This window comes from Stenotrophomonas sp. As-7, from assembly GCF_030291015.1.
GTDB lineage: Bacteria > Pseudomonadota > Gammaproteobacteria > Xanthomonadales > Xanthomonadaceae > Stenotrophomonas > Stenotrophomonas lactitubi.
Map to the genome: position 1 here is coordinate 1 of NZ_CP127405.1, position 115,343 is coordinate 115,343.

Genomic DNA, 115,343 nt, shown 5'->3' on the forward strand with positions numbered 1-115,343 from the left:
ATGGATGCCTGGTCACGTAGTCTCGAGCGACTCGAGGCGGAGTTCCCGCCCGAGGATGTTCACACCTGGTTGAAGCCGCTGCAGGCCGATCTGCGCGCTGACAGCCTGGTGCTGTATGCACCGAATGCCTTCATTGTCGATCAGGTGCGCGAACTGTACCTGCCGCGGATCCGCGAGCTGGTCACCCACTTTGCCGGTTTCGGCGACGTTTTTCTTGAAATCGGCTCGCGCCCGCGGCCCGTGGACGCGCAGATCGCGCCGGTTTCCAGCCATTCGGCGCAGGCGCCGGTGCAGCCGCAGGTCCCGTTCGCCGGCAACCTGGACAACCACTACACCTTCGCCAACTTCGTCGAAGGCCGCAGCAACCAGCTGGGCCTGGCCGCGGCATTCCAGGCGGCGCAGAAGCCGGGCGACCGCGCGCACAACCCGCTGCTGCTGTACGGGGGCACCGGCCTGGGCAAGACCCACCTGATGTTCGCCGCCGGCAACGCGATGCGTCAGGCCAATCCGGGGGCCAAGGTGCTGTACCTGCGTTCGGAACAGTTCTTCAGCGCGATGATCCGGGCCTTGCAGGAAAAGACCATGGATCAGTTCAAGCGCCAGTTCCAGCAGGTCGACGCGCTGCTGATCGATGACATCCAGTTCTTTGCGGGCAAGGACCGTACCCAGGAAGAGTTCTTCCACACCTTCAACGCGTTGTTCGATGGCAAGCAGCAGATCATCCTGACCTGCGACCGCTATCCGCGCGAAGTCGAAGGCCTGGAAGCGCGCCTGAAGTCGCGTCTTGCCTGGGGCCTGTCGGTGGCGATCGAGCCGCCGGACTTCGAGACCCGCGCTGCGATCGTGCTGGCCAAAGCCCGCGAGCGTGGTGCCGAGATTCCCGATGACGTTGCGTTCCTGATCGCCAAGAAGATGCGCTCCAATGTGCGCGACCTCGAGGGCGCGCTGAATACCCTGACCGCCCGCGCCAATTTCACTGGCCGCGCGATCACCACCGAATTCGCCCAGGAAACCCTGCGCGATCTGCTGCGCGCCCAGCAGCAGGCGATCAGCATTCCCAACATCCAGAAAACCGTTGCCGACTACTACGGGCTGCAGATCAAGGATCTGCTGTCCAAGCGTCGGACCCGGTCGCTGGCCCGTCCGCGTCAGGTTGCCATGGCGCTGACCAAGGAACTGACCGAACACAGCCTGCCCGAAATCGGCGACGCCTTTGCCGGTCGCGATCACACCACGGTGCTGCATGCCTGCCGGCAGATCCGCACCCTGATGGAAGCCGACGGCAAGCTCCGCGAGGACTGGGACAAGCTGATCCGGAAGCTGAGCGAATGATGCACGTACGCCGATGAGGCGTCACCGCATAAAACGGTGCAGAATCCGGTAGCAAGCGCGGGACAGGGTGTGGATAAAAATGCCGTTGGATTTCGCGGAGAATTTATCCACAGCTTTCCCCACCCCTTGGGGGCTGGTAATGCAGAGGGTTTCGAAGCGTGAAACCCCTTTGTTTACAAAGACTTAGCTGTGTTTTCCAGCGATTCTGGCTCTACCAGCACCACCAAGCTTTTGATTTATTCCACATTTTTTTAAAGCATAGGGGCACGGAACCACATGCGTTTCACACTGCAGCGCGAAGCCTTTCTCAAGCCGTTGGCACAGGTCGTCAACGTGGTCGAACGCCGCCAGACCCTTCCGGTTCTGGCCAATTTCCTGGTGCAGGTGCAGAACGGCCAGCTGTCGCTGACCGGTACCGACCTGGAAGTGGAGATGGTGTCGCGGATCGCGGTTGAAGATGCCCAGGACGGCGAAACCACCATTCCGGCCCGCAAGCTGTTCGAGATCATCCGTGCACTGCCCGATGGCAGCCGGATCACCGTCTCGCAGACCGGTGACAAGATCACCGTGCAGGCAGGTCGCAGCCGCTTCACCCTGGCCACCCTGCCCTCCAACGACTTCCCGTCGGTGGACGAAGTGGAAGCCACCGAGCGCGTTGCCATCGGCGAAGCCACCCTGAAGGAGCTGATCGAGCGCACTGCGTTCGCGATGGCCCAGCAGGATGTGCGCTATTACCTCAACGGCCTGCTGTTCGACCTGCGCGGCGATGCCCTGCGCACCGTCGCTACCGATGGTCATCGCCTGGCCCTGTGCGAAACCGATCTGGCCAAGCCCAGCGGTTCCAAGCGCCAGATCATCGTGCCGCGCAAGGGTGTGACCGAACTGCAGCGCCTGCTGGAAAGCGGCGATCGCGAGATCGAGCTGGAAGTCGGCCGCAGCCACGTTCGCGTCAAGCGCGACGATGTCACCTTCACCTCCAAGCTGATCGATGGTCGCTTCCCGGATTACGAGGCAGTGATTCCGATCGGTGCCGACCGCGAAGTGAAGGTTGATCGCGAAGCACTGCGCGCCTCGCTGCAGCGTGCCGCGATCCTGTCCAACGAGAAGTACCGCGGCATCCGCGTCGAAGTCTCGCCGGGCAACCTGAAGATCAGCGCGCACAACCCGGAGCAGGAAGAGGCCCAGGAAGAAATCGAAGCGGACACCACGGTCAGCGATCTGGCCATCGGCTTCAACGTGAACTACCTGCTGGATGCCCTCTCCGCCCTGCGCGACGAAGAAGTGATCATCCAGCTTCGCGACTCCAACTCCTCGGCGCTGGTGCGTGAATCGAGCAGTGAGAAGTCGCGTCACGTGGTGATGCCGCTGCGTCTCTGACGGCTGCGCCGTTCCACGTGGAACACATGGACGCCCGGGAATTCCCGGGCGTTTTTTTTGTTCCACGTGGAGCATCGTTGCCGCAGCTTCCCGGCATCTTCGGGCTTGCGATTGATGAGACGTTCCTGGCTTCCGCGCTCTTGCGTGGGATTCGCGCTGTGGTGGACCCAGCCGAGGAGTTCCAGCCCTTCAGGGATGCTGAGACCGCTTGGATGCGCGATCAGGGAGCGGGCTTGGATCAAGCGACCTACCCTGAGTGCTGACCTCTCTGTCCACAGGCCTCGTTCGCGGAAAGTCGGGGCCTCCCTAGCTTCTAAATCTGGGTATAAATCAAAAGCTTGGTGGTGATGGTAGGGCCAGATTTCATGTAAAAGTAGGCTATGTTTTTGAATTAAAAGAACTTTATAGGGCTGAAACCCCCTGTATATAGGCCATCAAGCCTGGGGGGGAACCTGTGGATAGTTTTGACGCGAGGGAAAAGTGGCTTTTTTATCCACAGTTCGCCCACACCTTGTGTATAAGTCATACAGTCCCGCTGTGGATGCCGTGGAACGGGTGCTTCGAATTTCTTGAAATCTGTGGAACCTGGCAGGGCTGCTGTCAGCAGATTTCAAAGAATTTTCGGAGTACTGACGGTCATTGCGGCGCACCGTCAGGCCTGTGGGCGTACAACGGCCGCCGGATTGTTGAAATCTGGGCTCCCCGAGCCTGGGCGGGCTGCTGGATTTGAACGATTTCGGCCGCTGTCCTATCGTCTTTCGCTGGCAGTCACACTCCCGATCACGTGAAACGTGTGTTCTCCGGCACCGCCAGGGCTCACTGATCGCGGGCCGCGTACAGCCCTGACGGCTGGCTTGACCAATGCAGTAAGCTGGGTGATTCCCCGTCCCTCTACCGCCACGTGCGGATGGTCTGTCGCATCCCATGCAGATTCGTCGTCTTGCCCTCCATCAGTTGCGTCGATTCGATGCGGTGGAGCTATCGCCCCAGCCAGGGGTGAATCTGCTGACCGGTGACAACGGCGCTGGCAAGACCAGCGTCCTTGAAGCGTTGCATCTGATGGCCTATGGGCGGAGTTTCCGCGGGCGGGTACGCGACGGCCTGGTGCGTCAGGGCCATGAGGCGTTGGAAGTCTTCGTGGAATGGGACGAACAACGCGGTGACCTGCCCGCGCAGCGCCGAAAGGCGGGCCTGCGCCATAGTGGGCAGGAGTGGAAGGGGCGCCTGGATGGCGAAGACGTCGCTCAGCTCGGAAACCTGTGTGCCGCTCTGGCGGTGGTCACCTTTGAACCAGGCAGCCATGCCTTGGTGAGTGGTGGTGGTGAACCGCGCCGGCGTTTCCTCGATTGGGGCCTGTTCCACGTGGAACCAGACTTTCTTTCCCTGTGGCGGCGCTATTCGCGGGCTCTGAAGCAGCGCAACGCCCTGCTCAAGCAGGGCGGGCCGTCGCGGATGCTCGATACCTGGGATCACGAGCTGGCCGAGGCGGGAGAGCCGCTGACCAGTCGTCGGCAGCACTATCTGGAGCGGTTGCAGTCCCGGACGATCGCATTGGCCGAGGCATTGGCTCCTCAGCTGGGAATTGTGGGCCTGAATCTAAGCCCGGGCTGGCGCCGAAGCGAGGTTCCACTGGCCGATGCACTGCTGCTGGCGCGCGAACGCGATCGTCAGGCGGGTTACACCTCGCTGGGCCCGCACCGCGCAGACTGGAGCGTGGCGTTTCACACCATTCCAGGCAGCGATGCGCTCTCGCGCGGCCAGGCCAAGCTCACCGCCCTCGCCTGTCTGCTGGCTCAGGCAGAGGATTACGCCGAGCAGCGCGGCGAGTGGCCCGTCATCGCGCTGGACGATCTGGCTTCGGAGCTGGATCGCACCCACCAGAGCCGGGTACTGCACCGCTTGTTGGCGGCGCCGGCGCAGATCTTCATCACCGCAACAGAAACGCCTGCGGCACTGGAGACCCTGAGCGACGTCACCCGGTTCCACGTGGAACATGCACAGATCGTGGCTGTGCCATAGTGGGCACGGCAAGGCCGCTCAGCCCCGGCTGGTATAATTCAGGCTGCTATCCCTTCATTCTCGGCACATCGCTCAAAGCGGTGTCCGACCTGCGGAGCCTACGGCAAGCGCAATGACCGACGAACAGAACACCCCGGCAAACAACGGCAACTACGACGCCAACAGCATTACGGCCCTGGAAGGCCTGGAGGCTGTCCGCAAGCGCCCAGGCATGTACATCGGCGACGTCCATGACGGCACCGGCCTGCATCACATGGTGTTCGAGGTCGTCGACAACTCAATCGACGAAGCCCTCGCCGGCCATGCCGATCACGTCTCGGTGACGATCCATGCCGATGGCTCGGTAGGCGTGTCCGACAACGGTCGCGGCATTCCGACGGGCAAGCACGAGCAGATGAGCAAAAAGCTCGACCGCGACGTGTCTGCTGCCGAAGTCGTGATGACGGTCCTGCACGCAGGCGGCAAGTTCGACGACAACAGCTACAAGGTTTCCGGCGGCCTGCACGGCGTGGGTGTCAGCGTGGTCAACGCGCTGTCGCAGAAGCTGGTCCTGGATATCTACCAGGGCGGTTTCCACTACCAGCAGGAATACGCCGACGGCGCAGCACTGCATCCGCTCAAGCAGGTCGGTCCCAGCACCAAGCGCGGTACAACCCTGCGCTTCTGGCCGTCGGTAAAGGCTTTCCACGACAATGTGGAATTCCACTACGACATCCTGGCCCGTCGCCTGCGCGAACTGTCCTTCCTCAATTCCGGCGTCAAGATCGTGCTGGTGGACGAGCGTGGTGATGGCCGCCGCGACGACTTCCATTACGAGGGCGGCATCCGCAGCTTCGTGGAGCATCTGGCGCAGTTGAAGACGCCGTTGCACCCGAACGTGATCTCGGTGACCGGCGAATCCAATGGCATCACCGTGGAAGTGGCGCTGCAGTGGACCGACTCCTACCAGGAGACGATGTACTGCTTCACCAACAACATTCCGCAGAAGGACGGCGGTACCCACCTGGCCGGCTTCCGTGGCGCATTGACCCGCGTGCTCAACAACTACATCGAGCAGAACGGCATCGCCAAGCAGGCCAAGATCAACCTGACCGGCGATGACATGCGCGAAGGCATGATCGCGGTGCTGTCGGTCAAGGTGCCGGACCCGAGCTTCTCCAGCCAGACCAAGGAAAAGCTGGTCAGCTCGGATGTGCGCCCGGCCGTGGAAAGTGCTTTCGGCCAGCGCCTGGAAGAGTTCCTGCAGGAAAACCCGAACGAAGCCAAGGCCATCGCCGGCAAGATCGTCGACGCTGCCCGTGCCCGCGAAGCGGCGCGCAAGGCGCGTGACCTGACCCGCCGCAAGGGTGCGCTGGATATCGCCGGCCTGCCGGGCAAGCTGGCCGACTGCCAGGAAAAGGATCCGGCGCTGTCCGAACTGTTCATCGTCGAGGGTGACTCGGCAGGTGGTTCGGCCAAGCAGGGCCGCAACCGCAAGAACCAGGCCGTGCTGCCGCTGCGCGGCAAGATCCTCAACGTGGAACGTGCACGCTTCGACCGCATGCTGGCGTCCGACCAGGTGGGTACGCTGATCACCGCGCTGGGCACCGGTATCGGTCGCGACGAGTACAACCCGGACAAGCTGCGGTACCACAAGATCATCATCATGACCGACGCCGACGTCGACGGCGCGCACATCCGCACCCTGCTGCTGACGTTCTTCTACCGTCAGATGCCGGAGCTGATCGAGCGCGGTTATGTCTATATCGGCCTGCCGCCGCTGTACAAGATCAAGCAGGGCAAGCAGGAGCTGTACCTGAAGGACGATCCGGCACTGGACAGCTATCTGGCCAGCAGCGCGGTGGAAAATGCCGGGCTGGTGCCGGCCAGCGGCGAGCCGCCGATCGATGGCGTGGCGCTGGAAAAGCTGTTGCTCGCCTACGCTGCCGCGCAGGACACGATCAACCGCAATACCCACCGTTACGATCGCAACCTGCTCGAAGCGCTGGTCGACTTCATGCCGCTGGAGCTGGAAAACCTGCGCAATGCAGGTCCTGGCGAAGGCCTGGACGCGCTGGCCAAGCACCTCAACCAGGGCAACCTCGGCAGCGCCCGTTTCACCCTGGAACTGCAGGAACCCAACGAGCAGCGTCCGGCTGCCGTACTGGTGACCCGCAGCCACATGGGCGAACAGCACATCCAGGTGCTGCCGCTGTCCGCGCTGGAAAGCGGCGAACTGCGCGGCATCCACCAGGCAGCGCAGCTGCTGCACGGTCTGGTCCGCGAAGGCGCGGTCATCACCCGTGGCGCCAAGTCGATCGAGATCGACTCGTTCGCGCAGGCCCGCAACTGGCTGCTGGACGAAGCCAAGCGCGGCCGTCAGATCCAGCGATTCAAGGGTCTGGGTGAAATGAATCCGGAACAGCTGTGGGATACCACCGTGAATCCCGATACCCGTCGCCTGCTGCAGGTGCGTATCGAAGATGCGGTGGCCGCAGACCAGATCTTCAGTACCCTGATGGGTGATGTGGTCGAACCGCGTCGTGACTTCATCGAAGACAACGCGTTGAAGGTCGCCAACCTGGATATCTGACACAATCGGATCGTGGCCGGCGCGCGGGGAGGTGCGCCGGCTTTTGTCCCTTGATCGCAGGTAATCGATGTCCGCTTCCGCCCCGGTTTCCGCTCCGCCGCCGGTCCCGCCGGCAACCACTGCCGCCCGCGCCTCCTCGCCGTTGGCGGGTTTCTTCATCGACCTGGGCATCGCCGCCGTCACCCTGTTCGGGTTGAGCCTGGTGAGTGGTCTGGTCTGGGGGCTCTACCGCGGCATCGTGGTGGGTTATGCCAGCGCCAAATCCGGCGGCGGCATGCCTGATACGGCAGCGGTCGCCCAGCAGCTCGGCCAACCCGGTGCGCTCGGGCAGATCCTGATGGCACTGGTCGCTACCGGCGGCGCAGCGCTGCTGGTGTATTTCTGGCGCCGACCGGCCAACGCTGCCGAACGCCAGCGTTCGCGGGACGCACTCCGTCGCCCTTCCACCTGGGGCTGGACCCTGCTGGTTGCCAGCGCGATCGTGATCGGCAGCAACGGTATCGCCTTCGTGGCCAAGCAGATGGGCATCGAGCCGGTGCCGACAAACCTCGAACTGATGCAGAACGCGGTTGCCCGTTTTCCGCTGTTCCTGACGTTGTTTGCCGTGGTGCTTGCACCCGCCTACGAAGAACTGCTGTTCCGCCGTGTCCTGTTCGGGCGTCTGTGGCAGGCCGGACGGCCGTGGCTGGGGATGATCTTGAGCAGCCTGGCGTTCGCGCTCATCCATGAAATTCCCGGTACCAGCGCCAATGGCCCGGCCGAGATCGCACAGCTGTGGCTGGTCTATGGCGGCATGGGCGCTGCGTTCTGCTGGCTGTACCGCCGCACCGGCACCTTGTGGGCCGCGATCACCGCACATGCACTGAACAATGCCGTGGCGCTTGCGGCCCTGGTGTTTTTCGGGGCAACGTAAGGCGCTGTCCGCTTGACGAAAGATTAAGCAGACCCATTACACACTGGGCTTCTGAACACGGGGGTGGGTCCATGAAACAACTGCTGCTGGCCATCGTCATCGCCACTCTGGTCAGCGCCTGCGCGACCACCACGTCACCCACCGGCCGTCGGCAGATGGTGGGCGGTGTGTCGCAGGCTCAGCTGGACCAGCTGGGTGCGCAGGCGTTCGCCGAAACCAAGCAGAAAGAGAAGATCAGCAGCGACGGCCGCCAGAACGGCTACGTGCAATGCGTGGTCAATGCGCTCGTCGCACAGCTGCCGACTCAGTACCGTGGCGTACGGTGGGAGACGGCGGTGTTCGTCGACAAGGAACCCAACGCCTTCGCCCTGCCCGGCGGCAAGGTCGGGGTCAACACCGGCATCTTCAGCGTCGCCAAGAACCAGGATCAGCTGGCCGCAGTGATCGGCCATGAGATCGGCCACGTGATCGCCCGCCACCATGAAGAGCGCATCACCCGGCAGATGGGCGCGCAGACCGGATTGGCGGTGCTCGGGGCACTCGCGGGCGCGTATGGCGGCGAAGGCGCGGCCAGCACGGTCAACCAGCTCGGCGGGATGGGGGCGCAGACCGCGTTCCTGTTGCCCGGCTCACGCACCCAGGAGAGCGAGGCCGATGTGATCGGTCAGCGGTTGATGGCCGAGGCCGGATTCAACCCTGCCCAGGCGGTCGATCTGTGGCAGAACATGATGGCCGCCAGTGGCGGTCGCAGCCCGCAATGGTTGTCCACCCATCCCGATCCAGCCAATCGGATCAGGGAGTTGCAGCGTGATGTGCCGGCGCTCGGCCCCGTCTACCAGCAGGCCCAGGCGGCCGGACGCCGGCCAAAGTGTGGCTGAGTGCGCAGATTCATGCTGTATTGCAGCACATAAAACGATTTCTCACGCCATCTGTTTCTGATACGTTTGGCGGCTCAGATTTTTCTGACAGTCCGACTTTGCCGCTACCGGCGGTTCGATCGAGGTGAACGATGATTTTCCGTAACCACAAAGCTGTGCTTTCCGTCCTCATCGCCACTGCCCTGACCGGCGCCGTGGTCACCGATGCGTTCGCGCAGTCCTCGCGTTCGTCCGAGCGTGGCAACCGTGGCGGCAAGCAGGCCAAGGCCGAAGTGCTGTTCCCGAACGCGACCCGCCAGGAACCGGCAGCGAAGTCGTCGGCCAAGCTGGGCAGCAAGCTGCAGAAGATGATTGACAGCTACAACAAGGAAAAGTTCCCGGAGACCCGCACGCTGGCCGACGAGATCCTGGCCAACGAAGGCGCCAACGAGTACGACAAGTCGCTGGCCGCGCAGCTCGCCTCCCAGGCGGCCTACCAGACCGACGACACCGCAGCCGCCATCGCCTACCTGAAGCAGGTGCTGCAGTTCAACGGCCTGGACAACAACGGCCACTTCCAGTCGATGCTGATGCTCGGCCAGCTGCAGATCCAGGAAGACAAGACCGCTGAAGGCCTGGCGACCCTGGACAAGTACTTCGCCGAGAGCAAGTCGACCAAGCCGGAAGAGCTGATCATCAAGGGCCAGGCGCTGTACCAGCTGGAGCGCTACCAGGAAGCGATCCCGGTGCTGAAGCAGGCCATCGCCGGCGCTGCCGAGCCGAAGGACAACTGGAACCAGCTGCTGATGGCCGCGCTGGCCGAAGCCGGCCAGACCGGTGAGGCCGTGCAGGCTGCCGAAGCACTGGCCGCCAAGAACCCGAATGACAAGAAAGCGCAGCTGAACCTGGCCAACATGTACATGCAGGCCGACCAGATGCCGAAGGCCGCCGCGGTGATGGACAAGCTGCGCAGCAGCGGTCAGCTCACCGAAGAGCGCGAGTACAAGCAGCTGTACTCGATCTATGCCAACACCGAGAACAAGGAAAAGGACGTCATCGCGGTCATCAACGAAGGGTTGCAGAAGGGCATCCTGAAGCCGGATTACCAGGTCTACCTGGCACTGGCCCAGTCCTACTACTACTCCGACCAGGTGCCGCAGGCGATCGACGCGTGGCAGAAGGCCGCCCCGCTCTCCAAGGACGGTGAGACCTACCTGAATCTGGCACGCGTTTTGCACAGTGAAGGTCGTGTCCCGGAGGCCAAGCAGGCCGCCCAGCAGGCGCTGGCGAAGGGCGTGAAGAACCAGGCGGATGCCAAGAAAATCATCAACCTGAAGTAAGTAGGAATAACGCCTGAACGCCTGCCCAGTTGATGCGCAAGCGCTCAGGATTGGTATAAGCTTGGAGGTTCCTGCGGTGTCATGCACCGCTGATCAGGGATCCCGCCCCCGGGATTCCGGCCCCACTATTGAGCTCTTGGCGCATGACGGAACAACTAGTCGTTCACCGGTACGAACAACCCGATGACAAGGGGCTGAGCTGGCCTCGCATCGTCGGTATCGCGTTTGTAATCGCCCTGCATCTGGCCGCCTTCATGATGCTCCTGATTCCTGCCGTGGCTCCCAAGGCCGTGGCGGAGAAGGAGCGCAACGTCATGGTGACCATCGTCGACGCGCCGCCGCCGCCGCCACCGCCGCCGCCGCCGCCGCCGCCGCAGGACACCCCGCCGCCGCCGGTGAAGAATCTGTCGCCGCCGAAGCCGTCGCCCGTCCCGCCGCCGCCGCAGGCGCCGGTCGTCGACGTGCCGGAACCGCGCGCGAACGATATCGTCACCCCGCCGTCGCCGCCGTCGCCGCCGGCACCGCCGACCTCGATCGAGGCCAGCGTGGACATCTCGTCGAAGGCCATGAATCCGCCGCGCTATCCGCCGGCCGCCTTCCGCGCTGGTATCCAGGGCGAAGTGATCCTGATCATTGATGTCGATGCCCAGGGCAACGTCACCAATGTCACGGTGGAAAAGTCCAGCCGTAACCGCGATCTGGACCGTGCTGCGATGGAAGCTGCCCGCAAGTGGCGTTTCAACGCCGCCGAAGCTGGCGGTAAGAAGGCTGCTGGCCGCGTCCGCGTCCCGGTCAACTTTGCGCTGAACTGATGCGCCCGGGTGGCCGCCTGGCCACCCTCGCCTCCAGTTCGATTGTTTAGCTTAGCTACACCCTTTATCACCACACACAACAAAGGTAAGCGTCATGCTGCAGGAAATTTTCATCGCCGCTGCTGCCGGGGGCAATCCGTCCAACGCCCTGTCGCAGATGGGCTTCGAGCATCTGATCCACGAAATGACCACCAAGCCGGGTGATTTCGCGGTTTCCTGGGTCGTGCTGCTGACCCTGGTCGTCATGTCCGCCATGTCCTGGTACTGGACCGTCATCAACATCTTCCGTGCTACCCGCCTGAAGAGCGCCGCTGATCGCGTCGTCAGCCTGTTCTGGGATACCCCGAACGCGCAGGACGCCATCCGTGCAATGGAAGAGCAGCCGGCTTCGGAGCCGTTCTCGAAGATCGCTCTGGACGCTGCCCAGGCTGCTGCGCACCACCAGCGTGCTGAAGGCGGCGCCGTCGGCGGCGTGGGTGAGAACCTGAGCCGTTCGGAGTTCGTCGACCGCGCTCTGCGCCAGGCCGTGACCCGCGAAAGCAACAAGCTGCAGTCGGGCATGACCCTGCTGGCCACCGTCGGTGCAACCGCTCCGTTCGTCGGTCTGCTGGGTACCGTGTGGGGCATCTACGGCGCGCTGATCAAGATCGGTGCCACCGGCTCCGCTTCGATCGACGCCGTTGCCGGCCCGGTGGGTGAAGCACTGATCATGACCGCCATCGGTCTGTTCGTCGCGATCCCGGCCGTGTTCGCCTTCAACTTCTTCAGCAAGATCAACAGCGCGACCATCAGCAAGTTCGATACCTTCGCGCACGACCTGCACGACTTCTTCGCCACCGGTTCGCGCGTCCGCTAATTGCGACGCGCTGTACCCGCGAGAACGTAGTCACCAAGATCTAGACGGAGCCCGTTATGGCTTTCAGTAGTGGTAACAGCGGCGGCCCCATGGCCGACATCAACGTTACGCCCCTCGTGGACGTGATGCTGGTGCTGCTGATCATCTTCATCATCACGGCGCCGCTGATGTCCCACAAGGTCAAGGTGGATCTGCCGGAGGCCAACCTGGTCCAGAAGCCGGACGACACCAACGACCGCAAGGGTCCCATCACCCTGGCAGTCAAGGAAGACGGTTCGATCTACTGGAACGACGAAGAGATCAACAAGCAGACCCTCGAGTCGCGCTTGGCGACCGCCGCCCAGCAGACCCCGCAGCCGCCGTTGAACCTGCGTGGTGACCGCACCACCAAGATGCGTGTCATCAACGAGATGACCAAGATCGCGCAGGAACAGGGCATGCTGGACGTCGGCTTCGTGGCGACCAAAGAGAAGGGGCAATAAGCCATGGCATTCAGTAGTGGTGGTGGCAAAGGCCCCATGGCAGACATCAACGTCACGCCCCTCGTGGACGTGATGCTGGTGCTGCTGATCATCTTCATCGTCACCGCGCCGATCATGACGTACCCGATCGCCGTGGACCTGCCGCAGCGCGTGCTCAACCCACCGCCGCAGCTGGTCGAACCGCCGCCGCCGATCGAGTTGAAGATCGACGCCAGCAACCAGGTCTCGTGGAACAACAGCCCGATCAACGCAAGCGAACTGCAGCAGCGGATGGAGCAGGAGGTCCAGCGTGACCCGACCAACCAGCCGGAACTGCGGATCGATGCCAGCCCGGATTCGGAGTACGACGTGATGGCCAAGGTTCTGGCCGCCGCGAAGAATGCTCAGATGAAGAAGATCGGCTTCGTGCAGCAGTAAATCGCTACACCGCAATACATCAGTCATGACGCGACTGCAGACGCCCCTGGAAACAGGGGCGTCTTTTTTTGAATGACATGCCTGCGCTTGGTAGGTGTCGATCTTGGTCGACACGTGGATCCACGCCATGCGTGGATGCGTCTTGCCGGGAACGCGTCTGGGAACAAATGCCGCTGACCGGTGCGTGTCCCCGCTATGATCGGCGGATGCTCGCCCTCTTCGATTCCGTGCGCCATTGGCTTGATGGCATCGCCCACCTGGGAACGATCCTGGCGGTGGCCTATCTGCTGTACCTGCTCGCCCTGACCGGCTGGATCATGCTGCAGAAGCGCGAGCCGGTGGCCACGCTGAGCTGGATCCTGTCGCTGGCGCTGCTGCCCTACCTCGGCCTCTTCATCTACTACCTGCTGGGACCGCAGAAGGTGAAGCGGCAACGGCTGCGACGCGGTCGTGCGCGCTCGGGCATGGAGCACTACAGCGATGTCTGCCCACCCGATGCCGACTGCACCGAGCTGGCCAAGATCGCGCAGGCGACGACTGGGCTGGCGCCAAGCACCGCCACCGAAGTGACCTGGTTGGTCGACGGCGCGGCCACCTATGCTGCGCTGTTGGAAGCGGTGGCGCAGGCCCGTGACCATGTGCATCTGGAGTACTACATCTTCAATCCCGACCACGCCGGCACCGCGTTGCGGGATGCCTTGCTGGAACGGGCCCGTGCCGGTGTGCAGGTACGGCTGCTACTGGACGCGGTAGGCTCCTCCGCCGTGCGCCAGCGCTTCGTGCAGCCGCTGCTGGATGCCGGCGCGGAAGTGGTCTGGTTCCATCCGCGGCAGCTGCTGAAGCCGTTCAAACGCCCCTGGTTGAACCTGCGCACGCACCGCAAGCTGGTGATCGTCGATGGCCGGCTGGCGTTCACCGGCGGCATCAATATCACCGACGACGAAGACGAAAGTCGCAACCCGAATGCCTATCGCGATCTGCACATGCGCCTGCGCGGGCACGTGGTGCGCAGCCTGCAGTTGGTGTTTGCCGAGGACTGGTTGTACGCCAGTGGCCAGGATCACTCGCGGTTCGACATCGCCCGGCTGTGGCCGAGCGATATGGCCCTGCGCGGCGACGGCGCGATCGACGCGCAGGTGCTGGTCTCCGGCCCGGATTCGGGATGGGAGACGATCCACAGACTGCATGTGGCCGCCATCCAGGAAGCACGTGAGCGGGTCTGGCTGGTGACGCCTTACTTCGTACCTGGCGAGGCGGCGCGGATGGCGCTGACGTCGGCGGCACTCGGCGGCCTGGACGTGCGCCTGCTGGTACCGAAGATGAGCGACTCCTGGTTCGTCACCCAGGCCGCCCGCTCGTACTTCGACGAACTGCTGCATGCGGGAGTGAAGATCTACGAGTACGGTCCGCGCATGCTGCATACCAAGGCCTTCATCGCCGACGATGATGTCTGCATCGTCGGCAGCGCCAACTTCGATCACCGCAGCTTCCGCCTGAATTTCGAGCTGTCGATGATGATCAGCGATCGTGGCCGGGTGGCGGAACTGTCCCTGTTGCTGCAGTCCGAGTTCGAGCGCGCCACCCGCGTACACGACCAGGCAGGGCGCTCGCTGTGGCTGCATCGGTTGCCCGAGGCCTTCGCGCGATTGGCCTCGCCGCTGCTGTGAGGCAGCGCTACACTGCGGCGGTGGCCCGGGGAGACTGACAATGTACTGGCTGTACCTGCTGCTGGCGCTGGGCTGCTTCGCCTTTGCCCTGAAAACACCGAACATGGGGCTGATGTCACTGGCCCTGCTGGGCGCCCTTGCCTTCCTGCTGGCGTGGGTGCGCGGCCGTTACGTCGCACGCTTTGGCGACCTTCAGCGTGATCCGGCGACACTGGTGGACAGCGATGAACTGCGGCGTCTGCGCGAACAGGCCAAGGTTCCCCCGGCTGACGGCAGCGACCCTCCCTCTTACTCCCCGTAGTCCCGTTCCATGACCCAGCTCAGCGTCAACGTCAACAAGATCGCCGTCCTGCGCAACTCGCGTGGCGGTGCCGAACCGGACGTGGTGCGTGCCGCCCAGGCCTGCCTGGATGCGGGCGCGCATGGCATCACCGTGCACCCGCGGCCGGACCGCCGCCACATCACCGCCGAGGACGTGCTGGCACTGTCGGCGCTGACCCGTGCGCGGGGCGTCGAGTTCAACATCGAAGGCAACCCGTTCGCGCCGCCGCGTGAGGGCTACCCCGGGCTGCTGCCGCTGTGCGCGCAGACGCGCCCGGCACAGGCCACGCTGGTTCCCGATGGCGATGGCCAGATCACCTCCGACCATGGTTTCGACTTCGAGCGCGACGCGCAGCGACTGCGCCCGCTGGTCGCCGAGTTGAAGGCAATGGGCTGCCGGGTGAGCCTGTTCGTGGATGCCGGCAACCCGCTATTGGAACAGGCGGCCGAGGTCGGTGCCGATCGCGTCGAGCTGTACACCGGCCCGTATGCCGAGGCCCATGCTGCCGGCGACGCCCGGGCCATGCTGGAACTGTTCGCCACCGCCGCTCGCCGTGCACAGGCCGTCGGCCTGGGTGTGAATGCCGGACACGACCTGTCGCAGGACAACCTGCGTGACTTCCTGGCCGATGTGCCGGAGGTGCTGGAGGTCTCGATCGGCCACGCGCTGATCGGCGAGGCGCTATACGACGGCCTCGATGCCACAGTGAAGGGCTACCTGGCACTGCTGTAGCAGTGCATGGGACTTCCCCTGCAGATTGAAGCCGGAGGACGTGCGGCAGGTCGCCGTATTCCGGCTTGGCGTGCGTCCCTGTAGCCGATCTTCCCATCGCAGCTGTTGAGACACCCGTGGCCCATGCTGGCCTGCCGCGGCGATGGCGCGCGCCCGGTCGCAAGCCACGCAACCCTGTGGACAAGTCTGGGGTCAACGTGCGGTCCCATGCGCCTCCGCGCCTACAGCTACGTGAATCCTGGCTGCTTGCGCTGCCTGTGGTTAGCAATAATACTAATACCCCGTAACGGCCGGAGGGCAACATGCAGCATCCCCCTCGCAACGCCCAGGCCGCCATCAAGGGCCGGGGTTCCACGTCCCATCTTGCGGGGCGTTTTGAAAGCACCGTCAGCGAGGCGGTGGACGATGGCTGGGCAGTGGACGAAAGCGAGGAGTTCCGCGCCCCGCGCCTGCGCACCGAAGTACGCGCGGAGACCGCTCGCAGCATCATCAGCCGCAACAACTCGCCGGACGTTGGCTTCAGCCAGTCGGTGAATCCGTATCGAGGCTGCGAGCACGGCTGCTCGTACTGCTTCGCGCGCCCCTCGCATGCCTATCTGAACCTGTCGCCCGGGCTCGACTTCGAGACCAAGCTGTTTGCCAAGACCAACGCGCCGCAGCTGCTGCGCAAGGAACTGTCGAAGCCGGGCTACGTGCCGCAACCGATCGCGCTGGGCATCAACACCGACGCGTACCAGCCGATCGAACGCAAGTTCAAGCTGACCCGTCAGCTGATCGAGGTGATGCTCGAAACCAAACACCCGTTCTCGCTGATCACCAAGAACGCGCTGGTCGAGCGCGACATCGATCTGCTCGCACCACTGGCGGCGGAGAACCTGGTCAGCGTGCATTTCTCGGTGACATCGCTGGATCCGCATCTGTCGGCGAAACTGGAGCCGCGTGCCTCGGCACCACATGCGCGCCTGCGTGCGATGAAGCGCCTGCATGAAGCGGGCATTCCCGTCGGTGTGATGGTGGCGCCGGTGATTCCCTGGATCAACGACAGCGAACTGGAAGCCGTTCTGGAGGCTGCGCATGATGCCGGCGCCAGTACTGCAGGCTACGTGCTGCTGCGCTTGCCGCTGGAAGTGGCGCCGTTGTTCCGCGATTGGCTGGATACCCACCATCCGGATCGTGCCGCGCATGTGATGAGCACGATCCAGCAGCTGCGTGGCGGCAAGGATTACGACAGCCAGTTCGGCACGCGCATGCGTGGCCAGGGCGTCTATGCGGAGCTGTTGAGCAACCGCTTCAAGCTGGCGCGCAAGCGCCTCGGGTTCAATGCGCAGAACAGCCACTGGCCGAAGCTGGATTGCAGCCGGTTCGAGAAGCCGTTGCCGCCGCGCAAGGATTCGCCGCAGGGAAGTCTGTTCTAGAACGCTGGACCGCTGCCTGACTTACCGGCAACAATCTGCGCTTGGCCGGATGGCCTGCAAACCATGGAAGGGTGCAGATGGATTACCTACGATCGGCGAGGGTGCGGTTCCGTCTGTTTGGCGATGAATCGATTCGTGCATGAAGCGCCTACATGCCTTCAGCCGTGGTGCGTTTCTGTTTGCCTGCGGCGCCGATGCAGAGGCTGCCCGTGCGTTTGTGGTTGAAGACGCTGCCATGCATGACCTCGCCTGCCTGACGGTCGAGCCGCGCCAGCGACTCTTTGCCTGTCACCAGATCGTTACCGGCAACAACCGTGTGATCGGGGTTCGACGATTCCGGTCTTCGTGGTGGACCGACCGTTCCACCTTCAGCAAGCTCACGGTCCAGCTCCCTGCTGATGCAAAGGCAGGAGACCGATTCGCCGCCGCAGGTGATCGCGTACGGATGTTCCATAGCAGTGGATCCAGTGCATTCGCCGGAAAGACCGGCTGCTACGGAGTTCCGGTCGCAGGGCAGATCACCGTGATTTCCACCGGAGATTCCGGCATCGAGATCCAGATTGACGCATCGTTCCGCTCCACAAGCCCACTGGAATGGCGCGATGAATGTGATGCACCGACCCAGCTATCAGAGCGCCTGAAAGCCTCGCCCCTGCAGATGCAGGACCTTGATGCATGGACGGGAGCACATGATCCCGACGCATCCCCTTTTGATCAGGCACATCCTGCCAGTCGCTCGCGTGACTGAATTCGAATCAGCGGTGTCTACATGATGAAACGCCTGTGCTGCCTTCCGGCCAGCGCTCTCCTTCTCTCCCTTGTGACCCTGCAGGTGCAGGCTCGCGCCATTCACGAATGCATCGCCGTTCCGCAGGCATCGATTGCCACTGATATGCCAGCCGGTCTGGACGAGTTCGAGCAACATCTGTGGACGGCAAATACAGGTCAGGTGGTGAGCAAGGGCACGGGCACGCTCCTTCTGCTGCGCCTCTTCTCGGAGTCGCCGGGCGTGATCGATTCCCAGCAGTTCACCAAGATCACCGGCAGCCTGAAGGGATACACACCTTCGTCCGAAGGGATGCCGGAGGTAGTGGATGCGCACTTGACCAGTGGCGGCGCAGGCTTCGCACACAAGGGAGACTACTGGCTGTCCCATTCTGCGGATGTTGAACTACACCAGCCGCACAAGGGCGATGGTCGGATCGAAGTCAAAGTGACGGCTGTCGGATGGAACAGCTATCGAAAAGAAGACCGTTCCTTCTATCTCCAGTTCACCTGCCAACTCAAGGAAATCCCCGTCGAGAAGCTCAGTGCCTGGCAAGGCGGCGACGGTAATCTCTGGCGATCCTTTGGTCCCACCCGATAGCCGGGTGGAACAGACCGTGTGCAACCACTTCTGCAACGACTGGCAATGCTGAAAATAGAAATTGATTCCCTCAGGTTCTACTCACGACTGGATGAGGATGCGTTCTCCTCCAGTTTGAGTGAAACATCAGGCGTGGTGTCCGTTGAAGGGTTTCTCAGAAAGATCAACGTCTCTGTTGATCCGTCGGCTGTGGATGAGGACCGTATGAGAGAGCCCATTTCCCTGTTCCAACGCTATGGAATTGACATGCGCCAGCTGCGGGAACTGGAGATGACAGAATTCAGGACATGGATGAGGAACAGATCTGCCTATTGGTTCAAGTCGATGTATCCGGATCAATGAGGGCATGAAATGAAGATCATCTACTGGCTTGGCATCGCGTTCTTGTGGATGCTCCCATTGAACGTCCTGCTGCTGACCGTCGGCAAGCTGATATCTGGCGAAGCGCTTGGAGAAGAAGAGCTTGTTGGCCTGGGTATCGCAGTGCTCGGTGCAGTAGCGGGCGGGATTCTCTATCATCGCCGTCCTCGGTAGCGTCGAGCTTGCTCGACTTCGCTGCAGGAAGCTTTTGTAGGTGGCATGGAAGGCCCGAAACTGCGCATGCGCGCGAAACATCCGTATTCTGTGGTAGTGCTGCAGTGGCAAGAGCGCAGAGAGGAACCTCCGGTAGTGCGTGCAAGAAGATCATGATGCCGCAGATGGCGGGATAGAGAGCGTAGGCGGCCAGTCGTCGAGCACTGGTCCATGCATTGCACACGGGGGAATGATGAAGATTGCACTTTGGGCACCTGTAGTCATATTTGCCCTGTTGTCATTGAGAGCAATGGTTTTTGTCGTCTATCAACGGGTAAGTGGGTCCCCCTTCGGGGAAGAGGAAATCATTGTCGCTGGGATCGGATTGGTCTGCGGCTGGATCGCCTGGGTAATGCGCAAGACCTTGATCAGACCATGGAGAAAGCAGTGACCCTGGTTCTGAGCCCGTGGTTTGGGGGCGAGCCCTGTCGGCACCGACCGGAACGAGGACGTCAGTTTCGGTCACACCGACCATCTTAGTTCGCCTGACCATGCGACCAACCTCGACAGCCCCGCGGGCTGGAAGGCCCACTGCAAGATGCGCGAGCTCAGCTATGAATTGAATGCCATCCGGAGGCCGCTGGGTCAGCTGGGCGCATGGGAAGGCGTGCCAGCATCTGGGGATTCTCTTATCAGCGAGGGCAGCCCGGGTAGTGGTCTGCCTTAGGAGATAGCACCACTGCTCGCACCACAGCACAGGATCTCGGGGGCCAGCTCCATGATCCGGACAAGGTGCTGGGAACCTCGAGTGACCAGTTTGCATCACCCTCCCCCAAACAACTTCTGCGCACTCTGGAACAGGATCCAGCTGGTGGCGATGAACTTGTCGCCGCCCTGCGGGCGGTTGCCGCGATGGGTATGGGTGAACGCAGTCGGTGCGATCAGCAGGCTGCCGGTACGCGGCGCGATCTTCCGGCCCTGGAACAGGAACTCGGTTTCACCTTCTTCGAAGTCGTCGTTGAGGTACAGCGTCCACAGCAGGTGGCGGTGCAGCGTGTCGGCCTGCGCATCCTTCGGGTACAGCTCGCAGTGCCAGTACGGGTAGCCACCCTCGCCCGCTGTGTACCACTGCAGGTTGATCGCGCCCGGGCGCAGGCAGGTGCGCGCCAGATCCGCGAGCTGCTCCGGTGCCATGTCGGGAAAATCCTCGGCCGACAGACGTCGCGGCTGGCCGTTGCTGTCCTGGATCTGCAACATCAGCGGCGCGATCAATGCCTGTGGATAACGGCGTAGATAAGTCTGCAGACCGGCAAAAACCGCCTGCTGCAGCTGCTGGTCCACATCCTGCCAGCCCTCCAGGCCGCTGATCCGCAGATCCTTGCTGTGCTTGAGTTCCGGGAACACGCCGCTGCCCACTGCACCGGGTTTAAGGCCCTGACTTGCACGCATGCGGGCGACGATCGCAGCGCACACGTCGCTGGGGACGGCGTTGTGGATGACCTCGATGAAATCGACAGGGCCCGGCTCGTGCATGCGTGCATTCCTTCGACGGCAAGGGCTTGATGGTGCCGTTTGCAGCCGCTGCTGTCACCCTGCGGTCATGTCATCAATCTGCCATGACCGCTGTAGGGATGGCCGCTGTCAGACGCTCTTCGCGTCATGCTCCTGGTGATAACGCACGGCCTCGGCGACCTCTTCGCGCGAACCGAGGAACACCGGCACGCGCTGGTGCAGCTGGTCGGGTTGCAGGTCGGTGATGCGCTCGCGACCGGTCCAGGCGGCACCGCCCGCCTGCTCCACCAGCAGGCCCATCGGGTTGGCTTCGTACATCAGGCGCAGCTTGCCGGCCTTGCCCGGTTCCTTCTTGTCCCACGGGTAGATGAAGATGCCGCCGCGGGTCAGGATGCGATGCACGTCGGCGACCATGCTGGCGATCCAGCGCATGTTGAAGTTCTTGCCGCGCGGGCCGTCCTTGCCGGCCAGCAGATCTTCCACATAGGCCTGCATCGGCGCTTCCCAATGGCGCTGGTTGGACATGTTGATGGCGAACTCCTGGGTGGCCGCCGGGATCTGCATGTTCTCGGTGGTCAGCAGGAACTCGCCGGTTTCGCGGTCGAGGGTGAAGGCGTGGGTACCGTGGCCGACGGTCAGCACCAGCTGCGTGCTGGGACCGTAGATGCAGTAGCCGGCGGCGATCTGCTTGCTGCCCGGCTGCAGGAAGGCGTCATCGCCAGGCAGTTCGACGTTGGTCGGGCAACGCAGCACCGAGAAGATGGTGCCGACGGAGACGTTGACGTCGATGTTGGAGCTGCCATCGAGGGGATCGAACAGCAGCAGGAAATCGCCGCGCGGGTAGATGTCCGGCACCGGCTGGCTGTGGTCCATTTCCTCCGATGCGCAGGCAGCGAGGTGACCGCCCCAGGCGTTGGCTTCCAGCAGGATCTCGTTGCTGATGACATCCAGCTTCTTCTGCGCTTCGCCCTGCACGTTGCCGGTGCCGGCTTCGCCGAGCACGCCACCGAGGGCGCCCTTGCTGACGGCGATGGAGATGCTGGTGCAGGCGCGGGCGACGACCGCGATCAGCTGGCGCAGGTCGGCGTTGATGCGGCCGGCGTGCTGCTGCTGGATCAGGAAGCGGGTCAACGAGGTACGGGACATGGGCGGGCAGGTCTCGGCAACGGGGAAACGCCTATTGTCGCTGGTCTGCCTTGCGCGTGGGTGAGCGGGGAAGGCGTAATCGTTTCCAGAGGCGTTGCGCTGCAGAAGCGGGGCGCTCTGCTTCTGTAGAGCCGAGCCCGCGCTCGGCTGCTCTTCGTCCGTCACGCCGCGCAAGCCGAGCGCAGGCTCGGCTCTACAGCAACCCTTGGCAAAACCAGGACCCAAAAACAAAGGCGCCTTGCGGCGCCTTTGTCTTCAAACCACTGGAGTGGTGCTTCAGCCCTTGGCGACGGTGGCCACGGCCTTGGCGACGTATTCCAGGTTGTTCTGGTTCAGCGCGGCCACGCAGATGCGGCCGGTGCCGACGGCGTAGATGCCGAACTCGTCGCGCAGGCGCTCGACCTGTTCGCGGCTCAGGCCGGAGTACGAGAACATGCCGGCCTGCTCGTTGATGAAGCCGAACTGCGGGGCACCGGCGGCGGCCAGCTTCTCGACCAGGCCCTGGCGCAGGGCGTGGATGCGCTCGCGCATCTCGGTCAGTTCCTGCTCCCACATCGCGCGCAGTTCCGGGTTGGTCAGCACGCCGGCAACCAGTGCAGCACCGTGCGTGGACGGGCTGGAGTAGATCGTGCGGATCACGCGCTTGACCTGCGACTGCACGGCCTTGGCGTCAGCGGCGGTCGGCGCCACCATCGACAGCGCACCCACGCGCTCGCCATACAGCGAGAACGACTTGGAGTACGAGTTGGCGACGATGAAGCTGTCGATGCCGGCCTCGGCGATGATGCGCACCGCGGCGCCGTCCTGCTCGATGCCCTTGTCGAAGCCCTGGTAGGCCATGTCGATGAAGGGGAACAGCTGGCGGTCCTTCAGCAGCTGCGCGACCTGCTTCCACTGGCTGACGGTGAGGTCGGCGCCGGTGGGGTTGTGGCAGCAGGCATGCAGCAGCACCACGGTGCCCGCTTCCAGCTTGCCCAGGTCGGCCAGCAGGCCGTCGAAGTTCACGCCATGGGTGGCCGGGTCGAAGTAGGTGTAATCGACCACCTCGAAACCAGCGGCGCTGAACACGGCGCGGTGGTTTTCCCAGCTCGGGTTGCTCAGCGCGATGGTGGCGTGCGGCAGCAGCTTTTTCAGCACGTCGGCGCCGACGCGCAGCGCACCGCTGCCACCGACGGTCTGTGCGGTGGTGACGCGGCCGGCGGCCAGCAGCGGCGAATCCTTGCCGAACACCAGCTCACGGGTAGCCTGGGTGTACGCCGGCAGGCCATCGATCGGCAGGTAGCCGCGCGGTTTGGCTTCGTTGGCGAGCTGCTGCTCGATCTGCTTGACGGCGCGCAGCAGCGGAATGCGGCCGCTCTCGTCGTAGTAGATGCCCACACCCAGGTTGACCTTGGTCGGGCGGCTGTCGGCGTTGTACGCCTCGGTCAGGCCCAGGATCGGGTCGCCTGGGACCAGTTCCACGTTTGCAAAGAAGGACACGGCGGTACTCGTTCGGTAGACGGAAAGGGGGAGGAATTGCGCCACGCGGCTTGCGGCTTTTCGGCCGGAAACAGCCCATCGTAACAAAGCCTGCCGGGGCTGGCCGCCGCCATCGTCATCCGCCTGCCCGTACCATGGCGTGCGTTGCCGCCCGATCCATCAACCTGAATCATGAATTCCGCCGCACGACGTCATTGCCTGCCGCTGTCCGCCCTGCTGCTGTCGCCTTTTTCGGTGGCGGCCGCGCCCTCGCCCACCTCACTGCCGGCGGTGCAGGTGCAGGCCGCGCGGGTGCCGGGCGTGGATCCCTTCGCCCTGCCCGCCAGCCTGGATACGGTGTGGATCGATGCCGACCGTAGCGGCCCCAACACGCAGCTGTCCGAGGCGCTGGGCGGGGTGCCGGGCCTGCTGGCCCGCGACCGGCAGAACTTCGCGCAGGACACCCAGCTGTCGATCCGTGGCTTCGGCGCCCGTTCGACCTTTGGCGTGCGCGGGGTGCGGGTGCTGATTGATGGGGTGCCGGCGACCATGCCCGACGGCCAGGGCCAGCTGTCGCACGCCAGCCTGCTCGGTGCCGAGCGCATCGAGGTGCTGCGTGGACCGTTCTCGGCGCTGTACGGCAACTCGTCCGGGGGCGTGCTGCAGGTGTGGAGCGCGCAGGGCCAGGCCGGTGACCCGTGGCGGCTGCGGGTGAATGCCGGTGCCGACAACACGCTCAGCGTCGGCGCGCAGCTGCGTGGGGCAGGCAAGGGCATCGATTACAACGTGGCCGCCAACCATTTCAGTACCGATGGCTGGCGTGACCATAGCCGTGCGCGCCGCGAATCGTTGAACGCGCGGCTGGGCACCGAGCTCGCTGGCGGCCGCCTGGAACTGCTGCTCAACGCGCTGCACGCGCCGAACGCGCAGGACCCGCTGGGGCTGACCCGCGCGCAGGTGACGGCCGACCCGCGCCAGGCCACGGCGGTGGCCCACCAGTACAACACCCGCAAATCGGTGCGCCAGCAGCAGGCCGGCCTGCGTTGGACACGGGAAGCCGGTGCGCAGCGCTGGCAGCTGATGGGCTATGCCGGGCAGCGCGCGGTGAGCCAGTACCTGCCGATTCCGCCCAGCGCACAGCGCAACAGCGAGCTACACGCCGGTGGCGTGATCGACCTGGATGGCGGTTACGGCGGGCTGGACGCGCGCTGGGGCTGGAACGGCGATCTGTGGGGGCGCCCGCTGGATCTGGTGGTGGGCGTGAATGCCGATCGCCAACGCCAGCACCGCACTGGCTACGAGAACTTCATCGGCAGCACCGTGGGCGTACGCGGGCGCCTGCGCCGCGACCAGATCGACATCGTGCAGAACGTGGACCAGTTCGCGCAGGCGTGGTGGCAATGGAGCCCGCGCTGGTCGCTGTTGGCCGGAGTGCGCCACAGCACGGTGCGCTTCGAATCGGATGATCGCTACATCGTCGGGCGCAACCCGGACGACAGCGGCCGCCGCCGCTACCAGGCCACCACGCCGGTGGCGGGTGTCAGCTTCGAGGCAAGCCCGCAGTGGCGCCTGCACGCGGCCGTGGGCCGTGGATTTGAAACCCCGACGTTCAACGAACTGGGTTACCGCGCCGACGGCCAGGCCGGGCTGGCGCTGGATCTGGCGGCCGCCCGCAGCCGCAGCCTGGAAGTGGGCAGCAAGTGGCATGCGCAGGATGGAAGGCAGCTCGATGTGAGCGTGTTCCGCGCAGATACCGACGATGAGCTGGCCGTTGCCAGCAATACCAACGGTCGCAGCACGTACCGCAACATCAGCCGCACCCGCCGCCAAGGTGTGGAGCTGCAGTACCGGCAACCGATGGCCGAGCAGCTGGAGCTGCAGCTGGCCTGGACCTGGCTGCAGGCGCAGGTGCGCTCGCCCTACCTTGCCTGCGCGGCTAGCAACTGCGCAGTGCCCGATACCGTCGTTGCCGCCGGCAGCCGCCTGCCCGGCGTGCCCCGGCAGCAGGCGTATGCGCGCCTGCAGTGGTCGCCGGGGGACTGGCAGTGGGCGCTGGAAGCTGCCGCCAGCAGCGACGTGGTGGTGAACGACATCGCCACCGAGCGCGCGCCGGGATACGCACTGCTGAACCTGGAGGCCGGGCGCAGCTGGACGCTGCAGTCCGGTGACCTGCGCGCATTCGCGCGTATCGACAACGTGCTGGACCAGCGCTACATCGGCTCGGTGATCGTCAACGACGGCAACGGCCGGTTCTTTGAGCCCGGTCCGGACCGCCGTGCCAGCGTCGGCCTGCAGTGGTCATGGCGCTGAAGCAGTAGTGCCGGCCGCTGGCCGGCATCGCTCCGTGCAGGGGACAAGGTTGCCGGCCAGCGGCCGGCACTACCCGTCAATCGGGGGCCTTGGCTGGCACGAACGGTGAGGTCGGGTCGCTGGCCGGGAAGGTCTCTTCCAGCGCCTCGTCCTGGTTGTCGCTGGCGTGCTGCTTGCGCTCGCGCCGCTTCAGCGGGCTTTCCTGGCCACCGCGGTTGCGATCGCCACAGTCCTTGCGGTCCTGTGCGGCCTGCTCAGGCCGGCGCACGACCGGCAATGCACCCTCGTCGGGTGTCGACATGCCGGCGCCACGGTCCTCGGCGTCGGCCAGATCGTGTTTGCCGCGCTGCTCGCCCGGCTCGGGGGTGTGGTTCTCACGCAGGGGGTCACGGGTGGTGGTCATGGGGCATTCCTCCGGTAGGCCTCCACTACAGCGCGGACGAGGTAAAGCCACTGCGAACCCCGCGTCATGAACATCTTTGTCACGACTGGATAACGGCGGCGCGCGTATTCCTGCCCACCCGCCCTGCTGCAGGAGCCGGCCATGCCCCGTCTTGAACGCCCCGCCCCGTCCGTGTTCAACGCCTTGCTGGATCCGCTGGGCCAGCGCAGCGCGCAGCGCCGGACGCGCCGCATGGAGGATCCCCAAGCGGTGGCGCAGGATTACCTGCAGTACATGCTGAGCGACTACGAGGAACGCCGCGGACAGGGGCATCGCAACTGGCGCGATCTGTGCCCGGTGTATGCCTTCGCGCTGACCACCCATGCCGCCGACTGGCCGCGTGGAGGTGAGGCCGATACCAGTGGCGAACTGGCCGAGCACTGGGACCAGATGCGTGGACAGTCGCGCCTGAACTGGGCACAGGCGCAGCCGGTGGTGGAAGATGCCTGGCGCGCGCTGGACCACATCCCTGCCGCTGCGGTGAGGCCACTGCTGCAGTAGTGCCGGCCGCTGGCCGGCGGCTCGTTGAATCCTGAGGATGCCGGCCAGCGGCCGGCACTACCCGCACGGCGTGCACGTTGCCGACACGGTTGCTTCACGGTAGCCGGCCGAAGCTGGCTACCCCTGCTGAAACCCAGGTACGCATCATGGCCCGCCCGATCTGGACCGGTACGCTTTCCTTCGGCCTGCTCAACGTACCGGTCTCGCTGATGTCCGGTGAGCGCAAGGTCGACCTGCACTTCCGCATGCTCGATTCGCGCGACCGCAAACCGATCCGCTTTGAACGGGTCAACGCCGATACCGGCGAGGAAGTGCCGTGGAAGGACATCGTCAAAGCCTTCGAGTACGACAAGGGCAGCTACGTCGTGCTGGAGGAAGACGATATCCGTTCGGCGGCACCGGAAAGCCATGAAACGGTAGAGGTGGAAACCTTTGTCGACGCCAGCCAGATCGATCCGCGCTACTACGAGAAGCCCTATCTGCTGGTGCCGGGGAAAAAGGCCGAGAAAGGTTACGTGCTGCTGCGGGAAACGCTGCGCAGCACTGGCAAGGTCGGTATCGCACGGGTGGTGGTGCGCACGCGCGAGTACCTGTGCGCGGTGATGCCCAATGACGACGCACTGGTGCTGATGATCCTGCGTTATCCACAGGAACTGGTCGAGCCTGACGACTACACGCTGCCCAGTGGAAAGCTCGCCGATTACCGCATCACCAGCAAGGAAACGGCGATGGCCGAGCAGCTGATCGAGTCGATGGCCGGCGACTGGGATCCGTCGCAGTACCACGATGAATTCCGCGAACGCCTGCAGCAGGTGCTGAACAAGCGCATCAAGTCCAAGGGTGGCACCACCAAGGTGGAGGACGAGCCGGCACCGCGCGAGGACGCGAGCACCAACGTGGTGGACTTCATGGCATTGCTGCAGAAGAGCCTGGATGCCAACAAGCGCACGCCGGCAAAGAAGGCAGCAGCGCGCAAGGCACCGGCCAGGAAGACAGCGGCGAAGAAGGCACCGGCAAAAAAGGCCCCTGCGAAGAAGGCTGCAAAGAAGACCGCCGCGCGACGCAAGGCAGGTTGAGCCATGTCGTTGCATCAGTACCGGCGCAAGCGTCGGCTGGGCGGAGGCAGCGGGCAGACCCCCGAGCCGGATGAAGCGCCTGCACGGGGCAACCCGAAGCGACGGCCGATCTTCGTGGTTCAACTGCACCACGCCAGCAGCCGACACTACGATTTCCGCCTGGAAATGGATGGCGTGCTGAAGAGCTGGGCTGTGCCGAAGGGGCCGTCGCTGCGGGTGGGTGAGAAGCGTCTGGCGGTGGAGGTGGAAGACCACCCGCTGTCCTATGCCGGCTTCGAAGGCGATATTCCGGAAGGACACTACGGCGCCGGCCACGTCGATGTATTCGACCACGGCAGCTGGGCCTGCGAAGGCGATCCGCTGCAAGCGCTGGCGGCCGGCAAGATCGACTTCGTGTTGCATGGACAGCGCCTGGCCGGTAGCTGGAAGCTGGTGCGCACGGCGATGAAGGGCCGCCAGGTGCAGTGGCTGCTGATCAAGCGCGACGACGAGCAGGCACGGGATGCCGAAGCGGATGATCTGCTGCACGCACCGCCCCGGAAGCCTGCGAAGACCAACCGGGCCTCTACGAAGAAGGCGGCGCCAGCGCCGCGTACCGCACATCCACGCAAGGCCGATGCACGCTGGCATGCGCGCGCGCTGAAGCTGGATGGGGCGCGTGACAAGAGCTATCCGCGCCAGTTCAAACCACAGCTCACCGATCATCGCGACACCGCGCCCGATGGTGAGCGTTGGCTGCACGAGATCAAGTGGGATGGCTACCGGCTGCTGGCCGATCTGCACGAGGGCGAGGTAAAACTGCGCTCGCGCAATGGCCTGGACTGGACCGCGGATTTTCCCGAAGTGGTGCAGGCCGTACAGGCGCTGCCGGTACGCGATGCACGCCTGGATGGGGAACTGGTGGTGCTGGACGACAACGGCCGCAGCGATTTCGCCGCGCTGCAGCGGGTGATCGACGGCAGCTCGAAACAACCGCTGCGCTACATCGTGTTCGATCTGCCGGGCGTGGCCGGGGTCGACATCAGCCGCGCGCCGCTGCTGGAACGCAAGGCACTGCTGAAAGCGCTGATTGGCGATACGCCTGGCACGCTGGCTTTCAGCGAGCATGTCATCGACCACGGCCCGGCGGTGTTCGAGGCCAGCGGCAAGGCGGGCTTCGAAGGCATCGTCAGCAAGCAGGTCGACGCGCCCTACGTGAATACCCGTGCACGCAGCTGGGTGAAGGTGAAGCATGAGGACACCGATGAATTCCTGATCATCGGCCACACCGCGCCAAAGGGCTCGCGGGTGGGATTCGGTTCGCTGCTGCTGGCCACGCCGGACAAGGGCGGCCTGCGCTATGTCGGCCGGGTCGGTACCGGCTTCGACGACGAGAGCCTGCGCGCGCTGTCGGCGGCGCTGGCGCCGCTGGCGGTGAAGGCAGCGGTGCTGGAACTGCCGTCGCACGTGCCCTTCCGTGCGGCCAGCGTGCGCTGGGTGAAGCCGGTGACGGTGGCCGAGGTCGCGTTCCGTGGCTGGGGCAAGGAAGGATTGCTGCGCCAGGCCAGTTTCAAGCGACTGCGCAGTGACAAGCAGAAGGAGGACCTGGCGATGAGTGAAGCACCGGCCGATGACGGCGACGACGTTGCCATCACCCATCCCGAGCGCGTGGTGTTTGCGAAGAAGAAGCTCAGCAAGGGCGACGTCGCCGACTACTACCGGCAGATGGCACGCTGGATCCTGCCGGAAATCAGTGGACGACCGCTGTCACTGCTGCGCTGTCCCGATGGCGTAGGCAAGGCCTGCTTCTTCCAGAAGCACCACGGTCAGGGCCTGGGCGACGCCGTGCATGCAGTGCCGCTGCAGCAGAAGAGCGGGCGCGAGGACTACGTCTATATCGATGACGAACGCGGGCTGCTGCAATTGGTGCAGATGAACACCCTGGAGCTGCATCCCTGGGGGGCGACGGTGGCCGATCCCGAGCATCCCGACCGGCTGGTGTTCGATCTTGATCCGGGTGAGGGCGTGAGCTGGGCCGACGTGAAGCGCGGCGCGCGTGATGTGCGCGATCGTTTGCAGGAGACCGGCCTGCGGAGCTTCGTGCGGTTGTCCGGTGGCAAGGGCGTGCATGTGGTGGTGCCGCTGCTGCCCAAGGCGGACTGGGAGGACGCGAAAGCGTTCTGCGAGGCGTTCGCGCAGGCGATGGCCGAACAGGCGCCGGACCGCTACGTGGCGACGATGAGCAAGGCCAAGCGCAGCGGCGTGATCTTCATCGACTGGCTGCGCAATACACGCGGTGCGACAAGCGTGTGTTCGTGGTCGCTGCGTGCGCGCGAGAGCGCGGGCGTGGCGGTGCCGCTGCGCTGGGAAGAACTGGCGCGGGTCGGCGCTGCCGACGCGTTTCCGATGGATAAGGCGTTGGCACGGGCGAAGCGATTGAAAGCGGATCCGTGGCAGGGCATCGACGCGCTGAAGCAGACGCTGCCGACGTCGAAGCGGTAGTGCCGGCCGCTGGCCGGCAACTGCAGGATCATCGAGGTGGCCGGCCAGCGGCCGGCACTACCGGTATCCGCTCAGCGCGGATCGCGCGACGCGCGACGACCGAACCGCCAGCCGACCAGCAACTGCACCGGCAGCGAAACCAGCAGGCCGATGACGAACCACTGTGGGAAATCGCCCCCCATCATCCACAGGCCATAGCCCGCGCCGAGTACCAGCAACGACCAGATCGAGGTGCCATGCGCACGTGGCCAGCACGGTGCGTAGTAGGTGGCAAAGGCGATGGCGGCGATGCCGCCGAGCACGGTGAACGCCAGGTCCCAGCCGAGCTGCGCCTCGCTTCCCGGTGTCATGCCCAGCAGCGATGGCAGCCAGCCCGCAGCACTGCTGACCAGGGTCAGCGCGAGCAGCGCGCCGATCAGGGCGAGCAACGAGAGAAAGATGGTCTTGAGCGTGGCGGGCATGCGCGCATTGTACGGCCGCCAGGCTGCCCGGCGCTGCCGGTGGATCGGCATGGCCGCCGTGCCCGTGGGAGAGGGAAACGGGCACGGCGGCCATGCACAGGGGGTCAGGCAGCGAAGTCGATCACCACGCGGCCTTCGATGGTGCCGGCGTGCATGCGCGCGAACACCTCGTTGACGTTCTCCAGACGGTCGGTGCTGACCGTCGCCGCAACCTTGCCTTCGGCGGCGAACTGCAGCGATTCCTGCAGGTCCAGGCGGGTGCCGACGATCGAGCCGCGCACGGTGACGCCGTTGAGCACCATGCCGAAGATGTCCAGCGGGAAGTTGCCCGGTGGCAGGCCGTTGAGCGAGACCGTGCCGCCGCGACGGACCATCCCCAGCGCCTGTTCGAACGCCTTGGGCGACACCGCGGTGACCAGTGCACCATGCGCGCCGCCGATCTCCTTTTTCAGGAACGCGGCCGGATCGGTGGTGCGCGCGTTGACGGTGACCTGCGCGCCAAGGCGCTTGGCCAGCGCCAGCTTGGCGTCGTCCACGTCCACCGCAGCGACGTTCAGGCCCATCGCGCGGGCATACTGCACGGCCATGTGGCCGAGGCCGCCGATACCGGAAATGGCCACCCAATCACCGGGCTTGGTGTCGGTGACCTTCAGGCCCTTGTACACGGTGACGCCCGCGCACAGCACCGGCGCGATCTCGACAAAGCCCACTTCCTTCGGAAGCAGGCCGACATAGTTGGCATCGGCCAGTGCGTACTCGGCGAAGCCGCCGTTGACCGAGTAGCCGGTATTGCGCTGCGTTTCGCACAGCGTTTCCCAGCCCCCCAGGCAGTGTTCGCAATGGCCACACGCCGAGTACAACCAGGGGATGCCGACCCTGTCACCTTCCTTGATGTGCCCTACCCCGCCTCCCACGGCCACGACGTGCCCCACGCCCTCGTGACCGGGGATGAACGGCGGGTTCGGTCTCACCGGCCAGTCGCCCTCGGCGGCGTGCAGGTCGGTGTGGCAGACGCCACAGGCCTCGATCTTGACCAGCACCTCGCCCGCCCCCGGGCGCGGTACCACGACTTCTTCGATGACCAGCGGCTTGCCGAACTCACGGACGACGGCGGCCTTCATGGTTCTGTTCATGCGTGCTTCTCCGTAGTGCGCTTGCAGACAGGATGGCGCCGGCCCCATGCCCGCGCCTTGATCCCGATCAATCCTCAGAATCAGAAGAAGCCGAGCTTCTTCGGTGCGTAGCTGACCAGCAGGTTCTTGGTCTGCTGGTAGTGGTCGAGCATCATCCGGTGGTTCTCGCGGCCGATGCCGGACTGCTTGTAGCCGCCGAACGCGGCGTGTGCCGGGTAGGCGTGATAGCAGTTGGTCCATACCCGTCCGGCCTGGATCGCGCGGCCTACCCGGTACAGGCGCGCGGCATCGCGGCTCCAGACGCCGGCACCCAGCCCGTACAGCGTGTCGTTGGCAATCTGCAATGCTTCTTCCTCGGTCTTGAACGTGGTCACCGACACCACCGGCCCGAAGATCTCCTCCTGGAACACGCGCATGCCGTTGTGGCCCTTGAACACGGTCGGCTGCACATAGAAGCCGCCGGCCAGATCACCGCCGAGCGCGGCTCTGTCACCGCCGATCAGCACTTCGGCGCCTTCCTCGCGGCCGATGGCGATGTAGGAAAGGATCTTCTCGAGCTGTTCGCCCGATGCCTGCGCACCCACCATGGTGTTCGGGTCCAGCGGATTGCCCTGCCGGATCGCCGCCACGCGTTCGAGCACGCGTTGCATGAAGCGTTCGTAGATCGATTCCTGTACCAGCGCGCGCGACGGGCAGGTGCAGACCTCGCCTTGGTTGAAGGCGAACATGACGAAACCTTCCACCGCCTTGTCGAGGAAATCATCGTCCTCGGCCATCACGTCGGCGAAGAACAGGTTCGGCGATTTGCCACCCAGTTCCAGCGTCACCGGAATCAGGTTCTGGCTGGCGTACTGCATGATCAGGCGGCCGGTGGAGGTCTCGCCGGTGAAGGCGATCTTGGCGATGCGCGGGCTGCTGGCCAGCGGCTTGCCCGCCTCCAGGCCGAAGCCGTTGACCACGTTGAGCACACCGGGCGGCAGCAGGTCGCCGATCACTTCCATCAGCACCAGGATCGACGCCGGCGTCTGCTCCGCGGGCTTGAGCACCACGCAGTTGCCCGCGGCCAGTGCTGGCGCCAGCTTCCAGGCGGCCATCAGCAGCGGGAAGTTCCACGGAATGATCTGCCCGACCACGCCCAGCGGTTCGTGGAAATGGTAGGCCACGGTGTCGTCGTCGATCTGCGACAGGCTGCCTTCCTGCGCGCGCAGGCAACCGGCGAAGTAGCGGAAGTGGTCGGCCATCAGCGGCACGTCGGCGTTGAGCGTCTCGCGGATCGGCTTGCCGTTGTCCCAGGTCTCGGCGTGGGCCAGCAGTTCCAGGTTCTGTTCGATGCGATCGGCGATGCGGTTGAGCAGCAGTGCACGGTGGGCGGCCGATGTGCGGCCCCAGGCGTCCTTGGCGGCGTGCGCGGCATCGAGTGCGGCGTCGATGTCCTCGGCGTTGGAGCGGGCCACTTCAGTGAACACCTGGCCGTTCACCGGCGAGAGGTTGTCGAAGTACCGGCCGCTGAGCGGGGCGATCCATTCGCCACCGATGTAGTTGCCATAGCGCGGCTTGAACAGGGAGCGCGGATCGGTGGCATGCGGGCGGGTGGACGGTACGGCGTTCATGGCGGCTCCTGTGGTGGGCGTGGTGCATCCACAGGCGCAAGGACGATGCCAACCCTGGCCTGCTGCGCTGCATCACGCCTTCATCGCCCGGCCATCGGTCATCGTGTCGCGCAGGCTGCCGCAGTGCAGCAGGCGTGGCCGTTGCAGGCCGGCGCGGGGTGTGCTGTTAATCGGGACAGGTCCCGCAACAACTGTCGCAATGTGCGACACAGGAGGCTGTCGGTGTCCCCGCTTGCTCCCGATCCCCGCCTGGGCAGTGCCCGGCGCAGTTTCTTCGAGCGCGGCGCTGCTCCCGTCGGCGCGGTGCCCGAGGCGATCCTGCATTCCTGGCAACGCTGCCAGCGGCATGGCCTGCTGGTGGATGCGCAGCCGGCCGCCGAACCACTGACCGACCACCGCCTGCGCGAACTGCGCCAGCGCCGCGAGCGCCTGTGGCGACAGGCGCGCCCGGAGCTGGATGGACTGGCGGCGGAAATGACCCACAGCGGCAGCATCGTGCTGCTGACCGATGAAGACGGCTGGATCCTCGATGCCGAAGGCAGCACCGGTTTCCTCGACAAGGCCGGTCGTGTCGCGCTGATGCCGGGCATGCGCTGGGACGAAGGCACGGTCGGCACCAACGCGATCGGCACCGCGCTGGTCGACGGACGCGCGCTGCAGGTGCGTGGCGGCGAGCACTACTTCGCCCCGCACGGCATCCTCACCTGTTCGGCGGTGCCGATCCTCGATCCCTACGGGCAGTGCCTGGGTGTGCTCGATGTTTCGGGCGACGCGCGGCTGCCACACGTGCACGCGCTGGCGCTGGTGCGGCAGGCAGTGGCACAGATCGAGCACCGCGGTTTCGCCGACGGCCTGGCCGACTGCGAGCTGCTGCGCCTGCATCATCAACCCGCGCTGCTCGGCAGTGCGCGCGAGGGTGTGCTCGGCTTCCGCGGCGGTCGCCTGGTCGCAGCCAATCGTGCCGGGCTGGCGCTGTTCGGGCTCGATCGGCAGGACATCGGCCGCACGCCCTATGAGGCGCTGTTTGAACAACCGCTGTCGCGGCTGGCCGATGACGGCGTGCTGCTTGATCGCCAGGGACGTCGTCTGTATGGCGTGCGCGAAGCACGCGCGTCGCGACGCAGTGTGGCCACGCCGGTGGCGACCGCGCAGGCGCCGGCCCAGGCGCAGGGTCCACTGTTCGATGCCGTGCAGCAACAGCAACTGGCCACCGCCGGGCGTGTGCTGCAGGCCGGGTTGCCGGTGCTGCTGCAGGGCGAGACCGGCACCGGCAAGGAAGTCTTCGCGCGTGAACTGCATACGCGCAGCGCGCGTGCCGGTAAGCCCTTCGTCGCGGTGAACTGCGCGGCGTTGCCGGAAGGCCTGATCGAAGCAGAACTGTTCGGCTACGAGGACGGTGCCTTCACCGGTGCGCGCCGCCAGGGCAGCCCGGGCCTGCTGCGGCAGGCCGAGGGCGGTACGTTGTTCCTCGATGAGATCGGCGACATGCCGCTGGCGCTGCAACCGCGTCTGCTGCGCGTGCTGCAGGAACGCGAGCTGTCACCGCTGGGCGGTGGCAAGCCGGTGAAACTGGATTTCGCGCTGGTCTGCGCCAGTCACTGCGAACTGCCGCAGGCGGTGGACGCAGGCCGCTTCCGTGCGGATCTGTATTACCGCATCGCCGACCACGTGGTGACCCTGGCAGCGCTGCGGCAACATCCCGATCGCGGTGCCGTGGTGGATGCGCTGTGGCAGCAGCTGGGACACGGCCATGTGTTGTCTGCGCAGACGCGGGCGGCACTGGTGGCCCATGCCTGGCCCGGCAACCTGCGCCAGCTGAGCGCCTGCCTGCGCACGCTGGCCGCCCTGGCTGAGCCGGGTCAAGCGGTGGATCCGCAGCTGCTGCCGGCGGACGTACGTGCTGGCACGACGGCCGCGCCAGCACTGCCTGCCAGCGGTGCGCTGGAGGAGATCGCCGAGGCGGCCATGCGCCAGGCGCTGGCTGATTGCCAGGGCAACGTCAGCGCGGCGGCCAAGCGGCTGGGGATCAATCGCAGCACCCTGTACCGGCGGCTGGGTGCGCCACGTGGTTGAGGGAATCCGGTAGCGCCGGGTCTGTGCCCGGCTCCACCAGCGGCCGAACGGTCAGCTGGCCAGCACCGCGGCCTCGCGCGCCAGGCGCTCGACACTGTCCCAGTCGCGGGTCTGCATCAGCGCGGCGGTGGTCAGCCAGGAGCCGCCCACGCACAGCACGTTGGGCAGGTGCAGGAACTGGCTGGCGGTCTGCGCGCTGATGCCGCCGGTCGGGCAGAAGCGCACATCAGCGAACGGGCCGTGCCACGCCGACAGCATCGCGGCCCCCCCGGCCTGCACGGCGGGGAAGAACTTGAAGGTATCCAGGCCATGCTCCAGGCCGACGATCAGCTCCGAACCGGTGGCCACACCCGGCAGGTAGGGCAGATCGGCATCGCGCGCGGCGGCGTACAGCCGTGGCGTCGCCCCGGGTGATACCGCGAAGCGGCCGCCGGCTTCCTTCACGGCCTGCATCTGCGCGGCATCGAGCACGGTGCCAGCACCGATCACCGCATCCGGCACCGCTTCGACCATGGCCTTGATGGCCTCCAGCGCACGCGGCGTGCGCAGGGTCACCTCGATCACCGGCAGGCCACCACGGAACAGCGCATGCGCGACCTGCACCGCATCGTCGATGTCATCGGGGGTGAACACCGGAATCACCGGTGCCAGTTTCAGTACCGCACGAACGCGTGGATCAGCGCCGGACATCGAATCGCTCCTCGCCCATCAGGGCCAACACATCAGCTTCGCTGACGGGATTGAAATCGCCGGGAATGGAGTGCTTCAGGCCCCCGGCGGCCAGGCCGAAGCGCACGGTGGCGTCGGCATCGAAGGCGGACAGGATGCCATGCAGGATGCCTGCCGCGAAGGCATCACCGCCGCCGATGCGGTCGACGATGCCCTGCAGCTGGCGCACCGGCGCCTGTGCACGGGTGCCATCGCGGCCCAGCAGCAGCGCGCCCAGCGCATGGTGGTCCACGCTCAGCGTCTGTCGCTGGGTGCAGGCCAGCCACTGCAGCTGCGGGAATGCGTCGAATGCCGCTGCTGCCGCCGCTTCCACCCGCGCGACCACGTCGGCCTGTTCGAAACGCTGGCCGAGGATGACTTCAATATCGCGGTAGTCGGCCAAGACGAGGTCGGCCTGCGCGAACAGTTCGTGCAGGATCGCCTGCGCATCGCCGCCCCAACGTTGCCACAGCTTCGGCCGGAAGTTGCCATCGAAGGACACACGCACGCCCAGCGCACGGGCGGCGCGCGCTGCAGCCAGCGTGGCCTGGGCCACGTCCGGGCCCAGCGCCGGGCTGACCCCGGACAGGTGGAGCCACTGCGCGCCCTGCAGCAGCGCCGGCCAGTCGTAGTCGGCGGCAGTGCTGTTGGCGAATGCGGAATCGGCACGGTCGTAGACTACTTCACTGGCCCGCTGCACCGCGCCGGTGGTCAGGAAATACAGGCCCATGCGGCCCTCGGCATCTTCGCGCACGCCGCGCGTATCGACGCCATGCCGGCGCAGTTCGGCCAGCGCATGCGCGCCGAGCGCGTTGCCGGCGACGGTGCTGACCATGGCCACGTCATGTCCAAAGCGGGACAGCGAGACAGCCACGTTCGCCTCGGCGCCGCCGACGTGCACCTGCAGCTGCGGCGACTGCAGCAGCAGCTCGCGACCGGGCGCACCCAGGCGCAGCAGCAATTCCCCGAAACACACGATACGACCCATTTCTGCTCCTTCACGCGTGCCGCCAGCATGTGACACTGGGCGGCGTGGTTGTGGACCACGCGTGGGGCGTGGAATTGGCTAGCGGTGTCATTTCAATCCCGCCCGGCCTTGCCCTAAGCCTACCAAACTGTTGGAAGCATTGTCCTGCAAGCGTCTTGGAGACATTTCAGATCTGTTGCGGTGCAAGATGCCGGATCGGGAACGTGCTGTTAACGTCCGGCCTGACCAGCGGTGTCATCACGCTGAAACAGCCGCGATACCAGACCTTTGGGAGAGGGGAAAGGCATGCATTCTCGGAACCATGAAAAAAAGACACCGGTTACCTTGCTCGCGTTGGCCGTAGCACTGGCCCTGGCAGGCAACGCCGGCGCGCAGCAGCAGAGCGCCAACCCGAACGCCACCGACCTGGATACGGTCACCGTCACCGGCTACCGCGCCAGCGTGGAAAAGGCGCTGGACATCAAGCGCGGCGAAGCCGGCGTGGTCGATGCCATCGTTGCCGAGGACATCGGCAAGTTCCCCGACCTGAACCTGGCCGAGTCGCTGCAGCGCATCCCCGGCGTGGTCATCACCCGTGAGGCCGGCGAAGGCCGCAACATCTCGGTGCGTGGCCTCGGCCCGGAATTCACCCGTGTGCGCATCAACGGCATGGAAGCGCTGACCACCGTCGGCGCTGGTGACCAGAGCGGCGGCACCAACCGCGGCCGTGGCTTCGACTTCAACGTGTTCGCCTCGGACCTGTTCTCGCAGCTGCTGGTGCGCAAGACCGCCTCGGCCGATGTAGAGGAAGGCTCGCTGGGCGCCACCGTCGATCTGCGCACCGCGCGTCCGTTCGACTACGACGGCTTCACCTTCGCCGCCAGTGGCCAGGCCAGCTACAACGCGATGGCCGAGAAGGCCGACCCGCGCATCGCCGCGCTGGTCTCCAACACTTTCGCCGATGGCACCTTCGGCGCCTTGTTGTCGGTTGCCTATTCCGAGCGCCAGGCGCTGGAGGAAGGTTCCAACACCGGTCGCTGGGCCAACGGCCCGAGCAACGGCAACTTCGCCGCGTCCTCTCCGTTCGCCGCCGCGCGTGGCGCCAACGTGTTCCATCCGCGCTTCCCGCGCTACGTGCAGATGGAACACGAACAGAAGCGGCTGGGCGTGACCGGTTCGCTGCAGTGGAAGCCGAACGACGCCACCGAGATCTCGCTGGATGCGCTGTACTCGAAGATCGATGCGACGCGCGACGAGCACTACATCGAAGCGATTTCCTTCAGCCGCGGCGCCAATGCGAGCGCACGCCTGTCGGGCAAGCCGACCACCATCGTCAAGAATGGCGAGATCCGCGACAACGCGCTGCTCTACGGCGAATTCGACAACGTCGATATCCGCACGGAGAACCGCCACGACGAGTGGAGCACCGAGTTCAAGCAGATCGCGCTGAACGGCCAGCACCGCTTCGGCGATGACTTCACCCTGTCCGGCAAGCTCGGCATCTCGCGCTCCAAGCACGAGAACCCGGTGCAGACCACCGTCATCATGGACAAGTACGACGTCAAGGGTTACAGCTACGACTACCGTGGCAACAGCCGTGCGCCGGTGCTCAACTACGGCATCGACCCGACCAATCCCAACGGCTGGGAACTGGCCGAGATCCGCCTGCGTCCGCAGTACGTGGACAACGACTTCGACACCGGCCAGATCGATTTCAACTGGAATATCAGCCCGGGCTTCCGCCTGAAGGGCGGCGTGCTGGCCAAGGACTACACGTTCAAGACCGTCGAACTGCGCCGCGCCAGCGAACTGGCCGTGCCCAACTTCGCCGGCGGCAGCAAGATCGTGCCGGCGGACCTGACCGAGCAGGCCGGACTGAAGGGCATCAGCGGCAGTCCGTCGAACTGGGTCGTGCCGGACCTGGATGCGATCGCCGAACAGCTGGACATCTACAGCAACAGCGGCACCTTCGCCGTCGCCCCGCGCGCCAACAACGTGCGCAGCGTTGAAGAGAAGGACCGTGGCGCCTACCTGATGGGCGAGTTCTCCACCGAACTGGGCTCTTTGCCGTTGTCGGGCAATTTCGGCGTGCGCTACGTGCGTACCAAGCAGTCGTCCACCGGGCAGTCGACGCTGGCCAACGGCACTGTCGAAACCACGGTCAGCCGCACCTACGACGACACCCTGCCCTCGTTCAACCTGGTGGCTGAAGTCACTCCGGACTTCCTGATCCGGCTGGGTGCGGCCAAGGTGATGAGCCGTCCGGGGCTGGGCAGCCTGACGCCGGGCGCGACGGTCGCGGTGGCCGGTGGTGCACGCACCATCTCCAGTGGCAACCCGGTACTGGATCCGATCCGTGCGACCAATGTCGACCTCGGCTTCGAGTGGTACTTCGCCGAAGGCGCGATGGCCGGCATCGGCCTGTTCTACAAGGACATCGAGAGCTTCGTGCAGACCACCCGCGAAGTGCGCCCGTACAGCGACAGCGGCCTGCCGGCTTCGCTGCTGGTCGGCACCGGCGCCTCGGCCACCGATGACTTCACCTACAGCAAGCCGGTCAACACCCCGGGCGGCGAACTGCACGGCGTGGAAGCCAACTACACCCAGCCCTTTACCTTCCTGCCGGGCAAGTGGACGAACCTGGGCGTGCAGTTGAACTACACCTGGGTGGAATCGAAGATCCAGTACATCAACGCGGCCGGGCAGCCGGTGATGAAGACCGACCTGACCGGCCTGTCGAAGTCATCGTGGAACGCCACGCTGTTCTATGAAGGCGAGAAGTTCGCCGGGCGCATCTCGGCCACCAACCGCGATGACTACCTGACCCAGGCACCGGGCCAGGAGACCGGCTTCAACCTCGATGGCTACCACGGCATGACCGGTACCACGGTGTTCGATGCGTCCATCCGCTACAAGATCAGCGACAAGCTGGAACTGAGCCTGGAAGGCATCAACCTGACCAACGAAGCGTCCGACGAGTGGGTGTACTCGCCGCTGACCGGTCGCCTGCCGCTGCAGTACACCGAGACCGGCCGCCAGTACCTGCTGGGGCTGCGCTACAAGTTCTGAGCAACGCCGACGGCGTGCCACCCGGCACGCCGTCGTTCGCCACGACCGCTGCTGCGCCGCAAGGTGCCGTCGCGGCGTGGCCTTGCTACGGTCCGGCGGCCCTTGCCGGCCGTCGCCCGTTGAAAGGAAACGCCTGATGCCGCACCGCTCGACCCTGTCCCGCTGCCTGTTGCTGGCGGTGGCCCTGGCTGCCGGCCCCGCGATGGCCGCTACCGATGCACCCACGCTGCTGTTCCACGTCCATGCCGGCAAGGGTCTTGAGGCCGTGGTGGCGCAGGGTGAGGCGGTGCCGAACTTCCGCGACAAGGTCGACATCGTCGACGACGGAGCACGCGGCAAGGCGATCCAGTGGCAGGACGACGGCGTACTGGCCTGGGATGCGCCCGGCAACATCCTCGCCCAGCGCGGCACCCTCGCCTTCGACTGGCGCGCGCGCTACGCAGTGGGTGAAGCACCGTTCGTGATCTTCCGCGTCGGCTATGCCGACCACAGCAGCTGGGACATGGCCTGGCTGCGCATCGACTGGAACGGGCACGGCTTCGATGCGTTCGTCACCGATGCCAACCTCGCCCGCACGCGCGTGTCGTTCCGCATGGACACGCCGCCACGCGCGGACCAATGGCTGCACCTGGCCTTCGCCTGGGATGAAGACCAGGGCGTGCGCCTGTTCGTCGATGGTCGCGAAGTGGCGCGTGTGCAGGCCAGCGGTGACTACGATGCAGCGCTGGACCAGCTCGGCCTGGCCGGACGGGTGATGGCGCCCTACCAGGTGCAGAGCCGCTACAACTTCCTGCGCGGCAGTGATTTCCAGCACATCCGCGTGTACGACCGCATGCTTGATGCTGCGGCCGTCAGTGCGCTCGCGCGTGGCAAGGCCGTCACCAGCGCCGTTGCCGGCGCCAGCGATGATCGCGCCTGGCGCCATCGCTTCGGCTGGGACGGCGCACCGCCACCGGCATTGAGCGCCGCCGGCACGCGCATCCGCAAGATCGAGTTTGCCGATGCCCGTGATCTGAAGGCATGGATGTGGAAGGCCACCGACGGCATCGCCGAGACCACGTGGCCCGGCGTCTACAACCGCTCGCGCCTGCCCGGCCGCAACGACTACTTCCAGTTGCCGGACTGGAACACCTATGTGGAAAGCGGCCAGCACCTGGACCTCACCGTTCCGGTCGGCGAGACCGTCAACCGCGTGGAGATCCGTGGTGCGGCGTTCGGCACGCTGGCCCATGGCCGCGATGCGGCGCACGCCACGCAGGTGCTGGCAACGCGTCCCCAAGGCGTGGTGCGCAGCGTCGACGACATTCCGGCACAGACCGGGGGCGTGCTGCGTTTCAGCAACGTTGAACAGGAAACGCCGATCCAGGAAATCTGGGCGTATGACGTGAGCGAAGGCGCCGAGCCCGATGGCACGGTCAAGCAGACCTATGTCATCGACAGCCAGGCGCTGCCCGACTACACCAACCTGGACACGCTGCGCCGTTACATCGACGGCCGCTATCCGCTGGCCGAACGCAGCACGGTGATGGCGCTGCCGAAGGGCGCAGGCTCGCGGCGCCGCAGCGCCGACACGCTGCCGGCCCAGCCGAAGCCGATCGTGCACGTGCTGATTCCCTCCGGCGTGGGTGATGCGCCGGCCAACCAGCCGTTGATCCGCAGCTGGGCCTACAGCTGGGAAAACATGCATGACGGCCTGGACGGCGTGGCTATCGACATCCCCGCACTGGACCTGCCGGCCACGCACGATGGGCTGATCCCGCTGAACATCCGCATCAAGGATCCGATCTGGCCGGCGCGCGACATGATCGATGTTTCGGTCTCGGTACAACCCGGGCAGAAGCGCACGCTGTGGCTGGACCTGCGCGACCGCATCCTGACGCCCGACAGCCTGTGGTTGAGCATCGCCTCGGCTGCGCCCGGCTTCGACGCGACGTCTCTCGACGGTGCGCAGGTGCGGCTGGTGTTCAAGCCACGCGCCGAGGCGATCAAGGAGCACCTGGCCGACCGCTTCAACCAGGTGCGCGACAACTGGGGCTTCCTGGTGGAGGAACACACCACCTCCAAGCGCCAGCGCCTTTACGCGCGCGTATACGCGGACCTGAGCGATCTGCTGCGGGTCGACCCGGACCACGAGCTGGGCCGGTTGTATTGGAACTACATCAGCTACAACAGCCAGGGGCGACCGCCGTACACCGCGCCGGAGGTGCCCAAGGGGGTACCGGCGTGGGCGTTCCACCAGGTGCAGGACCTGGCCCAGGTGCGGCAGTTCGTCGACTGGTGGATCGATCAGCGGCAGGTGGCCTACGGCGATTTCGGTGGTGGCATCTCCGACGATTCCGACCTGACCCAGCAATGGCCGGGGCTGGCCCTGATGGGCGTGCAGCCGGACCGCCTGAATGCCTCGCTGACCGCATTGTCAGACGCGGTGTACCGCAATGGCATGTTCAGCAATGGCCTCAGCACCATCGAGACCGATGAGCTGCATGCCTACGAGGAAGGCATCAACACCAACAGCGCGATGCTCTACCTCAACTGGGGCGATCCGCTGACCCTGGAACGATTGATGGAAACGGTGAAGGCGTTCGACGAGCGCATCATCCTGCGCAACCCGCAGGGCCATCTGCTGTTCTCCAGCAACTGGTTCGGTGGCAACAAGGTCTATCGCGAACCGAACTGGCAATGGCAGAAGCCATACTCGTTCCCGGTGCTGCATCCGGCGTTCCTGCTGGGCCAGTACAACGCCGACCCGACCGGGCGCCGGCTGGTGATCGGCCTGGCGGACGGCTATCTGGCCCATGCCGGCAGCGACGACAAGGGCCGCTTCACCCTGCCCAACGAAATCAACTGGGCGACCGGTGAGACCCGTGGCGGCGAACTCAACAACGGTTCCGGCAGCGGCGACACCATGCACACGTTCTGGGCGGCATGGCGCTGGACCGGCGATGCGAAGTACCTGCAGGCCCTCGACTATCGCGTGCAACGCGGCGGGCCCGGCGCGCTGGCCAACCTCGGCGAGAACTACGTGGAAGCGCTGGGCCGGCAGCAGGACTGGTACCCGCTGCTGACCGCCGAGGCCGATGCCGGGAAGACCGGCATCGCCAGCCTGATGGCCTGGCAGGCCAGCGGCGACCGCAAGTACATCGATGCACTGCATGCCGATGGCCTGCAGGCCAAGGCGCAACGCGCGTACATGAACACCGAAGGCCATTGGTGGTCCGACCGGGTGGAAGCGCCGAGCGAGTTCCTGCAGCGTGCGCGGCTGGGCGGCATCGCCCTGAAGCGCAACCAGAGCTGGCCCGGGCATACCGTCAGCTGGCGCTTCGATCGTGAGGGCGCTGCCGAGCAGGTAGCGCTGCTGGTGCATGCGCCCTCGCGCGAGCGCTTCGCGGTCACCAGCCATAACCTCGGTTCGCGCGTGATCGCCGCTGACATGACCGGTTGGAACGTGGCAAGCGGTACCTGGCGCGTGCGCAGTGGCGTGGATGGCGACGGCGATGGCCGCATCGACGGTACGCCGCGCGAGCGCGTGGTGCAGCTGGAAACGAGTGCTTCGGTACCGATGCAGTTCCAACCTGGCCGCACCGAGGTATTCGAGTTCGAGCGCGTGTCTGCGGGGACGCCGGTGGATACGCGTCCGGATCTGGGCGTGGGCCGTGGTGATGTGCGGATGGACGGGCGCCAGGTACACGTGACGGTACATGGCCTTGGGCATGTGGCCAGCGGCGTGGGTTTGGCGGTGCTGGAAGATGCGCGGGGCCGCGAGATCGCACGTACCGAAGTACCGGCGATGGCCGCACCGACCGACCTGCTGCCGAAGACCGCAGTGGTGTCGTTGCCGTTGCCGGCGGGTGATCGCAGTGGCCTGCGCGTGCGCGTTGCGCTGGCCGACGGCGGTGAGGAAGTGACGCGGCTCAACAATCTGGTGGATGTGCCGCGATGAATTCCGCGTTCCGCCGGGCATGGCCCGGCGCTACCGATGAATCGGTTGCCCACAAGCCCTGGTAGCGCCGGGCCATGCCCGGCGGAACGCTATCAGGACGCCTCGGTCTCCATCACCTTCACCCGGCGCTGGTACCAGCCGTCATCCAGCGGATCGAACACCGCGCTGCGCTCCATCACGCCCTGGTAGACGTGGACGGATACGGCTATGTCCTCGTCGCTGGCGTTGCGCAGCGTGTGGTACTCGTACGGTGGAATCAGGCTGCCGGCGCTGCCACGGTGCCCGTACAGCGTGTCCTGCGCGGCGAAGCGGTGACGTTCGCCACGCTGTTCCAGCAACGCATACGGGGTCACGATCAGCTCGCCCTGCCAGACGCCCTCCACGCACCACATCGCATCGTGGTCGTGCAGTGGCGTGCCCTGCCCCGGGCCCCAACACATCGCAATGACGCTGTAGCCCAGCGTAGGACTGCGGTGCAGTTCACGGCGCGCGTAATGGCCATCCACCGGACGGCGTACACAGGGCGGCAGTTCGATCAGCGGATCGATGATGGCCTCGCGCAGCACCCGCTGCAGCGCATCGGTGATCGCCTTCGGATCGACCAGGCAGACAGCGCCGTCGATCCCTGCAATCAAGCGTTCGCGGCCGGCGAACGGCGGTGGCGTGAACATCGCTTCCATGAACCGACTCTAGCCGAGGCGGGTTAACAGAATGTTTGCATCGCGGTGTCATCACTGCGTGCCGCGCTGCACGAAGGGCACTTTTGCATAGAGCGCACGCTCTCCCGCACGTGGATCGTCAACCACGCGGCTGTGCCGATCGAACAGCATCGTCTGCCGTTGTGGCAGTGAATACGGGGCCCATTGCGACAGTCCTGCGTGATTCGGATCACCAGAACGTGCAAACGCAATCAGGGCATCGCTCATCGTCGCCGCCAGTGCAATGGCGGCGTCACCACCGCCGGTGCGGGCACCGGGCAGGCCGGCGTTGTCGAACACCAGCGGGATATCGAGCGTGTGGAACGCGCGCAGACGTCCCTCTTCCACCGGTGACGGCCAATCGAGCTGGTAGGCCCAGGTCGGTGCGGCACCCGATGTCTGCCGGGCGCGCGCCTCCAGTTCTTCCACTGCACCACGCCAGGAACGACCGGCCGTAGTGGCGGCGAAGAACACCTCTGACGGCGTGTAGTGCGGGTACAGGCGTCGATATTCTGCGATCACCACAGAAGGTAAAAGATCGACGAACTGCTGCTTCTCCAGCTGCGCCGGCAGACTCTCCCAGGTCAGCGTGAAGTTGGCCGGGTCGTTGCCTAGAAACGCGCGCGTCTCATCGCGGGTGTTGCCGATCACCATCGGAATCGACGCGGACTGCGCCGGTGCCTGTGGCCAGAACGGATGCACCGGCAGCACCACCTCATCCAGCACCGGGCCGAAATACAGCGCGCTGCTTTCCACCCGCGAGGGATCGCGTGTGCGCGTAGCGTCCAACAGGTCGGCTGCTGGCAAGCGCAGTAGTGCCTGCAGGTCACGCGCGCCCACGGCGTCCATCGCAATCGAAGCGCGTTGCGCCGCCGCACGCGGGCCGGCCGCGGTGACCTGCTGCCCGCTCATCGTCCACGCGCGCTGGAACAGCCCCTTCGCTGCGGGCATCGCCATCAGCGTGGCGATCTTGGCGCCGCCACCGGATTGCCCGAACACGGTGATGTTGCCGGCATCTCCACCGAACACCGCGGCGTGCTCCCGCACCCACTGCAGCGCCTGCACCAGGTCGAGCTGGCCGACGTTGCCGGAGGCCGCATAACGCGGGTCGCCCAGCGCGCCCAGGTACAGGTAGCCGAAGGTGTTCAGGCGATGATTGACGGTGACCACCACCACGTCGCCGCGTCGGCACAGCGCACTGCCGTCGTACAGCGGGTCGCTGCCGGAACCGTTGTTGAAGCCGCCGCCATGCAGGTACACCAGGATCGGCCGCTTGCCGCCGTCGCCGAGCGCTGGCGTCCATACGTTGAGGAACAGGCAATCTTCGCTGCCCGGACCATCCGCTCCGGTCTGGGGCGCAGAGGCGGCGTATTCCAGGGCGTCGGCGATGCCACGCCAGCCCGTCTCGCGGCGCGGCGGCTGGAAACGGTAGGCCGCAGTGTCGGCGCCATATCGCAGGCCACGGAACATGTGCACGCCGTGCTCGCGCTGGCCACGCACGCGGCCGCCACGGACGCGCGCAACGATCTGCGTGTCATCGCGTGGTCCAGGCATCGCGGATACTGGAAGTGCTGCGAGGGTAGCGGTGGCCAGCGCCCAGCGTGCACTGTCGCGCAGGAAACGACGGCGCTGCAGGTCGGTCGTCCCTGCGCTCAAGGTGCGGCCTCCGTCGCCTGCAGCCAGCGTTGTGCCAGCAGCGGCCACACGGCCAGCGTTGAATCAGGCGGCATGCGCATGCCGAAGCCATGGCCGCCGTGGGCGAACAGATGCAGTTCGTGCTCGACGCCCGCCTTGGCCAGCGCCTGCGCCATCACCTCGCTGTTGTGCACGCTGACCACGCGGTCGTCGTTGGCATGGATCAGCAGCGTCGGCGGCATGTCCGCGCGTACGTGCTGCTGCATCGAGTACTGCGCGGCCAGCGCCGCATCGGCCTGCTCGCCCAGCAGACGTCCGCGTGAACCGCTGTGAGCATGCGGACCCATGTCGATCACCGGATACACTAGCACCGCGCGGGCGGGACGCGCGCTGAGGCGGTCGATGGCATCGCGCGGTGGGTAGACCGGCGCATCGAAGCCGGTGGCCAGCCGTGCGGCGACGTGGCCACCGGCGGAGAAGCCCATCACCGACACGCTGTCGGCATCCAGCCTGCGCCGCGCGGCCTGGTCGCGCACCACGCGCAGTGCGCGCTGCGCATCGGCCAGCGCCGCCTGGCGGTCGCGGCCGGCCTGCGGCAGGCGGTAGCGCAGCACGAACAGGGTATAGCCGGCACGCTCCACCCACTCCGGCACCAGCGCGCTGTCCTCCTTGTCGATCACCACGCGCTGGTAGCCGCCACCGGGAATCACCAGCAGCGCGCGGCCGTTGCCGTGGGCCGGCGTGTGCACCAGCAGGTAGGGCGCATCGACCTGGTCGATGAAGCGATCAGGGTGGGCCGGATCATCGCTGCGCTCGACCACGCGCGCCGGCCGCGCAGTGCCCATTTCACCGGGCACCTGCCCGGTCGGCCACAGGGGTATCTGTTCACCAGCCAGCTCCTTGCCCAGCCGCTCGCCCGCGCGCAGCGGCGCATCGACGGCGGACGCAGTGATGGCCAACAGCAGGCCGGTCAGCAACAACAGCACACGGGAAAAACGCATGGTGGGCAGGGCTCCAACGGGGAGGCAACAGAGTGGCTGAGGTCACCGACAAGCGCTCGTGATGCGCTGCGGCTTGCACGATGACACCGGTTTACCATATACACCTCCTGCAGACGCTGTCGATGGGCAGTGCAACAACGCCAGAGGGAGACCGTTCTTGAGCAACGAACACGGCATACATGGGCAGACGCCGCCGCCGGACGATGCGGCCGCGATCGCCCACGCCTTCACCACCGCGCGCCGCGCCGGCCAGGCCCTGCCCGGCTTCCCGGGCCTTGTCCCGCCTGACCTGGTGGCTGCCTACCAGGTGCAGGATCTGGCCATCGCCAGCTGGGATGACCACGTGGTCGGCTGGAAGGTCGGCTACATCGCCGCCGAGCGCCGCGATGCATCCGGCGACGACCGTCTGCTGGGCCCGGTTTTCTCGCGTCAGCTGAAAAATGCTACCGGTGGAACAGTGGACATCCCGGTGTTCGTCGGCGGCTTCGGCGCGGTCGAGGCGGAGTACGTGCTGGAGCTGTTGGAGGACGCTCCAGCCGCGCAGCTGCACTGGTCACCCGAGCAGGCTGAAGCGCTGCCGGCGCGCCTGTACATCGGCGTGGAAGTGGCCAGCAGCCCGCTGGCGACGATCAACGAGCTCGGCCCGCGCGTGGTGGTGTCCGACTTCGGCAACAACAACGGTCTGGTGCTGGGGCCGGAGATCGCCGACTGGACTGCCCGCGACGAGACCGACCTGCGCGCCGAAACCCTGATCGAAGGCGAGGTGGTCGGCACCGGCGGAGCGACCCGCCTGCCCGGTGGCCTGCGCGCGGCGTACGCGTTCGCGCTGTCCCGTTCGGCACTGCGCGGCCGGCCGTTGCGGCGCGGCGACCTGATCGCCACCGGCAACGCCACCGGCATCCATGACATCACCGCAGGACAGACGGCGCTGGTGCGGTTTGCCGGCATCGGCGAGATTGCCTGCAGGGCCGTGCCGGCCGGGTAACCGCCGCACGATCCGGTGAACACGCGCGGGAGGGCGCAGATGATCACACGACGACACTTCCTGGCCGGTGGCGCTGCTGCGCTGGCCACCCCGATGCTCGCGGCCTGTGGCCGCGGGCCCGCCGATGCCATCGACGGTGGCCAGCTGCTGACCGCCACTGATGTGCATGTGGCCGACTACCCCACCGTGACCGCGGTGAAGTGGATCGGCGAAACGCTGCAGCGTGAAAGCAACGGTCGCCTGCGCCTGCGGCAATACCATTCCGGCCAGCTCGGTCGCGAATCGGAAGCGATCGACATGGCCCGTTTCGGTGCCATCGACATCACCCGCGTGTATGCCGGTGCGCTGAACAACGCATTTCCGCTGACCCAGGCACTGTGCCTGCCGTATGTGTTCGAGTCGGTGGCGCACCAGCGCGCCGCACTCGATGGCGGCATCGCCGAGGCGGTGCTGCGGGGTTTCGAGAGCCGCGACCTGGTCGGCCTGGCGATCTATGATTCCGGCGCGCGCTGCTTCTACAACACCAAGCATCCCATCGTGCAGCCCAGCGATCTGCACGGGCTGAAACTGCGCGTGGCGTCCTCGGACATCTTCATCCAGCTGATGCGCCTGCTCGGCGCCAACCCGACGCCGATGTCGCTGGGCGATACGTTCTCCGGCATGGAGACGCACATGATCGACGGTGCCGAGAACAACATGCGCAGCTTCCATTCCAGCCGCCATTTCGAGGCGGCGCATTACTGGTCGCAGAGCGATCACTCGTATGCGCCGGACGTGCTGCTGATGTCGCGCGCCAGCTTCGAGCGCCTGCAGCCGGCCGATCGCCAGCTGCTGCTGGAGACCGCACGCGCCTCGGTGAAGGTGATGCGCGAGCAATGGGATGCGTCCGAAGATGCCGCGCGTCGCGCGGTGCTGGCCTCTGGCGTGAAAGCCAACGAGGTGGACCTTCCCGCGTTCCGCGCCGCCGCCCAGCCGCTGCTGCAGCAGTACCTGCAGCAACCCGAGCTGGCCGCGCTGGTCGCCCGCATCCGCGCTGCCGCTTGAGGACACTGCCATGACCGAGACGACGATTGCCGCCGCCGGCCCCGGCCAGCGCCTGCTGGACCGCATCGCCGACATCGCCATCTACATCGCCGTGGCTGCGCTGCTGGGCCTGGTGGTGGTGCAGGGCTGGCAGGTGTTTGCCCGCTATGTGATCAACGATTCGCCCAGCTGGACCGAGCCGGTGACGCTGCTGCTGCTGGCCACGGCGATGAGCCTGGGCGCGGCCTGCGGCGTGCATACCAACCGCCACTTCGGCTTCTTCCTGCTGCACGCCTACATGGGGGCCGGCCTGCGCCGGGCGGTGGATGTGTTCACCCAGCTGGTGGTGGCCGTGCTGGGTGGCTTCATCGCGTTCTGGTCGGCCGACCTGCTGCTCGATGGCATGGACATCAAGACCGCCGGCGCCAACCTGCCGCAGAGCATCAACTACCTGCCGCTGGCAGCGGGCGGTGCGCTGATGCTGCTGTTCGCACTGAACCGTGCGTGGAAGGCGCTGCAGGCCACGCCAGCCGACGCCGACGCTGAAGGAGATCGTTGATCCATGGGCATCACCATCCTGTTCGCTGTTTTCGCCGCACTGCTGCTGCTGGGCGTGCCGGTGGCCTACGCGCTGGCCGCCGCCGCGCTGGCTACCCTGCTCTACCTGGACATCCCCAGCATCGTGCTGGTCCAGCAGATCTCCGCCGGCACCGGTTCGGCCTCGCTGATCGCCATTCCACTGTTCATCTTCGCTGGCGAGATCATGATGCGCGGCGGCATCTCCGAACGCCTGATCGCCCTGGCGTCATCGCTGGTGGGGCGCATGCGTGGCGGCCTGGGCCAGGTGTCGATCCTGTCCTCGCTGTTTTTCGGCGGCGTGTCCGGCTCGGCCATCGCCGATGTTTCGGCCGTGGGTGGCACGATGATTCCGCAGATGGTCAAGCGCGGCTACGACCGCGACTTCGCGGTGAACGTCAGCATCACCGCCGCGCTGGTGGCGCTGCTGGTGCCGCCATCGCACAACCTGATCCTGTTCTCGGCCGCTGCCGGTGGTGGCCTGTCGATCGCCGATCTGTTCGCCGCAGGCATCGTGCCGGCGCTGCTGATGACGCTGGCATTGATGATCACCGGCTATGTGGTCGCGCGTCGCCGTGGCTATGGCGTGGAAGTGTTCCCGGGCTGGCGCGCGGTGCTGCTGCGCATCGTCTCCGCCCTGCCCGGCCTGGGCCTGGTGGCGCTGATCTTTGTGGGTATCCGCGCCGGTATCTTCACCGCGGTGGAGAGCGCGGCCATCGCCGTTGTCTACGCCCTGCTGGTCACCACCGTGCTGTACCGGCAACTGCGCTGGCGCGAGTTCTTCGACACCGTCATCCATGCCGCGCGCAGCACCGGCGTGATCCTGTTCGTGATCGCCACTGCGGCGGTGTTCGGCTGGCTGCTGGCCTACCTGCAGGTGCCGGCGGCGGCGGTGGACTTCCTGCAGTCGTTCGCGCACAGCCAGTTCATGGTGCTGCTGATGATCGTGGTGATGCTGTTGCTGCTGGGTACCTTCATGGACCTGGCACCGATGATCCTGATCTGCACGCCGATCTTCCTGCCGGTGGCCAAGGCCTATGGGATCGATCCGATCCACTTCGGCCTGGTGCTGGTGCTGACCGGCGGCCTCGGCCTGGTCACCCCGCCGGTAGGCTCGGTGCTGTTCATCGGCACCGCCATCGGCAAGATCAGCGTCGGCCAGAGCATGCGCACCATCTGGCCGTTCTGGTTCGCCGCGCTGGGCGTGCTGCTGATCGTCACCTTCTTCCCGTCGCTGTCGCTGTGGCTGCCCGCCGCGCTGCGCGCCTGATGAGCGGAGGCGCTCCCATGACACACACCCTGCACCGCGCTGCTGCAACTGCCGTGCTCGGCCTGCTGCTGGCTGCGCTGCCTGCACTGGCTGCCGATCCCGCGCCCGCGCAGTGGAAGCGCGGCATCGAGCAGCAGCGCCAGGCTGACCTTGGCAACGGCACCTTCCTCAACCCGGTGCTGCCTGGTGACAGGCCCGATCCGTCGGTGCTGAAGGACGGCGAGGACTACTACCTCACCCTGTCTTCGTTCGACGCCTACCCCGGCCTGCCGATCTGGCACTCGCGCGACCTGGTCAACTGGCAGCCGCTCGGCCATGCGATCACGCAGAACGTGGGCGCGATCTGGGCGCCGGACATCGTCAAGCACCACGGACGCTACTTCATCTACTTCCCGGCGCGCACCGGTGAGCGCCGCAGCAACTTCGTGGTCTGGGCCGATGACATCACCGGCCCCTGGAGCGCACCGATCGACATCGGCCTGGGCGGCTACATCGACCCCGGCCATGCGGTGGGTGAAGACGGCAAGCGTTACCTGTTCCTCAGCGGTGGCGACTATGTGCAGCTGGCCGATGACGGCCTGAGCGTGGTGGGTACGCCGAAGCACGTGTACGACGGCTGGCGCTACCCGGAAAGCTGGGACGTGGAGGCGTACGCGCAGGAAGGGCCGAAGATCCACTTCCGCGATGGCTGGTACTACATGACCACTGCGGTGGGCGGCACTGCCGGCCCACCGACCGGGCACATGGTGATCACCGCGCGCTCGCGCTCGATCCACGGCCCCTGGGTGAACGCGCCGAACAACCCGATCATGCGCACGCAGTCGGCCGCTGAACCGTGGTGGTCGCGCGGGCACGCCACGGTGATCGAAGGCACCGACGGCCGCTGGTGGATGATGTACCACGGCTACGAGAACGGCTTCTGGACGCTGGGCCGGCAGGCCCTGCTGGAGCCGATCGAGTGGACCGCCGATGGCTGGTTCGTGGCCAAGGGCGGGGACCTCGGGCAGCCGCTGCGCAAGCCATCGGGCAGCGCGCTGACGCCGCACGGGATGGCCCTGTCCGATGATTTCAACGGCCGCACGCTCGGCCCGCAGTGGGCGTTCTTCAACCCGGCGGTGGATGAATACCGGCGCCTGCGCTTCAGCGGCGACGGCCTGGTGCTGCAGGGCAAGGGCAGCACGCCGCGCGATGCCTCGCCACTGACCACCATCGCCGGCGACCCGGCGTACCAGTTCGAGGTGCAGATGGAGATCGCCCCCGGCGCGGTCGGCGGTGCCCTGCTGTTCTACAGCGACCGCCTGTACGTGGGCGTGGGAAGCAATGGCGAGCAGTTCGTCATGCACCGCTACGGCGAGGAGCGCCCCACCCGGCTGGCGGCCAGTGCCAAGGGCGGCCGGCTCTGGCTGCGGGTGACCAACAACCGCCACATCGTCACCATCCACTCCAGCGCCGATGGCCAGCGCTGGCAGAAGTATCCGGTTCAGATGGAAGTGTCCGGTTACCATCACAATGTGGCCGGCAAGTTCCTGGCACTGAAACCGGCGCTGTATGCGGCCGGCAACGGTGCGGTAACCTTCCGCAGCTTCCGCTATCGCGCGCTGGACTGAGCGCGCGCTGGAATCCCCAGGCTTATCGGGTTCACTACATGTCAGTGCGCAACAAGAACGATGCCGCTACGCCGGCATTGGCAAAGGGCAAGGCAGCCACGATCAATGACATCGCGCGACTGTCGGGTGTATCCAAGAAAACGGTTTCAAGGATCATCAACAACTCGCCGCTGGTGCGCAAGGACACGCGCGACAAGGTGGAAGCGTTGATGCGCGAGGTCGGTTACACCCCCGACCCGCTGGCCCGTGGCCTGGCCTTCCGCCGCTCGTTCCTGATCGGCATGGTCTACGACAATCCCACCGCGCAGTACATCGTGGACATGCAGTACGGCGCGCTGGATGCGCTGCGTGGCTCCAGCTTCGAACTGGTGGTGCACCCCTGCGACAGTCGCAGCCCGGGTTACATCGACGGCGTGCGCCGCTTCGCCCAGCAGCAGAAGCTGCATGGGGTGATCCTGGTGCCGCGTGCGTCCGAAGACCAGGCGCTGGCGGACATGCTGGACGAGATCGGCTGCCGCTTCACCCGCGTGGCGGCGCTGCCGCTGGATGAAACCTCGCAGATGGTGGTCACCCACGACCGCGATGGTGCCGCCGAAGCGGCCGATTACCTGCTTTCGCTTGGCCACCGCGATATCGCCCTGGTAACCGGCCCGAGTGCCTACCGCTCGGCGCACGAACGCACCGCCGGCTTCATCGAGGCGCTGTCGCAGCGTGGCATCGAGCTGCCGAAGGATCGCATCATCGAGGCCGGCTACACCTTCGAATCCGGTGTGGCCGCCGCCGAGAAACTGCTGCTGGGCAAGCGTCGGCCGACCGCCATCTTCACCGGCAACGATGAAATGGCCGCCGGCATCTACAAGGTTGCACTGCGCGCGGGCATCAACATTCCGCGCCAGCTGTCCATCGTCGGCTACGACGACAGCCCGCTGGCCTCGCGCCTGTGGCCGTCGCTGACCTCGGTGCGCCGGCATACCCGCGATACCGGCCGCACCGCAGCGGCGATGCTGATCCAGCCCGAAGGCCAGCCTGCGCTGCAGATCGCCAGCGTACGTCCGCACCTGATCGTGCGCGATTCCTGCCAACCGCCGGAGGACTGATTCCGAAGGAATCAGTCCTGTAGGTCGCCAGCTTGCTTGCGACACCTTTCAAGAGGTCCCACCCCGCCGAAGCCGCCTGACCGGTATCGTGCGGCGCAAAATGACACCGGTTTCCTGTCTGGCTAGAATCGACCGTGAACCGTGCCGGGGCCGAACCATCGGCCCGCCCCCTGCTCTGGAGAAGCCATGTACTGCAAGACCCATTACGCCACCCATCCCGATGCCATCAAGGGCGCCAGCAACGATCAGCTGCGCGAGCTGTACCTGCTCGATGGCCTGTTCAACGCCGATGCGGTGACCCTGAAGTACACCCACTACGAGCGCTTCGTGCTGGGCGGCGCCGCGCCGGTCAACGGCCCGCTGGCCCTGCCCGCGCAGACCGAACCGGCCTCCGCCGCCGGCCATCCGTTCCTGGAGCGCCGAGAGCTGGGCATCATCAACGTCGGCAGCGGCACCGGTACGGTCACCGTCGATGGCACCGTGTACACGCTGGGGCCGAAGGATGGCCTGTACGTGGCGATGGGCAGCAAGGACGTCGTCTTCGCTTCGCAGGATGCCGCCAACCCGGCGCAGTTCTACCTGGCCTCGACCCCGGCCCATGCGCGCTTTGAAACCAAGCAGCTGTCGATCAAGGACGCGGTTGCACTCGATCGCGGCGCGCTGGAAACCAGCAACGAGCGCACCATCTACCAGTACATCGTGCCGGCCACCTGCCAGTCCTCGCAGCTGCTGCTGGGCCTGACCGTGCTCAAGCCGGGCAGCGTGTGGAACACCATGCCGCCGCACCTGCACGACCGCCGCAGCGAGGTCTACTTCTACTTCGACCTGGGCGACAGCGACCGCGTCTACCACTTCATGGGCGAGCCGGACGCACAGCGCCACATCGTCATCCAGAACAACGAAGCGGTGGTGTCGCCGCCGTGGTCGATCCACATGGGTGCCGGTACCAGCAACTACGCCTTCATCTGGGCGATGGGTGGCGAGAACCTGGATTACACCGACATGCACGTGCTGGACATCTGCCAGCTCAAGTAAGCACTGACAGGCCACCGCGCACGCTGTGCGGTGGTCGCTTGCCTGCATCACGCACGCCTCTACCAAGGAACGCATACGCAATGACCAATCCCTTCAGCCTGGAAGGAAAAGTCGCTCTGGTAACCGGTGGCAATACCGGCCTGGGCCAGGGTATCGCGGTGGCACTGGCTGCCGCCGGCGCCGATGTCGCGGTGGCCGGCATCGCCCCGCCCACTGAAACCATCGAGAAGATCACCGCGCTGGGCCGCCGCTGCCTGGCCATCGAAGCCAACCTGATCAGCATCGAGCCGGTCGAGCGCGTGGTGCGCGAAACCATCGAGGGCCTCGGCAGGCTGGACATCCTGGTCAACAACGCCGGCCTGATCCGTCGTGCCGATGCGGTGGACTTCAGCGAGCAGGACTGGGACGACGTGATGAACGTCAACATCAAGTCCGCCTTCTTCATCTCGCAGGCCGCCGGCCGCAATTTCATCGCCCAGGGCAGCGGCAAGATCATCAACATCGCCTCGATGCTGTCGTTCCAGGGCGGCGTCCGCGTGCCGTCGTACACCGCCAGCAAGAGCGGCATCGCCGGCATCACCCGCTTGCTGGCCAACGAGTGGGCTGGCAAGGGCGTGAACATCAACGCGATCGCGCCGGGCTACATGGCTACTGACAACACCGCCGCGCTGCGCGCCGATGCAGACCGCAACAAGGCGATTCTGGAGCGCATTCCGGCCGGTCGCTGGGGCAACCCGGAAGATCTGGCCGGTGCGGCGGTGTTCCTGGCCTCGTCGGCGTCGGACTACGTCAACGGCGCAGTGCTGCCGGTCGATGGTGGCTGGTTGGCGCGCTGACGCGCACGGATCTGTAGAGCCGAGCCCATGCTCGGCTGTCGCGCTCTGATCAAAAAACAGCCGAGCGTGGCTCGGCTCTACAGGGGGCTGGCGATGCGAAGGCTGTTGTTGCTGCTGTTGCTGTCGTGCAGCGCCGTGCATGCGGCACCGGTGCGGCTGTTCATTGCCGGTGATTCCACCGCTGCCGAATACGGCCCCGATCGCGCGCCGCAGGCCGGCTGGGGACAGATGCTGCAGAGCTATCTGGACCCGGCGCGTTTCGAAGTGCACAACCACGCCAAGGGCGGGCGCAGCACGCGCAGCTTCATCGACGAAGGGCGCCTGGATGCGATTGCCGCCGAACTACGTCGTGGCGATGTGTTGCTGATCCAGTTCGGCCACAACGACGCGAAGTTCGAAGATCCCACGCGCTACACCGATCCGGACAGCGACTATCCACAGCTGCTGATGCGTTACGTGCAGCTAGCGCGTGACAAGGGCGCCACACCGGTGCTGGTCACGCCGGTGGCGCGGCTGCTGTACGACTTCGGTTCGCTGCTGGATACGCATGCGCGTTACACGCTGGCCATGCAGCAGCTGGCCGCACGCGAACACGTCGCGCTGATCGACCTCAACGAACGCAGCATGCGCTGGATCCGCGCACTGGGCGAGCACGGCGCGCGTCCGTACTTCCTGTTCGTGCCCGAGCAGAACAAGGCCGATGGCACGCACTTCAGCGCGGCCGGTGCCACTGCGGTGGCGTGCCTGGTGCTGCGCGAAGCGGTGCTGGTGTTGCCGACGCTGCAGCCGGCACTGGTGCGTGATATCGACTGCGATGTGACGGGTGCAGGGCAGGGTGACGATCCTGCGCGACCCTCGCAGGTGGTGCACGAGGACACGCTGGCGCGTGCGCAACCGGGCCCGCACGGCGGCGCCGGGCCGACCACGGCGTATCCGTTCTTCGCCGATGCGCAGGGCCTGCCATTCGTGCTGCGCAAGCGTGTGCTGCACAAGGGCGCGGGCATCGGCCTGCATCCGCAGCACAAGGATGAGATCTATTACATCGTGAGCGGGCAGGGCAGCTATGTGCTGGATGGGAAGCAGCATGATGTGCGTGCGGGTCATGCGCTGCTGACGCGCAAGGGCAGCGCGCATGCGCTGCAACAGGTGGGCGAAGAGGATCTGGTGGTGCTGCTGGCGTACCCGCGGTAGCTGAAAAGCAGCCGAGCGTGGGCTCGGCTCTACACGGGTCTGCGCTTATCTGTAGAGCCGAGCCCATGCTCGGCTTGGCTCTACAACGGTTCCGCGCCGAAATGCTTCAGGCCCAATCGCGCAAGGTCTTCCGGGCGGGCGTAGTAGGCGTCCTCGAACGCCTCCAGCGCCTGCTGCTCGTCTTCGCTCATCGCGCCGTACAGGTCGGTCAGTTCCTTGATCGCCGGGTCGTCTTCCAGACGATCCAGCAGCCCGCGCATGCCCGCCAGGATCGTGTGCGTCTGTGTTGCGCCCATCGCCTGCAATGCGCGCAGCGCCAGCTGGCAGGTGGGGTCGCCCCAGTTGCACAGGAACTGCATGAAGCCGCCGTTGTTTATGTCTGCTTCCATGCGCCACAGCGCGACCAGCTGCTGGTCTTCGTCAGACAGCGCATCGAGCGACCAGGCATGCGATTGCAGGCGGGCGAGGGCGGCTTCATAGCGGTCATCCCACACCTGGTTCGGAACATCGACCACGCCGCGCTCCTGCGCCGGCAGCAGCGCCGGCCAGTTCACGCCCAGTCCGTCGGCGGTGGTGACCCACTGCGCACGTTGTTCGGCATTGGCTTCGAACAGGGCTGGCGCCCAGCGCAGCGGCTGCCGGGTGTGGCGGCCATCGGCCAGGGTCAACAGGACGAAGTCGTCGTTGAAGGCAACGTCGGTAACCCGCAGGTCGGTAAACACATCGGTCATGGCCTGCAGGATACCGGAGGCCTGAACCAGGCCCCTTAAACTTCAAAAGCTGCAGACGCTTTTGAAGTTCAGCCGGACCTCTGCTGCCTACTCACACATCCCCACCATCAGCCCAGCCTTCGCCCGTACCGGCCTGGAACACGCGGTCGTCGTCCTGCACATCGCCGGCCGGCAGGTGCGCCTGGTCGGCCAGCGCGGCGTAGATCGGGGTGAAGTCCGGCGACGTCGCCTGCATCAGCTGTTCGAAGCTGTCGATGACGAAGTAGGTCTTCTGGAAGGTGTCGATGCGGTAGCGCGTGCGCATGATGCGCTGCAGGTCGAAACCGATGCGGTTCGGTGCCGCCGACTCCAGTGAGTACAGCGATTCGCCCTTCGACGAGACGATGCCGGCACCGTAGATACGCATGCCTTCGGGCGTGTCGATCAGGCCGAACTCCACCGTGTACCAGTACAGGCGGGTCAGGTTCTGCAGCGCCTCGGGGCCGATCGCGTGCGCTTTGACGCCACCACGGCCGTACGCCTCCATGTAGTTGGCGAACACCGGGTTCATCAGCAGCGGCACGTGGCCGAACAGGTCGTGGAACAGATCCGGTTCGGCGATGTAGTCGATCTGGTCGGGGCGACGGATCCACCAGGTGACCGGGAAACGGCGGTTGGCCAGGTGATCGAAGAAATCCAGCTCCGGCAGCAGGCCTTCCACGCCCACCAGTGTCCAACCGGTGGCCGCACCGAGCACTTCGTTGAGCTGGTCGAAGCGCGGGATCATGTGCGCGCTCATGCCCATCTCGTCCTGCGCATCCAGGAATTCCTGGCAGGCGCGGCCGACCAGCAGCTCGCGCTGGCGCTGGTACAGCGTGCTCCAGGTGGCGTGGTCGTCGGCGGTATAGGTGTCCCACGGCTGCTCGACGAGCGCGGTGGTGTACACCGGCACGTAGCCCTTGTCGGTCTGCTGGTGTTCGACGCGGCGGGGCTGGGCGAGGTCCATGGAAGACTCCTTGACGGGATACCGTTGATGCTAGGGCAGGGGGCGCGCAACAGGGTTGCAAAAGTTGCGCGGATCAGCCGCTTTGGCGCAATATCATTGCGTACTCACCATGTTGCGGGGCAACAATGGCCGGAGAAGTCCAGTTCGATCGCACGGATATACGTCTGCTGGCCGAAATCCAGCGTGATGGTCGCGCCACCAACGCCGAGCTGGCGACACGGGTGAACCTGTCGCCGTCGGCCTGCCTGCGTCGCTTGCAGCGGCTGGAAAGCGAAGGGGTGATCGTCGGCTATGGCGCGCGCTTGGAGCCGCGCCGGCTCGGCCTGGGGCTGCAGGCCTTCGTGCGCGTGCAGCTGGAAAAGCATGACCAGGCCGCGATCGGGCACTTCGTCGACAGCGTGCAGGCCTGGGATGAAGTGGTGGCCTGCCACGCCCTGACCGGCGACATGGACTACCTGCTGCATGTCTATGTGCGCGATCTGGAGCACTTCTCGCGTTTCCTGCTGGACAGGCTGCTCAACGCCGGTGGCGTGGCCGACGCCAATTCCAGCTTCGTGCTGCGCACGGTGAAGGGTTTCCAGGCATTGCCGTTGTCGCAGCTTGAATGAGCGGGGCGCCGTGATGTTTGACGGCGCGCGTGCACTGGCCGAGCATCGTGCCCCGCGGCGGCCGTCAACATGCAGGCAGCGCAGTGATTCCCTCTGGCTCCGGTATGTCTGATACCCCATCCTCGACGTCTTCCCTGGTGTTCCTTCCGCTGCGCGAGCAGAGCCTGCTGCGGCACCTGACCGACGGTACGCCGCCGGACACCCCGCTGGAGCAGGCCGGCCTGCTGGTGGCCATGCTGTGTCGCCGGCAGAAGCAACCGGCCGCCCAGCTGCAGCGCGTGCTGCACGATGCCTGTGCGTTGTTCGCTGCGGATGATGGCCATGCTGCGCAGGCACAGCTCGCGGCCAGCGCTGGACAGGATGCGCGTGCGCTGGAGGCCTGGCTGGGCGTGCTGGCCGCGCAGGACGTGCTGCTGGCACCGGACGAGGTGATGGGGGCGGTGCTGGCCGTGTCGCCGCACGCATATCCCGGCGCGGACTTCCAGGCGGCCTGCAGGATCACCCTGGAAGAGCACACGATCCATTTCCCGGCGACATCGCTCGCCGAAGGCGATGACGAAGACGCCGGCGATGACGAACAGACGACGCACGCGACCCAGCACAACGGCCTGTTCACCTCCGAACAGGCACGCGTGCTGCGTGCGATCGCGGCCAATCCCGATGAGCTGATCGACCTGCAGGCCTACGCCGGCACCGGCAAGGGCCATCTGGTGCTGGCGCTGCTGCAGGCGCGCCCGGGCCGTTACACCTACGTGGCGCCTACGCGTGGCCAGGTCGAGGCATTCCGCGCGCGGCTGCCGGCTGACGCCGGCACGCGCCTGCTGACCCAGATCGAGTTCGCCAACGCGATCGCCCGCCACGCTGCCGCCAACGGCCTGACCGGCGGCTTCGTACCGACCTACCGGCAGAGCACGCTGACCCTGCGCGAAGCGGCTGCCCGCCTCGGCTTGCCAGCCATCGGCACGCGCCGGCCGGACCAGGTGCTGATGATCGCCTTGGACGCCATCAACCGCTGGTGCGCATCGTCAGCGCCGAACCTGCAGGCCTGGCATTTCCAGCGCTCGCTGGCCGCAGCGCAGCTGGAAGCCACGCCGTTCATTGCGGCCACGGAGTTCGTCTGGCGCTGCATGTTCGATGCGGTCGTTCAGAAGGGCGGCTGCCTGCGGCTGGATGCCGGGCATATCGGCAAATGGCTGGCGCTGCGTGGCGTGCCGCTGCCGGTGTCGCTGGGCATGGTGCTGGTCGATGAGGCGCACGATCTCAGCCCGGCATGGAAACAGCTGCTGGCCACCCACGCGCCCGGCGTGGTCAGCCTGGGCGATCCGCATCAACGGCTGAGCGGACGCGTACAGCGCTGGTCATCGGCGAAAACGCTGGAGATGCACCAGTCGGTGCGCCAGGGGCGCCAGGTCGATGCGCTGGTCAACCAGTCGCTGGCGCTGGACGATCTCGGCGAGCCGGCACCGTTCATGGGGGCCAGCGACCGCGCCACCGGCCTGCGCCGCTATGACGACTGGTCGGTGGTACCCAGCACCGGCGCCCGCGTGTACGGCAGCCTGTGGCGGATGCTGCTGGAAGCCAACGCGCTGGTCGCCCGCGGCGCGCGCGTGCATCTGCATCCGGCGTCGCGGCAGGCGCTGTTGAAAGAGGTGGATGGCCCGATCGACGCATGGCGCAGCGCCGCCGGTGGCGGCCCCGGACAACGCTGGGAAAGCTTCGTGCAGGTCTGCGCCAAGCGTGGACAGGCGGACATTCCCGCGCTGTTTGCCGGTGGCTTCGATGCTGCGGCGTTGCAGCGTCTGCTCGGGCAGCTGGTCGATGCGGGCGAGGCCAGCATCGTGCTGTGCCTGGCGCAGCATGCCAAGAACCTGCAGTTCGCCACGGTGTCCATGGCGCCGTGCTGCTTCGACAGCGGCCATGATGCGCGCGCGCTGCACAGCCCGGTGCGCGCAGCCTACGTGGCGATCACCCGTGCCCAGCAGCAGCTGTGGCTGCCGGGGGACGCGATGGAGCAGTTGCAGCTGAGCGCACAGCGGCATGACCGGGCGGTCGATGAGCGGCGCCGGCAGCGACGCCTGGCCAGTGGCTACCCACCGCCGCGGCGCTGACCGCGACGGTCGTTCAATCCGCGTGCTTCAGCACTTTTCCTTGCGGCCCATCAGCTTGCCCAGGCGCGAAGGCTCGTCGCACTTCGGTGCAGCCACCGGTGCCGGTGCCAATGCGGCGGCGCGGGCCTTCTGCAGCTGCTGGATCTTGGCGCGGATCTGCGGCATCGCCGCCATCGCGGCCTTCTCGCCTTCCAGGATGGCGGTGCCACGCTGGCTGAAATCGGCGGCGCCGATGTCCAGCACCTTCGGCCGGATCACGATGTCCGCGCGTGCCAGTTCCTGCTCGCCCAGGCGCTGGCCCATGATCGAGATCGACTGGTTGACGATGCCGAGCATGCCGGTCGGCGCCTTGCCGCTGGCCTTGCTGGAGATGTCCACGGCGATCACGAACTCGGCGCCGAGCTGGCGCGCGGCATCCACCGGCACCGGGCTGACCACGCCGCCGTCGATGTAATTGCGGCCACCGATCTTCACCGGCTCGAACACGCCCGGGATGCTGCTGGAAGCGCGCACCGCCTGACCGACGTTGCCGCGCACGAAGATCGAGCGCTCGCCGGTTTCCAGCTGGGTGGCGACGGCAGCGAACGGCTTCTTCAGGCGCTCGGCCGGGCGGTTGGCCACCTGTTCGTTGACGTAGTCCTGCAGCTTCTGGCCCTGCACCAGGCCACCGGAGAACAGGCGTACGTCGCGGATGCTGGCTTCATCCAGCGCCACCGCCTTGCTCTGCATCTGGAAGGCATCCATGCCGCTGGCATACAGGGCGCCGACCACGCTGCCGGCACTGGTGCCGGACACCACCACCGGTTCGAAGCCGTTGGCCTCGAGCATCTTGATCACGCCGATATGCGCAAAGCCCTTGGCCGCGCCGCCGCCGAGTGCGATGCCGATCTTCACCGGCTTGGCCTGCGGCACCAGGGTGGGCTGCGCGGGCGGGGTGGGGCGGACCTCTTCACCACCGCAGCCGGCCAGCAGGCCGAGCAGGGCGACGGACAGCAGCACACGGGGGCGGAACAGGCTCATCGGCAGTGCGCTCGCGGCGCCGGATTCAGGAAAGGGCGCCAGCATACCGAAGGCGTGGCGGAGCGGGCAGGGTGGGGCGACTCCCCATTCATGAAATGCGGGCGGTAGATGCCGACCTTGGCCGGCGCTTGCACAATCCAGTGCCGACCAAGGTCGGCACCTACCGATATCCCGCGGTCAGAACCGGCGCGCCGTCCAGCCTCCGTCCCGCTCAGCCCAGCAGCGAACTCTCGCCACGGCTCTTGCCGCCGCCCTGCGGCGCGGCCATCCACATGCGGCCGGCCAGGCGCGAGAACGGCAGCGACTGCAGCCAGACCTTGCCCGGCCCGGTCAGGGTGGCCAGGAAAACGCCCTCGCCACCGAACAGCACGCTTCGGATGCCTTTGACCCGGCGCACGTCCATGTCCACCGTCGGGTGATAGGCGACGATGCAGCCGGTATCGACATCCAGGCGTTCGCCGGCGGCCAGCTCACGCTCGACCACGCAGCCGCCGGCATGGATGAACACCCAGCCGTCGCCTTCCAGCTTCTGCATGATGAAGCCCTCGCCACCGAACAGGCCGGTCATGATCTTGCGCTGGAACTGCACGCCGATCTGCACGCCGCGCGCGCCGGCCAGGAAGCTGTCCTTCTGGCAGATCAGGCGCCCGCCGTGCTGGTCCAGCTTCATCGCCAGCACGGTACCGGGATAGGGCGCCGCGAAGGCGACCTTGCCGCGGCCCTGGCCGGTCTGCGTGTAGACGGTGGCAAACAGGCTCTCACCGGTCAGCACGCGCTTGCCGGCGGCCATCACCTTGTCCATGAAACCGCTGCCCTGGCCACCGCGTGCACCGCCGCCGAAGACGGTATCCATCTGCACCGAAGCGTCCTTGAACATCAACGCGCCGGCCTCGGCCACCGCACCCTCGCCGGGGTCCAGTTCGATTTCCACGAACTGCATTTCATGGCCGACGATGCGGAAGTCGATGCGGTCGGCACGGCTGCCGGTGGACGCAGTTGCGGTTGCGGCCATGGCTGCGGGCATCGGCGGCGGAACTGCCGTGGCGGTGCTGGCCTGCTGCAGGGCGACGATTTCGGACACCGGTGTCCACCCTGTCATGCCCTGGCACCAGGCCAACGCGCGTGGATTGGCCTGTGCGAAGCGGCGCGCGGCCTCCTCGTCGAACGGACCGACACGGTCGGCCTGGCCGGGAGCATGGAAGTACCACTGGGTCATCGCAGCAGGTCCGTTGCGGGGGAAAACCCCGAGTCTAGCGGCAGCTTCCGGCGGCGCGGGAGGCGGCCATGAACGATCGGCATTTGCGGGGGAGGTGCTGTATTGCAACAATTATCTGGTAGCGCCGTTTTACCACCCCTCCAAACACAGCCTACCGCCATGTCTCCGACCCGTACTTCCCGTGGCCGCTCTCCGGTCGCGCGCCCGCTCGTTGTCGCTCTTTCCGCCCTGCTGCCGCTGGTAGCAGCCGCCCAGGAAACCCCCGCCGCCAAGGATCCGGTCGCCCTCGATGCGCTGCAGGTGACTGCACAGCGTCGCGTCGAGAACGCCAAGGACGTACCGGTTGCGATCAGTGCGATCCAGGGCGAAAAGCTCGACGTGCTCGGTTCGGCGGGCGATGACATCCGCTTCCTTGCTGCGCGCGTGCCGAGCCTCAACATCGAGTCTTCCTACGGCCGTGCCTTCCCGCGCTTCTACATCCGCGGCCTGGGCAACACCGATTTCGACCTCAATGCATCGCAGCCGGTCTCGCTGGTGTACGACGATGTGGTGCAGGAAAGCCCGCTGCTGAAGGGCTTCCCGCTGTTCGACCTGGCCGGTGTGGAAGTGCTGCGCGGTCCGCAGGGCACGCTGTTCGGGCGCAACACCCCGGCCGGCGTGGTCAAGTTCGATTCGGCGCGTCCGTCGCAGGATGCCGATGGCTACGTGCGCGTGGGCTATGGCACCTACAACAGCTGGAACGTGCAGGGTGCCTACGGCGGTCCGTTGACCGACCGCTGGTCCGCACGCGTGTCGGCCATCTACCAGCGTCGCGACGACTGGGTCGACAACACCCGCGCCGGTGCGCCCAACAGTGGTTTCGAGGGCTATGACGAAGCCGCCGGCCGCGTGCAGTTCCTGTACGAAGGCGATGACTTCGAAGCACTGTTCAACCTGCACAAGCGCAAGCTCAACGGCACCGCCCGCCTGTTCCGCGCCAACATCATCGAGAAGGGCGGCAATTCGCTGGTCGAGAACTTCGACCGCGACAAGGTCGCCAATGACGGCGTCAACTTCTCCGACCTGGAAACCTGGGGCGGCAGCGCGCGCCTGCAGTGGAACCTCGGTTCGGTGACCCTGCATTCGATCACCGGCTATGAGACCGCCGAATCGCTCAACCGCGGCGACATCGATGGTGGCTACGGCGCTGCGTTCCTGGGTGCAGGCAATTCCGGCCCGGGCCTGATCCCGTTCCCGTCCGAGTCGGCCGACGGCCTGCCGCACCACCGCCAGTGGACCCAGGAATTCCGCGTGGAATCCAACGAATGGGGTCGCTTCGACTGGCAGGCCGGCGTCTTCTACTTCGATGAAGACGTCACCATCAACAACTTCAACTACGACTCGCTGACGCCGGGCAACCCGCAGACCGGCCACGTCGTGCAGCAGCAGCGCAACAAGGCGTGGGCGGTGTTCGCCTCGGGCGACTTCGATGTCACCGACCGCTTCAAGCTGCGTGCCGGCGTGCGCTACACGCAGGACAAGAAGGACTTCAGCGCCAGCGTGCTGCAGCAGACGCCGGGCGGCACGCCGGTCAGCGGCCCGTACCTGGCCAACACCGACGTCAACGACGTCAGCTGGGATGTCAGCGGCGTGTACAAGCTGACCGACAACGTCAATGCCTATGCCCGCGTGGCCAAGGGCTTCCGCGCGCCGTCGATCCAGGGCCGCCTGGCATTCGCGCCGGGCCTGTCGCAGGCCGATTCGGAGAAAGTGATCTCCTACGAAGCCGGCATCAAGGCCGATCTGTTCGAGCGTCGCGCACGCCTGGGCTTCAGCGTGTTCCGCTATGACGTGGACGGCCAGCAGTTGATCGCCGTCGGCGGCGGCAACAACACCGCCACCCTGCTCAACGCCGACAAGACCATCGGCCAGGGCGTGGAGCTGGACCTGGAGGCCTACCTGGCCGACAACGTCCTGCTGACCTTCGGCAGCAGCTACAACGACACCGAGATCAAGGACAAGAACCTGGCGGTGGCGATCTGCGGCGGCGGCTGCACCATCACCGATCCGACCACCATCATCAATGGCGGCACCTACGCGCTGGTCAACGGCAATCCGCTGCCGCAGGCGCCGAAGTGGATCCACAACGCGACCCTGCGCGTGGGCTTCCCGCTCAGCGATGGCAGCGAGCTGTATGCCTACACCGACTGGGCCTACCGCAGCGCGGTCAACTTCTTCATCTACGAGTCGCCGGAGTTCCGAGGCCGCAGCTCGCTGGAGGGGGGCCTGCGCCTGGGCTACAACTGGGATTACGGCCAGTACGACGTGGCCGTGTTCGGCCGCAACCTGACCAACCAGACCCGCGTGGTCGGCGCGATCGACTTCAACAACCTGACCGGCTTCCTCAACGAGCCGCGTACCTGGGGCGTGGAGTTCACCGCGAAGTTCTGATGCGGTTGCTGCGGTAATGCAATGAAGAAGGGCCGGCGCAAAGCCGGCCCTTCTGTTTTCTGCTTCCTGTAGAGCCGAGCCTGTGCTCGGCTGCTCTGAGCCGAGCATGGCTCGGCTCTACAGAGGCATGGCTTACAGCGCGCTCTGCGGGCGCACCTTCAGCACCGCGTTCTCGGTGGCGCAGTCGCGACTGGAGTGCAGGCCGGCCTTGCGTGCGGCAGCGATTTCCCTGCGTGCCGCCAGCAGATCCTTGTTGAACGCGGCATTGTCATGCAGGCGGGCGACGGCGGCCGCAGCCATGAAGCGGCCTTCGAGGATGTCGCTCTGCCAGTGCACGTTGCACACCAGGCGGCTCTCGCCGTAGTTGCGGCCGCGGGCCTGGATGGCATCGGCGCGGTCCGGTGCGATCTCCGACAGGATCAATGCCCATGCCCAGCCGATCGAGGTGTGGCCGGACGGGTAGGAGCCGTTGCTGCGCAGACCCTCTTCATCCTTCGGCGAGCAGGTCGGCTCGCCGTTGACCATGAACGGACGCGGGCGCTTGTACGTGTTCTTGGCAGCCTTGGTAGCCGCACTGGCATCGATCCGGCTGCGCTCCAGCAGGCGGTACAGGGCAGGGGTCTTCACTGCATCGACGTCGATGTCGGCGGCACAGGAAAAGTGGTTGGCGCCTTCCGGGAAGCCCAGTTCGGCATCGACACCGGCCTGGGCGAAGCGCGGGCTGCCGCGCAGCGCACGTGCCTCGCGGCTGACCTGTTCATCCAGCGCGAAGGCGGCCGAGCCGGCGGCCGGTGGTGCCGGTACCAGATCGATGCTGGCCGGCACTGCGCTCTTGTCCAGGTAGCCCACGGCCTTGGTGGTGATGTTGGCTTCGACGGCGGTCGGCTTGCTGGCGGTGGCGGCACAGCCGGCCAGCGACAGCGCGATGGCCAGGCCCAGTAGTGGACGGGCAGGGGGAAGGATCGACGACATGGGCAGACTCGGGAAGGAAACTCGCCGGCCATGATCGCAGCCTCGATTGCCGGCCGCAGCGCCCATCGGTCATACGGCCAGACCCGGCATGGTCAGTCGCTGGGCGATGAAAACCGTCATCAAATGCCGGCAATCTCCTGAATCCGGGCGCAGCGCACGGACTTTCACGCGACGCCGCCATGAGCATCAGGTCACAGCCGGGCCGGGGGGATCCGCTGAAAGGGAGAGAAGCGATGCGCAGCACCGCAACAGGAAGTACCGTCCTGGCCTTGGCACTGGGGCTGGCGGCCGCCCCGGCGCAGGCCGCCGACGTCTACGGCGTGGCCTTCGTGCATGGCACCGGCGCGCAGACCAATGCCACGCAGGACTACTGGCAGCCGGCGATCATCGACACCGTCCGCCAGGGCCTGCCGAACAGCAGCAACTACGTGGTCATCAACTGCGACTTCACCCAGTACATGTGGAAGCCGGAAGCGGCCGGTTGCCTGGCCAACCAGCTCACCGGCTTCATCGACAGCCGTGGCATCACCCAGCTGGTGGTGATCACCCACTCCAACGGCGGCAACGTGATGCGCTGGATCCTGTCCAACCCCACCTACGACAGCCGCTACCCGAAGATCATCAACCGGGTGCGCAAGGTCACTGCGCTGGCGCCCTCGTCGGCAGGTACGCCGCTGGCCGACGCCGTGCTCAACGGCAATACCTTCGAAACCTCGCTGGGTTGGCTGCTGGGCTACAAGAGCGATGCCGTGCGCATGCAGCAGGTGGGACACATGGCCACCTACAACGCGCAGAACCTGTACGGCACCGCCGGCCGCCCGGCCCTGCCCAAGCCATTCCGCGCCGTGGTCGGCAGCGATGTCGAATCGGCGGTGTGGGACAGCAACAGCTACTGCGGTGGCTATGCCGCCAACGTCGGCCTGGAGTTCACCCAGAACTGGCTGTCGTCGTGCTCGGACGGTTTCCTGGAATGCAGCAGCCAGAAGGCAGCCGGCACCCTGTGGTTCACCGACAAGGCGCGCACCCAGGGCGCCGAGCCGCTCAGCCACAACCAGAGCCGCCGCGAGTGCTTCGGCCTCGGCAGCATCCTGCGCAACGACCTGACCCAGTGAGGGAGATGACCATGACGATCCATTCCACCCTGCTGGCTACCGCCGTGCTGGCGGTCCTTTCCACCGCATCGGCGCAGGCCGCGCAACCGCTGCGCGTCGCCGCCGGCGACCAGATTCCCGCCGGCCTGGTTGCCGCGCCGCTGCTGGCCGACGAAAGCGAGCACGCGCCACTGGCCTTCGCCTGGGCGCTGGACCCGGCGCAGCCACTGCAGGCCCCCGGCCCCCAGGCCGCGATCAGCCGCAGCTACTGGCAGCAGGTCGACGGTGCCGAGCTGCAGCGCGGCCTGGAACTGCCGCTGAGCGCGCCCGATGCGGTGATCCAGCTCAGCCCGGCGCCGGGTGCCCGCGCGCTGCCGGCCAGCGCGCTGCAGGTGCGTGATCCGGCGGGGCGCAGCAGCGTTGCGCGCAGTGTTGATGCACGCCAGCTGCAGGATGCGGGCATGCCGGTCGGCGATGGCAGCAGCATGCTGCGCACCGGTACCACCAGCGCAGCCGGTGCTTACCGCCTGCAGAGCGCGCAGGCGCAGGGCCGCTACGTGGTGCAGGTGCTGGAGCCCAACAGCCCGCTGCGGTTGGAAGTGCAGGCCAGCCAGGCCCAGGTGCTGGCCGGTGGCAACGTGCAGCTGCAGGCGCGTCTGCTGGAAGACGGGGCCAGCGCAGCGACGCTGCGTGCACGACGTGGCAGCCTCGGCGGTGAAGCGCTGCTGGTCGCACCCGATGGCCGCAGCTGGCCGCAGCGGCTGCTGCGCACCACCGATGGCAGCCTGCGCGCACAGGTGAGGATTCCGGCCGAGGCCAGCAACGCACAGGGCCTGTGGGAACTGCAGGTGTTCGCCCAGGCCGACGGCGTGCTGCGCGATGGCAAGGTTGCCTTCGCGGTGGCCAGGCCGACCGCCCGCTTCGCTGGCGAGGCCATGCCCGATCCGGGCAGCCGCCGGGTCAGCCTGCCGCTACAGGTGGCCGCCGCTGGCCGCTACGAGGCGCGCGGCACGCTGTATGCCACCGCAGCCAACGGCCAGTTGCAGCCGGTGGCGCAGGCCCATGCCGCAGCGTGGTTCGATGGCCCGGGCCGCGGCGCGCTGGTGCTGCCCTTCGACCAGGCCGCGTTGCCTGCCGGCTTCGGTGCGCCCTATGAACTGCGCGACCTGCAGCTGCAGGACCAGAGCCGGATGGCACCGATCGAGTCGCGCGCGCTGGCGTTGCGGTTCTGAAGCAGGGCGTGGCGGGCCGGATGTCCGGCCCGCTGCACCGTCTTCTGTAGAGCCGAGCCTATGCTCGGCTGCCGTTCCCGCGGCCACGAGCAGCCGAGCATAGGCTCGGCTCTACAGTGGCATGTCGATCACCCCGCGTACGCGGTCAGCCGCCCTTCCTGTTCCACCACCGTGATCGCACCGCCGAACACGGCCGACAGCGGTTCGTCGCGCAGCAGCTCGGCGCGCGCGCCATCGGCCAGCACGCGGCCGTCGCGCAGCAGCACCACCCGCTCGATCTCGGGAATCACTTCCTCGATGTGGTGGGTGACCAGCACCAGGGTGATGCCCTGCTGGGCGAGCACGCGCATGGTGGCGATCAACTGCTGGCGGGCCACCAGGTCCAGCCCGGTGGAGGGTTCATCCAGCAGCAGCGCCTGCGGCCGGTTGACCAGCGCACGGGCGATCAGCACGCGGCGGGTCTCGCCGGCCGACAGTTCGGCGTAAGCACGCTCACGCAGGCCCGACGCACCGGTCATCGCCAGGGTCTCGCCGACCCGCACGCGCATGTCGGCGGTGACCTCGCGGAAGGCCGGCACCATGTAGCTGGCGAAGAACCCCGACAGCACCGCCTGCTCCACCGTCAGCCCCGGCATGTCGGCCAGATTGCTGCTGAGGTCGCCGGTGACGATGCCCAGCTGCGAACGCAGGCGGTCGACCTGCCAGCGGTTCTGCCCCAGCACCTTCACCGCCACCGTGCCGTCGGCCTGCGCCAGCGGATACAGCTCGCGGGTGATCAGCTTGATGAAGGTGGACTTGCCACAGCCATTGGGGCCGAGCAGGGCGGTGTGCTGGCCCTGCGCGATGCGCAGGCTCAGCCCGTGCAGGACCTTCACCTGGCCGCGCATCACGCTGGCGCGGTCCAGTTCGATCAAGGGCGGCAGGTCCCCGGCGGATGGGGCAGGGTCTACGGCGCGGATGCGCGGATCAAGGCTCGACAACACGGGTCCCCAACTGTGAACGAAGCCACGGAATGGCGCTGCCAATCCAGCGGTGCAAGGTGCAGTTTGCAACGCAAGCGCCCATGATGTCTTCCATACCTGTGTCGCTCTGGAGAGCCGCCATGCCTGATGCCCTGATGTCCCTGCTGACCGGTGGCGTGCTGGGCCTGGGCTGGTGGCAGCTGGCCCTGGTGCTGCTGGTCTTCACCCAGCTCACGATCTTCTCGGTCACCCTCTACCTGCACCGCAGCCAGGCGCATCGGGGCGTGGACTTCCACCCGGTGGTCGCGCACTTCTTCCGGTTCTGGACCTGGCTGACCACCTCGATGATCACCAAGGAATGGGTGGCGATCCATCGCAAGCACCACGCCAAGGTGGAAACCGAGGACGACCCGCACAGCCCGGTCACCCGTGGCATCGGCCAGGTGTTCTGGCGCGGCGTGGAGCTCTACCGCGAAGCACGCGGCATGCGCGAGGACATCGAGCAGTACGGTCGCGGCACGCCGGACGACGCCATCGAGCGCCGCCTGTACACCCCCTATGCCACCTTCGGCCCGGTGCTGCTGTTTGCGATCAACACGGTGCTGTTCGGCCTGCCGGGCATCGCCCTGTGGGCGATCCAGATGGCGTGGATTCCGTTCTGGGCCGCCGGCGTGGTCAATGGCCTGGGCCACTGGTGGGGCTACCGCAACTACGAGTCGGCCGACACCTCCACCAACCTGACGCCGTGGGCGTTCTGGATTGGCGGCGAGGAACTGCACAACAACCACCATGCGTTCCCCAGCTCGGCGCGCTTTGCGATGCGGCGCTGGGAGTTCGACATCGGCTGGAGCGCGATCCGCCTGCTGCAGGCTTTGCGCCTGGCCAAGGTACTGCGGGTGGCGCCGGCCATGGACGTACGCCCGAACATCGCCGTGCCCGACGCCGACACCCTGAAAGCCCTGTTGTCGCATCGCTTCCAGGCGATGACCGACTACCAGCGCAACGTGTTCATGCCGGCATTGCGCGAGGAAGCACGACACGCCGGTGCCAAGCTGCGCCGATTGCTGCCGCGCAGGCTGCGTCGTGGCCTGGTCAACGACGGCCGCTGGTTGAAGCCGGACAGCCGCGCGCAGCTCAGCGAATGGGTCGCCCAGCGCCCGCGCATCCGTACCCTGGTGGAATATCGCGCGCGCCTGGCAACGCTGCTGGAAGCGCGTGGCCACGATGCCGCCGAGCGCCTGCGTCAACTGCAGGCCTGGTGCCGCGAGGCCGAGGAAAGCGGCATTGCCGCGCTGCAGGCCTATGCCGCGCGACTGAAGGGTTACACCCTGGTGGGCGGATGAAGGCTGCGCTGACGGTGTTGTTGCTGGTCGCAGTGTGGGCGCCTGCCGTGCAGGCCCAGGTCAGCGATACCGCCAGCTACCTGCAGCGCATGGACAGCGACGGCGACGGCAAGGTCAGTGAAGCCGAGTACCTGCAGTGGATGCTGTACGCCTTCGATCGCATGGACCGCAACGGCGATGGCGTGCTGAGCGCTGATGAACTGCCGGGCGGCAAGGGCAGGGCCATCAGCCGCGAACAGCAGCGGCAGACGATCGTGCAGCGCTTCCACAAGCAGGACGCCAACGGTGATGGGTTCCTGGATGCGCGGGAACTGGCTGCACCACCACGCTGAGCGGGCATAGAATCGTCCCATGCCCGAACTGCCCGAAGTAGAAACCACCCGTCGCGGCCTGGCGCCGCACCTGCAGGGCCGCCGCGTGCATGGGGTGATCCTGCGCCGTGCCGACCTGCGTTGGCCGATCCCCCCGGAAGTGGCCAAGCTGCTGCCCGGCCAGCGCATCGAAGACGTGCGCCGCCGCGCCAAGTACCTGCTGCTGGATACCGCCATCGGCAGTGCCGTACTGCACCTGGGCATGTCCGGCAGCCTGCGCGTGCTGCCCGGCGACACCCCGCTGCGCGCCCACGACCATGTGGACATCAGCCTGGACAACGGCCGCCTGCTGCGCTTCAACGACCCGCGCCGCTTCGGCAGCCTGCTCTGGCAGCCGGCCGGCGAGATCCATCCGTTGCTGCGGGGGCTGGGCCCGGAACCGCTGGATGAAGCCTTCGACGGCGACTACCTGTTCGCCCGCAGCCGGGGCCGCAGCGCGCCGGTGAAGACCTTCCTGATGGACCAGGCGGTGGTGGTCGGCGTGGGCAACATCTACGCGGCCGAAAGCCTGTTCAAGGCCGGCATCAGCCCGCTGCGCGAAGCTGGCAAGGTCACCCGCGAGCGCTACCGGCGGCTGGCCACGGCAGTGAAGGAAACGCTGGACTACGCGATCACCCGTGGTGGCACCACCCTGCGTGATTTCATCAGCCCCGACGGCGCGCCGGGCTACTTCGAGCAGGAGCTGCTGGTGTACGGCCGCGATGGCCTGCCGTGCCCCAGCTGCGGCCGCCCGCTCAAGCACGCGATGATCGGCCAGCGGGCCAGCGTGTGGTGCAGCCGCTGCCAGCGCTGAACGTCTTCATGCGCTGCACACGCGCAGCGCTATAGTCCAGCCGACATCCGCTGCGGGGGAGCGTTGGCGATGGACGAAGGCCCGGATATCACTGTGTGGCTGGATGCTGCGCGCGGCGGCGACCGTGCCGCGCTCGACCGCGTGCTGACCACCCTGTACCAGGAGCTGCACAGCATGGCCCGGCGGCAGCTGGCCGGGCAGCAGGGGCGGACCCTGGATGCCACCTCGCTGGTCCACGAGTCCTACCTGAAGCTGCTGGGCAGCCGCGGTGCGGCGCGCTTCGAGGACCGTGCGCACTTCTTCGCCTATGCAGCCTCGGCGATGCGCAGCGTGGTCGTTGATTACGCGCGCAACCGCCTGGCGCGCAAGCGCGGTGGCGACCTCAAGCGGGTGGCCGAGATTCCCGAGAACAGCAGCAGCGGCATACGCCTGGACGAGGATCTGCTGGCCCTGGACGGGGCGTTGGAACGGCTGCAGGCCGTCGATGCGCACCTGGCCAAGGTCGTGGAACTGCGCTATTTCGCCGGGCTGTCGGAGCTGGAGATCGCCGAGCTTAGCCAGCGCTCGGAACGCAGCATCCGCCGTGACTGGCAGAAGGCACGGCTGTTCCTGCTGGCCGTGATGCGCAGCGACTGAGTCGCCGCCACCCACGTCATGGACACCGCCCGCTGGCAGCAATTGTCGTCCTGGCTGGACCAGCTGCTGGAGCTGGCACCCGCCGCCCGCCAGCTGCGCCTGCAGCGCTTGAGCGCGCAGGACCCCACGCTGGGCCGCGAGCTGGAACACCTGCTGCAGCAGGAAGCCGACAGCCACGAGTTCATGGCCCAGCCGCTGTGGACCGCCACACCGCCGGGGCGCGCCGGCAGCGAGGTCGGTCCCTATCGGCTGCTGCACCCGCTCGGTGAAGGTGGCATGGGCGAGGTCTGGCTGGCCGAGCGCTGCGATGGCCTGTACCAGCGCCAGGTCGCACTGAAGCTGCTGCGCAGTGGCGTCGCCGATCCCGGCCTGCGTCAACGCTTCGGCCGCGAGCGGCAGATCCTGGCCCGCCTGCAGCACCCGCATCTGGCACAACTGCTGGACGCCGGGGTGGACCAGCACGGGCAGCCCTACCTGGCGCTGGATTACGTGGAAGGCGAGCCGATCAGTGACTACTGCCGGCGCCTGCAACCGCCGCTGGAAGCGCGTCTGCAGCTGATGCTGCAGGTCTGCGCGGTGGTCAGCCATGCGCATGCGAACCTGGTGGTGCACCGCGACCTGAAGCCCTCCAACATTCTGGTACGCGCCGATGGCACGGTGAAACTGCTCGACTTCGGCATCGCCAAGCTGCTCGACCACGACGATCCGAACGCGGCCCATCCGGCCACCGAAATCCGCGCTTTCACCCTGCACTACGCCGCGCCGGAACAGGTGCGGGGCGAGGCGGTGACGACCCTGACCGACGTCTATTCGCTGGGCGTGGTGCTGTTCGAGGTGGTCACCGGGCACAAGCCCTATCGCCTGCGCCGGCACAGCGACGCGGAATGGGAGCGCTCGATCCTGGATGTGCAGGCGCCACGTGCCTCGGCGCTGCTGCAACGGCTGGCCGCCGAGCCCGGAGCGCCGAAACGCGCCCTGCAGCGGCAGGCGAAGCGATTGCGGGGTGATCTGGACGTGCTGTTGGAAAAAGCCCTGCAGAAGGATCCGCAGCAGCGCTACAGCTCGGCCGAAGCGCTGGCCGGCGACCTGCGCCGCTACCTGCAGGGGCAGCCGATCCAGGCGCGACCGCCGGGCGTGGGTTACCGGGTGCGCAAGTACATTGGCCGCCATCGCTGGGGCGTGGCCTTGGCGACGCTGTCGGTGTTGGCGCTGCTGCTGACCACGTCCATCGCCCTGTGGCAGGCGCGCCAGGCGCGGGTGGAAATGGCGCGTGCGCAGGCCATGCAGGATTTCACCGTGGGCCTGTTCGACAAGGCGGCCAGCCAGCGCCACGGCCATTTCGACGTGCCGCAGCTGCTGGCCACTGGTCAGCAACGGGGCGAAGCCGAACTGGCTGACCAGCCGCTGGCGCTGGCCGAGCTGCAAGGGGTGATCGGCCGCCTGCGCATCGGCCTGGGCGACTACCAGTTGGCGCTGCAGACCCTGGACCAGCAGCGCCGGCTGCTGCAGGAGGTGGGCGAGGTGCCGCCGGCGCTGCAGATCGAGGCAGTGACCCAGCGCGGGCGAGCGTTGCGCATGCTCGGCCGCGGGCGCGAGTGCCTGGCGCACCTGCAGCCGCTGCAACCGCTGGCGGCCAGCGAGGCGGCGGCCCTGCCGGCGGCCGTAGCCGAATTCCACAGCCAGCTGGGGCGGTGCCAGGCCCAGCTGGGTGATGCCGATGCGGCGCGCCGGTCGTTCCAGCAGGCGCTGGCGCTGCGCCACCAAGGGCTCGTCGAGCGCTTCGGGCGTGCTGAATCACTGGCCGATCTGGCCGCGCTGGAGGCCACCGCCGGACGCCTGCCGGCTGCGCTGGCCGGCTACCGGCAGGCGCTGGCGCTGCTTGGCCAGCGCGCCGACGCCAGCAGCCCGCAGGTGATCAGCCTGCACCGGCAACTGGGCGATGTGCTGGCCCGCCAGGGCGACACGAAGGCGGCAGCGGCCGAGCTGGAGCAGGCCTGGCAGGCAGCGCAGGATGCATGGGGCCCGCGCCACCCGGAGGCGCTGGTGGTACGCCGCGCACGCGCGCTGCTGGCCCTGCAGCGTGGCCAGTACGCATTGGCCGGCCAGGAACTGCGGCAGGTGCAGGCACAGCTGCTCGGCGCGCTGGGCCCGGATCATCGTGAGATCGGCTACGGCGAGTTCGCCCTGGGGAAATGGGCCAGCGCCAGCGACGACCCCTCGGCAGCGGCGGCGCACTATGCCCGTGCAGTGGCGATCTGGCGCCAGCCCGATCACATCGCATTGCTGCCGCAGGCGCTGCTGGCACAGGGGCAGGCCCTGCAGGAGGCCGGCCAGACCGCGCAGGCCCGCAGCGTGCTGGCCGAGGCACGACAGCTGCTGCTGGCCCAGCGCGGGCCACAGGCGCCGGCCCTGCAGGAGCTCGACGCACGCATCGCGGCATTGGCGCAGGCTGAACAGCGCATCGATTCCACCGCTGCCCGTTAACGTTTGTCTGCCTATGATGGCCGACCTTCCCTTTGCTCCCGCGCCTGCATGCAACGACGCGACTTCATCCGCAATGCCTCCCTGGCCTTGGCCGCCTTCGGCCTGCCGTCACTGCCGGCCTGTGCGGCCAGCAAGAGTGGCCAGCTTGGGCTGCGCCGGCTTGGCCAGCCACAGCCGTTCGATTTCGCCACCCTGAAGGGTCAGGCGCGCGCGCTGGCACAGGCGCCGTACCAGAGCCACAAGCGGGTACTGCCGGGCAAGCTGGAGGCGTTGGACTGGGATCAGTACCAGTCGATCGGCTACCGCCAGGACCATGCTTTGTGGGCCGACCAGCCGGGAAAATTCCAGGCCAAGTTCTTCCATCTGGGCCTGTACTTCCATTCGCCCGTGCGCATGTACGACGTGGTCGACGGCAAGGCACAGGAACTGGCCTATGACGGCGCCGCGTTCAACTACGGCAAGAGCGGGTTGAAGAACGGTGAGCTGCCGGCCGACCTCGGCTTTGCCGGGTTCCGGTTGAACACGCGCAAGGACACCGACCGCGATTTCGCCGCGTTCCTGGGGGCCAGCTACTTCCGCGCCGTGGGCAAGGAAGGCCAGTACGGCCAGTCCGCGCGTGGCCTGGCCATCGACACCGGCATGGGCAAGCCCGAGGAATTCCCGGACTTCATCGCCTATTACCTGGAACAGCCGGCGGCCGACTCGGACACGATCATCGTCTACGCGCTGCTGGATTCGCCCAGCGTGGCCGGTGCCTACCGTTTCGCCGTCACCAACGGCGATGTGCTGCTGATGGACATCGACAGCGCGCTGTATCCGCGCAAGACCATCGAGCGGCTGGGCATCGCGCCCTGCACCAGCATGTACCAGGTGGGCGAGAACGACCGCCGCATGGGCTGGGACTGGCGCCCGGAGATCCACGATACCGATGGCCTGTCGCTGTGGACCGGCGCTGGCGAATGGATCTGGCGGCCGCTGCTGAACCCGCGCAACCTGCGCTTCAACATGTTCGTCGACCGCAATCCGCGTGGCTTCGGCCTGCTGCAGCGTGACCGCAACTTCGATCACTACCAGGACGACGGCGTGTTCTACGAGAAGCGCCCGTGCCTGTGGGTAGAGCCGAAGGGTGACTGGGGCGAGGGCTCGGTGCAGCTGGTGGAGATTCCCACCGTCGATGAAACCTTCGACAACATCGTGGCCTTCTGGAACCCGAAGGAAAAGCCGCAGCCGGGCCAGGAACTGCTGGTCGGCTACCGCCTGTACTGGGGCGCACAGCCGCCGGCGCATACGCCGCTGGCCCACTGCGTGGCCAGCCGCACCGGCCTGGGCGGGGTGATCGGCAAGAAGCGGGAGTATTTCTCGTGGCGTTTCGCGGTGGACTTCGAAGGCGGCGAACTGGCCAGCCTGATCGACAAGGCCGACGTCGAAGCGGTTGTCGAAACCAGCCGTGGCCGGGTGGAGATCGTCTCGGCGCGGCCGTTGCGCGAGATCAAGGGCTACCGCGCGATGTTCGACCTGGTGCCGCCGGAGGGCAGCACCGAGCAGATCGACATCCGCCTGTACCTGCGCAGTGGCGGCAAGACCCTCACCGAAACCTGGTTGTACCAGTACACCCCGCCGCCGGCCGGTGCGCCGGAGCGCACGCTGTACTGACGGGTTTATCGGCAGGGCTGCGCCCTGCACCCGCAGAGGCCGGAGCAACGGCAACGGCAACGTCAAAAGCTGGCATTCGGTGGGATGGCGGGGTGGGTCCGGTTGCGGGGGACGCCGTAAACCCATCCCTGGGGGCTTGGCCGCGGCATCCATGCCGCGGACACCCCCGCAACCGGACCCACCCCGCCTTCGACAGATTTCCGCGATCTGTCGGGATGGCATGGCCTGCTCTTGGTGGGTGTCGACCACGCTGCTGTTGGTGGGTGTCGACCTTGGTCGACACGTAGATCCACGCCATGCGTGGATGCTCTTCGATCCCAATTCGAAATATTCGATTTCGATGGAGATTCATCCACGCACGGCGTGGATCTACCAGACACCGGGAAACTGTCAGAGGTGGGGTGGTGTCGGATTGCGGGGTGTCCGCGGCATGGATGCCGCGGCCAAGCCCCCAAGGATGGGTTTACGGCGTCCCCGCTATCCGACACCGCCCCGCCATCCCACCGAATGCCAGCTGTTGCTGTTGCTGTTGATTCTGAGGTTGCCGGCCAGCGGCCGGCACTACCGCGTCGGCAGGTGCAGGGCGCAGCCCTGCCGAAAAACCCTTACAACGGCAGCGGTGCCTGCGCCGGATCGATCCGACCCTCGCCCCGGGTGATCTTCTTGAACTCGGCGCGGCTGACCGAGACGTAGCGCTCGTTGCCGCCGATCTCCACCTGCGGGCCGTCCTGCACGGCATGGCCGTGCTCGTCCACGCGCACGGTCATGGTCGCCTTCTTGCCGCTGTGGCAGATCGTCTTGATCTCCTGCATCTCGTCGGCCCAGGCCAGCAGGTACTGGCTGCCCTCGAACAACTCGCCGCGGAAATCGGTGCGCAGGCCATAGCACAGCACCGGGATGCGCAACTGGTCGACCACCTCGCTGAGCTGCCAGACCTGGCTGCGGCTGAGGAACTGCGCCTCGTCCACCAGCACGCAACCCAGCGGCCCGTTGGCCTGCAGATCCTGCGTGACCCACTGCTGCAGGTCGGTGTCGCGTTCGAAGGCCATGCCGTCGGCGCGCAGGCCGATCCGCGAAGCGACCACGCCCGCGCCGGCACGGTCGTCCAGGCGCGGGGTCAGGATCGCCACGCGCATGCCGCGCTCGCGGTAGTTGTGCGCGCTCTGCAGCAGGGTGGTGGTCTTGCCGGCGTTCATCGCCGAATAGTAGAAATAGAGCTTGGCCATCGGCCGATTGTACGACGCCACCCGGCACCGGCCGAAGCTGTTCAGCAAGCCCACCGGCCGGCGGCTGTGGCCGCCACCAACGCCCGCTACAATCCCACCCCAATGCACGGTCTCAATCCCCCCCAAGCTGCCGCCGTCCTCCACATCGAAGGACCGCTGCTGGTGCTCGCCGGCGCCGGCAGTGGCAAGACGCGCGTGATCGTGGAGAAGATCGCCCACCTGATCGGCTGTGGCCGCTACCCGGCCAAGCGCATCGCCGCGATCACCTTCACCAACAAGTCGGCCAAGGAAATGCGCGAGCGCGTGGCCAAACGCCTGCGCGAGCAGGATGCCGATGAAGTGACCATCTGCACCTTCCATGCGCTGGGCCTGAAGTTCCTGCAGATCGAGCATGCCGCGGTCGGGCTCAAGCGCGGTTTCTCGATCTTCGATGCCGATGACGCGGCCGCGCAGATCAAGGACCTGATGTACGGCGCCAAGCCGGACGACATCGAGGACATGAAGAACCTGGTGTCGCGCGCCAAGAACGCCGGACTGTCACCGGAGCAGGCGATGGCCGCTGCGCGCAGCAATCGTGAAAAGGAAGCGGCCGGCATCTACGAGCGCTACCAGTTGCGCCTGAGCGCGTTCAACGCCGTGGATTTCGATGACCTGATCCGGCTGCCGGTGCAGATCCTGGAAGAGAACCCGGACATCGCGCTGGCCTGGCGCGAACGCATCGGCTACCTGCTGGTCGACGAATGCCAGGACACCAACGATGCGCAGTACCGCCTGCTCAAGCAGCTGGCCGGTGACAAGGGCAACTTCACCTGCGTGGGCGATGACGACCAGTCGATCTACGCCTGGCGTGGCGCCAACCCGGAAAACCTGCAGCAGATGGGGCGCGATTACCCGGCCCTGGAAATCATCAAGCTGGAGCAGAACTACCGGTGTTCCAACCGCGTGCTGCGCGCGGCCAATGCGCTGATCGCCAACAATCCGCACGAACACCTGAAGAAGCTGTGGAGCGACCAGGCCGATGGCGAGCGCATCCGCGTGTGGGAGTGCCGCAACAGCGAACACGAGGCCGAGAAAGTCGCCGCCGAGATCGCGTTCGTGGCGCAGACGCGCAACGTGCCGTGGAGCGATTTCTGCATCCTGTTCCGCGGCAACTTCCAGTCGCGTCCGCTGGAAAAGGCGATGCAGCTGCTGCGTATCCCCTACCACCTGACCGGTGGCACGATGTTCCTGGAGCGCCAGGAAGTGAAGGACACGCTGGCCTGGCTGCGGCTGCTGGTCAACCCGGACGATGACACCGCGTTCCTGCGTGCGGTGCAGTCGCCCAAGCGCGAGGTCGGTGCGGGCACCCTGGCCAAGCTGGCCGAACTGGCCTCGGAAAAAGACATGCCGATGGCGCAGGCCGCCGAGGCAATCGGCGCGCTGCAGCAGTTGCCACCGCGCGCGGCCAACAGCCTGGCGCGCTTCACCGACATCCTGCGTGACCTGCGCGCGCAGACGCGGCAGATCAGCTCCGGCGACATGATCCGCAAGGTCGCCAAGGAATCGGGCCTGCTCAGCGAGCTGCGCCAGCAGGCCAAGGAAGAAGCCAGCTACCAGCGTCGCGCCAACAACATCGAAGAGCTGGCGCAGTGGTTCGAGGGTGGCCCGCGTGGCGCCACCGCTGCCGATCTGGCCGGCCAGCTGGCGCTGTTGTCGCGCAGCGACAAGGACGAGGGCGGCAACCAGGTACGGATGATGACCATGCACGCCTCCAAGGGACTGGAATTCCCGTACGTGTTCATCGTCGGCTGCGAGGATGGCGTGCTGCCGCACCAGGTCAGCCTGGACGAGGGCAACCTGCAGGAAGAACGTCGCCTGCTGTACGTGGGCATCACCCGCGCCAAGATCCAGCTGTGGATGAGCTACAGCAAGCTGACGCGCAAGTTCGGCGAGCATGTGCGGCTGAAGCCGAGCCGGTTCTTCGAGGAGATTCCGGCCGAGGAGATCCAGCGCGATGGCGCGGACCCGGTGGCCGATGCGGCGCGCAAGAAGGAACGGGCGAGCGCGGGGTTGGCCGCGATCGAGGCGCTGTTCGATTGAGGATCGAAAAGCCACTAAAGTGGTATTCCAATCCGTCCGATTGACGCTTCTGGCCTTGAGCCTGCATCGGGTTAAGGCCTAGTGTGAGCGCACCCGAAGTGCGCGCCGTGTCCTTCATCGTGTCCAACGATATCCCTGCTGTTCTCACCCGTACCTTCCTCGGGCTGGGCCTGGTCCTGCTTGTTTCAGCGCTTCTGGCCTACGTTGGGGCCAGGCGCTTCCTCGATGCGGCGGTCATTGCCGATGGCAGGATCACCCATGTGGATGCCGTCAGCGTTGATCGCGGTGGTTCGCGCACTTCAGGGGTGAAGTTCCTGTACTGGGTGGACTTCACTACCAGCAGCGGGCAAGTGATGCGGTTCTTCGCAGGTCGTACCCGCCATCGTGCCTACATGACGGGCGATCATGTAGATGTGCTGTACCTGCCGGACCGCCCGGACAAGGCCCTGGTGCGTTCGCTCTCATCACCCTGGGGCCTGAGCGTCATACTGGGAGTGACCGGCGGCCCATTCTTGCTGGGGGTGGGAATTCTGCACCTGCCGCAGGCGGCGAGGGCATGGCGGCGCAGGCAGCTCCTTCGCCACGGGACACGGGTGCAAGCCAAGGTCCGGGCGATCAAGCGCGATCGCGGAGTATTTTCGGGGGGAAGGCATCCGTTCGTCATCGTCTGCGCCTGGCGCGATCCTGAAACCACTCGATGGCATGTCTTCCACAGTGCGTATCTCTGGGCCGATCCCCGTGCACAGGTGAGTGGGCGTGAACTGGATGTCCATGTCATGCCGGGCAATCCGCGCTACTACCATGTCGATACCTCCTTCATCCGATCAGCGCCGGCACCTGCACGCTGATCGATCAACCCGGCCAGCACCCTGCCCACCCTCCTCAGATGTTTTTTGCTGTTTTTCTTTGCCGTGGGCCTGCTGATCCTTCTGGCCGCCGCCTGGCTGTTCGTGGACGTCCAGCGTTTCGCGCGCAAGGCCGTTTCCGTAACTGGAACGGTGGTGGCCGTCCAGGCAGAGGATGCCCGGTCGGAAATGGAGGGGATGCCCGCACGTGACATCACCCTGCATCGCCCGGTGGTGAGGTTCCAGACCGCACAGGGGCAGATGATTCAGTTCACCGCGTCCTCTGCTACCGGGGCACCACTGTACGTGGTCGGCGAACAGGTACAGGTGCTGTATCCCGGCGGCATGCCTTCCAAGGCTCGTATCCAGCACCCGGGATTGCGCTGGGGCGCACCGCTGCTGTTGGCGCTGATGGGCATGGGGTTCTGCCTGATCGCCGCATGCGTCCATCGCCTGTGCGTGCGCTACTGGCCGATCCTGTTCGGCCCGCGTGACGGGGCATGTGGCTAGGCTGCGCATCGTAGTGGCCCACTTGGCCTGAGCGTGCTGCACGGCGGGCGCTGGCGTTGCAAAATCGAGGTATTCCTTCCGGAGCCCACCCATGCATCCCATCGAAAGCGAACGCCTGCGGCTGCGCCGCCTGGAACCGGACCGTGATGCGGCACCGATGCTGGCCCTGCTCAACGATCCGGGCTTCGTGCGTTTCATCGGTGACCGCAACGTGCGCGACGAAGAACAGGCACGCGAGTACATCGCGCTGCGGGTGCTGCACAGCTATGCGTTGAATGGCTTCGGCATGTATGCCATCGAGCGGTTGTCCGATGGTGCCTGGCTGGGCAACGCCGGGCTGGTGCGGCGGGATGGCCTGCCGGGGCCGGACATCGGCTATGCGGTGCTGTCGGAATTCGCCGGGCAGGGCTATGCCGGTGAGGCGGCGCGGGCGGTGTTCGCGCATGCGCGCGGAGCGCTGGGCCTGCACGATCTGTATGGCATCACCGATCTGGACAACGTCGTGTCCGGGAAGATCCTGCTGGGGCTGGGCATGCAGGTGCGTGGGGTGATCCAGTTGCCGGGCGTGGACAGCCCGAGCCGGTTGTATGCAACGCCCGGTGCGGCGCAGGTCTGACCCCTCATGTTGGTAGGTGCCGGCCGCTGGCCGGCACAGTAGCGGCTGATGGTAGGTGCTGACCGTTGGTCGGCACTATTCAGATGCAGTGCCGACCAACGGTCGGCACCCACCCCCTCAACCGCGCAGTTCGGCCAACTGTGCCTGCAGTTCGGCCACCGCCGCTTCCAGCTGGGCCACGCGCTCGGCCAGGCCCGGGTCGGCCGCATCGCTGCTGCCACCGCCGCTGCTGGCGTACTTCGCCGCCAGCGCCGCGCCGTCCACTTCGCCGCACAGCAGGTGCATGTAGCGGTCTTCGCGCTGGCCGCTGGCGCGCGGCAGCACCACCAGCAGCGCGCGCTGCTGCAGGCGATCGATGGCGTGGCGGGCCTCGTCGGTGTCGGCGAAGCGGTGCAGGCGTTCGCTGCGCGTGACCAGCTCGCCCAGCGTCTGCGGCCCACGCAGCAGCAGCAGCGCCAGCAACACGGTCTGCTGCCGGGTCAGGTCCAGCGCGGCCTGCAGGCGGTGCTCATAGCGGTCCGCGCGCGAGGAGAAGTGCTGGCGGGCCAGGCCCAGCGCCTCCAGCTGGCGCAGCGCATGTTGCACGCTGCCGGCATCGACGTTCATCACCGGCTCGCGGGCGGTCTTCTGGTTGGCGGCCGATTGGGCGGCATTGACGGTCAGCGGATAGGTGTCCGGGGTGGTCGCCTCCTTCTCCACCAGGCAGCCCAGCAGGCGGGCCTGCACGGCGTCGAGCAGGGGGACGTCGGGGGTCTGGGTGGAATCGGTCATGGCGGCCTCCGGAAGGGCAACGGGTCAACCGCCAAGCATAGCCGTCCCGGGACCGCCTTTGCCGGTAAAATGCGCCGGTATATCTGATTGCCGGTGAATCCATGCGTCGTCCCGTTTCCCTGTCCCTGACCCTGCTCGCCACTGCGGCGCTGGGCCTGTCCGCCTGCAAGCGCGTGGATGCGCCTGCCGCTGAAGCCGCTGCGCCGGAGGCCCCGGCCGCCGCTGCCAAGGCCGACGGCGCGCTCGATGCCACTGCCAATGACAACCTCAATGCAGTGCTGTGGATGCAGCGCGCGCAGGAGTACAAGGCGATCACCGAGCAGACCTACCGCGCCGCCGCCGACCGCCTGGACGCCGCGCTGAAGGAAGCCCACTGGGATGCGCTGGTGCCGGAAGAACGAGGCAACGAGGCCAAGGGCCTGAAGCCGGCCGTGGTGCTGGACGTGGACGAGACCGTGCTGGACAACTCGCCCTACCAGGCGCGCCTGGTGCGCGACGGCAAGGAATACGACGAGCTGACCTGGGACCAGTGGGTGGCCGAAAAGAAGGCCAAGGCCATTCCGGGCGTGGTCGATTTCGCCAAGGCCGCCAACGCCAAGGGCGTGACCCTGCTGTACATCTCCAACCGCGCCGTGCACCTGAAGGACGCGACCCTGGCCAACCTGCGCGAGCAGGGCCTGCCGGTGGCCGACGACAGCGTGTTCCTGGGCCTGGGCACCGTGGTCGAAGGCTGCGAGCAGGCCGGCAGCGAGAAGAACTGCCGCCGCCGCCTGGCCGGGCAGAAATACCGCGTGCTGATGCAGTTCGGCGACCAGCTGGGCGATTTCGTCGAAGTGACCGCCAACACCAATGACGGCCGTGACGCGCTGCTGCAGCAGTACCACGACTGGTTCGGCGAGCGCTGGTGGATGCTGCCGAACCCGACCTACGGCGGCTTCGAGCCGGCGCAGTTCAACAACGACTACAGCCAGTCGCGCCAGGCCCGCCACGACGCCAAGCGCGCAGCCCTGGACTACGCACCGTGAGCCGCGCGCCGCTGCCGCTGCGCGATGACGAGCGCCTGATCTTCGCGCTGGACGTGCCTGACCGCGTGCAGGCGCTTGAGTGGGTCGACCGCCTTGGCGACAGCGTGGCGTTCTACAAGATCGGCATGGAACTGCTCGCCTCCGGCGAGTACTTCCAGGTGCTGGACGAGCTGGCCCGCCGCGACAAGCGCGTGTTCGTCGACCTGAAGTTCTTCGACATCCCGGCCACCGCCGCAGCGGTGATCAAGCGCCTGGCGCAGTGGCCGGTCAGCTACGCCACCATCCACGGCTGGCACCCGGCGATGATGGAGGCCTGTGCGGCCGCCAACAGCGGCGACATGCGCCTGCTGGCAGTGACCGTGCTGACCTCGATGGGCCGCGCGGATCTGGCGCAGATGGGCATCGACCGCGAGCCGGTGGAGGTCGTGGTCGAACGCGCGCTGGCCGCACAGGCTGCTGGCATCGACGGTGTGATCGCCTCCGGCCAGGAAGCGGGTCCGATCCGTGCCGCTACCGGGGCCGGTTTCTCGATCGTCTGCCCGGGCATCCGCCCCGGTGGCCCGGTCGGCGATGACCAGAAGCGCACCGTGGGCGTGGCGCAGGCCTTTGCCGATGGCGCCGATGCCATCGTGGTCGGCCGTCCGATCCGCCTGGCATCTGATCCGCAGGCCGCAGCACGGGCGATCCAGCAGGAAATCGCGACGGCTCTGGCCGCGCGCTGAGCCCCGCTCCGACGGCGGTCACGCCGGCACCACGAACGCCATCCCGCCGAATGCGGGGTGGCGTTCGCATTTGTGTTTGTTGCCCTGACGCACCCGACCCCAGCCCGGGAAACTGTGCGCCACATCGCGCTGCGCGGGTGGAGTGACCTCTATCAATCGATGCACCAGCACGGACCGCGGCCGTGCCGGTTCCAACCATCGATAGAGGAGTACACGGATATGTATCGCAGCACCTCTTTGCTGTTCGGCAGCCTGTTGGCCGCCGCCATCGTCTTTCCCGCTGCGGCGGCACCCCAGCCCCGCGAAGCGCCGCGCATCATCGGCGGCGAGGCCGCCAGGCCCGGTGACTACCCGTTCATGGTCAGCATCCAGCGCCTGTCGTACGGCGACAGTGACCATGGTCGCCACTGGTGTGGTGCCACACTGATTTCCCCCTCATGGGTGCTGACGGCCTCGCACTGCGTGGAGGGTGATCGTCCCGGTGATCTGGCCGTGCTGGGCGGCGTCACCGCGTTGTCCACCGAGCCATCGGCACGCGCATCCAACGTCAAGGCCATCCATGTCCATCCGGCGTTCAACAGCGGCAATTCGCTGGAGCATGACGTCGCCTTGATCCACCTGAGTGCGCCGTTGGCCGATGCGCAGCCGGTGGCGCTGCGGTTGCGGTCCGATGCCAGCTATCTCAAACCGGGCCGGGAGTTCACGGTGATCGGCTGGGGCGACACCGATATCACTGACGGGCGGGTCTATCCCACCCAGCTGCAGACGGTGCAGACCCCGTTCGTGCCCTTCGCCGAGTGCCAGCAGGCGTATGCAGGAGAGCTGTCACGCGGCAAGGTCATCTGCGCCGGCCGCGAGGGGATCGACAGCTGCCAGGGCGATTCCGGTGGTCCGCTGCTGCTGCGCCTGCGCGAGGGCTGGACCCAGTTCGGTGTCGTCAGCTGGGGCGAAGGCTGCGCGCTGGCCGGCTACCCCGGCGTTTATGCCCGAATCGCCGAAAAACATGCCGTAGATTTCATAGAAGCGGTCTGGCAACGCGATTGATTCAATAAAATCAATGAGTTGAATGATGTTTTGTCATGTGTTGCGTTAACTTTGCGGGCAGCGTAGGATCGCCGCCATCCGGTCTTCGGGCCGGACATGCGCCACAACTGTCCACCGGCCTTGCGCCGGTTTGAAGAGTCCGCGATCCCTGTGATCCGGGCTCTTTTTTTTGTCTGCCCGGTGCGGGGAGGCCCGTCGGCGCGCGGCATGGAGCCACCATGCAGTACGTGCCATGGCGGAAACCGTGACGCCCCGGCTTGCCGCTGTCACGTCGCAGGCCGCAAGATGCGGACCGGTCCGGGGAGTCCGATTGCATGAGCGTTGTAGTGCGAGGAAGGTCTGCGCGGGGATGGGGGCTGGCGGCCATGCTGCTGCTGGCCATCGCCGCGTGTCGTGAATCCGGCAGCGATCCGGCCGCCGCGCCGGCCGAGCCTGTCGCCGCGGTACAGGCGATGGCGCAACGGCTGGCCGAGGACGATCTGATCGGCTACGCAAAGCTGTCGGTGCCGCCCAGCCAGTATCAGCGCCTGCAGCAGGCCTGGGCCGATGGCCACAGCCAATGGCCGCTGACGGGGCTGCCGCTCGGCGACCAGTTGCTGCCGATGCTGGCGGCGCTGCGTGAGCCCGGCGCCAGCACGCAGCTGCAGCGCAGTTTCGACCGCCAGCTGGCCGGACAGGCCCGCGCCGTACGCCAGGCCGCGCAGTCGATGGGCAACTTCGGCGTGCAGTACCTGCGGCACCAGAAGGGCTACACACCTGGCCAGCAGGCGCATTACATCCAGCTGGTGCAGACCCTGGCGGCCTGGGCCCAGGACGCGCCCATCAGCGACCGCGCCAGGGCCCGCAGCAGCATCGCGGCCCTCGTCGGTGCCGCCGCCAAGGTCGGTTTCCAAGACGATGCCGGCCTTCAGGCCGCGGGCATGGAAGGCAGCCTGCAGCAGCTGGCGCCGTTCATCCACACCGTCAAGGCCGTGCTGGCCAGCTATGGCCTGGGCGTGGACGAGGCGCTGCGCAGCGTGCGTGGTGAGCTGCTGTCGGTGGAGGGCGACAACGCCCTGGTACGCCTGCAGTACGAGCTTGCCGGCCGCGCGATGACCGTGCAGGTGCCGCTGAGCCGGCGCGAGGGCCATTGGTACCTGACCCGCACCCTGGCCGATACCGACGCCCTGTTGCGCCAGGCCGATGCCGCCCGCGCCGCCGCCGCGCCAGAGCCTGTACCCGCCCCCGCAACCGATGGGGAAGCGGCAACGCCATCGGCTAAGCCATAATGACGTCGATGTCGAAACAGAACCCGCTGCCGTTCCCCGGCGAAGAATCCCAGCCGACGCCCGCCGACACGGCGCCGGCGTCCCCCTCGACCGACGCCGGCACGCCGCCAGCGGCGACGCCCGTGCACGCGCGTCCTGCCGGCCGCCGCCCGCTGTGGGCGCGCCTGCTCGGGCGTCTGGTGGAGCCCTGGCTGTCGCTGAAGATCGAGCCGGAAGACCCGGGCCAGTACAACGATGGCCGCCCGGTCATGTACGTGCTGGAAGACTACGGCCTGTCCAACGCACTGATCCTGGACAAGGCCTGCCGCCAGGCCGGCCTGCCGTCGCCGCTGGTGCCGCTGGCCGGTGACCCCACTGGCCGCAAGCGCGCCTACCTGGCCCTGTCGCGCCGCAGCTCCAGCAACTCGCTGATTCCCGAGCAGCGCGGCGCCAAGACCCATTCCGATTCGCTGGCCAAGGTCCTGCAGGCCCATCGCGTGCGCGACGACCTGGATGTGCACCTGGTGCCGGTATCGATCTTCGTCGGCCGCGCCCCGGACAAGCAGAGCGGCTGGTTCGCCGTGCTGTTCTCGGAAAACTGGGCGCTGGTCGGCCGTTTCCGCCGCCTGCTCGGCCTGCTGCTGAACGGCCGCAACACCATCGTCCGCTTCGCACCGCCGATCTCGCTGCGCTCGACCATCGACGAGGGCCTGGAGCCCGAGCGTACGGTGCGCAAGCTGCAGCGCGTGCTGCGTACCCATTTCCGCCGCATCCGCGAGTCGGTGATTGGTCCTGACCTGTCGACCCGGCGCCTGCTGGTGGACCAGGTGCTGGCCGCCGAGACGGTGCGCGAAGCGATCGCCTCCCAGGCCAAGCGCGACAACAGCAAAACCAGTGATGCCTGGAAGAAGGCGCACGCCTACGCCTGGGAAATCGCCGCGGACTATTCCAGCCCGGTGGTGCGCTCGGCAAGCTTCATGCTCAGCCACGTGTGGAACCGCATCTACGCCGGCGTGCTGGTGCACCACCTGGACAAGTTCAAGGCCGCCGCGCCGGGCCACGAAGTGGTCTACGTGCCCAGCCACCGCAGCCACATGGACTACCTGCTGCTGTCCTACCTGCTGTACGACCGCGGTATCGTGCCGCCGCACATCGTGGCCGGCATCAACCTGAACCTGCCGGTGGTCGGCACCCTGCTGCGCAAGGGCGGTGCGTTCTTCATCCGCCGTTCGATCCGTGGCAACGCGCTGTACTCGGCGGTGCTCAGCGAATACGTCGCGCAGCTGGTCGCAGGCGGCTATTCCATCGAGTACTTCGTCGAGGGTGGGCGCTCGCGTACCGGTCGCCTGCTGCAGCCCAAGGGCGGCATGATCTCGATGACCCTGCGCGCGTTCCTGCGCCAGCCGCGCAAGCCGGTGCTGTTCCAGCCCATCTACATCGGCTACGAGAAGCTGATGGAGGGCGGCAGCTACCTGGATGAACTGTCCGGGCGGCCGAAGGAAAAGGAATCGATCTGGCAGCTGCTGTGGGGCATCCCCAAGGTGCTCAAGCAGAACTACGGCCAGGTGGTGGTGAACTTCGGCGAACCGATCGCGCTGAACGATGTATTGGCCGAGAAGGCCCCGGAGTGGGGTGGCGAGGCGGTGTCCGAGGACGAGAAGCCCTCGTGGCTGTCGACCACCGTCGACACCCTGGCCGAGCGCATCCAGGTGCGCATCAACGGCGCGGCCGACGTCAATCCGATCAACCTGCTGGCGCTGGCCCTGCTGTCCACGCCCAAGCATGCGATGGGCGAGGCCGACCTGATCGCGCAGATCGAGCTGTGCAAGACCCTGCTGGTGGAGATGCCGTATTCGGGCCGGGTGACGGTGACCCCGCACTCGCCGGAGCGCATCATCGCCCACGCCGAAGAGATCAACGTCCTTACCCGCATCAAGCACCCGCTGGGCGACGTGCTCAGCGTCAGCGGCGATACCGCAGTGCTGCTGAGCTACTTCCGCAACAACGTGGTGCACCTGTTCACCGCGTCGTCGTGGGTGGCCTGCTGCTTCCAGAACAACCGCCGCATGAGCCGCACCGGCCTGGTCCAGCTGGGCCGCACGGTGTACCCGTTCCTGCAGGCCGAACTGTTCCTGCCCTGGACCGAGGACGAGTTCGCCCAGCGCATCGACCAGACCATCGACGTGTTCGTGCGCGAGGGCCTGCTGCAGAACGTCAACGAAGACGACGGCGGCATCCTTGCGCGCAACACCGGGCAGACCGACGAAGTGTTCCGCCTGCGTGCGATCGGCCATTCGCTGCAGCAGGCGTTCGAGCGCTACTACATCGCCATTTCGGTGCTGGTGAAGAACGGCCCGGGCACGCTCGGCGCCGCCGAACTGGAAAGCCTGTGCCAGCAGGCCGCGCAGCGCCTGAGCCTGCTCTATGCGCCGGCCGCGCCGGAATTCTTCGACAAGTCGCTGTTCCGCGGCTTTATCCAGAAGCTGCGCGAGCTGCGCCTGGTGTGGCCGGACGAGAACAGCAAGCTGCTGTTCGACGAGCGCCTGGACGCCTGGGCCAAGGATGCCAAGTTCATCCTCGGCCGCGAACTGCGCCACACCATCGAACGGGTCAGCCCGGAAGCCGCGCGCCCGGACGAACCGGCACCGCAGGATTGAACCTGCGGCGCCTGTCGGGCCTGGCCGCGGTGGTCGCGGCCGCAGGCCTTGCGGTTGCTTCGGTGCAGGCTGCAGAGGCCTGTGTGGACGACACCCTGCCCGGGCGGCTGGCCGATGCGCCGGTGCGCCTGTGTATCGAGGCAAAGACCGGGCAACCGGCGCGCTACCGCCTGTGGCTGGCTGGCGAGGTGCGTATCAGCGGTGATGAACCCGCCGCTCGGCAGGGTCTTGGCGGTGACTGGTACGGCCATCCGCTGTGGCTGCGCTGCACCGGTGCCGGCAACCTGCGCCGCTGCGACCTGACCGTGGACGGCGAGGCGGCCTGGAATGCGGAGCTGGTGCTGCCGCGTTGAAGCAGGCAGCATCCACGCATGGCGTGGATCTACTGGGACATCCCGGCATGGCGTGGATCCATAGGTTTCCGGGTCGCTACCGGACTTCGGGGCGGACGTGGGGCTGCAGTAGATCCACGCCATGCGTGGATGGGCCACCGGTTACGCCGGCTCGTCCGGAATCTGCAGGCTTTCCAGCTTGGTGATGCAGTCCTTCAACTGCAGCTTGCGCCGCTTCAGGCGCTTGAACTCCAGCTCATCTTCGCCGTTGGCGGCCATGCGCGCGATCTGTTCATCCAGCGACCGGTGCTCGGCACGCAGGGCGACGAGGCGTTCGACGATTTCGGCGGGGTTGTAGGTGTCCACGGTCTCCGAGCATACACAGCGACGATGACTGCCGGGAGAGGGGAATCCCGACCCCGGGTCCGGGCTGCCGCAAGCCGGTAGAATGGAGCCATGTCCGCCGTGATCTCCCTGCCCGATCCCCCGCAGCGCGCTTCGCGCGATCCGCGCGTGGCCGGGCACCGGGCGGACAAGCTGGGCAAGCACCTGCGCCGCCAGGTCGGCCAGGCCATCGCCGACTTCGGCATGATCGAAGCGGGCGACAAGGTCATGGTCTGCCTGTCCGGCGGCAAGGACAGCTACACCCTGCTGGACCTGCTGCTGCAGCTGCAGAAAAAGGCGCCGGTGCCGTTCGAGCTGGTGGCGGTGAACCTGGACCAGAAACAGCCCGGTTTCCCCGAGCACGTCCTGCCGGAGTACCTGGCCGGGCTGGGCGTGCCGTACCAGATCATCGAGCAGGACACGTATTCGGTGGTCAGCCGGGTCATCCCGGAAGGCCGGACGATGTGTTCGCTGTGCTCGCGCCTGCGCCGTGGCGCGCTGTACAACCACGCCAAGGTGCATGGCTTCAGCAAGATCGCGCTGGGTCATCATTGCGATGACGTGGTGGCTACGTTCTTCCTGAACCTGTTCCACCATGCCAAGCTGGCCGCCATGCCACCGAAGCTGCTCAGCGACGATGGACAGCACGTGGTGATCCGCCCGCTGGCGTACGTGCGCGAGCACGACATCGCGCAGTACGCGCAGGCCCGCCGCTTCCCGATCATTCCCTGCACCCTGTGCGGCAGCCAGGAAAACCTGCAGCGTCGGCAGGTCGGCCTGATGCTCAAGCAGTGGGACCAGGACCATCCCGGGCGCATCGAACAGATCGCACGTGCGATGGCCGACGTGCGACCTGCGCAGCTGGCCGATGCCGCCCTGTTCGATTTCATGGCCCTGGGCCGCCGTGGCGATGCGGCGCATGCCGATGCCTGGCTGGCCGACGCAGTTCCCGAGACGCCTGCCGTTTAAGGTCGGGCGCCCTTCTTCTTCAGACACCGGAATTCCATGTTCTTTCGCAACCTGACGTTCTTCCGCTTCCCGACCTCCACTGATTTTTCCGAAGTCGATACCCTGCTGCCGCACGCCCTGCTCAAGCCGGTCGGCGCGCTGGAAATGAACTCGCGTGGTTTCATCTCGCCGTTCGGCCGCGAAGAGAAGGAAGCCCTCTCGCACCGCATTGCCGAACACCTGTGGCTGACCGTCGGTGGCGAGGACAAGATCCTGCCCGGCGCGGTGGTCAACGACCTGCTCGAGCGCAAGCTGGAAGAGATCGAAGAGAAGGAAGGCCGCCGCCCCGGTGGCCGCGAGCGCAAGCGCATGAAGGACGACCTGCTGCATGAACTGCTGCCGCGCGCCTTCGTGAAGTCCTCGCGCAACGATGCCTTCATCGACCAGCTGCACGGCTACGTGGTGGTGGACACCTCCAGCCGCAAGACCGGCGAATACTTCATGTCCGACATCCGTGGCCTGCTCGGCAGCTTCCCGGCGATGCCGCTGAACGCCGAAGTCGCGCCGCGTTCGATCCTGACCGGCTGGATCGCCGGCGAGCCCCTGCCCACCGGCTTCAGCCTGGGTGAGGAGTGCGAGATGAAGGATCCGGTGGAGGGCGGCGCGGTGGTCAAGTGCCAGCACCAGGAACTGCGCTGCGACGAGATCGACAAGCACCTGGACGCCGGCAAGCAGGTGACCAAGCTGGCCCTGGTGTTCGAGGACAACCTGTCCTTCGTGCTGGGCGACGACCTGATCGTGCGCAAGCTGAAGTTCCTGGACGGCGCGCTGGACCAGCTGGAGCACGCGGACGAAGACGGCCGCCGTGCCGAGTTCGACGCCCGCTTCGCCCTGCAGAGCGCGGAGATCCGCCGCCTGTTCCTGCTGCTTGAAGAAGCCTTCAAGCTCAGCAAGGCTGACTGAACAGGCAGGCCGTCGGCCGCCGGTCATCCGGCGGCCCCGCACGGCGCTATGCTGGGACCATGAGCCGTCTGCTGCGCCGCCTGATCTCGCCGGTCCCTCCCGCCACCGTACAGCGCGACACCGTTCGCCTGCGGCTGGAGGATGTCGAGATCGAGGTACTGCGCGTGCGCGATCCGCGCGCGCGCCGGATCAAGCTCAGCGTCGATGAGCGCGGTGCACGACTGACATTGCCGCCGCGCGCCAGCCTGGTGATGGGCGAGCGCTTCCTCGAACAGCATCGTGACTGGCTGGGCCTGCAGCTGCGCCTTTACCAGGGGCATGGACTGCCCGCCGCGTTGCAGCCAGGTGTCGACGGTGTGCTGCCGCTGCGCGGCGAACTGTTGCCGCTGCGCTGGCAGGAAGGCCGCTACGCACGACTGGAAATCGACGAACACGGCGCCTGCGTGCAATGGCCGAGCCGTGGCGGCGACGCGACCCTGCGCCGCCTGCTGCGCGAGTTCTACGAAGCACAGACCCGCGCCGATGTCGGCCGCTGGCTGCCGAAGTACCTGCCCGGCCTGCCGCGCGCGCCCAGCCGCCTGCGCTTGAAGGTGATGTCCTCGCAATGGGGCTCGCTGGCCCCAGACGGCAGCATGGCGTTGGATCTGGCACTGGTACTGGGCAGCCCCGCCGCGTTCGAATACGTGCTGGTGCACGAACTCTGCCACCTGATCCAGGCCAACCACTCGCCGGCGTTCTGGCACGAAGTGGAACAACGCTTCCCCGACTGGCGTGCGCAGCGCGACTATTTCCAGCTGGAAGGGCGCAGATTGAAAGCAATGCTCCGCCAGCTTCTGTAGCGCTGTGCTTTTGTAGAGCCGAGCCATGCTCGGCTATCGCGCGCGGCGCGGATGTTCAGCCACCGCGACCAAGAGCAGCCGAGCATGGGCTGCGGCTACTGAAGCGCGCGCAGCGCGCGACCCGCTTGGCTCCTGCTCTTCTTTTTCTCTTCCGTGGTGAGCACGGAAACTGTCCGTGGCCGGGCGAGGTGGATTGCGCAGGGGCGTGAGCCACATGGATGCGGCGACCGAGCTTACATGGACGTACTTGCAGCGACCCCTGCGCAATCCACCTCGCCCGGCCAAACCCTGGCAATCCAGCTCTACGCCCCCCACCACGAGGGGCTCAGCCGTTGGCCGAAAACCTCATCGACCCACGCGCAATGCCGCCGCCTCCGCCCATCGCGCCGCCACCCGCGGAGCGGTGATGCACACTGCCTGATCGGTCACCGTGGTCACCGCCCGCTCCAGCAGCTGGATGTCCGCTTCATGCTGGCGCGCCACATGCGGATCCTCGAAGAAGATCGCGCGCTGGCAACGACCTTCCAGCACGCGGTCGGCAATCTGCGCATCGCCCCCCATCGGACCGCTCTGGTAGCGCGTCACCCATGCCGTATCCGCGGGCCAGCCGCGGCTCCAGGCCAGCTCGTTCAAGCGCTGGCCGGTGGTACCGGTGGCTACACGTTCGCCGAAGCGCGCCAGCACGTCGAAGTGTTCATCGGCGAACGCCAGCATCGCCGGCTTCATCGCATCGTGCGCGATCAACGCCAGCGTCTGCCCTTCGAACGCATGCAGGTCGTCGGCGCCGGCATCGGCGGCCAGGCCAGCATGGACGCGCTCCACCTCGATCCAGTCGCGGGCGGTGGCCACGGTGGAAATGAAAGGCTTGCCGTGGATCACGCACTGGCGCTTGAGCGCGGTCGCCTCGGGGAACACCGAGGAAGGATCCACCGGATCCATCAGATAGACCGCACCGTCCAGCGTACGCTCGGCGCCCATGCCCACCACTTCGGCCACCAGCTTCATCAACCCGCCTTCGCGACCGTACGGATAGCGCTGCAGGCCGTCGTAACCGGCAAGGAAACCGTTGCGCTGGATCGCATCGTGGGTACGTCCGACCGCACACAGCGTCACGCCCAGTTCGCGCAGCCCGGGTTCGCTGGCGCGCAGCCAGCGGAACAGTGCCGCGCGCGCGTCGTTGTGATGGAGACGGTTGGCGGCCAGGCCGATGCGCATCGAAAGCTCCGGGATCGGTAGAAGCGGCAGTGTATGTCGCTATTGACGGTTTCGGAGGGTTTTACAAATTTCCTCATTGTTGCTGGGAAGCGCGTCGCTAGCGTGACGGGAGGTCGTACCGCGATGCGGCCATGCCCCTGCATGCGACATGAGGATGTCCACCGTGAATGTCGCTGGCCCGTTGGCCCGCATCGTCGCCCTGTCGCTGTTGTCAGCACAGGCCTGGGCCGGACAGTGCGAAGGCCCCATCCTGCTTGCCTACCCCGCTGACCGCGCACCGTTGTCATCCAGTCTGGACGACACGCCACAGGGCCTGGTGGCCGCCTACCTGGCGCTGCTGCAGGAGCAGTACCCCACGCTGCGCGCCACACCGGTCGCGGCGACGGCGCTGGCCGCCGGCGCGCTGCCTGCCGGGACCCAGGCCGTGCTTGGCTGGCCGCGTGCGCAGAAGCCGAAAGGCTGGATGGCCAGCGTGCCCTACCTGCAGGTGCCGCAGGTGATCGTGCGACGCCCCGACGCGCTGCCGATCATCGGCCTCGACGGACTGCACGGCCGCGGCGTGGCCAGCCCCGACATCGTGCCACTTGCCCGGATGCTGGAGGAGTCGGGTGCGGCCGTGCCGCTGCTGCAGGTGGCGACATTGGACACGGCACTGCGGCTGCTGAGCAGCGGCCAGGTCGATGCGGTGGTGGGCAACCTGGTGGACGTGGAAGCCACGCTGCGCAATCAGCCGGGCGACGCGCTGGACGTGGCAGCGCCGGCCGGCTTCAGCGATGCACTGGTATTGGCCGCACTGCCGGCGTGCGCGCATCTGGTGGCCCGCTTCAACCAGCTGCAGGCAGGCATGACACAGGAGCAGCGCGAGGCATTGCGGGCACGCTGGATCGTGACGTCCCCTCGTCGCGGCCACGCGCCGGTGTCGCCCCTGCGCGGGTCGATCGCTGTGCTGCTGGTGCTGCTGACGATGGGCCTGGTGTATGCGTTCGGCTACTGGCGGCTGCACCGCGAAGGCCTGCGCAGGCAGGCCCTGGAACAGCGCCTGCAGGACGTCACCGCCAACCTGCCGGCGGTGGTGTACCGGGCGCGGCGCAGCAGCACCGGCGAGTACAGCGTTCCCCATATTGCCGGCGACGTGCACGCGCTGTTCGGGATCAGCGTGGATACCGCGCGGGTCGACCATGGCAGTCTGCTGGCCGCAGTCCATCCGCAGGACCGCCGCTCGGTGCTGGCCTGCGTCGACGCCGCCGCACTGGTGCGCGGGCCCATCGACATCACTTTCCGCACGCGCGGCCCCAACGGCTGGCGCTGGGTACGTTCGCACGGGCGACCGATTGCCTGCAGCGACAGCGGCGTGGAATGGAGCGGATACTGGATGGATGTCACCGAGGCGCGCGCACGTACGCAGGCGTTGAACGATGCCCGGCGTGACGCGGAGCAGGATGCCGCCGCGAAGACCCATTTCCTGGCCACCATGAGCCACGAGATCCGCACGCCGATGAGCACGCTGCTGGGGATGCTGGAGTGCCTGGGCAGCGGCGCACTGGATGCGCGCCAGCGCCAGGTACTGGCGACCATCGATGATGCCGCGCAGATGCTGCGACAGATCCTCGATGACGTGCTGCACAGCCAACGCCTGCAGTCGGGGCCACGGTCACCGCAGTGCCTGCCCACCGATCTGGCCGGACTGCTGCGGGCGGTGCAGCGCCTGCTGGCTCCGGTGGCGGCAAGCAAAGGTCTGCATCTGCGCTGCGAGGTGGATCCCGCGCTTCAGCGTGGGTCGTTGGCGGATGCGCTGCACCTGCGCCAGATCCTGTTCAACCTGGCGGGCAACGCGCTGAAATTCACCCTGCAGGGTGGGGTGGACCTGCAGGTGCGGGTGCTGCACCAGCGCGAGCATGGCCAGCAGCTGCGGCTGCAGGTGACCGATACTGGGGTGGGCATCAGCCGCGAGCGCCAGCGGGCGGTGTTCGCAGCGTTTACCCAGGCCGACGCCTCCACCACCCGGCGCTTCGGCGGCAGCGGCCTGGGCCTGGCGATCTGCCGGGAGCTTGCGGCGTCGATGGGCGGGCAACTGCACCTGTGCAGCACGCCGGGCGCGGGCACCACGGTGTGGCTGGACCTGTACCTGCCGGCCTGTGAGGCGCCGTCGGTGGAGCATCGTGATGATGCGGCTGGCCTGCCAGCGTTGCCGCCGGTGCGGGTACTGGTTGCCGAAGACCATCCCACCAACCTGCAGCTGCTGGTCCAGCGCCTGCGGGAGCTGGGCCTGCAGGTGCATGCCACCGCCAGTGGCGAGCAGGCCTGGCAGGCGTGGCAGACGCAACCGTTCGCGCTGGTCATCACCGACTGCCACATGCCGGGCATGGACGGCTTTGCGCTGGCCCGCGCGATCCGCGCCGATCCGCGTGCCGATGCGGCAAGTGTGCCGATCATCGCGTTGACCGCCAGCGTGCTCGACAGTACCCGTCAGGCCTGCCTCGACGCTGGCATCGATCGTTTCATCGCCAAGCCGGTTGAGCGCCAGGCACTGCATGCCACGCTCGCCGCGGTGCTGACACCGCTGGCCGGTCTGTCAGTGCGCCAGTAGCCGGACGATGCTGGCGGCGGCGTCGCGACCTTCGGCCACCGCGGTCACCACCAGGTCGGCACCACGCACCGCGTCGCCACCGGCGAACAGGCGCGGATGGGCAGTCTGGAAGGGCAGCTTGCCCTTGCCTCCAGCAAGGATGCGGCCATTGGCCTGGCCTTCCACGCCGTGCTCGGCCAGCCACGACGGCACACTGGGCGAGAAGCCGAACGCGATGATCACCACGTCCGCTTCCAGCAGCGACTCGCTGCCCTCGATCTGCACCGCGTTCTGGCGGCCGTTGGCATCGGGTTCGCCCAGACGCGTCTCGATGACCGTCACCCCGATCACCTCGTCATCGGCGCCGGCTTCGATCGACAGCGGCTGGCGGTTGAACAGGAAGCGCACGCCTTCCTCGCGTGCATTGGCCACTTCGCGCGCGCTGCCCGGCATGTTGGCTTCGTCGCGGCGGTAGGCGCAGGTGACCTTGGCGGCACCCAGTCGCACCGCACTGCGCACGCAGTCCATGCCGGTGTCGCCACCGCCGAGGACCACCACGCGCTTCCCATTGAGGTCGGGCAGGGCGATCTGGTCTTCCCAGCCGGCGATCGGCCGGCCCTGCGGATCATCGCCGCCGACGATGCGGCTGTTCTGCACCAGGAACGGCAGTGCCGGCAGCACGCCCTTCAGGTCCTGGCCGTCGAGGCCACCATCGGTGTAGCGGTAGGCGCCGGTACCGACGAATACTGCATCGTGGGTGTCCAGCAACTGCTGCAGGCTGATGTCGCGGCCGATCTCCACACCGAGGCGGAACTGCACGCCCATGCCTTCAAGCACGTCGCGGCGGCGGCGGATCACGTCCTTGTCCAGCTTGAAACTGGGGATGCCGAACTGCAGCAGGCCACCGACCTGCTCGTAGCGGTCGTAGACCACCGCGGTGATGCCGGCATGCGCCAGGCGATCGGCACAGGCCAGGCCTGCCGGGCCGGCACCGATCACGGCCACCGTGTGGCCGGTGGGCTGCACCGCGGTCATATCCGGCCGCCAGCCGGTGGCCAGTGCCGTGTCGACGATGTACTTCTCCACCGCGCCGATGGTGACTGCGCCAAACTCCTCCAGCGTGCAGCTGCCTTCGCACAGGCGATCCTGCGGGCACACACGGCCGCACACTTCCGGCAACGGGTTGGTGCTGTGGCACAGCGTGGCCGCTTCGTGGATGCGGTTTTCCTGCACCAGCTGCAGCCATTGCGGGATGGCGTTGTGCACCGGGCACTTCCAGCTGCAGTACGGATTGCCGCAGTCCAGGCAACGTCCGGCCTGGTACTGCGCGTCTTCCTTGCCGAACTTTCCGTACAGCTCACCCCAGTCGCCGGAGGTGCGCAGCTCAACCGGGATGCGCTGCGGCATGGTCCGGGGCAGGTCGAGGAACTGGAAGGCGTGCTTGCGGCTCATGATCGTCTCGGCAGTGCGGTGCGCGCGCTCACGCGGCGCGGCGCAGGGTTTCGGTCAGCGACTCGATGCTGGCGGCCTTGGGTTTGACCAGCCAGAACTTGCCGATGTAATCGCGGAACTCATCCATGATCTGCTGCGCCCAGATGCTGCCGGTCAGCTCGCGATGACGGCCGATCAGACGGTGCAGATGCTGGCGATAGTTCTCGAAACCTTCGGCGGACACGCGATGGATGTCGATCAGCTCGTGGTTGTAGCGGTCGACGAAATCGCGGTCCACGTCCAGCACGTAGGCGAGGCCACCGGTGAAGCCGGCACCGAAGTTGAGGCCGACCTTGCCCAGCACCAGCACCACGCCGTCGGTCATGTACTCGCAGCAGTGATCACCGGCGCCTTCCACCACCGCCAGTGCGCCGGAGTTGCGCACGGCGAAACGTTCACCGGCGCGGCCGGCGGCGAACAGCTCGCCACCGGTGGCGCCGTACAGGCAGGTGTTGCCGATGATCGCGGTGCTGCGTGCCTCGAAGCGTGCGCCACGCGGCGGACGCACTACCAGGCGGCCGCCGGCCATGCCCTTGCCGACGTAGTCGTTGGCTTCACCTTCCACTTCCAGATGCAGACCGCCGACGTTGAAGGCACCGAAGCTCTGCCCGGCGCTGCCACGGAAGCGCAGTTCCAGCGGCGATTCGGCCATGCCCTGGTTGCCGTGCGCGCGTGCCACCGCCCCGGCCAGGCGGGTGCCGATGCTGCGGTCGGTGTTGTGGATCAGGAAGCGGTGTTCGCCGCCGCGCTTGTGCTCGATGGCCTCGGCCAGCAGGCCGTCCATCTGCGTGGCCAGGCTGTCCGGTGATTCGTACAGGCGCTGTGCGGCGCAGTGGCTGCCCGGGTAACTGGCGTCGGCCAGCAGCCGCGACAGATCCACGCGCACGTCCTCGCGTGGCGAGACGTCAAGCTGGCGCAGCAGGTCGGTACGGCCGACGATCTCCTGCAGCGAGCGTGCGCCCAGCACCGACAGCCAGCCGCGCACTTCCTCGGCCAGCAGGCGGAAGAAGTTCTCCACGCGCTCGGGTTGGCCGGTGAAGTGGTTCTCGCGCAGGCGCTCGTCCTGGGTGGCCACGCCGGTGGCGCAGTTGTTGAGGTGGCAGATGCGCAGGTACTTGCAGCCCAGCACGATCATCGGCGCGGTGCCGAAACCGAAGCTGTCCGCGCCCAGCAGCGCCGCCTTGACCACGTCCAGGCCGGTCTTCAGGCCGCCGTCGGTCTGCAGCAGGGTGCGCCCGCGCAGGTCGTTGGCCACCAGCGCCTGGTGCGCCTCGGCGATGCCCAGTTCCCACGGCACGCCGGCATAGCGGATCGAACTGACCGGCGACGCACCGGTACCGCCGTCGTGGCCGGAAATGGTGATGAGGTCGGCACCGGCCTTGACCACGCCGGCAGCGATCGTGCCTACACCGGCATGGCTGACCAGCTTCACCGACACCAGCGCGGTCGGGTTGACCTGCTTGAGGTCGTAGATCAGCTGCGCCAGGTCTTCGATGGAGTAGATGTCGTGGTGCGGCGGCGGCGAGATCAGGCCGATACCGGGCCTGGCATAGCGCAGCCGCGCGATCAGTTCATTGACCTTGTGCCCGGGCAGCTGACCGCCTTCGCCGGGCTTTGCGCCTTGGGCGACCTTGATCTGCAGCACTTCGGCATTGACCAGGTATTCGGCGGTGACGCCGAAGCGGCCCGAGGCCACCTGCTTGATCTTGCTGCGCTTGTCGGTGCCATAGCGCGCCGGGTCTTCGCCACCTTCGCCGGAATTGCTGCGGCCACCGAGGCGGTTCATCGCAATCGCCAGCGCTTCATGCGCCTCGGGCGAAAGCGCACCGAGGCTGATCGCTGCGGTATCGAAGCGCGGGAACAGCTCGCTGGCCGGTGCGACGTCGTCCAATGGCGTCGGCGTCGCCGCCGGCACCAGCTGCAGCAGGTCGCGCAACGCCGAGGGCGGGCGCGCATGCACGGCATCGCAGTACTGCTGCCACGCACGCGGGTCTCCACTGCGCGCCGCGCGCTGCAGGGTGGTCACCACGTCCGGGTTGTACATGTGGTATTCGCCGCCGTGCACATACTTCAGCAGGCCGCCGACATCCACGCCCTGCTGTGCATCCCAGGCCTGCGCGCACAGTTCACGTGCATCGGCATCCAGGCGTGCGAAACCGGCGCCACCGATGCGCGAGGCGGTATCGGGGAAGCACAGGTCCACGACCTCCGGTTCCAGCCCGATGATTTCGAACAGCTGCGCACCGCGATAGCTGGCCACGGTGCAGATGCCCATCTTCGAGATGATCTTCGACAGGCCCTTGTAGATGCCCTTGCGGTAGCGGCGGCCGATCTGCGACTGCTCGCCGCCCTTGCTGAGCTTGAGGATGCCGCGACGACCCAGGTCGAACAGGGTCTGGTAGGCCAGGTACGGGTATACCGCCGTGGCACCGAAGCCGAGCAGGCAGGCCATGTGGTGCGCATCGCGCGCGCTGCCGGTCTCGACGATCAGGTTGACGTCGCAGCGCAGGCCCAGGCGCGACAGGTGGTGGTGGACCGCACTGGTGGCCAGCAACGCATGCACCATCGGCCGCCCGGCCACCGGGTAGCGGTCGGACAGCAGCAGCATCACCATGCCATCGCGCGCAGCCTGTTCGGCTTCGGCGCAGATGCGTTCGATGCCCGCACGCAGGCCTTCGTCTTCGCTGTAGGACAGGTCGAGCAGGCGGTTGGCCTGCACGTACTGGTCCATCTTCAGCAGCTGGCGCAGCTTGCGCTGGCTCAGCACCGGCGAATTGAGGATGACGTGGTTCACCGTCTCCGGGCCGGCATGGAAGATGTTGGTCTCCTTGCCGAGCTGGGTGGACAGGGACATCGCGCAGTCTTCGCGCAGCGGGTCGATCGGCGGGTTGGTGACCTGCGCGAAGGCCTGGCGGAAGTAGTCGTACAGCGGACGGCTGCGCTGGCTGAGCACGGCCATCGGCGTGTCATCGCCCATCGAGCCGGTGGCTTCCTGTTCGGTCTCGGCCAGCGGCCGCAGCACCTGCTCCACTTCCTCGCTGCTGAGCTGGTACAGCTTGTGGTAACTGCGCAGGGTGCTTTCGTCGAAGGGTTCCTCCACCAGCGAGGGATCGATCAGTTCGGTCTGCAGGTAGGTGACGCCCTGCTGCAGCCACTGCTTGTACGGTGCACGGCCGCGGTTGATGCGATCGATGGCTTCCGAATCGAGCAGGTCACCGCGTTTGAGGTCGATGGCGATCATCTCGCCCGGACCGAGCTTGCCCTTGCGCACCACGCGCTCGGTCGGCACTTCCCACACACCTGCTTCGGAGGCGACCAGGAAGTGGCGATCGGCGGTCAGCATCCAGCGCGCCGGGCGCAGGCCGTTGCGGTCGAGGGTACACACGGCGTAGCGGCTGTCGCAGGCAACGATGCCGGCCGGGCCGTCCCACGGCTCGCTGTTGAGGCCGTGGAACTCGTAGAACGCAGCCAGGTCCGGGTCCTTGAATTCCAGCGACTGCGTGGCCGGCGGCACCAGGATGCGCAGGGCCTGGATCAGCTCCATGCCAGCGGACACCATCAGTTCCAGCATGTTGTCCAGGCTCTGCGAATCCGAGCCGTGCATCGAGATGACCGGGTCGAACTCGCCGATGTCGAAACGGGGCGTCTTCCACACCTTGCTGCGCGCCTGCGCCCAGCGGCGGTTGCCCTCGATGGTGTTGATCTCGCCGTTGTGGGCGAGCATCCGGAAGGGGTGTGCCAGTGGCCAGCGCGGCAGCGTATTGGTGGAGAAGCGCTGATGGAACACGATGGCGCTGGAGGCCAGTTCGCGACGCTGCAGGTCCGGGAAGAAGCGGCTGAGCTTGTCCGGCAGCACCATGCCCTTGTAGCTGATGGCATTGGGGCTGAGCGTGGTGACGTAGTAGTCGGCGTGCGCACGCAGCAGCTGTTCGCTGCGGCGACGGGCCAGGAACAGGGCCAGGCCGAAACCGGCGTCATCCTGGCCGACGCCGGCATCGACGAACACCTGTTCGATGCGCGGCAGGGTATCGCGCGCCAGTTGCCCGCAGACGCTGTCGTCGGTCGGTACCTCGCGCCAGCCGGCCACCTTGCAACCCACCGCCTCGATCTGCTGCTGCAGCTGTGTGCGGCACGCCTGCGCAGCGTCGGCGTCGTGCGGCAGGAACACCAGGCCGGCAGTGAAGCGCGCGCCGACGGCGATGCCCGCTTCGCTGGCCAGCAGTTTCAGGAACACATCGGGGCGGCGCAGCAGCAGGCCGCAGCCATCACCGGTCAGCCCGTCGGCGGCGACACCACCCCGGTGGGTCATTCGCGAAAGCGCGGCGATGGCGGTATCGACCAGCAGGCGCGAAGGCTGGTCGTCGAGCTGGGCGACCATGCCAAATCCACAGGCATCGCGCTCGGAGCGCGGGTCGTAAAGCCCTTGGCGGTTGCGGGGGGCCATCTCTACCTCGATGCAGATTGAAATGAACGGGGACACTCCTGCCCGCTCTGTAGAGCACGCCCTGTACGTCATGGTGGAGTGTGCCGCGCATGGCGCGGCCCGTCGGGAAGCCGCTTGGCGCACGCCCATACGGCGTTGCTCACCTTGCGCAGGCACTCGCCTGCGCTGCGGCGCGCGCCTTGTCTGGCCGCACGCCAAGGGTCTTCACACTCACCCTGACGCACACGCCGTGCTCTTCCTGGAGCGCATCGTGAGGCCACCGGATGCCTCGACTAGATCACAGGTTGCTGCAACGCCGCAATACACGGTTGCAGCCGCAACCAAAGCGCCGGCAAACGCTTGCCGGCGCGGGATGGGTCAGCCGCAGCGGACGCCGCTGACCACGTCCTTCGCGTCCACCTCGATGTTCAGGCGGTCGCCCACGAATTCCATCGTGGTGACGTCATTGGGGTGCAGGACGCGGATCTGCTTGGCCGCTGCATCTTCCTGGGCCTGCTTGCCCAGTGCTTCGGTATAGGCCTGGCCGACCAGGCTCTGCACCTGGCTGGCGTCGCAGTTGCCGACCGGCGGTGCTTCGGTGGCCTTGCCGGCTTCGTCGGCCGGCGCCTTGGCAGCCTCGGCGGCCTGCTGTGCGTGGGCGGTGGCCGAGTCCTGCTCATCCAGCGACGGCGCCTGGCAGGCGGTCAGGGCCAGCACGGCCGGCAGCAGCAGGGCGGAGAGGGAACGGGCGCGGATCGGGAACGACATCATGACTCCGGAATGGAAGGGACGGTGAAAGGCCGAGCATAGCGGCGAACCCACCCTCACGTGTTTGTCTTGCGTTATTGACGTGGCCACGCCGCGCCGCTCGGCAGACTGACGGCATGCCCGCCACCCCTACACCCGAACGCCAGGCCGCGCGCGCCGCCGGCCTGCGCTACGTCGATGACACACAGCCCGGTTTCAGCCGCGTCCGCGCTGGCAAAGGCTTCTCCTATCGCGATGCCGACGGTCATGCCATACGCGATGCCGCCACACTGCAGCGCATCCGCTCGCTGGCCGTGCCCCCGGCCTACACCGCGGTGTGGATCTGCGCCCATGCCAACGGCCATCTGCAGGCCACCGGCCGCGACGCGCGCGGGCGCAAGCAGTACCGCTACCACGCCGATTGGGCGGCGGTGCGTGATGCCGGCAAGTTCGACCGCATCATCGCCTTCGGCCAAGCGTTGCCGGCGCTGCGACGGCGTCTCGGCCGCGATCTCAAGCGCAGTGGCTTCCCCCGTGAGAAGGTGCTGGCGGTGGTGGTGGCGCTGCTGGCAGACACGCTGGTGCGCGTGGGCAACGAGACCTATGCGCAGGAGAACAAGTCGTATGGCCTGACAACGCTGCGCAACCGTCACCTGGATCTGCTTCGGGGCGGCCGGGTGCGCATGCGCTTCCGCGGCAAGTCCGGCCAGTTGCATGAGGTGACGGTGGGCGACCGTCGGCTGGGCGCGCTGGTGCGCAGCGTGCAGCAGCTGCCGGGGCAGGCCCTGTTCCAGTATCGCGACGACGCGGACGAGGTGCAGCCGGTGGATTCAGGCGCGGTGAACGACTACCTGCGCGAGGTGATGGGCGAAGACTTCACCGCCAAGGATTTCCGCACCTGGGGCGGCACGATGGCGGCAGTGCAGGCCTTCGCCGCCACCGAGCTGCCCGAACCGCCCAGCCAGCGCGCGCTGGCCAAGGCGCAGCGGGAGGTGGTCTGCCAGGTGGCCGCGCGGCTGGGCAATACGCCAGCGGTATGTCGCAAGGCCTACATTGATCCCTGCGTGTTTGCCGGCTGGGAACGCGGCGAGCTGACTGCACTGGCGGGCCTGCGCGGCCCGCGGCAGTGGGAGCAGGCGACGCTGAAAGTACTGCGTCGGGCGCGGCGCCTGGCCAAGCGCGGCGGCGCGTCGTAACGATCAGCCGCAGTAGATGGCAGTAATGTTGTTGGTGCGGCCCTTTTCGATGGTCAGGCGCTCACCGCCTTCACTGGCCGGCGGCACGCGCGGACCGTCGTGACGCAGCACCTGCACGTGCAGGCTGTCGCTGTCGACGCGGGCACGCTCGACGGTGGCATCCGATGCTGCAAGGCCGACCGCGCCGCGCACCATGTCCGAATGGCACTGGCCGGAAATCACCCCGTCGATCGGCTGGATCTGGGCGACGGGGCTGCTGCTGCAGGCGGCGAGAGCGAAGCAGACGGCGGCGGTGGCAATGGCATGTTTCATGGGGACGTTCCTCGTGTTGTGGCCTGCAGGGTGCGACGACGCGCGTGGTGGCGGAATGAATGCCGTGCACGCGATGGACACGGTGCGCTCACTGCCGCCAACAGCCTGCGTGGAGACACTGCACGAGCGGCGCACGCCGCCCCCGGTACTGCGGCGCACGCGCCCCGGTAGTGCCGGCCGCTGGCCGGCAACCCCCATCCCCCGAGGAGACCTGCATGGCCACCACCACGAAGACCCCCGCCCGCCGCAAGGCATCGCCGAAGGTGCGCAAGGGCACCCAGGCGGCGCCAGCCCCCGCCGAGACCGCCACATCCGAGCGCCCACGCGTGGTGAAGACCGCCACCCGCAAGGCCGCCGCTTCCGATCCGCGCGCGGCGCGTGTGGCAGCGCGGCAGCGACGCCTGCAGGACCAGGAAAAAGCGAAGGACGTACGCGCAGCGAAGAAGGCAACGAAAAAGGCGACCAAGAAGACCGCCACCCAGGCGGGCCCACGCCGTCAGCCGGAGACGATGCCGGCGCAGCAACTGGCCAAGCCAGGCCATGAGCATGCGCTGGAACTGGCACCGCGCTTCCTGGCACCGGACTACGTCGGCAGCGGCAAGCTGCAGGGCATGCGCGCGATCGTCACCGGTGGCGATTCTGGCATCGGCCGCGCAGTGGCAGTACTGTTCGCCCGCGAAGGCGCCGACGTCGCGGTGCTGCATCTGGACGAAGCCAAGGACGCCGAGCTGACCCGCCAGCACGTGGAGAAGGAGGGCGGCCGCTGCGTGGTGATCGCCGGCGACGTGCGCGATCCGCGCTTCTGCAACAAGGCCGTGAAACAGGTGGCCAAGGCCTTCGGCGGCATCGACATCCTGGTCAACAACGCGGCGTTCCAGCTGCATTGCGAACGGTTGGAAGACCTGGAAGATGCGCATCTGCAGGAGACCCTGCAGACCAACATCGGCGGCTACATCCAGATGGCGCGTGCGGTGCTGCCACATCTGGGCGAGGGCGCCAGCATCATCAATACCGGTTCGGAAACCGGCCTGTTCGGCAGCAAGGCGCTGATCGATTACTCGGCCACCAAGGGCGCCATCCATGCGTTCACCAAAGCACTGGCCAGCCAGCTGCTGCCGCGCGGCATCCGCGTCAACTGCGTGGCGCCGGGCCCGGTGTGGACGCCGCTGAATCCCGCCGACAAGCAGGCGAAGGATGTGGCCGAGTTCGGCAAGGACAGCGACATGGGCAGGCCGGCACAGCCGGAAGAACTGTCGCCAGCCTATGTGTTCCTGGCCTCACCGGCCTGCGCCAGCTACATCAGCGGGGTGATCCTGCCGGTGATGGGCGGGCCGCGCGGTTAGCGCGCAGCGGAATAGAAACCGGCAATACGCGGGATGAACTGCTGCGGGTTGGCGCCGACCAGATTGGTCAGCACGACAACGGCGAGGTCGTGCTCGGGATAGACGATGAAAGCCGAGCGCGCGCCGCCCATGCCACCCACCTGCAGGTCGGGCGCGGTGTTGAACACCGGCCAGCCGGCGGCCCAGTCGCCGGTGCTGCCATCGTTGAGGCGCTCGGCCGTCCACATCTGCTGCACCGCGCGCTGCTCCAGCAGGCGACCCTCCTGCAATGCAACCAACCAGCGTGCGGCGTCATCGGCCGTGGTGAGGATGCCGCCCCCCGCCCACAGGCTGGGCGGCATGTCGTAGAACCAGTGCGACAGCCGTGGCGTCGCATCCTTGGCATCGGTGGCGCGTGGCAGGTAGCTGTACATCGTCGCTGCGTCCGGGATAAGGTCGTAGCTGTCGCCGAACGTGGTGCGCGGCATGCGCGCGGTGGAGAACTGGCGTGTTGCCAGGAAGCGTTCGTAGGGCATGCCGGATTGCCGCGCGATGATCCGCGCCAGCAGCACGTAGTTGGTCTGGTTGTACTGGAAACGCTCGCCCGCTACGGCCTCTGCCGGCAGCGCGCGGACTGCCTGCCATGCGTCTTGTTCAGAACCACCGCCCAGCAGTCCTTCTGCATCGAGGATATCGGGCAGGCCGGAGGTGTGGGCAAGCAGCTGGCGCACGCGCACCGCCTGCCAGCTCGCGGGCAAGTCATCGAGATAGCGCCAGACCGGTGCGTCGAGATCCACCCGCCCGTCCTCTGCCAGCTGCGCCAAAGCGACGCCGGTGAAGGATTTGGTGGCCGAGTTGAGCGGGAACCGTGTGCTGCGGGTGGCGACCACGCCGTTCTCGACGTTGGCCAGCCCGTAGGTTTCCGACAGCACCACTTGGCCATCCTTGACCACGGCGATCTGCAGGCCCGGGATGCGCTGTTCCTGCATGGTCTGGCGGATGAAACGACGGGTCTGGTCGTTGGCCTGGTCCTGGTTGGCGGAGACAGCGGCGAAGGGCAGCAGGCTGATGATCATGAGCAGGGTTCGTAGCGTCTGGCGAGGCATGCGGGATCCGGAGGGCAGGTAGATCGGCGGCGATGACGGCTGCCGCAGGTGACAGGCCATGGGTCGGATGCGCGCCCCGGTGCAAAAGGTTTAATGTGCAGTTGATTAAAGATTGACGCCGAATTTCGAAAAAGTTTGTCGCCGCAGGAATTGCAGCCACTTCGGTCGTATAAATTATTGATTGGAAAGGAAATGTGTGAGCGCCTCAACGCGTGCGGTAACGCCCTGTCTCACGCACTTGGGAGCCAGAAGGCGGCCAAAGATTCAAAATTGACCGCTGAACAAGGGTAAGCCCACCCGGCTCCATCACTTCACGTAGTGTGAGGAAGAGTGAAAGAGGATCAACGTGGCGGGTGCCAACCGCAAGCGCGGCAGGAGGAACATTCCATAGCTCCACCTCGTCAAATCTCACGCCACATCCGTTGGCACAGAGCTGGCTGAGAAATTCACGCCCACCTTCCTGAAAGACCGCCAGTCGTCGGGTCGCTGGAGGACTCATGCCTGTGATGATGGCTAGAGCTGAAGGGCCGGAGAAACGAGCGGACTCAGGAATTTGCTCGCTGTAAGGGCGACGGACAATCTTAGTCACAGGACTTGCAGCGTGAGCTTGGACAAGAGACCAAGCGACAAGTGGCTCGTCCAGCTCAATTCGATATCCCTTGACTCCCCAATCCACGACCGCAAAACCAAAGGCAGAAATCTCACGGGCCACCAACCTGGCCCTCTGATAACGAAGTCCCAAAGAGAACAGCTTTCTTGCGACGACAAAGCAACGTTCACCACTGAGGAGTGCACTAGTGAGGACACTCTGCGCGGTAGGGCTCAGTAGTGCGCGACTCATCCTACTAGCCGAGCCCGCAGTCTAAGACTCGGGCGGCTTGCCAACGAGTTCTCTCTAAGTACTTCTCGGCGAGCACAGGGAAGGAACTGACAAAGTTCAAGTTCCTCATGGCGAACAGCGCACCTACCTGAGCAAGAGTCGGTATCGGATGTTCAGGAGGACTATGCATCCCCGCTTCAAGGGTCGTACGGATCGACTGAAGCAGGAGGGCTTCGCTCTTAATGCGTGCCCTGCCTGGAACGAAGTGGGAATCGAAGAAAAATCTATTCACTTGCTCTGCAGCAAGCTCAGGCGTGAGGATCAGGGACACTGCTGAGACCTGATACTTGCAAGCAGTGGCGACGACGTTGGCGATTGTCGGCAGACACGAATGTGCAACGTCTGGCAAGAGATCAGACTCCATCTCCTCTCGCAGCCGGCTGGAGCCGTCCAGCGACTGGTAGAAGGTTGCCAGGCAGCGCGCCCCCGTGCTCGTCAAATCTCCGGTCGAGATCGCACCAACTAGCTCTTGAACTTCAATTTCTCCAAAAAAAGGCCTGAATTCCGGACGGAGGAGACGAGTAGGCCCGACAAGGCTAGACGCGCAATAAACGCAGCGGTCAACGCCGTGAGTACTGAATACATTACGCTTTCCTCTAACAGGCTGCGGATCCATACATATCGGACAAGTTGTTCGCAACAGAACTTTGTGAAAGGGGCATCTCATCATGAAGCGCGCAGACCATATCAAACGGTCAAACGGTTGGCGCCCGACTCTGTGATCTTCGACAAAGCATTGCTCGCACCACGCCCGAATGTCTCGCAGCGATCTTCCAGTAGCAGCCCCGTTGTCAGCTGAGAGAGGAAGATATGTCAGCCTCGCTAAGTCTTTGTTGCCACTTAGAGCCTCGACAGCACTGAGCTGAGCGCGCAAATCAAATGCGCGCTGAGGCTTGCTGCAGTGTTCTCCAGTGGCAGAGTGCAACCTCGCTCGTCTAGCCAGTTCCACGAGCTGAATGAGGGTGACGCCATTAGCGCTCGCCAAGCGGAACAGAAACGACAAGAGAGACTCCACTTCATCTGTCGCAATACCGATCGGAAGGACCTTGAGAAAGAACGTGCTCATCGGACGCCGGGAAATCGATCGGGGTTACGTTGGAACGGCTTCTGCTTCTTGGGGCGCGGTACAGTTCGAGGCGTCTCAGCCTGCTTCTTCTTGGCAAGACCAATCAACGTAACTTCACCGCCTGCACCTGCTTCCCAATCCACTTGATGAAGTTGATCGATGCCATCCGCGATGTCCTTTCGCTGAACCTCCCACTGCAATTTTGTAGGACGACGCTCAGAGAGAGCTGCCTTGTCAAAAGGAATGCTCTGAGCCGAGCACCAAGACAGGCAGTCCTTGAGTCTGCGCTCAAGAACGCCGACACATCCATTCGACTCCGTCAGCAACATCTGTGCTGAATCGTTAAAGACCCGTCCTAGTCCTTCAAGCTTGGGGGTAGTCGAAAGGGTCTTGAGAATTCTCTTCCACTCGGTCAAGCCTGTAGTCAGTTCGTACGGAGCCAAGTGGAGCACGATCGTCCGAACTGCCAAGTGCGAACGAACCGAGAGCGCGGGCTCGAGTAGGTCGTAGCCTCCACACACAACAAGGTTTCGGTCAGACCCAGCCAATGTCTTTAGAGACTCCATCAGTGTCGCGGCGAACTGTGGATCCTTGGTGCGCGTGATAGCCTGGCCCTCATCGATCAACACGTACCGAACGCCTCGGCGGGACAGAAGCTCAGTCAAATTTCCCAGCAGGCCGTCCTCACTGAATCTATTCTCTCTTGGATAGAAGCCCGCCTGCTCACGCCGCTGAGGATCAAAAAGAGGGTGGCCGCCATCTTCAAGAAGTGATCGGATCAGCTGCTTGGGGGTCATCCGAGAGTCCCTGGATGGGTTCGCCTTCGCTCCAATGATAGGGACATGACCTAGCTCAACGAATGGGTAAAGCGTTTCTCGAATGTGCTTCGTGAGGAGGCCTAGCAATTGGGATTTGCCATTGTTGGAGGGCCCCACTATGAGGATGATGTCCCCGCCGTTGCTCAGGCTCGTGAAGGTCTTCAGATAGCGCCAAAGCGTAGCGAAGTTCGCGTGCATGATGGGTGCCGCCGTGAATGCTGGCGTCAGGTTCTCCAGCTCCAAGACAAACCTACTTTTCGGACACGCGATCATGGAGCATCACCGTCATGGATCTCGATCTCACCAAGATCGTCCCATTCGTCGATGTCGCCGCTGTCAGGCAGTGCGGAGTCCAAGCTTTGGCGGCATGGTGTTGGTGCCACGAGAAAATCCTCATCGTTGCTGCTGCCTGAAGTTACGTATGCCTCAAGCGACTGGTAGTCACTGGCGGCCACACGCAGGTTCCGACTGAGGTCGGGACCAGAGTAAGAGGTGAGGCGGTTGTCGCCGCGCCTAGCTCGTCTAGACACTTCGATTGCTTCGTGCAACGGCAGGAGGCTTGCAGTTGCCCCTCTTGCCTCGTAGTCATGCGCAGCCTCCTTCAAGATGGATTCAATGCTCCGTCCGGCCGATGCCAGCCGTTCGCGGCAAATCGCCGTATGCCAACGGCCATCCAAGAAGAAGTACATCACCGATCCACCGGACTCTGGATCGAGGCGAGGATGCAGCGCGGTCACTTTGATCGACTGACCGACCAGTACTGGAGAGAGGTAGCGACGATCATTCCAGCGTATGGCGCCCCTTGCTTCTGTCACGCTATGTGCGTCCTTGATGAAGGGTGAAGTGCACACGTGGAACCTGAAGTCCATCTCATGCGGGACTCCTTGGGGTCCAAAGAGATCCTCAGACTGCTTTCGCAGACGGATCAAATCTTGACCATCCTCTTCATAGGCTGATCCGTCATTGATCATGTCGATCGCGATATTGATATCAACCAGGAGATCACGATGACGCCGGTGCTCGAGATTCCTAGGCTGATGCGATGAGGACACCCCCCGTGTAGTCTTCACCGGCGGCACGTATCCGGTTCCACCCTTGATGGCGGTTTCCTGCAACGTCCAGTGGTAGCGTTCAATTTCACTGCCAGCCTTCGCCCTCGCCGGCGGGCGATGCATCACGGAGACTCCGAGGTCGGCCATGGCGATAGTGAACTGCTTGCTGCGATAGTCCGAGCCACAGTCAGTGTAGATGTATCGGGGCAGATACCCATGTTTGCGAACGCACTGGCGCATGAGAAGCCCGAGCGTGACTGTGCTGGGAGGCTCGAATCGAACGACGGCTGCAAGGATCTCCTGGTGCTTGTGGCAGACCAGACTACTGAGCTGAGGAAAGCGATCGGACTCCTTGCAGAGCACAGGAAGGCTGCAGTGATCACTGTGAGCAACCTGGAAAGGTAGCGTGCAGAGTGGCTTCTGAACGGCGGGGTCGCCGTAAGGTGAGTCTGAGTTCGCCTTGCGCTTCCCACCAACTCCATGCGCGTCTTTGAGGTTGTGGCGCCGGCGTCTCCAGAGTCCGTAGTACAAGCTAATCCCGACTGAGCCGATGACCTTGCCTTGTTTCGCGGCCTCAGAGATATCAACGCGGTACCTGGCAAAGGACTGCTGAACTGAGTCGTGGTTCGTGCTTCCGCGATCAATCCTGATGCGTGCAATCGCGAAATCGATGTCTTCGGGGCTGTACTTGCGCTTTCTGCCGCATTTGTCCCATTTCGGAATAAGGCCCTGTAAGCCTTGATCCTTGTAGGCCTTTCTAAGTCGCTGATGGGTGCGCTCTCCATAAGTACTGATAGAGCCGAACTCGGAAGTGTCTGCTCCCATCACGAGCGCAAAGCGAAGGCCGACGAGCAGTAGATGCTTGGGGTTGCAAGTGACCCACGCCATATCTTCACCACGCCTTGCCTCGGCCGCCAACTCATGAACGGCGGTACCTACTAGGCGGGCATTGCCTAGCGTACTGCAGATGCTCAGATTTTCGGGGTCCCACAAACTGCAGCGCTCAAGATCGACGAATACTTGGCCATCAGAGATGGCCCTAAGAATGTCCATCCCGTTAGGTAATCGTAGCCTTTCGAGAACTGTTGCTAGGCACGTCGGCTCGTGCTTGGCCACAAATTGTCTTATGCGCGAGAGTGTGTGTTCATCACACTCCGAGTCAACTATGGCCGGACTTGAAACTATTCTCAGGTTCTCTGAGTAGATCCATGAGATGGTCTCCGACGGAACCACCTGATGAGTAATGCCCATCTCTTCGAAGTGCTTATGTGGCGGCAAGTATGTGAAAAAGCCGTTCTCGTACGCCCAGTGATGTGGTCTGTCCTTGATAAGGGAGGTCAGCACTTCAAGTGGCTTGATCTCATATACAACTACTTTGTCACGGTAGATGACCAAGTAGTCTGGAGTATGGAGACAGTCTTGCACTCGACCGGCATCCGAGGTCCAAGGCACGGAGATCGTTGTGGGCTGGTCAATTAGGAAGAGAGTGGACGGGTTTGCGCTGATGCAAATTGCAAAGTCGTGCTCCGAGCTCGACTCAAACTGTATCGTTGCTGCAGTCGGGACTTCCCTAAAGCCGCCCTGCACGTAGCTCAGAATCTCGCCAATCCGACCCCGCTGGTGCGCTCCGCCGACCTTTCGACTTGGCCGACTATGGAGAGCCTGAATGACGTAATCGATCCCATCTTGCGTCAGACCAACGGAGCAAAGGTGCGAGATCGTCTCCTCCACACTCAAGAAGCCAGTCAGGCTACTTGCTGTACGAGGGCGGCAGCCTACAGACCACTCGGCCTCTGCGCACGGCCTCAACTCATCTTCAGATATGAACTGAAAATTGCCATTCGTGCATAGTGAATCCGGCAGACCTACCGGCCTTGTTGACCTGGCCATAATTTAGGCACAAAGACAGGCCTCCCCGCTTTGACGGGGCCCCACGAGGTGGTATCGTAGGGTCGTCTGGCCAAGAAATCAGACGTACCCTAGCGGTTCCCGAGGCCCGTGCTTCCGCAAGCACGGGCCTCGTTCTATGGGCTAGCCACTTAGTGCGCTTGCTCCTTATTGATCATCAGTCTAGTTCAGTCCATCAGTCCGCTTGTACTGATCAAACAGCCATCCGGCCAAGTCGCCCGCTCGAATGACGCGTGTTCTCCTCCCAGGAAGAAATACCGCCGGAATGCCTAGCCGGCCGTTTGCCGCAGCCCTACGTGCAGCTCCATAGGTTCGAAAACCCATCGCTTGCCAAGCCTCCGTAATCGGAACGAACAAGCCGTGCTCACTCGCGATCCGCTCAGTGAGCTCGCCGAGCGAGCGGGACTGAAGGACGTGTTGATGGATAGCGTGGGAATTCATCATCGGAACGCTAAACCATTTTTATCGTGAGGCAAACACCTCGCACAGACTCAGACTTGAAGCGCGTCCGGCACGCTGGCGACAGACTTTAGTAAAGCCTTGCGGCTAAAGGGCATGGCATCCCTTGCGTCATCGTTCACCAGTCGCACAGTTATTGCACTTGAGCGACGAACTTGAGCCTAGTGTCGCTGAGTTGCGCAGATGACGCGCGCGCATCGAAGCGACGTGCAGGGAGCGAGGGATCACTATCGTTCGCGTGGTGGCGCGTTGAGTGTTTGTACGTCGCATCCAGTAGTGCGGTGAGCTCGATGGCGGAAACCAATTGGCTTGGCCAACTGCCTAGGCAGACAGCATCATTTCTGTATGCAATTGATTAGTAATGATCGGTGCAATTTACAGCCTTATGAAACACTGTTGCTGCAAAGATTCGATTCCATTCGAATTGCAATCAGTGATCTCTTTGCCTTAATTTAGCGCCGCAACTTGTCTTGCTCTATCGTGATGCGCAGTAGCAGGCCAAATTGAAATCGGTGTGGGCCGCTAGGGCCAGCATCTAACTAACTACGTGGGCTATGGAGGCTGCGCCAATGCCGGAACACTTCATCTCAGTAGACGTTGAAACATCTGGCCCCATCCCTGGTGAGTTCAGCCTTCTGTCCATCGGGGCAGTCGTTGTCCATCAGCCGGAGTTGTCATTCTATGTAGAGCTGAAGCCTGACAGCCCAAGGCATGACCCAGAGGCAGTGGCCGTCACGGGCTTGGATCTTGATCAGTTGAGGCTGAGTGGCAGTCAGCCAAGTCGCGGGATGCAAGGTCTGTCCGATTGGGTCGCTAGTACATGCGTTGACGGGCAGCGACCAGTCTTCGTTGGTCTTAACGCTCCCTTCGACTGGTCGTTCGTCAACTACTACTTCCACAAGTACTGTGGAGGAAACCCGTTTGGCTTCACTGCGTTGGACCTCAAGGCCTACTTCATGGGGGTCGTTGGCGTCAGGTGGGATCAGACGAAGTCGAGCCAGATGTCATCCCTGCTCGGCCCCGCCCTGAGGCCGAATCACAATGCGCTCGATGACGCGCGGTACCAGGCTGAGCTTTGTCGACTACTTATGGTGCGGGCGGCTGGT

93 protein-coding genes (1 of these 93 running past the window's edge) are annotated in these 115,343 nt (G+C 65.9%); 63 read left to right on the forward strand and 30 right to left on the reverse strand.

Annotation, left to right across the window (positions count from 1 at the left end):
• Together dnaA and dnaN are read left to right on the forward strand one after the other, a co-directional pair.
• Complete coding sequence (gene dnaA, locus QP457_RS00005) at window positions 1-1,332, forward strand: chromosomal replication initiator protein DnaA (protein WP_089241915.1); 1,332 nt, start codon at window positions 1-3, stop codon at window positions 1,330-1,332.
• A gap of 276 nt (window positions 1,333-1,608) precedes the next feature.
• Entirely contained in the window at window positions 1,609-2,709 is a 1,101-nt protein-coding gene (gene dnaN, locus QP457_RS00010) for a DNA polymerase III subunit beta (RefSeq protein ID WP_005411731.1), read from the forward strand.
• Here the strand turns inward: dnaN and QP457_RS00015 are convergent.
• Window positions 2,682-2,951: a hypothetical protein gene (locus QP457_RS00015; RefSeq protein ID WP_205404611.1), complete on the reverse strand. Its 270-nt coding sequence runs from the start codon at window positions 2,949-2,951 to the stop codon at window positions 2,682-2,684. The genes dnaN and QP457_RS00015 overlap by 28 nt on opposite strands.
• Window positions 2,952-3,633: 682 nt before the next feature.
• Between QP457_RS00015 and recF the strand changes: the two genes are divergently transcribed.
• The 17 genes from recF to QP457_RS00100 all read left to right on the forward strand — a co-directional run bounded on the left by recF (window position 3,634) and on the right by QP457_RS00100 (window position 19,013).
• A complete protein-coding gene (recF, locus tag QP457_RS00020; RefSeq protein WP_205404612.1) occupies window positions 3,634-4,728 on the forward strand; it encodes a DNA replication/repair protein RecF in 1,095 nt (364 codons plus the stop codon).
• 112 nt (window positions 4,729-4,840) lie between these two features.
• Window positions 4,841-7,300, forward strand: coding sequence for a DNA topoisomerase (ATP-hydrolyzing) subunit B (gene gyrB / locus QP457_RS00025; RefSeq protein ID WP_180164763.1), 2,460 nt, complete (start codon window positions 4,841-4,843; stop codon window positions 7,298-7,300).
• A 67-nt stretch (window positions 7,301-7,367) separates the two neighbouring features.
• Window positions 7,368-8,213 (forward strand): CPBP family intramembrane glutamic endopeptidase, encoded by an 846-nt coding sequence (locus QP457_RS00030; RefSeq protein WP_205404613.1) that lies wholly within the window; start codon window positions 7,368-7,370, stop codon window positions 8,211-8,213.
• Between the two features lie 71 nt (window positions 8,214-8,284).
• Window positions 8,285-9,091, forward strand: coding sequence for a M48 family metallopeptidase (locus tag QP457_RS00035; protein ID WP_205404614.1), 807 nt, complete (start codon window positions 8,285-8,287; stop codon window positions 9,089-9,091).
• A gap of 131 nt (window positions 9,092-9,222) precedes the next feature.
• Window positions 9,223-10,410, forward strand: a complete 1,188-nt coding sequence (locus QP457_RS00040) for a tetratricopeptide repeat protein (RefSeq protein WP_099819422.1) — start codon at window positions 9,223-9,225, stop codon at window positions 10,408-10,410.
• A 254-nt stretch (window positions 10,411-10,664) separates the two neighbouring features.
• On the forward strand, window positions 10,665-11,222 hold the full coding sequence (locus QP457_RS00045; RefSeq protein WP_180164863.1) for an energy transducer TonB: 558 nt from the start codon (window positions 10,665-10,667) through the stop codon (window positions 11,220-11,222).
• 94 nt (window positions 11,223-11,316) lie between these two features.
• A complete protein-coding gene (gene exbB, locus QP457_RS00050; RefSeq protein WP_025875552.1) occupies window positions 11,317-12,078 on the forward strand; it encodes a TonB-system energizer ExbB in 762 nt (253 codons plus the stop codon).
• Window positions 12,079-12,134: 56 nt separating this feature from the next.
• Complete coding sequence (locus QP457_RS00055) at window positions 12,135-12,560, forward strand: biopolymer transporter ExbD (RefSeq protein WP_012509603.1); 426 nt, start codon at window positions 12,135-12,137, stop codon at window positions 12,558-12,560.
• A gap of 3 nt (window positions 12,561-12,563) precedes the next feature.
• Complete coding sequence (locus QP457_RS00060; RefSeq protein ID WP_004132666.1) at window positions 12,564-12,977, forward strand: biopolymer transporter ExbD; 414 nt, start codon at window positions 12,564-12,566, stop codon at window positions 12,975-12,977.
• A gap of 206 nt (window positions 12,978-13,183) precedes the next feature.
• Complete coding sequence (gene cls / locus QP457_RS00065; RefSeq protein WP_180164759.1) at window positions 13,184-14,644, forward strand: cardiolipin synthase; 1,461 nt, start codon at window positions 13,184-13,186, stop codon at window positions 14,642-14,644.
• 40 nt (window positions 14,645-14,684) lie between these two features.
• On the forward strand, window positions 14,685-14,945 hold the full coding sequence (locus QP457_RS00070) for a hypothetical protein (RefSeq protein ID WP_180164757.1): 261 nt from the start codon (window positions 14,685-14,687) through the stop codon (window positions 14,943-14,945).
• Between the two features lie 9 nt (window positions 14,946-14,954).
• Window positions 14,955-15,698 carry a pyridoxine 5'-phosphate synthase gene (locus QP457_RS00075; protein ID WP_205404615.1) on the forward strand — a complete coding sequence of 248 codons (744 nt, stop codon included), beginning with the start codon at window positions 14,955-14,957 and terminating at the stop codon, window positions 15,696-15,698.
• A gap of 302 nt (window positions 15,699-16,000) precedes the next feature.
• Complete coding sequence (locus QP457_RS00080) at window positions 16,001-17,113, forward strand: PA0069 family radical SAM protein (protein ID WP_205404616.1); 1,113 nt, start codon at window positions 16,001-16,003, stop codon at window positions 17,111-17,113.
• Between the two features lie 139 nt (window positions 17,114-17,252).
• Window positions 17,253-17,861: a hypothetical protein gene (locus tag QP457_RS00085; RefSeq protein WP_205404617.1), complete on the forward strand. Its 609-nt coding sequence runs from the start codon at window positions 17,253-17,255 to the stop codon at window positions 17,859-17,861.
• Between the two features lie 21 nt (window positions 17,862-17,882).
• Entirely contained in the window at window positions 17,883-18,479 is a 597-nt protein-coding gene (locus QP457_RS00090; protein WP_240196454.1) for a hypothetical protein, read from the forward strand.
• A gap of 18 nt (window positions 18,480-18,497) precedes the next feature.
• Window positions 18,498-18,821: a hypothetical protein gene (locus QP457_RS00095; protein WP_205404618.1), complete on the forward strand. Its 324-nt coding sequence runs from the start codon at window positions 18,498-18,500 to the stop codon at window positions 18,819-18,821.
• A gap of 9 nt (window positions 18,822-18,830) precedes the next feature.
• Window positions 18,831-19,013: a hypothetical protein gene (locus QP457_RS00100; protein ID WP_240196455.1), complete on the forward strand. Its 183-nt coding sequence runs from the start codon at window positions 18,831-18,833 to the stop codon at window positions 19,011-19,013.
• A gap of 801 nt (window positions 19,014-19,814) precedes the next feature.
• On the opposite strand, the gene QP457_RS00105 is transcribed toward QP457_RS00100, so the two are convergent.
• The 3 genes from QP457_RS00105 to QP457_RS00115 form a co-directional block, all read right to left on the reverse strand.
• Window positions 19,815-20,525, reverse strand: coding sequence for a 2OG-Fe(II) oxygenase (locus QP457_RS00105; protein ID WP_205404620.1), 711 nt, complete (start codon window positions 20,523-20,525; stop codon window positions 19,815-19,817).
• A gap of 108 nt (window positions 20,526-20,633) precedes the next feature.
• Window positions 20,634-21,650 (reverse strand): class 1 fructose-bisphosphatase, encoded by a 1,017-nt coding sequence (locus QP457_RS00110; protein ID WP_205404621.1) that lies wholly within the window; start codon window positions 21,648-21,650, stop codon window positions 20,634-20,636.
• 276 nt (window positions 21,651-21,926) lie between these two features.
• Window positions 21,927-23,129: an amino acid aminotransferase gene (locus QP457_RS00115; protein ID WP_205404622.1), complete on the reverse strand. Its 1,203-nt coding sequence runs from the start codon at window positions 23,127-23,129 to the stop codon at window positions 21,927-21,929.
• A gap of 171 nt (window positions 23,130-23,300) precedes the next feature.
• On the opposite strand from QP457_RS00115, the gene QP457_RS00120 reads away from it, so the two are divergent.
• A complete protein-coding gene (locus QP457_RS00120; RefSeq protein WP_205404623.1) occupies window positions 23,301-25,418 on the forward strand; it encodes a TonB-dependent receptor in 2,118 nt (705 codons plus the stop codon).
• Between the two features lie 76 nt (window positions 25,419-25,494).
• Here the strand turns inward: QP457_RS00120 and QP457_RS00125 are convergent, their stop codons facing one another.
• Window positions 25,495-25,821 carry a hypothetical protein gene (locus QP457_RS00125; protein ID WP_089241889.1) on the reverse strand — a complete coding sequence of 109 codons (327 nt, stop codon included), beginning with the start codon at window positions 25,819-25,821 and terminating at the stop codon, window positions 25,495-25,497.
• Window positions 25,822-25,962: 141 nt separating this feature from the next.
• On the opposite strand from QP457_RS00125, the gene QP457_RS00130 reads away from it, so the two are divergent.
• From QP457_RS00130 to ligD, 3 genes are all read left to right on the forward strand, one after another.
• Window positions 25,963-26,361 carry a hypothetical protein gene (locus QP457_RS00130; RefSeq protein ID WP_205404624.1) on the forward strand — a complete coding sequence of 133 codons (399 nt, stop codon included), beginning with the start codon at window positions 25,963-25,965 and terminating at the stop codon, window positions 26,359-26,361.
• Window positions 26,362-26,507: 146 nt separating this feature from the next.
• Window positions 26,508-27,437 (forward strand): Ku protein, encoded by a 930-nt coding sequence (locus tag QP457_RS00135; protein ID WP_205404625.1) that lies wholly within the window; start codon window positions 26,508-26,510, stop codon window positions 27,435-27,437.
• Between the two features lie 3 nt (window positions 27,438-27,440).
• Complete coding sequence (ligD, locus tag QP457_RS00140; RefSeq protein ID WP_205404626.1) at window positions 27,441-29,918, forward strand: DNA ligase D; 2,478 nt, start codon at window positions 27,441-27,443, stop codon at window positions 29,916-29,918.
• Window positions 29,919-29,989: 71 nt separating this feature from the next.
• Here the strand turns inward: ligD and QP457_RS00145 are convergent, their stop codons facing one another.
• The 3 genes from QP457_RS00145 to adh form a co-directional block, all read right to left on the reverse strand.
• Window positions 29,990-30,379, reverse strand: a complete 390-nt coding sequence (locus QP457_RS00145; RefSeq protein WP_205404627.1) for a hypothetical protein — start codon at window positions 30,377-30,379, stop codon at window positions 29,990-29,992.
• A 104-nt stretch (window positions 30,380-30,483) separates the two neighbouring features.
• Window positions 30,484-31,512 carry an alcohol dehydrogenase AdhP gene (adhP, locus tag QP457_RS00150; RefSeq protein WP_180164743.1) on the reverse strand — a complete coding sequence of 343 codons (1,029 nt, stop codon included), beginning with the start codon at window positions 31,510-31,512 and terminating at the stop codon, window positions 30,484-30,486.
• 80 nt (window positions 31,513-31,592) lie between these two features.
• Window positions 31,593-33,122, reverse strand: coding sequence for an aldehyde dehydrogenase (gene adh / locus QP457_RS00155; protein ID WP_205404628.1), 1,530 nt, complete (start codon window positions 33,120-33,122; stop codon window positions 31,593-31,595).
• A gap of 222 nt (window positions 33,123-33,344) precedes the next feature.
• On the opposite strand from adh, the gene QP457_RS00160 reads away from it, so the two are divergent.
• On the forward strand, window positions 33,345-35,195 hold the full coding sequence (locus QP457_RS00160; RefSeq protein ID WP_286041001.1) for a sigma-54-dependent Fis family transcriptional regulator: 1,851 nt from the start codon (window positions 33,345-33,347) through the stop codon (window positions 35,193-35,195).
• 51 nt (window positions 35,196-35,246) lie between these two features.
• On the opposite strand, the gene eda is transcribed toward QP457_RS00160, so the two are convergent.
• Complete coding sequence (eda, locus tag QP457_RS00165; protein ID WP_180164739.1) at window positions 35,247-35,885, reverse strand: bifunctional 4-hydroxy-2-oxoglutarate aldolase/2-dehydro-3-deoxy-phosphogluconate aldolase; 639 nt, start codon at window positions 35,883-35,885, stop codon at window positions 35,247-35,249.
• Window positions 35,872-36,891: a sugar kinase gene (locus tag QP457_RS00170; protein WP_205404630.1), complete on the reverse strand. Its 1,020-nt coding sequence runs from the start codon at window positions 36,889-36,891 to the stop codon at window positions 35,872-35,874. The genes eda and QP457_RS00170 overlap by 14 nt, the downstream gene beginning before the upstream one ends.
• Before the next feature lie 285 nt (window positions 36,892-37,176).
• Here QP457_RS00170 and QP457_RS00175 point away from each other — a divergent pair, with 285 nt between their 5' ends.
• A complete protein-coding gene (locus tag QP457_RS00175) occupies window positions 37,177-39,939 on the forward strand; it encodes a TonB-dependent receptor (protein WP_205404631.1) in 2,763 nt (920 codons plus the stop codon).
• Window positions 39,940-40,075: 136 nt separating this feature from the next.
• The gene (locus tag QP457_RS00180) at window positions 40,076-43,879 is read left to right on the forward strand and encodes a LamG-like jellyroll fold domain-containing protein (protein WP_205404632.1); all 3,804 of its coding nucleotides are present in this window, start codon (window positions 40,076-40,078) and stop codon (window positions 43,877-43,879) included.
• A gap of 92 nt (window positions 43,880-43,971) precedes the next feature.
• On the opposite strand, the gene QP457_RS00185 is transcribed toward QP457_RS00180, so the two are convergent.
• The 3 genes from QP457_RS00185 to QP457_RS00195 are packed head-to-tail and all read right to left on the reverse strand — an operon-like array spanning window position 43,972 to window position 47,213.
• Entirely contained in the window at window positions 43,972-44,559 is a 588-nt protein-coding gene (locus tag QP457_RS00185; protein ID WP_205404633.1) for a cysteine dioxygenase family protein, read from the reverse strand.
• 51 nt (window positions 44,560-44,610) lie between these two features.
• Window positions 44,611-46,233 (reverse strand): carboxylesterase family protein, encoded by a 1,623-nt coding sequence (locus QP457_RS00190; RefSeq protein ID WP_205404634.1) that lies wholly within the window; start codon window positions 46,231-46,233, stop codon window positions 44,611-44,613.
• Window positions 46,230-47,213: an alpha/beta hydrolase gene (locus tag QP457_RS00195; protein ID WP_205404635.1), complete on the reverse strand. Its 984-nt coding sequence runs from the start codon at window positions 47,211-47,213 to the stop codon at window positions 46,230-46,232. The genes QP457_RS00190 and QP457_RS00195 overlap by 4 nt, the downstream gene beginning before the upstream one ends.
• A 175-nt stretch (window positions 47,214-47,388) precedes the next feature.
• Between QP457_RS00195 and QP457_RS00200 the strand changes: the two genes are divergently transcribed.
• From QP457_RS00200 to QP457_RS00240, 9 genes are all read left to right on the forward strand, one after another.
• A complete protein-coding gene (locus QP457_RS00200; protein ID WP_180164859.1) occupies window positions 47,389-48,198 on the forward strand; it encodes a 2-keto-4-pentenoate hydratase in 810 nt (269 codons plus the stop codon).
• A gap of 39 nt (window positions 48,199-48,237) precedes the next feature.
• The gene (locus tag QP457_RS00205; protein ID WP_100461726.1) at window positions 48,238-49,242 is read left to right on the forward strand and encodes a TRAP transporter substrate-binding protein; all 1,005 of its coding nucleotides are present in this window, start codon (window positions 48,238-48,240) and stop codon (window positions 49,240-49,242) included.
• Between the two features lie 10 nt (window positions 49,243-49,252).
• A complete protein-coding gene (locus tag QP457_RS00210) occupies window positions 49,253-49,780 on the forward strand; it encodes a TRAP transporter small permease (protein WP_205404636.1) in 528 nt (175 codons plus the stop codon).
• Between the two features lie 3 nt (window positions 49,781-49,783).
• Window positions 49,784-51,067 carry a TRAP transporter large permease gene (locus QP457_RS00215; RefSeq protein ID WP_099819446.1) on the forward strand — a complete coding sequence of 428 codons (1,284 nt, stop codon included), beginning with the start codon at window positions 49,784-49,786 and terminating at the stop codon, window positions 51,065-51,067.
• Between the two features lie 17 nt (window positions 51,068-51,084).
• The gene (locus tag QP457_RS00220) at window positions 51,085-52,674 is read left to right on the forward strand and encodes a family 43 glycosylhydrolase (RefSeq protein WP_205404637.1); all 1,590 of its coding nucleotides are present in this window, start codon (window positions 51,085-51,087) and stop codon (window positions 52,672-52,674) included.
• Window positions 52,675-52,712: 38 nt separating this feature from the next.
• On the forward strand, window positions 52,713-53,771 hold the full coding sequence (locus QP457_RS00225; RefSeq protein ID WP_025875485.1) for a LacI family DNA-binding transcriptional regulator: 1,059 nt from the start codon (window positions 52,713-52,715) through the stop codon (window positions 53,769-53,771).
• Between the two features lie 186 nt (window positions 53,772-53,957).
• On the forward strand, window positions 53,958-54,806 hold the full coding sequence (gene kduI / locus QP457_RS00230; RefSeq protein ID WP_089241851.1) for a 5-dehydro-4-deoxy-D-glucuronate isomerase: 849 nt from the start codon (window positions 53,958-53,960) through the stop codon (window positions 54,804-54,806).
• 80 nt (window positions 54,807-54,886) lie between these two features.
• Window positions 54,887-55,642 carry a 2-dehydro-3-deoxy-D-gluconate 5-dehydrogenase KduD gene (kduD, locus tag QP457_RS00235; RefSeq protein WP_205404638.1) on the forward strand — a complete coding sequence of 252 codons (756 nt, stop codon included), beginning with the start codon at window positions 54,887-54,889 and terminating at the stop codon, window positions 55,640-55,642.
• 93 nt (window positions 55,643-55,735) lie between these two features.
• The gene (locus QP457_RS00240; protein ID WP_205404639.1) at window positions 55,736-56,833 is read left to right on the forward strand and encodes a GDSL-type esterase/lipase family protein; all 1,098 of its coding nucleotides are present in this window, start codon (window positions 55,736-55,738) and stop codon (window positions 56,831-56,833) included.
• 80 nt (window positions 56,834-56,913) lie between these two features.
• Here the strand turns inward: QP457_RS00240 and QP457_RS00245 are convergent, their stop codons facing one another.
• Window positions 56,914-57,564, reverse strand: a complete 651-nt coding sequence (locus tag QP457_RS00245) for a DUF4375 domain-containing protein (RefSeq protein ID WP_205404640.1) — start codon at window positions 57,562-57,564, stop codon at window positions 56,914-56,916.
• Between the two features lie 91 nt (window positions 57,565-57,655).
• Window positions 57,656-58,549, reverse strand: a complete 894-nt coding sequence (gene phhA / locus QP457_RS00250; protein ID WP_205404641.1) for a phenylalanine 4-monooxygenase — start codon at window positions 58,547-58,549, stop codon at window positions 57,656-57,658.
• A 125-nt stretch (window positions 58,550-58,674) separates the two neighbouring features.
• Here phhA and QP457_RS00255 point away from each other — a divergent pair, with 125 nt between their 5' ends.
• Together QP457_RS00255 and QP457_RS00260 are read left to right on the forward strand one after the other, a co-directional pair.
• Complete coding sequence (locus QP457_RS00255) at window positions 58,675-59,157, forward strand: Lrp/AsnC family transcriptional regulator (protein WP_025875473.1); 483 nt, start codon at window positions 58,675-58,677, stop codon at window positions 59,155-59,157.
• Between the two features lie 104 nt (window positions 59,158-59,261).
• Complete coding sequence (locus tag QP457_RS00260) at window positions 59,262-61,265, forward strand: hypothetical protein (protein ID WP_205404642.1); 2,004 nt, start codon at window positions 59,262-59,264, stop codon at window positions 61,263-61,265.
• 27 nt (window positions 61,266-61,292) lie between these two features.
• Here QP457_RS00260 and QP457_RS00265 read toward each other — a convergent pair whose 3' ends face one another.
• On the reverse strand, window positions 61,293-62,285 hold the full coding sequence (locus QP457_RS00265; RefSeq protein ID WP_100554303.1) for a patatin-like phospholipase family protein: 993 nt from the start codon (window positions 62,283-62,285) through the stop codon (window positions 61,293-61,295).
• 211 nt (window positions 62,286-62,496) lie between these two features.
• Window positions 62,497-63,501, reverse strand: coding sequence for a TIGR00266 family protein (locus tag QP457_RS00270; RefSeq protein WP_205404643.1), 1,005 nt, complete (start codon window positions 63,499-63,501; stop codon window positions 62,497-62,499).
• A 159-nt stretch (window positions 63,502-63,660) separates the two neighbouring features.
• Between QP457_RS00270 and QP457_RS00275 the strand changes: the two genes are divergently transcribed.
• Window positions 63,661-65,931, forward strand: coding sequence for a TonB-dependent receptor (locus tag QP457_RS00275; protein ID WP_205404644.1), 2,271 nt, complete (start codon window positions 63,661-63,663; stop codon window positions 65,929-65,931).
• Window positions 65,932-66,063: 132 nt separating this feature from the next.
• Here QP457_RS00275 and QP457_RS00280 read toward each other — a convergent pair whose 3' ends face one another.
• A complete protein-coding gene (locus tag QP457_RS00280) occupies window positions 66,064-66,903 on the reverse strand; it encodes a phosphatase PAP2 family protein (RefSeq protein WP_205404645.1) in 840 nt (279 codons plus the stop codon).
• A 233-nt stretch (window positions 66,904-67,136) separates the two neighbouring features.
• Between QP457_RS00280 and QP457_RS00285 the strand changes: the two genes are divergently transcribed.
• A complete protein-coding gene (locus QP457_RS00285) occupies window positions 67,137-68,015 on the forward strand; it encodes a hypothetical protein (protein WP_205404646.1) in 879 nt (292 codons plus the stop codon).
• Window positions 68,016-68,026: 11 nt separating this feature from the next.
• Window positions 68,027-69,226, forward strand: a complete 1,200-nt coding sequence (locus QP457_RS00290) for a DUF4785 domain-containing protein (RefSeq protein WP_205404647.1) — start codon at window positions 68,027-68,029, stop codon at window positions 69,224-69,226.
• Between the two features lie 128 nt (window positions 69,227-69,354).
• On the opposite strand, the gene QP457_RS00295 is transcribed toward QP457_RS00290, so the two are convergent.
• Window positions 69,355-70,113 (reverse strand): ATP-binding cassette domain-containing protein, encoded by a 759-nt coding sequence (locus QP457_RS00295; RefSeq protein WP_223880226.1) that lies wholly within the window; start codon window positions 70,111-70,113, stop codon window positions 69,355-69,357.
• 215 nt (window positions 70,114-70,328) lie between these two features.
• Between QP457_RS00295 and QP457_RS00300 the strand changes: the two genes are divergently transcribed.
• From QP457_RS00300 to QP457_RS00325, 6 genes are all read left to right on the forward strand, one after another.
• Window positions 70,329-71,531 (forward strand): fatty acid desaturase, encoded by a 1,203-nt coding sequence (locus tag QP457_RS00300; protein WP_205404648.1) that lies wholly within the window; start codon window positions 70,329-70,331, stop codon window positions 71,529-71,531.
• Entirely contained in the window at window positions 71,528-71,863 is a 336-nt protein-coding gene (locus QP457_RS00305) for an EF-hand domain-containing protein (RefSeq protein ID WP_180164696.1), read from the forward strand. Before QP457_RS00300 ends, QP457_RS00305 begins: the two co-directional genes overlap by 4 nt.
• Before the next feature lie 19 nt (window positions 71,864-71,882).
• A complete protein-coding gene (gene mutM, locus QP457_RS00310) occupies window positions 71,883-72,695 on the forward strand; it encodes a bifunctional DNA-formamidopyrimidine glycosylase/DNA-(apurinic or apyrimidinic site) lyase (protein ID WP_205404649.1) in 813 nt (270 codons plus the stop codon).
• A 69-nt stretch (window positions 72,696-72,764) separates the two neighbouring features.
• Window positions 72,765-73,331 carry an ECF-type sigma factor gene (locus tag QP457_RS00315; RefSeq protein ID WP_205404650.1) on the forward strand — a complete coding sequence of 189 codons (567 nt, stop codon included), beginning with the start codon at window positions 72,765-72,767 and terminating at the stop codon, window positions 73,329-73,331.
• Window positions 73,332-73,349: 18 nt separating this feature from the next.
• Entirely contained in the window at window positions 73,350-75,815 is a 2,466-nt protein-coding gene (locus tag QP457_RS00320; protein WP_205404651.1) for a serine/threonine-protein kinase, read from the forward strand.
• A gap of 48 nt (window positions 75,816-75,863) precedes the next feature.
• Complete coding sequence (locus QP457_RS00325; protein ID WP_100461745.1) at window positions 75,864-77,468, forward strand: glucan biosynthesis protein D; 1,605 nt, start codon at window positions 75,864-75,866, stop codon at window positions 77,466-77,468.
• A 605-nt stretch (window positions 77,469-78,073) separates the two neighbouring features.
• Here the strand turns inward: QP457_RS00325 and QP457_RS00330 are convergent.
• Window positions 78,074-78,694 carry a thymidine kinase gene (locus QP457_RS00330; RefSeq protein WP_099819678.1) on the reverse strand — a complete coding sequence of 207 codons (621 nt, stop codon included), beginning with the start codon at window positions 78,692-78,694 and terminating at the stop codon, window positions 78,074-78,076.
• Window positions 78,695-78,796: 102 nt separating this feature from the next.
• On the opposite strand from QP457_RS00330, the gene QP457_RS00335 reads away from it, so the two are divergent.
• The 4 genes from QP457_RS00335 (at window position 78,797) to QP457_RS00350 (ending at window position 82,744) form a co-directional block, all read left to right on the forward strand.
• Window positions 78,797-80,773, forward strand: a complete 1,977-nt coding sequence (locus QP457_RS00335) for a UvrD-helicase domain-containing protein (RefSeq protein WP_205405454.1) — start codon at window positions 78,797-78,799, stop codon at window positions 80,771-80,773.
• Between the two features lie 107 nt (window positions 80,774-80,880).
• Entirely contained in the window at window positions 80,881-81,621 is a 741-nt protein-coding gene (locus tag QP457_RS00340; protein WP_205405453.1) for a DUF3592 domain-containing protein, read from the forward strand.
• Between the two features lie 21 nt (window positions 81,622-81,642).
• The gene (locus tag QP457_RS00345; protein WP_338126699.1) at window positions 81,643-82,128 is read left to right on the forward strand and encodes a DUF3592 domain-containing protein; all 486 of its coding nucleotides are present in this window, start codon (window positions 81,643-81,645) and stop codon (window positions 82,126-82,128) included.
• Window positions 82,129-82,219: 91 nt separating this feature from the next.
• On the forward strand, window positions 82,220-82,744 hold the full coding sequence (locus QP457_RS00350) for a GNAT family N-acetyltransferase (protein ID WP_049436172.1): 525 nt from the start codon (window positions 82,220-82,222) through the stop codon (window positions 82,742-82,744).
• A 117-nt stretch (window positions 82,745-82,861) separates the two neighbouring features.
• On the opposite strand, the gene QP457_RS00355 is transcribed toward QP457_RS00350, so the two are convergent.
• A complete protein-coding gene (locus QP457_RS00355; protein ID WP_010487332.1) occupies window positions 82,862-83,515 on the reverse strand; it encodes a DUF480 domain-containing protein in 654 nt (217 codons plus the stop codon).
• 101 nt (window positions 83,516-83,616) lie between these two features.
• On the opposite strand from QP457_RS00355, the gene QP457_RS00360 reads away from it, so the two are divergent.
• From QP457_RS00360 to QP457_RS00385, 6 genes are all read left to right on the forward strand, one after another.
• Window positions 83,617-84,540 (forward strand): 5'-nucleotidase, lipoprotein e(P4) family, encoded by a 924-nt coding sequence (locus tag QP457_RS00360; protein WP_205405451.1) that lies wholly within the window; start codon window positions 83,617-83,619, stop codon window positions 84,538-84,540.
• Window positions 84,537-85,262 carry an orotidine-5'-phosphate decarboxylase gene (gene pyrF / locus QP457_RS00365; RefSeq protein WP_100554316.1) on the forward strand — a complete coding sequence of 242 codons (726 nt, stop codon included), beginning with the start codon at window positions 84,537-84,539 and terminating at the stop codon, window positions 85,260-85,262. The genes QP457_RS00360 and pyrF overlap by 4 nt, the downstream gene beginning before the upstream one ends.
• Before the next feature lie 219 nt (window positions 85,263-85,481).
• Window positions 85,482-86,306: a serine protease gene (locus QP457_RS00370; RefSeq protein ID WP_205405450.1), complete on the forward strand. Its 825-nt coding sequence runs from the start codon at window positions 85,482-85,484 to the stop codon at window positions 86,304-86,306.
• A 314-nt stretch (window positions 86,307-86,620) separates the two neighbouring features.
• On the forward strand, window positions 86,621-87,574 hold the full coding sequence (locus QP457_RS00375; protein WP_205405449.1) for a hypothetical protein: 954 nt from the start codon (window positions 86,621-86,623) through the stop codon (window positions 87,572-87,574).
• The gene (gene plsB, locus QP457_RS00380; protein ID WP_099819471.1) at window positions 87,574-90,210 is read left to right on the forward strand and encodes a glycerol-3-phosphate 1-O-acyltransferase PlsB; all 2,637 of its coding nucleotides are present in this window, start codon (window positions 87,574-87,576) and stop codon (window positions 90,208-90,210) included. Before QP457_RS00375 ends, plsB begins: the two co-directional genes overlap by 1 nt.
• Window positions 90,207-90,563, forward strand: a complete 357-nt coding sequence (locus QP457_RS00385) for a hypothetical protein (protein ID WP_205405448.1) — start codon at window positions 90,207-90,209, stop codon at window positions 90,561-90,563. Before plsB ends, QP457_RS00385 begins: the two co-directional genes overlap by 4 nt.
• 141 nt (window positions 90,564-90,704) lie before the next feature.
• Here the strand turns inward: QP457_RS00385 and QP457_RS00390 are convergent, their stop codons facing one another.
• The gene (locus QP457_RS00390; protein ID WP_093820272.1) at window positions 90,705-90,908 is read right to left on the reverse strand and encodes a DUF465 domain-containing protein; all 204 of its coding nucleotides are present in this window, start codon (window positions 90,906-90,908) and stop codon (window positions 90,705-90,707) included.
• A gap of 90 nt (window positions 90,909-90,998) precedes the next feature.
• Between QP457_RS00390 and ttcA the strand changes: the two genes are divergently transcribed.
• From ttcA to QP457_RS00405, 3 genes are read left to right on the forward strand one after another with little or no spacing between them, the layout of a single operon-like run.
• Entirely contained in the window at window positions 90,999-91,895 is an 897-nt protein-coding gene (gene ttcA / locus QP457_RS00395; RefSeq protein WP_099819473.1) for a tRNA 2-thiocytidine(32) synthetase TtcA, read from the forward strand.
• Between the two features lie 36 nt (window positions 91,896-91,931).
• Complete coding sequence (locus tag QP457_RS00400; protein ID WP_089241793.1) at window positions 91,932-92,837, forward strand: recombination-associated protein RdgC; 906 nt, start codon at window positions 91,932-91,934, stop codon at window positions 92,835-92,837.
• A gap of 59 nt (window positions 92,838-92,896) precedes the next feature.
• Entirely contained in the window at window positions 92,897-93,676 is a 780-nt protein-coding gene (locus QP457_RS00405) for a SprT family zinc-dependent metalloprotease (RefSeq protein WP_180164681.1), read from the forward strand.
• 345 nt (window positions 93,677-94,021) lie between these two features.
• Here QP457_RS00405 and QP457_RS00410 read toward each other — a convergent pair whose 3' ends face one another.
• Entirely contained in the window at window positions 94,022-94,891 is an 870-nt protein-coding gene (locus QP457_RS00410; RefSeq protein ID WP_180164679.1) for a methylglyoxal synthase, read from the reverse strand.
• A gap of 148 nt (window positions 94,892-95,039) precedes the next feature.
• Here QP457_RS00410 and QP457_RS00415 point away from each other — a divergent pair, with 148 nt between their 5' ends.
• Window positions 95,040-97,478: a response regulator gene (locus QP457_RS00415; protein WP_205405447.1), complete on the forward strand. Its 2,439-nt coding sequence runs from the start codon at window positions 95,040-95,042 to the stop codon at window positions 97,476-97,478.
• Here QP457_RS00415 and QP457_RS00420 read toward each other — a convergent pair.
• The 3 genes from QP457_RS00420 to QP457_RS00430 form a co-directional block, all read right to left on the reverse strand.
• Window positions 97,464-98,909, reverse strand: a complete 1,446-nt coding sequence (locus tag QP457_RS00420; protein ID WP_099819476.1) for an FAD-dependent oxidoreductase — start codon at window positions 98,907-98,909, stop codon at window positions 97,464-97,466. The genes QP457_RS00415 and QP457_RS00420 overlap by 15 nt on opposite strands.
• 28 nt (window positions 98,910-98,937) lie before the next feature.
• Window positions 98,938-103,392 carry a glutamate synthase large subunit gene (gene gltB / locus QP457_RS00425; RefSeq protein WP_205405446.1) on the reverse strand — a complete coding sequence of 1,485 codons (4,455 nt, stop codon included), beginning with the start codon at window positions 103,390-103,392 and terminating at the stop codon, window positions 98,938-98,940.
• 357 nt (window positions 103,393-103,749) lie between these two features.
• A complete protein-coding gene (locus tag QP457_RS00430; protein ID WP_100554325.1) occupies window positions 103,750-104,139 on the reverse strand; it encodes an I78 family peptidase inhibitor in 390 nt (129 codons plus the stop codon).
• Between the two features lie 116 nt (window positions 104,140-104,255).
• On the opposite strand from QP457_RS00430, the gene QP457_RS00435 reads away from it, so the two are divergent.
• Window positions 104,256-105,314 carry a DNA topoisomerase IB gene (locus QP457_RS00435; RefSeq protein WP_180164671.1) on the forward strand — a complete coding sequence of 353 codons (1,059 nt, stop codon included), beginning with the start codon at window positions 104,256-104,258 and terminating at the stop codon, window positions 105,312-105,314.
• Between the two features lie 3 nt (window positions 105,315-105,317).
• Here QP457_RS00435 and QP457_RS00440 read toward each other — a convergent pair whose 3' ends face one another.
• Window positions 105,318-105,626, reverse strand: a complete 309-nt coding sequence (locus QP457_RS00440; RefSeq protein ID WP_100461762.1) for a hypothetical protein — start codon at window positions 105,624-105,626, stop codon at window positions 105,318-105,320.
• Window positions 105,627-105,841: 215 nt separating this feature from the next.
• On the opposite strand from QP457_RS00440, the gene QP457_RS00445 reads away from it, so the two are divergent.
• Window positions 105,842-106,969 carry an SDR family oxidoreductase gene (locus QP457_RS00445; protein WP_205405445.1) on the forward strand — a complete coding sequence of 376 codons (1,128 nt, stop codon included), beginning with the start codon at window positions 105,842-105,844 and terminating at the stop codon, window positions 106,967-106,969.
• Here QP457_RS00445 and QP457_RS00450 read toward each other — a convergent pair.
• The 3 genes from QP457_RS00450 to QP457_RS00460 form a co-directional block, all read right to left on the reverse strand.
• A complete protein-coding gene (locus tag QP457_RS00450; RefSeq protein WP_205405444.1) occupies window positions 106,966-108,024 on the reverse strand; it encodes a serine hydrolase domain-containing protein in 1,059 nt (352 codons plus the stop codon). The two genes, QP457_RS00445 and QP457_RS00450, sit on opposite strands and share 4 nt — an antisense overlap.
• A gap of 1,972 nt (window positions 108,025-109,996) precedes the next feature.
• Window positions 109,997-111,061, reverse strand: coding sequence for an AAA family ATPase (locus QP457_RS00455; RefSeq protein WP_205407016.1), 1,065 nt, complete (start codon window positions 111,059-111,061; stop codon window positions 109,997-109,999).
• 26 nt (window positions 111,062-111,087) lie between these two features.
• Window positions 111,088-113,295, reverse strand: a complete 2,208-nt coding sequence (locus tag QP457_RS00460) for a DDE-type integrase/transposase/recombinase (protein WP_205405441.1) — start codon at window positions 113,293-113,295, stop codon at window positions 111,088-111,090.
• A gap of 1,511 nt (window positions 113,296-114,806) precedes the next feature.
• Here QP457_RS00460 and QP457_RS00465 point away from each other — a divergent pair.
• A protein-coding gene (locus tag QP457_RS00465; RefSeq protein WP_205405440.1) for a 3'-5' exonuclease crosses the window boundary here: on the forward strand, window positions 114,807-115,343 show its 5' portion. The gene runs 9 nt beyond the window's last position; only the first 537 of its 546 coding nucleotides appear in the window; its start codon is at window positions 114,807-114,809; its stop codon lies beyond the right edge, outside the window.

Excerpts from the sequence above, each read along its gene's own strand:
- eda (WP_180164739.1), bottom strand. The coding sequence starts at position 35,885 with ATGTCCGGCGCTGATCCACGCGTTCGTGCGGTACTGAAACTGGCACCG.
- kduD (WP_205404638.1), top strand. The coding sequence starts at position 54,887 with ATGACCAATCCCTTCAGCCTGGAAGGAAAAGTCGCTCTGGTAACCGGT.
- QP457_RS00260 (WP_205404642.1), top strand. The coding sequence starts at position 59,262 with ATGTCTGATACCCCATCCTCGACGTCTTCCCTGGTGTTCCTTCCGCTG.
- QP457_RS00135 (WP_205404625.1), top strand. The coding sequence starts at position 26,508 with ATGGCCCGCCCGATCTGGACCGGTACGCTTTCCTTCGGCCTGCTCAAC.
- QP457_RS00300 (WP_205404648.1), top strand. The coding sequence starts at position 70,329 with ATGCCTGATGCCCTGATGTCCCTGCTGACCGGTGGCGTGCTGGGCCTG.
- QP457_RS00055 (WP_012509603.1), top strand. The coding sequence starts at position 12,135 with ATGGCTTTCAGTAGTGGTAACAGCGGCGGCCCCATGGCCGACATCAAC.
- ttcA (WP_099819473.1), top strand. The coding sequence starts at position 90,999 with ATGTCCGCCGTGATCTCCCTGCCCGATCCCCCGCAGCGCGCTTCGCGC.
- QP457_RS00085 (WP_205404617.1), top strand. The coding sequence starts at position 17,253 with ATGAAGCGCCTACATGCCTTCAGCCGTGGTGCGTTTCTGTTTGCCTGC.
- QP457_RS00175 (WP_205404631.1), top strand. The coding sequence starts at position 37,177 with ATGCATTCTCGGAACCATGAAAAAAAGACACCGGTTACCTTGCTCGCG.
- QP457_RS00435 (WP_180164671.1), top strand. The coding sequence starts at position 104,256 with ATGCCCGCCACCCCTACACCCGAACGCCAGGCCGCGCGCGCCGCCGGC.
- recF (WP_205404612.1), top strand. The coding sequence starts at position 3,634 with ATGCAGATTCGTCGTCTTGCCCTCCATCAGTTGCGTCGATTCGATGCG.
- QP457_RS00125 (WP_089241889.1), bottom strand. The coding sequence starts at position 25,821 with ATGACCACCACCCGTGACCCCCTGCGTGAGAACCACACCCCCGAGCCG.
- cls (WP_180164759.1), top strand. The coding sequence starts at position 13,184 with ATGCTCGCCCTCTTCGATTCCGTGCGCCATTGGCTTGATGGCATCGCC.
- mutM (WP_205404649.1), top strand. The coding sequence starts at position 71,883 with ATGCCCGAACTGCCCGAAGTAGAAACCACCCGTCGCGGCCTGGCGCCG.
- QP457_RS00255 (WP_025875473.1), top strand. The coding sequence starts at position 58,675 with ATGGCCGGAGAAGTCCAGTTCGATCGCACGGATATACGTCTGCTGGCC.
- QP457_RS00280 (WP_205404645.1), bottom strand. The coding sequence starts at position 66,903 with ATGTCGTCGATCCTTCCCCCTGCCCGTCCACTACTGGGCCTGGCCATC.
- QP457_RS00295 (WP_223880226.1), bottom strand. The coding sequence starts at position 70,113 with ATGCGCGGCCAGGTGAAGGTCCTGCACGGGCTGAGCCTGCGCATCGCG.
- QP457_RS00335 (WP_205405454.1), top strand. The coding sequence starts at position 78,797 with ATGCACGGTCTCAATCCCCCCCAAGCTGCCGCCGTCCTCCACATCGAA.
- QP457_RS00245 (WP_205404640.1), bottom strand. The coding sequence starts at position 57,564 with ATGACCGATGTGTTTACCGACCTGCGGGTTACCGACGTTGCCTTCAAC.
- QP457_RS00355 (WP_010487332.1), bottom strand. The coding sequence starts at position 83,515 with ATGACCGATTCCACCCAGACCCCCGACGTCCCCCTGCTCGACGCCGTG.
- QP457_RS00180 (WP_205404632.1), top strand. The coding sequence starts at position 40,076 with ATGCCGCACCGCTCGACCCTGTCCCGCTGCCTGTTGCTGGCGGTGGCC.
- QP457_RS00210 (WP_205404636.1), top strand. The coding sequence starts at position 49,253 with ATGACCGAGACGACGATTGCCGCCGCCGGCCCCGGCCAGCGCCTGCTG.
- QP457_RS00170 (WP_205404630.1), bottom strand. The coding sequence starts at position 36,891 with ATGGGTCGTATCGTGTGTTTCGGGGAATTGCTGCTGCGCCTGGGTGCG.
- QP457_RS00400 (WP_089241793.1), top strand. The coding sequence starts at position 91,932 with ATGTTCTTTCGCAACCTGACGTTCTTCCGCTTCCCGACCTCCACTGAT.
- QP457_RS00290 (WP_205404647.1), top strand. The coding sequence starts at position 68,027 with ATGACGATCCATTCCACCCTGCTGGCTACCGCCGTGCTGGCGGTCCTT.
- QP457_RS00440 (WP_100461762.1), bottom strand. The coding sequence starts at position 105,626 with ATGAAACATGCCATTGCCACCGCCGCCGTCTGCTTCGCTCTCGCCGCC.
- QP457_RS00185 (WP_205404633.1), bottom strand. The coding sequence starts at position 44,559 with ATGGAAGCGATGTTCACGCCACCGCCGTTCGCCGGCCGCGAACGCTTG.
- adhP (WP_180164743.1), bottom strand. The coding sequence starts at position 31,512 with ATGAACAGAACCATGAAGGCCGCCGTCGTCCGTGAGTTCGGCAAGCCG.
- QP457_RS00215 (WP_099819446.1), top strand. The coding sequence starts at position 49,784 with ATGGGCATCACCATCCTGTTCGCTGTTTTCGCCGCACTGCTGCTGCTG.
- gltB (WP_205405446.1), bottom strand. The coding sequence starts at position 103,392 with ATGGCCCCCCGCAACCGCCAAGGGCTTTACGACCCGCGCTCCGAGCGC.
- QP457_RS00350 (WP_049436172.1), top strand. The coding sequence starts at position 82,220 with ATGCATCCCATCGAAAGCGAACGCCTGCGGCTGCGCCGCCTGGAACCG.
- QP457_RS00370 (WP_205405450.1), top strand. The coding sequence starts at position 85,482 with ATGTATCGCAGCACCTCTTTGCTGTTCGGCAGCCTGTTGGCCGCCGCC.
- QP457_RS00430 (WP_100554325.1), bottom strand. The coding sequence starts at position 104,139 with ATGTCGTTCCCGATCCGCGCCCGTTCCCTCTCCGCCCTGCTGCTGCCG.
- QP457_RS00040 (WP_099819422.1), top strand. The coding sequence starts at position 9,223 with ATGATTTTCCGTAACCACAAAGCTGTGCTTTCCGTCCTCATCGCCACT.
- dnaA (WP_089241915.1), top strand. The coding sequence starts at position 1 with ATGGATGCCTGGTCACGTAGTCTCGAGCGACTCGAGGCGGAGTTCCCG.
- QP457_RS00110 (WP_205404621.1), bottom strand. The coding sequence starts at position 21,650 with ATGTCCCGTACCTCGTTGACCCGCTTCCTGATCCAGCAGCAGCACGCC.
- kduI (WP_089241851.1), top strand. The coding sequence starts at position 53,958 with ATGTACTGCAAGACCCATTACGCCACCCATCCCGATGCCATCAAGGGC.
- QP457_RS00225 (WP_025875485.1), top strand. The coding sequence starts at position 52,713 with ATGTCAGTGCGCAACAAGAACGATGCCGCTACGCCGGCATTGGCAAAG.
- QP457_RS00360 (WP_205405451.1), top strand. The coding sequence starts at position 83,617 with ATGCGTCGTCCCGTTTCCCTGTCCCTGACCCTGCTCGCCACTGCGGCG.
- phhA (WP_205404641.1), bottom strand. The coding sequence starts at position 58,549 with ATGGACCTCGCCCAGCCCCGCCGCGTCGAACACCAGCAGACCGACAAG.
- QP457_RS00060 (WP_004132666.1), top strand. The coding sequence starts at position 12,564 with ATGGCATTCAGTAGTGGTGGTGGCAAAGGCCCCATGGCAGACATCAAC.
- QP457_RS00075 (WP_205404615.1), top strand. The coding sequence starts at position 14,955 with ATGACCCAGCTCAGCGTCAACGTCAACAAGATCGCCGTCCTGCGCAAC.
- QP457_RS00105 (WP_205404620.1), bottom strand. The coding sequence starts at position 20,525 with ATGCACGAGCCGGGCCCTGTCGATTTCATCGAGGTCATCCACAACGCC.
- QP457_RS00375 (WP_205405449.1), top strand. The coding sequence starts at position 86,621 with ATGAGCGTTGTAGTGCGAGGAAGGTCTGCGCGGGGATGGGGGCTGGCG.
- plsB (WP_099819471.1), top strand. The coding sequence starts at position 87,574 with ATGACGTCGATGTCGAAACAGAACCCGCTGCCGTTCCCCGGCGAAGAA.
- ligD (WP_205404626.1), top strand. The coding sequence starts at position 27,441 with ATGTCGTTGCATCAGTACCGGCGCAAGCGTCGGCTGGGCGGAGGCAGC.
- QP457_RS00315 (WP_205404650.1), top strand. The coding sequence starts at position 72,765 with ATGGACGAAGGCCCGGATATCACTGTGTGGCTGGATGCTGCGCGCGGC.
- QP457_RS00405 (WP_180164681.1), top strand. The coding sequence starts at position 92,897 with ATGAGCCGTCTGCTGCGCCGCCTGATCTCGCCGGTCCCTCCCGCCACC.
- QP457_RS00275 (WP_205404644.1), top strand. The coding sequence starts at position 63,661 with ATGTCTCCGACCCGTACTTCCCGTGGCCGCTCTCCGGTCGCGCGCCCG.
- exbB (WP_025875552.1), top strand. The coding sequence starts at position 11,317 with ATGCTGCAGGAAATTTTCATCGCCGCTGCTGCCGGGGGCAATCCGTCC.
- QP457_RS00080 (WP_205404616.1), top strand. The coding sequence starts at position 16,001 with ATGCAGCATCCCCCTCGCAACGCCCAGGCCGCCATCAAGGGCCGGGGT.
- QP457_RS00205 (WP_100461726.1), top strand. The coding sequence starts at position 48,238 with ATGATCACACGACGACACTTCCTGGCCGGTGGCGCTGCTGCGCTGGCC.
- QP457_RS00285 (WP_205404646.1), top strand. The coding sequence starts at position 67,137 with ATGCGCAGCACCGCAACAGGAAGTACCGTCCTGGCCTTGGCACTGGGG.
- QP457_RS00265 (WP_100554303.1), bottom strand. The coding sequence starts at position 62,285 with ATGAGCCTGTTCCGCCCCCGTGTGCTGCTGTCCGTCGCCCTGCTCGGC.
- QP457_RS00090 (WP_240196454.1), top strand. The coding sequence starts at position 17,883 with ATGATGAAACGCCTGTGCTGCCTTCCGGCCAGCGCTCTCCTTCTCTCC.
- QP457_RS00070 (WP_180164757.1), top strand. The coding sequence starts at position 14,685 with ATGTACTGGCTGTACCTGCTGCTGGCGCTGGGCTGCTTCGCCTTTGCC.
- QP457_RS00045 (WP_180164863.1), top strand. The coding sequence starts at position 10,665 with ATGATGCTCCTGATTCCTGCCGTGGCTCCCAAGGCCGTGGCGGAGAAG.
- QP457_RS00320 (WP_205404651.1), top strand. The coding sequence starts at position 73,350 with ATGGACACCGCCCGCTGGCAGCAATTGTCGTCCTGGCTGGACCAGCTG.
- QP457_RS00305 (WP_180164696.1), top strand. The coding sequence starts at position 71,528 with ATGAAGGCTGCGCTGACGGTGTTGTTGCTGGTCGCAGTGTGGGCGCCT.
- QP457_RS00195 (WP_205404635.1), bottom strand. The coding sequence starts at position 47,213 with ATGCGTTTTTCCCGTGTGCTGTTGTTGCTGACCGGCCTGCTGTTGGCC.
- QP457_RS00145 (WP_205404627.1), bottom strand. The coding sequence starts at position 30,379 with ATGCCCGCCACGCTCAAGACCATCTTTCTCTCGTTGCTCGCCCTGATC.
- dnaN (WP_005411731.1), top strand. The coding sequence starts at position 1,609 with ATGCGTTTCACACTGCAGCGCGAAGCCTTTCTCAAGCCGTTGGCACAG.
- QP457_RS00130 (WP_205404624.1), top strand. The coding sequence starts at position 25,963 with ATGCCCCGTCTTGAACGCCCCGCCCCGTCCGTGTTCAACGCCTTGCTG.
- QP457_RS00325 (WP_100461745.1), top strand. The coding sequence starts at position 75,864 with ATGCAACGACGCGACTTCATCCGCAATGCCTCCCTGGCCTTGGCCGCC.
- QP457_RS00240 (WP_205404639.1), top strand. The coding sequence starts at position 55,736 with ATGCGAAGGCTGTTGTTGCTGCTGTTGCTGTCGTGCAGCGCCGTGCAT.
- QP457_RS00330 (WP_099819678.1), bottom strand. The coding sequence starts at position 78,694 with ATGGCCAAGCTCTATTTCTACTATTCGGCGATGAACGCCGGCAAGACC.
- QP457_RS00410 (WP_180164679.1), bottom strand. The coding sequence starts at position 94,891 with ATGCGCATCGGCCTGGCCGCCAACCGTCTCCATCACAACGACGCGCGC.
- QP457_RS00120 (WP_205404623.1), top strand. The coding sequence starts at position 23,301 with ATGAATTCCGCCGCACGACGTCATTGCCTGCCGCTGTCCGCCCTGCTG.
- QP457_RS00420 (WP_099819476.1), bottom strand. The coding sequence starts at position 98,909 with ATGAGCCGCAAGCACGCCTTCCAGTTCCTCGACCTGCCCCGGACCATG.
- QP457_RS00450 (WP_205405444.1), bottom strand. The coding sequence starts at position 108,024 with ATGATCATCAGCCTGCTGCCCTTCGCCGCTGTCTCCGCCAACCAGGAC.
- adh (WP_205404628.1), bottom strand. The coding sequence starts at position 33,122 with ATGAACGCCGTACCGTCCACCCGCCCGCATGCCACCGATCCGCGCTCC.
- QP457_RS00100 (WP_240196455.1), top strand. The coding sequence starts at position 18,831 with ATGAAGATCATCTACTGGCTTGGCATCGCGTTCTTGTGGATGCTCCCA.
- QP457_RS00030 (WP_205404613.1), top strand. The coding sequence starts at position 7,368 with ATGTCCGCTTCCGCCCCGGTTTCCGCTCCGCCGCCGGTCCCGCCGGCA.
- QP457_RS00220 (WP_205404637.1), top strand. The coding sequence starts at position 51,085 with ATGACACACACCCTGCACCGCGCTGCTGCAACTGCCGTGCTCGGCCTG.
- QP457_RS00035 (WP_205404614.1), top strand. The coding sequence starts at position 8,285 with ATGAAACAACTGCTGCTGGCCATCGTCATCGCCACTCTGGTCAGCGCC.
- QP457_RS00415 (WP_205405447.1), top strand. The coding sequence starts at position 95,040 with ATGAGGATGTCCACCGTGAATGTCGCTGGCCCGTTGGCCCGCATCGTC.
- gyrB (WP_180164763.1), top strand. The coding sequence starts at position 4,841 with ATGACCGACGAACAGAACACCCCGGCAAACAACGGCAACTACGACGCC.
- QP457_RS00270 (WP_205404643.1), bottom strand. The coding sequence starts at position 63,501 with ATGACCCAGTGGTACTTCCATGCTCCCGGCCAGGCCGACCGTGTCGGT.
- QP457_RS00445 (WP_205405445.1), top strand. The coding sequence starts at position 105,842 with ATGGCCACCACCACGAAGACCCCCGCCCGCCGCAAGGCATCGCCGAAG.